Raw genomic sequence first — 112,976 nt, 5'->3', positions numbered from 1 at the left:
AACTTGTAGGCCGGATTGTCGGCGATGTAGGGACGCTTGGTGACCGGATCGATGGTGGTCGGGCCGAAGGCCTTCTCGAAGCCCTTGGTGTTGATGTTGGTGGTCTGGTACAGGGTCGAGTGGCTGCCGGCGACCGCCAGCGCGGTCTCGAAGTCCCAGTCGCCGAACACGGTGCCGCGCAGGCCGGCCAGCGCGCGGTAGCTGTCGTCGATATTCGTCTGGCCGAAGTGGCCGGGCGCATCCTGCAGGATGTAGTTCAGGCCGGCGGCGCCGCCCATCTTGGCGGCCATGTCCGGATCCAGCCTGCCCTTCAGGTAGACGTTGTTCGGTCCCAGGTAGGGATTGACGAAGGTGTTCAGCGTGGTGCCGGTATTGCGCGCGAACCAGTTGCTGGTGCTGCCGCTGTTGAAGGTGCGCGGGCCGTTCTCGCCGCGCATGCGGATATGGGTGTAGGCGCCTTCGGCGAAGCCTTCGAGGCTGTCGCTGATGCGCAGGCGGCCGGCCAGGTAGCCTGTGGCGCGCTTGGACGACGGGCCGGTGTCCAGCGCATACGGCAGGTTGTTCCAGATGCAGCGGGTGCCCGATGCTTCGACGATCGAGGACGGGCAGCCGTTCACCGCGCGTTGGGTGCGGGCATTGTTCTTCAAAGGGTCGAACACGAAGAAGGTACCGGGGTTCATCGTGCCCGGCTCGCTGCCGGTACCGATGCGGAAGTTCGGGATGAAGTTCGGGTTGTTGACGTAGAAGTACTCGGGGCGCTTGTCGTAGGTGTCGGCCAGGGCGATGCGGTCGCGCTGGTAGAGGTTCAGCGAGCCGTAGACGTTGTAGCCGTCGTTGCCCAGGTCGCCCTTGCCGAACAGGATGCTGCCCTGGCGCTCGCCATAGGACGAGACCCGCGACGAGGAATCGTTGCTGCCGCGGACTTCGAGGCCCTGGTAGTTCTTCTTGGTGATCACGTTGATCACGCCGGCCACCGCATCCGAACCGTACACCGCCGAAGCACCGTCGGTCAGCACTTCCATGCGTTCGATCGCCGCGGCGGGAATCGCGTCGATGTTCACGAACATGGTCTGGAAGCCGGCCGGCGCACCGTAGAAGGACAGGCGGCGGCCGTTCAGCAGCACCAGCGTGCCCTGGGCGCCGAGGCCGCGCAGGTTGGCCTGCGAGCCGCCGTCGGAGCCGGTGAACATCGAGCGGAAGTCTTGCTGGGCCGGACGCGCGGCCGGCAGGTTGTCGAGCACCTGCAGCAGCGTGCGGGCGCCCATGTTCTCGATCTCCTTGGCGTCGATCACCTGCACCGGCGAGGCGGTTTCGGCGTTGATGCGCTTCAGGCTCGAACCGGTCACTTCGACCCGCGCCATCTTCCCTTCCTTGCGCGTGTCGTCGGACTTCGCCGGCTTGTCCGCCTTGACCGCCTGGTCTTCCGCCTGGCCGGCAGCGACGGCGCTCGACGCCAGTCCAGCGGCCGCCAAGGCGGCCAATAATGTCTTCAGTTTCATGTCTCTCCTCCTGTGTTGTTGATCTTGTGTGTCAGCTTGTGTGAAGCAGCAGCGCCGATCCGGCCGGCAGCGCGAGTTGGAGCCCGCCGTCGCGCGCCACCGGCGGCATGTTCCGGTAGCGCAGGGTCCAGCCGGCGCCCGGCGCCAGGGCGCCCTCGCCTTCGCCGAAGGCCAGCGCGTAGCGCGCCTCCAGGCCTGGCGCCCGCAGCGGCGCGGCGCGTACGCGGGCGCCCTTCGGCAATCCCGTGAGGCTGAGCAGCCGCGATTCGGTGGCACTCGTATTGATGGCGACGATGCGCACGCCATCCCCGTGCGCGGTCGCGTACACGCGCAGGCCCGGCAGCGGGTCGGCGCGTTCGAGTTCGTAGAAGCGGCCGCCGGCCAGCAGCTGGGCACAAAGCAGGCCGTAGTACAGCGGGCGCGGCGCGAAGCCGGTCTCGAGGTCGCCGCCGATCGGCGAGTAGTTCGATGCCGCCGCCTCGATGCGCGCCAGGACGTCCTCGCCGCGCTTGTCGATCCCGCGGCCGCGGGTGTCGTGGCCTTCCAGCGAGCTCTCGATGCTGCGCCGCGGCCCGCCCTGGAAGCAGATCCCGGTGGCGCCGTTGAACGCCGCCGACAGCGTGAAGTCCAGTCCCCACAGCGCCGAGGCGAAGGCGTTGCTGACGCCGTCGCGCCCGCCGCGGTAATAGGAATTGGTCTCGGTCAGCCAGAAACCCTGCGGGTGGCTGCGCGCCGCCCGGGCCAGCGCGGCGATCTCGCGGTCGACATCGCTGTCGTGCAGCAGGATGTCGGCCAGCGATCCGCGCTCGGCCGCCTCGCGGTAGTAATGGCGGCTGAGCAGTACGGACTCCGGCACATCGTTCCCGAAGCGCTGCACCCAGTCGGTGTTGGCGCCGCTGTCCGGTCCCGCGATACCCTTGCTACCGAGCGGCGCGGACAGGCGGTCCCAGGCCGCCTTGTAGTCCTCGTAGCGCTTGAAGTAGTTGTTCGCCTCGTTGCCGACCTGGAGCGCCAGCAGGCGCGGGCCCAGCCGGCTGCGCACCATGCGGGCATGGCGCTCGACCAGGTCCACGCTGCCGGCCCGCATGTTCAGGCCGAACACGACTTTCCAGCCGGTAGCGTCGAGGAAGCCGGCCAGCGCATCGATCGCGTCAAGGTTCACGTCGTAATAGGGCTGCACCCGTTCGCGGTCGCGGTACAGCGGGTGCAGCACCGGCAGCGGGCCGTCGAAGCCCGCCGGTTTCGCCAGGTCGCTGGTGTTCCCGCCCAGGCGCAGCACGCCGTGCGGATTCAGGCGCCGGAAGGCGTCGACCAGACCGGTGTTGGCGGCCGCGAAGAAGCGCGGGTCGCGCAGGTTGTCGGTCTCGTAGCTGAGGCCGACGATGGTCTGCGCAACCGTGTTGCCGGTGGCGCGCGCCGGGATGGCGATGCGCGCACCGGCCGCCGTGCCGGCGGCAGAAGCGGCGCTGGAAGCCAGCGGCAGCGCCATGGCGGCCATGCCCTGGATGAAGCTGCGTCGGTCGAGCATGGGATCAGTAGCGGTCGTCGAATGCGAAGATCGGCTTGCGGTCGCGCCAGGCGCCGCGCGTGAAGTCGGGGAAGTCCAGTGTCTGGAAGCCCTGCGCCACCGACTGCTCGGACAGCGGCGTGATCGCGCTCCAGGTGACGGCGTCGTAGATATCGATCGGCATCGGCGCATCCGCCTTCAGCGCTTCGACGAAGGCGTGGATCACGAAGAAGTCCATGCCGCCATGGCCGGCGCCGGCCGCGCGTTCGCCATAGCGGCGCCACAGCGGATGGTCGTACTTGTCCTGCCAGGCCTGGAAGGCATCCCAGCTGTGCGGCTTGCTCACCCCTTCCACGTGCACGCCCTGGTTCAGGTCCATCCACAGGCCTTTGCTGCCCTGCACGCGGAAGCCCAGCGAATACGGGCGCGGCAGCGAGGTGTCGTGCTGCAGCAGGATGGTTTCGCCGTTCTCGGTGGACAGCGTGGTGGTCACCACGTCGCCCAGGCTGAACTTGAGCTTGGTGTTCGGATGGCCGGGCGACTGGCGCTCGATGTAGTCGTGCAGGCCGCGCGCCTTGGTGGCGAAGCTGTTGATGCGGGTGAAGCGGTTGCCGCGGTTGATGTTGGTGTACATCGCGCAGGGGCCGATCCCGTGGCTCGGATACAGGTCGCCGTTGCGGCGCACGGAGTGCAGGGTGCGCCAGCGCGCCTCGGACCAGCCCTTGTCGCCGAACTCGACCCCGCCGCCGACCACGTGGGCCGCATCGCCGCCGTTCAGCTTCACGGCGCGCAGGTCGTGCTGGTAGCCGCCCTGCAGGTGTTCGAGCTCGCCGAACACGCCGGCGCGCACCATCTGCAGCACCGCCATCACGTCGCGCCGGAAGCACACGTTCTCCAGCAGCATATAGGGGGTGCCGGTCTTGAGCTGGGTGTCCAGCACGTCCCAGTGGTCGCGCAGGGTGACGCCGGCTACCACTTCGCAGCCCACCGGCACCTTGGCGCGCATGGCGTCGATCGCCATCGGCGCATGCCATTCCCAGGGCGTGGCGATGATCACGCCGTCGATCTGCTTCGAATCCAGCAGGCGGCGGTAGGCGAACAGGTCGCCGTCTTCGCCATAGGTGCGCGGACGCGGCTTGCCGGCCTTCTCCACCTGGGCCAGGGCCTGGCCCAGCATCACCGGCTCGATGTCGCACAGGGCGGCGACCTCGACGTCGTCGCGGCGCAGCAGTTCGCGCAGCAGTACCTGGCCGCGCATGCCGGTGCCGATCATGCCGAGGCGCAGGCGTTCGCGGGTGGCGCCGAAGACCGGGCCGGCCAGGCCGGCGGCCAGGGCGGCACCGCCGGCCTGGGCGGTCTTCAGCAGGAAATCGCGTCGATTCATCATTTTGTCTGTCTCCATTCTCAAAAGTTGTATTCGGCACTCACGCGGACCGAGCGCGGCGCGGTGCGGCTGGCCACCTGCAGGTAGCTGCGCGAGATGTCGCCGCTGCCGTCCTCGCGGGTCTCGTTGTAGCGGGTGACGGTCTGGCGGTTGAGGACGTTGAACACGTCCAGCTTCAGGCTCAGGCCCCTGGCGAAGACCGGGTTCCAGGCGGCATTCAGGTCGAGCTGCATCTGCCACGGCGTGCGTCCGCGGCTGCCGCGCGGCGATGGCTTGCCTTCGCAGAAGAAATAGGCGGCGCCGTAGTCGTCGTCGAAGTGCAGGTTGGCCGGCAGTTCGCCGATGCAGTTGCGCGGCGAGCCCGAGATCAGGGCCAGGTTGCCGCCCAGGGTCAGCTGCGGGGTCGCCTGCACGAAGCCGTAGGCCTTGATCTGGTGGCGGTGGTCGCCCGGCAGGTAGCCGTAGGCGTTGTACATCAGCTCCTTGTGGTCGTCGCTGACGGTCAGGGCCACGTCGCCGCCGCCGATGGTGTCGGTCTGGCCTTCCATATTGCCCTTCAGGCTCGAGAGCGTGTAGGTCAGCTTGCCGTACCAGCCGTCGGCGAACGGGTGCTCGACGAACATGGTCAGCGCCTTGTAGGTGCGCTTCGGCAGCGGGTTGCCCCACTCCGCCGCGCTGATGTCGACCCGGCGCAGGCCCTTGCCGTCGGCGAAGTCGATGTACAGGTCGTTGTCGCGGCCCGGATTCATGATCGCGCACTGGAAGCCGCCCCAGTTGCTGGTGTCGACACCGTTGCGCGAGGCCCAGGCATCGATCGGACGCTGGTCGCAGGTGTCGTCGTTGGTGTCGTTCAGGCGGCGGTACAGGACGCTGGCGCCGGCCACCAGGCGGCGGCCGAAGGCGCGCTCGAAGCCCAGCGAGACCTCGTCCTGCGACAGCGGCTTGAGGCCGATCGCCGTCACCTCGCGCGCATCGCGGCCCTTGCCGTAGGCATTGTTGGCCGAATACGGATCGCTGATCGCATGCAGGCCGGTCGGCGCGCCGGTGACCGGGTCGACGCCGGTATAGGTGTAGTACTGGCTGGTGCGCAGCAGCGGCGCCGCCATGTTGCTGGACAGGTTGGACGGCACCGGCAGGTGGTAGCGGCCGGCGTTGGCGAACACGCGCAGCGAGCTGTCGCCCATCACGTCCCAGGTGGCGCCGAAGCGCGGCGCGATCATGTTGCGCTGGGAGATGAAGGCTTCGCCGCTGGTCGTGTAGTTGGTGAACTGCTCGCGGCGCAGGCCGAGGTCGAGCAGGACGCGCTCCGTCACCTGCCAGTGGTCCTGCAGGTACTGGGCCGATTGCACGCTGGTCGGACGCGCCAGGTTGGTGTCGAGGTCCTTGCTGACGTAATAGCCCTGCGGGCCGTAGCCGCCGCCCTGGTCGGTGGTCTGGAAGGCGCCGTTCAGCAGGCGGGTCGGGTTGGTGGTCTTGCGGTAGGTCCAGCGGTAGCCGCCGGCCAGCACCGTGCCGACCAGCGAATCGACCTTGATGCGGTCGATACCGCCGCGCAGCGCGTGTGCGCCGAGCTTGTACTCGAGGTCCAGGCGCAGGCCTTTCTGGCTGTCTTCCGAGGCCGGATCGGGCAGGCTGCCGGTCACCTTCTGCGGGTTGTTGTAGACCAGGCCCGGCACCTGGGTCGTGATGCTCGACGAGGTCTGGGCCAGGGTCGGATCGTAGCCGACCGGGATCCGCTGGTGGATCGAGCGGGTGTCGCCGTACAGCGCGGTCGCGGTCAGGTTGTCGCTCAGGTAGCCGGTGTACTTGAGGATGGCGGCATCGGCGCCCGGGGCGGAACCGCCGCCACAGCAGTTGATGGTCTCCGGGTTGACCACGGTGACGGTGTTGCCGCGCTTGAAGCTGTTGTAGTCGAAGCCGGAGTATTGGCTGTTGCCGGTGGTGCGGTCGAACAGGCGGGTGAATTCGATGCGGTGGTCGTCGCTGATGTTCCAGTCCAGCTTGGCCAGGTAGCGGTCGGTGACGGTGTGCGCGCTGCTCCAGCCGTTGGTCGCCTTGGCGGCGGCGCTGGAATCGGTGGAGGCGGCCACCGCCTCGCTGTTGCTGACGGTGCGCTCCAGGGCGACGAAGGCGAACAGCTTGTTGCGCAGGATCGGACCGCTGCCGTACAGGCCGGCCACGCGGCTGCTGGTCGTGTTGTCGCGGTTCCAGTACAGCAGCTTGCCGTCGGTGTCCGGATGGGCCCCGGTGTTCGGCCAGTAGATGTTTTCCGGCGCGCCGCGCAGGCGGCCCGGCAGGAATTGCAGCTTGCCGCCGAACTCGAACTTGTTGCCGCCGCTGCGGGTCGTCACGTTGATCACGCCGCCGGTCGAACGCCCGAACTCGGCGCCGTAGCCGCCCGACAGCACCTGCATGTTGGCGATCGCGCCGAAGGGCAGCTCGGAGGCGCCCACCTGGGTCAGGATGTTCGTCACCGGGAAGCCGTTGACGTAGAAGGCGTTCTCGGACTGGCCGGAACCCGAGATCGAGGGCGCGTTGCCGTACTGGCTGTTGGTGCCGCGATTCGCGCCCGGGGTCAGCTGCACCACCGAGGCAATGTCGTTCGCCACCGGCAGCGAGCGCAGTTCGCGCGCCGTGAACACCACGCCGTTATTGGTATTCGAGACGTCGATCACCTGGCGCGCCGCGCTCACCACCACGGTCTGGGTGCCGCCGCCGCCGGCGCCGAAGCTCGCTTCCACGCCGGAGCCGACCAGCGCCTCGACTTCGCGGGTCGCCTCCACCGCGCCGCCGCGCAGCACCTTGACCGCATAGCGGCCCGGCGGCATCGAGGTCGCCACGTAGCGGCCCGCCGCGTCCGGGGTCAGGCTGCGCTGGGCGCCGGTGGCGAGGTTCTCGATGACCACCGTGGCGCCGGCGGGCGTGCGCACCTCGCCGAAGATGGTGGTGGTGGCGTTCGACTGGGCCCAGGCCTGGCCGCCGCCGGCGGCGAGCGCGATCAGGATGGCGGCAGCGTGCCGGATGGCGTCGTTGCGCAGGGTAAGACGCGTGGTTTTCATGCACATCTCCTTGGTGAAGGATGCAGGCTCCCCTCCCTGTTCGGGACAGGGGCCTGCGTTTCGTGTTGTGGAGTGAATCAGCGTGAGGTGACGGTGGCGCCTTCGCTGCCCGTCAGCTGGGCGTTGGCCCAGTTGGCGCACACCTGGCCCGGACTCTGGCCCTGCGCGCCGAGGGTCCGCAGGCTCAGCTCACGCAGGCCGCGGATGTCGATTTCGGGCTTGACCACGCCCGGGGCCTTGACCAGGCCACTGTCGTAGAGCAGCTTGCTGCCGCTCCAGACCTGGAACTGCAGCCCGCCGGCGCTGCGGCAGCTGTCGTCGATGCCGAGGTCAGCGCGCAGCAGGTTCCAGTCGCCGCTCAGGGCGAGGTCGATGCGGCTGCTCGGGCCGACGCCCAGGCCCTTGCGGAAGCGCAGGCCGTTCATGCGCATCTCAAGCGCCCTGCTTGCCGGCCGGTCGCGCGCCACTGTCTTCGGCAGCGGCAGCTCGGACAGGTAGCGCTGGATTTCCGGACGCTCGGCCACGCGGTGCTCGAGCACGTGGAACTCCGACAGCGTGATCGGCGGCACGTCGGCCGGCAGCGCGGCGTCGTAGGCGCGGGCCGGGGCCGCACCGCTGGCGGCAGTCACCATCGGATCCAGCGCGCTGGCGCCGTCGCCGTCCGGGTTCTGCACGCTCAGCACGCGGAAGCGCAGCAGGCGGCCGGCGCTGGCCGGGAAGGAAATCGTCTGCATGCCTTCGGCCAGCTTGAGGCGGCCGCGCGCCACCGGGCTGCCCCAGTCGCCGTTGGTGTCGCCGACATAGACCTCGTAGTCGCGCACCTGGCCGCTCTTCCAGTGCTTGTCGTTGCGCGGGGCGAGCTCGATGCCGTCGATCAGGCGGCGCTCGCTGAAGCCCAGCACCCATTCGTGCGGACCGCTGCGCACCGCCTGGCTGCGCACCGTGCGGAACCAGGTATCGGGCTTGCCGTCGAAGGCGCGCTCGATGTTCTGGCCCGGTTCCTCGGCCGGACGGTTGATCACCGTGATCGCATCGGCCGGAATCGCGCGGCCGGTGTCCGGTGCGGCCGGGAAGGCATCGTCGGTGCGGGCGGCCAGCACGCCGCGCACGTCCAGCACCAGCGGCTGGCGGATGTCCTGGGCCGCGGTTTTCACGTGCAGGGTACCGTGCCGGTCGGCGGCGTCGAAATACCAGCCTTCGGCGCTGCTCTCCAGCACAGCGGCGCTCTGCAGGGCCGGCAGCGCGCGGCCGCCCGTCAGCACCGCGGCAGGGGCGTGCACGGCCAGCATCCGCAGGCCGTAGCCGCGGCGCGCTTCCTGGCCGGCATAGCTGCCGTCGACCGCGCCGGCTTCGAGCTGCAGGTCGGCGCCATTGGCATGCATGCGGATGCGCTGGCGGCTGGATTCGCCGTCGCGGTAGCGGCGGGTATTGCCGTCGTCCTCGTACAGGTCGAACGCGGACTCGCCGTCGGCCGCCGGGTAGACGTCGAAGGTGACGCGGTCCTTCGGCTTCTGGCCGTCGTACAGCGTTTCCGGATACATCGGCAGGATGGCGCCGGCGCGCACGAACACCGGCAGCTTGTCGAGGGTAACCTGCATGTCGAGGTCGCGCCCGGCGGCGCCGGCGGTGGCCTGGCGGCCGTCCCAGTAGTCGTACCAGGTGCCCTGCGGCAGGTGGATGCCCTTGCGCCAGCCGCCGCTGGCGGCCTGGCTGCGGTAGACCGGCGCCACCAGCATGTCGCGGCCCAGCAGGAACTGGTATTTATAGCGTTCGCTCAGGGCGGCCGGGTCCTGCGGATAGTCCCACATCAGGCCGCGCACCAGCGGCGCGCCGCTGTCCTCGGCCTCGCGCGCCAGGGTGTACATGTAAGGAGTCAGGCGCAGCTTGAGCTTCAGGTAGCGGCGGTTGATGTCGCGATAGGGTTCGTCGAACCACCATGGATGCTTGCGCTCCGCGGCCGACCAGCCCGACATCCCCATCAGCACCGGCGTGAAGCTCTTCCACTGCAGGTCGCGGGTATAGGTTTCCGGGCTGCCGCCGAAGATCGCGTCGACGTCGCCGCTGGCATAGGCCTGGCCGGACAGGCCGGAGCCGATCAGGGTCGGCACGTGCCAGCGGATGTAGTCCCAGCTCGCGCTCTGGTCGCCGGTCCAGGCGACGGCATAGCGCTGGGTGCCGGCCCAGCCCATCACGGTCCAGATGAAGGGGCGGCTGTCGGAATTGTTCATGATGCCGTCGTAGGCGGCCTTGTTGGCGTCCAGCGAGAACTGGTAGCCCTTGCCGGTCCAGGCCACGTCCAGCTTCTGCACGCGGGTGCCGGCCTGGCCGACTTCCCAGGCGATCTTGTCGACGCCGTTCTCGGTCCACAGGCCGGTGCGGAAACCGTAGCCGGCCAGGCCGCGCACGGTCTCGGGCAGCGAGGTATAGCCGCAGCCGTAGCCGTCGTTCGGCAGGATCCAGCCGCCCGGCATGTCGTGCTCGCGGTAGCGCTTGGCCACGCTGCCGATCACGTCCGGGGTCTTGCCGGTCGGGCCGTCGCTCCAGCCCTGCGGCACCGTGCCCGGCTTCTTGACGTTGTCGCCGTCGTTGTAGCAGTCGGCGTCGCCGTATTCCAGCGCCCAGCGCGGCAGCAGGCGCGCGCGGCCGGTCCATTCCGTGTACAGGCCGAGCGCGCCGCGCAGGTCCTTGCCGACGAAGTAATAGGCGTCGAAGCGGCCCTCGGCGTGCTGGAGCACCGCCTGCTCCGGGTTGCGCAGGTCGTAGCTGCCGTCGCTCCAGGTATTGCGCAGCATGCCCCAGCCCTTCGAGCTGAGCAGGAAGGGCGCGGGATTCGGGCGGTCGCCCTCTTCCCAGCCGCCCGAGTAGGACACCGCCAGTTCGCGGCCCTTGAATTCATAGCGTCCGTTCTGCTGGCCGCCGCCGAAGAAGTGTTCGCCGGCGTCGCTGGACAGCACCTGCACCGCCTGCTTGGCGCCGATGTCCAGCGGCTGCAGCTCGCGCCACAGCGGCGTCTCTTCGCCGGCGCGGTAGAGCGTGAAGCGCAGTGGCTTGCGGTCGATGCGCAGCGCCAGCGCGGCGGTGCGGATCGTCATGGAAGAAGGCGTTTCCTCGACCGTGTGCGCGACCTCGGCGGCCGGGGTGCCGACCACGATCGTCGCGGCCTTGTCGCCGGGGCCGGCCAGGGCATCGCCCGGCCCCGCCCAGATACGCACGACGTCGGCGCGCGCCAGGCTCACCTGTATATGGGCGCCGATATCGGTACGCAGGTCCCAGGAGCGGCCGTCGGCGCCGGCCTTGACGCTGCGCAGCTGGCCCAGGGGGGCCGCCTGCGCCGGCATGGCAAGGGTGGCGCAGGCGGCGAGGACGCAGCCGGCGAGGAAACGAAAACGGAAGGGGGTCTTGTTCATATGTGTCTCGAAATTACGTTTTGTTTCGCATAATGTAGAAACAAAAATAAACAAGGTCAACAAAAACCGCGAAAAACACGGAAAAACGCGGCAAAACTGCATGAAAATGGCGCTCAAACCTTTCGTTTCGCCAAAATTTCGTAATTTTTGTTTCGTTTAGTTGGTAATTTGCCACATCATTCGCTTCCGATTGTGGCTGCATTGCGACTATCTGTGCCGATACCGAAGCTAAAGCCTTAAATATCTTTCGAAATATCTTTCGTGTTTGACTTTTCGAAAATAACTATTTATGATTTTTCCACCGAATACTTTCGCAAATATCCAATGACCACTCTTCTCGAACGCGACGCGACCACCTGGCAGGACATCGGCGGCTTATATACTGCCGAAGAAATCGCCCAGCAGCCGGCGGTCTGGCGCGCCCTGTCGGCCAGCCTGCGCGCCCACCAGGATCGCGTCGCCGCCTTCCTCGGTCAGCGCCTGGACGATCCGCGCCAGCGCGTCATCCTGACCGGGGCCGGCAGCTCGGCCTATGCGGGCCAGATCGTCGCCGACGAGTTGAATGCGCGCTGCGCCGCCCAGGTGCGCGCGATCGCCACCACCAGCCTGCTCACCCATCCGGAGCTCTACCTCGACCCAGGCGCCCCGACCCTGCTGGTGTCCTTCGCCCGCAGCGGCGACAGTCCGGAAAGCCTGGCCGCGGTCGAGCTGGTGCGCGCCACCGTGGCCGATGCCCGCTTCCTGCATATCACCTGCAACCCATCCGGCGCGCTGGCGGTGCGCGGCGCCAACGACGACGCCGCCTGCGTGCTGCTGATGCCGGCCGCCAGCTGCGACCGCGGCTTCGCGATGACCAGCAGCTTCACCTCCATGCTGCTGGCGGCGCTGTGCGTGCTGAGCGGCGATGCCGATTGCGCGGCACGTCCCGAACGGCTGGCGGATGCGGCGGAACGCGCGCTGGCGCACTGGGCGCCGGCCGCCGCCGCGCTGGCCGCGCATCCGGTCGAGCGCGTGGCCTACCTCGGCAGCGGCCCGCTGGAAGCGCTGGCGCGCGAAGCCGCCCTCAAGCTGCTGGAGCTGACCGGCGGCCGCGTGCTGGGCATGGCCGATACCCCGCTGGGCTTCCGCCACGGCCCGAAGTCGGCGCTGAACGCGGCCTCGCTGGTGGTGCTGTTCTATAGCGGCAAGCCGCTGGCGCGCCGCTACGAAACCGACCTGCTGGACGAACTGCGCCGCGACGGCGTGGCGGCCCGGGTGCTGACGGTGGGCGTGGGCGGCGATTTCGGCGCCGATGCGCCCGACTGGACCGACGCCTGGCTGGCCCCGCTGTGGCTGCTGATGGCGCAGCAGTATGCCCTGCACCAGTCGGCCGCCCTCGGCCTGCGCCCCGACAATCCTTTCGCCAGCGGCACCGTCAACCGCGTCGTCCAGGGCGTCACCATCTATGCACATGCGCAGGAAAACGAGCATGACTGATCCCGCTGGCTTCCACGGCATCGACATCGGCGGCACCAAGATCGAGCTGGCGAGCTACGACGCCGGCCTGCGCGAAGTGCACCGCGAGCGCATCGCCACCCCGGGCGAAGACATCACCGCCTTTACCGAGGCCGTGTGCGCCCTGGTGCGGCGCGCCGATGCGGCGCTGGGCGCCGAGGCGCCGGTCGGCATCGGCCTGCCCGGCGTCACCGACGGCATCAGCGGCCGCCAGCTCAGCTCCAACGTGCCGGCCCTGAACGGCCGCGAAGTGCGGGCGATGCTGCAGGACGCGCTGGCGCGGCCCGTCGTCACCGGCAACGACTGCCAGTGCTTCGCCCTGTCCGAAGCCGACGGCGGCGCCGCCGACGGCCTGCCGAGCATGTTCGGCGTCATCCTCGGCACCGGCGCCGGCGCCGGCTATTGCGTGGGCGGGAGCTTGCTGCGCGGCCGCAACGGCATCGCCGGCGAATGGGGCCACTGGCCGCTGCCGGCCACCCTGGCCGCGCGCTACGGCCTCGACCTCATCCCCTGCCCCTGCGGCCGCACCGCCTGCCTGGAACGCTATGTGTCCGGCCCCGGCATGCAAGGCCTGCACCGCCACCTGGGCGGCGACGGCGCCGAGCCCCTCGCCATCGCCGCGCGCGCCAATGCCGGCGACGAGATCGCCCGGCGCACGCTCGAGGTCCACCTCGACCTGCTGGCCCACGGCCTGGCCTGCGTCGTGCTTGGCCTCGACCCGCATGCGATCGTGCTGGGCGGCGGCCTGTCGAACCTGCCGCACCTCTACCGCGACCTGCCGGAAGCGCTGCGCCGCCACCTGTTCGCCGGCGCCCACCCGCCGCCGGTCCTGCCGCCGCGCTTCGGCGACGCCGGCGGCGTGCGCGGCGCCGCGCTCCTGATCCGTCAACAATTGAAGGACTTCGCGACACCATGAACCAGACCTCCCCCGTCCAGGACATTGTCAAGGCGCACCGGCGCGGCGACGCCGTCGGCCTGTACAGCGTCTGCTGCAGCCACCCGACGGTGCTGGGCGCCGCCATGCGCGTGGCCGCCGACTACGACACCCCGCTGCTGGTCGAAGCGACCTCGAACCAGGTCGACCAGTTCGGCGGCTACACCGGCATGACGCCGGCGATGTTCCGCGAGCACGTGCTGGCGCTGGCGCGCGAGCGCGGCTTCCCGGCCGAGCGGCTGGTGCTGGGCGGCGATCACCTCGGCCCGAACGCCTGGCAGGAACTGGATGCCGCCACCGCGATGGCGCATGCCGAGACCCTGGTGGCCGACTACGCCGCCGCCGGCTTCCACAAGATCCACCTCGACTGCAGCATGCGCTGCGCCGACGATCCCGAACGCCTGCCCGACGAGATCGTGGCGGAGCGCTCGGCGCGCCTGGCCCGCATCGCCGATGCCGCCGCGGCGGCCGCCGGCCATCCGCCGCCGGTGTACGTGATCGGCACCGAAGTACCGATCCCCGGCGGCGAGGCCAGCCTGGTCGACGCCGGCGCCCCGACCACCCCCGAGGCCGCGCGCCGCACCCTGTCCGTGCATTGCCACGCCTTCCTCCACGCCGGCCTGCACGGCGCCTGGCGCCGCGTGATCGCGATGGTGGTGCAGCCGGGCGTCGACTTCGACCACAGCCAGGTGCAGCATTACACGCCGGCACCGGCGGCGGCGCTGTCAAGCTTCATCGCCGACCAGCCCGGCCTGGTGTTCGAAGCCCACTCGACCGACTACCAGCACGAGATCGCGCTGCACCAGATGGTGCGCGACCACTTCGCGATCCTGAAGGTCGGCCCGGCCGCCACCTTCGCCATGCGCGAAGGCCTGCTGGCCCTGTGCAGCATCGAGGACGAACTGGTGCCGGCCGCCGAAAGTTCGCGCCTGATGCAGGTGCTGGACGAAGTCATGCTGGCCAAGCCCGCCCACTGGCGCAAGCACTATCACGGCAGCAGCGAGGAACAGCGCCTGCTGCGCCGCTATGCGCTCAGCGACCGCTGCCGCTACTACTGGGGCGAGCCGCCGGTCGCCGCCGCCGTCGAGCGCCTGTTCGCCAACCTGCGCCGGCGCGCGATTCCGCTGCCCCTGCTCAGCCAGTACCTGCCGGACCAGTACCTTGAGGTGCTGCAGGACCGCCTGTCCACCGATCCACTGGCGCTGGTGGAGCACCGGATCGGCCTCGTGCTGGCCCAGTATGCGCGTGCCTGCAGCCGCAACATGGCGGCAGTCGGCAAGCCCGTCGCTATCTGTTAAGCTCGGCATTTTTCCAACGCCGACGAGCCGAGACCGACACCATGCGAAATACCAGCCAGCGCCGCGAAACGATCCTGCAAATGCTCTCCCGCCAGGGCTCGGTCCAGGTGACCGAACTGGTGGAGCAGCTCGGGGTCTCGGCCGTGACCATCCGCCACGACCTGTCCGCCCTGGGCAGCCAGGGCCTGGTCACGCGCAGCCACGGCGGCGCGGTACTGACGCGGGTGCCGCCGCCGGAGCAGACCATGCGCCAGAAGGACGCCCTGTACCACGAGCAGAAGGAGCGCATCGGCGCCTTCGCGGCCTCGCTGGTGGAGGCCGGCGACAACATCGTGATCGACTCCGGTTCCACCACCATCTTTTTGGCGCGCAACCTGCTCGACGCCAGCGGCGTCACGGTCGCGACGAACGGCCTGAACATCGCCTGGGAGCTGGCCGACGCGCCCGGCATCGACCTGATCCTGACCGGCGGCCTGCTGCGCAAGCAGTCGCTGTCCTTCCAGGGCAGCCAGGCCGAGGCCTGCCTGCAGGTCTACAACTTCGACAAGCTGTTCCTGGGCGTGGACGGCCTCGACCTGCAGTTCGGCGTCACCACCCATCATGAGGCCGAGGCGAGCCTGAACCGCATGATGGTCGAGCGCGCCAAACGCATCATCGTCCTGACCGACAGTTCCAAGTTCGGCCGGGTCAGCCTGCACCGCATCGCGCAGCTGGACCGGATCCATACCATCATCACCGATGCCGGCATCAGCCCCGAGTACCGCGAAGGGCTGCTCAAGCTGGGCATCGAATTACATATCGCGGAATAGAGAGTGCTCGACGGCAGAATCCTCACCCCCGACGGCTGGATCGCAGGCAGTATCCGATTCGGTCAACGTATCGACAGCATCAGCGAGGATTCGGCCGCCGCCGGCGGACCGTGGATCCTGCCCGGCTTCATCGACCTGCACGTTCACGGCGCCGGCGGCGTCGACATCATGCAGGGCGGCGACGCCGGCGCCACGGTGGCGCGCCACCATGCGCGCCACGGCACCACCTCCCTGCTCGGCACCACCATGACGGCGCGCGAAGCCGCGATCCGCAAGGCCCTGAGCGGCCTGGCCGGCCCGATCGGCGAACGTCCGGCCGGCACCGCGCGCATGCTGGGCGTGCACCTGGAAGGTCCCTTCATCAACCCGGCCCGCCTGGGCGCCCAGCCGCCCGACGTCATGACCGCCAGCCTGGACCTGGTGCGCGCGCTGCACGCGATCGCACCGATCCGCGTGCTGACCCTGGCGCCCGAAATCGACGGCCACCTGGCACTGATCCCGCAGCTGGCGGCGATGGGCATCCGGGTCCAGCTCGGCCACAGCGCCGGCAGCTACGAGGACGGCCTGGCCGCCCTGCAGGCCGGCGCCGCCGGCTTCACCCACCTGTTCAACGGCATGAGCGCCCTGCACCACCGCGAGCCGGGCATGGTGGGCGCCGCCCTCGCCCATGCCGAGTACGCGGAAGTCATCCCCGACCTGCAGCACGTCGGCCCCGGCGCCCTGCGCGCGGCGCTGCGCGCGATCCCGCGCCTGTACGGCGTGACCGACGCCACCTCCGCCACCGGCATGCCGGACGGCGAGTATGCGCTCGGCAGCCAGCGCGTGTTCAAGTGCCAGGGCTGCGTGCGGCTCGGCAGCGGCTCGCTGGCCGGCAGCGCCCTGACCATGGACCAGGCCCTGCGCAATTTCGTCGATATCGGCTTGACGATGCACGACGCCAGCAACCGCCTGTCGCGCTTCCCGGCCGACTACCTGGGCGAATCCGAACGCGGCCGCCTGGTGCCCGGCGCCTGGGCCGACATCGTCGTCCTCGACGCCGACCTGCAGCCGATGGCCGTCTTCGTCGAAGGCGAAGCCATCGATCTTTCTTAACGGAGCCATGATGTCCGCCATGCTTTCCGCCTCCCCCGCCCGCTCCACCGCCTACCTCCTGTGCATCGCCGGCATGGGCGGCCTGCTGTACGGGATCGACGTCGGCATCATCGCCGGCGCCCTGCCCTACCTGGAATCGACCGCCTCGCTGACCTGGAAGCTCGGCGCCCAGGAACTGAGCTTCATCGTGGCCGCGGTGCTGCTCGGCTCCGTGCTGTCCTCGCTGTTCGCCGGCTTTCTCGCCGACCTGATCGGACGGCGCGCGGCGATGGCGCTGTCCGGCTTCCTGTTCGTCATCAGCATCCCCGTGATCGCGCTGGCGGACGGCTACGTGCCGCTGCTGCTGGGCCGCCTGCTGCAAGGCGTGAGCGGCGGCCTGATCGGCGTGATCGTGCCGCTCTACCTGGCCGAATGCCTGCACGCGCGCCAGCGCGGACGCGGCGCCGCCCTGTTCCAGCTGCTGCTGACGGTGGGCCTGGTGGCCGCCGCCGTGATCGGGCTGGTGCAGGCGCGCAGCGTGGAGACCGCCTCGCAGGCCGCGGCGGCCCTGCCCGAGCAGCTGCGCGCGGCGGCCGTATTGGCGGCCAAGGACCACGCCTGGCGCGCCATCTTCTGGATGTGCCTGGCGCCCGGCCTCGTCTTCACTGGCGGCTGCCTGCTGCTGGCCGAGTCGCCGCGCTGGCTGGCGCGCCGCGGCCGCGACCGCGAAGCCCGCGCGGCCCTGCTGCGCACCCGCACGCCGGCCGAGGCCGAATTCGAACTGGCCGAGATGCGGCGCATTCCGGCCGCCCGCAACGCCGCCGATCCGCTGCTGTCGCGCCGCTACGTCTTCCCCTTCCTGCTGGCCTGCCTGATCCTGGCCTGCACCCAGGCCACCGGCATCAACTCGGTGCTGGCCTATGTGGTCAACATCCTCGGCCGCGCCGGCCTGCCGGGCGCCACCGCGAACGCCGCCGACGTCATGCTCAAGGTGATCAACGCCCTGATGACGATGCTGGCCGTGTTCCTGGTCGACCGCCTCGGCAGGAAGTCGCTGCTGATGCTGGGCAGCGCCGGCATCGTGATCGCCTCGCTGGCGGCCGGCCTGCTGTTCCACGATACCGAGGCGCAGCAGCGCGACGTAAGCACGGCGGTAGCGGCCATGATCGAAAACGACAGCCTGGCGCTGCGCATGGATGCGCCCACCCTGCAGCGCCTCGGCGCCGCTGCCGGCGCCGGCGCCGGGCCGCAGGTGCTCACGGTCGCCTATGCCTACGGCCCCTTCACCAATGTGCAGACCCTGCGCAGCGACGATCCCGCCCTGCCGCTGCTGCAGGCGCGCCGCGCCGATGCGGTGCAGCCGGACAGCGTGCTGGGCAAGGCCTTCCGCCGCCTCCACCTGAACCCCTTCGCCGATCCGGCCGCGGCGGCCGCCGCGCCGCTGACGATCGAAAGCGCGCGCCTGGGCGCCCTGCCGCCGCCGGAACGCGGCTGGCAGGTGGCGCTGGCGATCGCCGTGTTCGTCGCCAGCTTCGCGGTCGGCCCCGGCGTGTGCGTGTGGCTGGCGCTGTCGGAACTGATGCCGACCCGGATCCGCTCGAATGGCATGAGCATCGCCCTGCTGATCAACCAGTTCGTCTCGACCGCCTTCGCGGCCCTGTTCCTGCCCATCGTCGGCCGCCACGGCTATTCGGCGGTGTTCTTCTTCGGCGCGGCCTGCTCGGTGGTGTATTTCCTGGCCGCCGCCTTCCTCCTGCCCGAGACGCGCGGCAAGACCCTGGAAGAGATCGAGGCGCATTTCGCGGGGGCCAAGGCCGGCTGAACTTGCACTGCGCGCCCCGGTAGATGACAATAGTAAATTGCAAAATTGCATCATCACCGGGGTCCTGAATCTTGAGCATCGAACCGTCGAGCGTCACCGAGGCGCCGAAGGCCGCCACGCCTGCCGCCACCACCCACCTTCCCTACCGGCCCGACATCGACGGCCTGCGCGCCGTCGCGGTGCTGTCGGTGGTCCTGTTCCACGCCTTCCCGACCTTGCTGCCGGGCGGCTTCATCGGCGTCGACGTGTTCTTCGTCATCTCCGGCTTCCTGATCTCCGGCATCCTGCTGCGCGAACTGCAGCAGGACCGCTTCAGCATCGCCGGCTTCTATGCGCGCCGCGTCAAGCGGATCTTCCCCTCGCTGCTGGCGGTCATGTTCGCCTGCCTCGCCTTCGGCTGGTACGCCCTGTTCCCCGACGAGTACGCGCAACTGGGCAAGCACGTGGGCGGCGGCGCCAGCTTCTCCGCCAACTTCTTCTACTGGGCGCAAGTCGGCTACTTCGACACCAGCGCCGACACCAAGCCCCTGCTGCACCTGTGGTCGCTGGGGATCGAGGAGCAGTTCTACATCGTCTGGCCGGCCGCGCTGTTGCTGACCTGGCGCCGTCGCGCCAACCTGGTGGCCGTCACCGCCGCCCTGGCGCTGCTGTCCTTCGTGCTGAACGCGGTCGGCGTCACCCACCATGGCACCGCCACCTTCTATTCGCCGCTGAGCCGGGCCTGGGAACTGCTGGCCGGCGCGCTGCTGGCCTGCGCCGCGCACCGCAACACCGCCGACGGCACGACGGGCGGGAAGACGAACGGCATGGCCCTGCTCGGCCTGGCCCTGCTGGCCTTCGGCGTGGCGCTCACCAAGCAGGAACATTTCCCGGGCTGGCGGGCACTGGTGCCGGTGGCGGCGGCAGTACTGCTCATCGCCGCCGGTCCGCGCGCCTGGATCAACCGGGTGGTGCTGGGCAACCGGCTCGCCGTCTGGATCGGCCTGATCAGCTATCCCTTCTACCTGTGGCACTGGCCGCTGCTGTCCTTCGCCCAGATCGTCGAGGGCCACCTGCCGGCGCCGCGCATCCGCATCGCCGCGGTGCTGGCGGCGCTGGTGCTGGCCTGGCTGTCCTACCTGTTGCTGGAACGGCCGCTGCGCGGCCTGTCGGGCCGCCGGGCGCGCCTGCCGGTGGCGCTGCTGTGCGCATTGATGGCAGCCACCGGCCTGGCCGGCGCCTATGTGTTCAGCCGCGACGGCTTGCCGCAGCGCGCCCCGATCCAGGACAACCTGGCCAACCAGAAGGCCCTGGTCATCGTCGAGGACAAGGCCAACGCCGCCGCCTGCAAGCAGCGCTACGGTTTCGCCTCCATGTACGAATACTGCCTGCTGGCCTGGCCGGACCGCGATCCGACCGTGGCCCTGCTCGGCGACAGCCACGCCTACCACGTGGTGGCGGGCCTCACGAATTACTACAAGAGCCAGGGCGAGAACCTGATGATGATGGGCACCCGCGTCCCCTACTGGGGCCTGGCGGCCGGCGACGACCCGTACCAGAAAGCCACCCAGCCGATGCTGGAACTGGCGCTGAAGACGCCGTCGATCAAGACCGTGATCTTCGCGACCCACCTGCGGCTCGGCTTCGCTCCCGGCTCCAGGCCGGCGATCGATGCCGCGCGCGACACCTACCGCCGCTTCCTGGCCGCCGGCAAGCGGGTGATCGTCATCGAGGACATCCCCGACCTGTCCTTCGACCCGCGTACCTGCATCAAGCGCGCCGGCGTGGCCTCGTCGGCCACCACCTCGCCGTGCGCGATTCCGCGCAGCGAATGGGACAGCCAGGTCGAGCAGCACGAGCAGATCCGCAAGGAGACGGCGCGCATGTTCCCGCAGGTCGAGTGGTTCCGCGCCTCGGATGCGCTGTGCGACGAACGCCAGTGCAGGGCCATGATCGACGGCCACCTGATGTACCGCGACATCGGCCACCTCAGCTACGAGGGCGACCTGTGGGTCGGCAGCCACTTCGCCCGCTGGGCCGAGCAACAGGATCGGCTGCCCAAAGCCGGAAAAACCCCATAGAATAGGTTGATTCACGGAATCAACCTATTTACTGCCTTCCCAGCCATGCATCCGGACACCCTTTTATTCGCCGCGCCCGCCAGCCTGATCCCGGCCATCGCGGCCGCCATTTTCGGCCTGCTGATCGGCAGCTTCCTGAACGTGGTCGTGCACCGCCTGCCGATCATGCGCCAGCGCGAGATCGACAACTACATCGCGGACAAGGAGGGCAAACCGCTGCCCTTCCCGGAGCGCTACAACCTGATGGTGCCGAGGTCGGCCTGCCCGCATTGCGGCCACCAGATCACGGCGCTGGAGAACATCCCGATCCTCAGCTGGCTGGTCCTGCGCGGCAAGTGCAGCAATTGCAAGGCGCCGATCTCGGCCCGCTACCCGGTCGTCGAGGCGGTCAGCGGCATCCTGTCCGGGCTGCTGGTCTGGCATTTCGGCAGCGGCTGGGTGGGCCTGGCGGCATTGGTCTTCACTTACCTGCTGATCTCGATGACCCTGATCGACGTCGACCACAAGGAACTGCCGGACGACCTCACCTATCCGCTGCTGTGGCTGGGCCTGCTGGTCAACCTGGACGGCAGCTTCGTGCCGCTGCGCGATGCGGTGCTCGGCGCCGTTGCCGGCTACCTCTTCCTGTGGGCCGTGGCGCGCGCCTATGAACTGGTGCGCGGACATATCGGCATGGGCGAAGGCGACTTCAAGCTGCTGGCCGGCTTCGGCGCCTGGTTCGGCTGGAAGATGCTGCCGACGATCATCGTGCTGTCCTCCTTCGTCGGCGCCGCCGTCGGCCTGACCATGATCCTGATCGGCCGGAAGAAAAAGGGCGAGTACATCCCGTTCGGCCCCTATCTGGCGGGGGCTGGTATGATCGCGCTCTTCTACGGACCGGAACTGACGCGCCTGGCCATGGGGCTGGCGCAGCCTTGAATGGATAAACAGGATTCCACGCCAGCCGCCCTGCGATTCGCCGTCGGCCTGACCGGGGGCATCGGCTGCGGCAAGACCACGGTCGCCGACCTGTTCGCGGCGCGCGGCGCCTCGGTCATCGACACCGACCAGATCGCCCATTCCCTCACCGCCCCGCACGGCGCGGCCATGCCGGCCCTGGTCGCCGAATTCGGCCCGGAGTTCGCCACGCCCGAGGGCGCGCTGGACCGCGCGAAGATGCGCGCGCTGGTGTTTTCCGATCCCGGCGCGCGGGCCCGCCTGGAAGCCATCCTGCACCCGAGGATACGCGAAGCGACCGCCGCCGCCGCCCTGCTGGCCACCGGCCCCTACGTGATCTTCGTGGTGCCGCTGCTGATCGAATCCGGCACCTGGCGCGAGCGGGTGGCGCGGATCCTGGCCATCGACTGCCCGGAAGAAGTGCAGGTGGCGCGCGTGATGGCGCGTAACGGCCTGGCGGAAGCCCAGGTGCGCGCCATCATGGCGGCCCAGGTCACGCGCGCCCAGCGCCGGCTTGCCGCCGACGACATCATCCTCAACGACGACGGCCTCGGCGCCTTGGAGCCCCAGGTGGAACGCCTGCACGCTTTTTATCTTGACGAAGCGGCAAGATTGGCGGCCGCACCGAACGAGCGTTTGTAATTTTGCCCACGATGGTTCAGAATCACGTGGTCGCGCCAGCCTACGCCGAGAGGAATGCCACTTTGATCGTCTACGAATACCCATTCAACGAGCGGATTCGCACGTTGTTGCGGCTCGAGGACCTGTACGAGAAGTTCAAGTTCTTTGTGAACCAGGAACATCCTCTGCAGCACCATGTCGCTCTCGCGACGATCTTCGACATGCTGGAAGTGGCCGGGCGCGCCGACCTCAAGTCCGACCTGCTGCAGGAACTGGAACGCCAGAAGCAAAGCCTGCTGAGCTACCGCAGCAATCCCGCCGTCGCCACCGAGATGCTCGATGCCGTGCTGGCCGAGCTGGACACGGTCAGCAATGCCCTCGTCACCGCCCAGGGCAAGACTGGCCAGAACATCCGCGACAACGAGTGGCTGATGAGCATCCGCGGCCGCACCGTGATGCCGGGCGGCGCCTGCGAATTCGACCTGCCCTCCTACTATGCCTGGCAGCAGCGCCCCGCCGCGCAGCGCCACGCCGACATCATGGGCTGGTTCGCGCCCCAGGCCCCGCTGTTCGACGCCCTGGCCCTGGTGCTGCGCCTGCTGCGCGATTCCGGCGGCCCGGTCAAGATGATCGCCGTGGCCGGCAGCTACCAGCAGATGCTGCAGGGGAAGGTCTACCAGATGCTGCGCCTCTCGATCGACGACAGCCTGGGCGCGATTCCGGAAATCTCGGCCAATAAATACATGCTGTGGGTGCGCTTCACGAGCCAGGGCGAGAACCTGAAACCCAAGGCGCTCGAAGACGATGTACCATTCGAGCTCACCCTCTGCAACTTCTGAAAACTGTCATGACCGTCGTATCCTGTCCAACCTGCGGCAAGAAGGTCGAATGGAAGCCTGAAAACCAGTTCCGTCCATTCTGCTCCGACCGCTGCAAGCAAATCGACCTCGGCGCCTGGGCCGAGGAAAAGTACACGATCCCTGGCGCCACGCCAGGCGATGCCCAGGACGATCCGCTGGCCGAGTAATGCCGCTCGCAAGCCGGGCTCCCGGCGCCAAAGTGAATCGGCTGCTATAGTCGTTCTTCACTTTTTGTCAGGAGCTCCCGATGCAAAAACGTAAACTGGGGAATCTCGAAGTCTCTGCCCTCGGCCTGGGCTGCATGGGCATGACCCATGCCTACGGGCAGGCGCCGGACCGCCAGGCCATGATCGACCTGCTGCGCACGGCGGTCGAGCGCGGCGTCAGCTTTTTCGATACGGCCGAAGTCTACGGCCCCTTCAACAACGAGGAATTGGTCGGCGAAGCGCTGGCGCCGCTGCGCGGGCAGGTCGTCATCGCCACCAAGTTCGGCTTCGCGCCCGATCCGAACGGCGGTACGCGCTGGTCCGGCCTGGACAGCCGCCCCGAACACATCCGGGAAGTGACCGAGGCTTCGCTCAAGCGTTTGAAGACCGACACCATCGACCTGCTCTACCAGCACCGCGTCGATCCGAACGTGCCGATCGAGGACGTGGCCGGCACCGTCGGCCAGCTGATCAAGGAAGGTAAAGTGAAGCACTTCGGCCTGTCCGAAGCCGGCCCCGACACCATCCGCCGCGCGCATGCGGTGCAGAAGGTGACGGCGCTGCAGAGCGAATACTCGCTGTGGACGCGCGAGCCCGAGCAGGAGATCCTGCCGCTGCTCGAAGAACTCGGCATCGGCTTCGTGCCTTTCAGCCCGCTCGGACGCGGCTTCCTGACCGGGAAGATGGACGAGACCACCCGGTTCGACAGCAACGATTTTCGTAACAGCCTGCCGCGCTTCACGGCCGAGGCGCGCAAGGCCAACCAGGCCCTGGTCGAGCTGCTGGGCCAGGTCGCGCAGCAGAAAGGCGCGACGCCGGCCCAGGTGGCGCTGGCCTGGCTGCTGGCGCAGAAGCCGTGGATCGTGCCGATTCCGGGTACGACCAAACTGCACCGGCTGGACGAGAACCTCGGCGCGATGGCACTCGAACTGACGCCGGAGGAACTCACCGGCATCACGCAGGCGGCCGCCAGCATCCCGATCGAAGGCGCGCGCTATCCGGAGAATCTGGCGCGCCAGGCAAAGGGCTGAGCCGGGCCGAACTGCGTTCAGCCGCGCGCCAGCTCGCGCATGACGCGGTCGTGCACGAAGCCGGGCTCGCTGCGCTCGCGTGGGCCCTCGGCGATCCAGGCCCAGGGCAGCACGTGGATCCCGCCGCGCAGGGCGCCCATCAGGAGCCTGGCTTCCCTGACCGCCCCGCACAGGTAGCAGGCCACGGCGAAGTGGTTCAACGCCAGGTCGGCCACACCGCCGCCCAGATCCAGCAGTTTCTCTTCCAGCGTGGCGGGACCGGCGTCCAGCCAGGCGTACAGCGCCGCCTTGACCTCGGCCGCGCATTGCGGCGTGCGGATGGTCGCGCGGCCCTTCGCTCCCGTCGCCAGCGCATACTCGCAATACGCCACCGCGACCAGGCAGTGCAGCACCCGGCCCTTCGGACTGCGCCTGGAGACCGCGCGCACGAAGCCGAACATCTCCTTGTGGCTGCCGCACCATTTTTCTGCGGTCGCCATGAAATAGCTGTAGTGCGCGCCCCAGTGCAGGGACGAGCGGGCGATGGCGGCACGGAACAGGGTTTTCAGTTTCTCGTCCTCGCCGTCGCCGGCCACTTCGGCCACGATCAGCCAGGCAAAAGGATCGGCCAGCTTGGCGTCGAGCGCGGCCGCGGCCTGCAGCGGCACCTCGGCTTCCTTCAAGGTCCGCAAGAAGGGTTCCCAGGCGCCGGCATCGACGTCCTCCGCATACTCGCTGCCGCGGATCTTCCATGCGTCGGCTACCAGGTTGGCGCCAAGCAGCAGCTGGGCCATGGCGCAGCGTGGCTGGGCCTGCACCCAGCGTGATGCCGCCGGCACCGCGTTCTCTTCTTCGGCGATGGCGCGCACGAGCAGGTCGCGGCCCTCCTCGCTGGATTTGGCGAGCGCCTGTTCGACTTCATGCCAGGCGCCCTGTTCCAGCCTGGCCAGCAGTCGCTGGGCTTGCTGCTTTCCGCGGGATTCGTTGACGACCGCGCGCGGCTTGAGGCCGAGGGTGGCGAGGAGGCTCATGCTTGACTCCGAAGCAATATATTGCTTGGAAGATAAATAAAATGTTTCAAGAAGTCAACATTCACGTCCCTGAGAGGGACAGATCCAGGATGGCTTCCCGGATCAACGCTGCCATCCGTTCGCAGCCTGGCGTCTGCGTTCCGGTTCCCATGAGAAGCGCCAACCGGATATCCGGAAGTTCGGGCACGCCGTCTTCGGCGGTGAGCAAGCGCAATTCCTGCGGCAATCCGAGGCGGGTGCGTACGGTAACGCCAAGCCCGGCGGCGACCGCCGCCCATACGCCGGCCAAACTGGGACTCGTGTACACGATACGCCAGGGAATGCCCGCGCGGTCGAGCGCGTCGATCGCGGCCTTGCGCATCACGCAGGGGGAATCCAGGACGGCCAGGCGCACGGGTTCGCGCCGGACTTCTTCCCCGCCGAGGCCGAGTGCGGCGGGTCCTATCCAGCGCATCGGATAGTCGCCCAGTATCTCCACCTGGGGTAACTGGCTTGCGGTATGCCAGGCAAGTGCGAGATCGATCTTGCCGGCCTGGAGCCGGGCGATCAGTTCGGCGTTGCGGGCAATCAGCGTCTCGACCTGCAAGTCCGGATGGCTGCGCATGAAACGGCCGAGGACATTCGACAGCAGGCTTTCGCCAAAGTCTTCCTGAAGGCCGAGCCTGACGACACCCTGGATCTGCATCCCGGACACGGCGGAGCTCGCTTCATCGTTGAGCTCGATGATCCGGCGCGCATAACTCAGCAGCACTTCACCCGCCGGGGTCAGCACCAGGCCGCGCCCGGACCTGCGCAAGAGATCGGCATTCGCCTGCTCTTCCAGCTTCTTCAGCTGCATGCTGATGGCCGAGGTCGAGCGTCCGAGCTTGTCCGCCGCCCGCGAAAAACTGCCGAGATCGATACCTTCGCAAAAGCTGCGCAATGCATCCATATCGAAATTCGTTCGCCGCATTATCGTCCCTATTTATTGAAATATCGCTTCAGATATATTCGATTTTCAAAACCATCTCCTGAAAATATCATGTTCTCCTCAACCATGGAGAAAGCAATGACGTCGACTTTGAAAGGAATGGGAGCCAGCGCATTGGGTGCCGTACCCGCGCTGGCCGAGCTGTCGGACCGTGTCCTGTTCGGCGAAGTCTGGGAACGCGCTGCGCTGGGAAAACGCGACCGCAGCCTGGTAACGGTCGCCTGCCTGATCGCGCTGTGTCGCGACGAGCAACTGCCCTTCCACCTGCAGACTGCGCTCGGCAATGGCGTCACCCGGCAGGAACTGGAAGAAGTGGTCACCCACCTGGCTTTCTATGCGGGATGGCCCGCTGCCGCTACCGCAACGCGCCTGCTGGACGCGCTACCGCCCATGGCTGACTGAGGAAGCTGGCCGATGCCGCCGACTGGTCGTTCGGCAACGGCCTTGTCGCCACTACCTTGATTGGAGCCTCAACATGATCGCAATGCATTACCGCTTGCCACTGCCTGCCGACTACGACATGGCCATCATCGACCGCCGCATCGCGGACAAGGGCCGTTTCACCGATGGGTTTCCGGGGCTGCTGTTCAAGGCCTACCTCAGCGCGCGCAAGGACGGCGCCGGCCGGGACAACGCCTATGCGCCCTTCTATGTCTGGAACACGGTCGAAGGCATGCACGCCTTCCTGAACGGGGCCGGCTTCGCCGCCCTGTCGGCGTCGTTCGGCAGGCCGGCGGTCGAGACCTGGCTGGTCTGGCAGGCACAACTCAGGCCCGGCTTTGCCCAGGCGCGCTTCGCCTCCGTCGCGCGGCAGGCGATCCCGCCCGGCACCGATCTCGAAGCGCTGCGCAAACGCGAAACCGGGCTGGCCATCGACGACGTCGAGGATGGCGGCGCGCTGGCGGCGGTGACCGGCTATGAGCCGGCCACCTGGACTCTGGTGCGCTTCCGGCTCTGGCAGGACGAGCCGCCAGCCGGCGCCGATTCGTCCCTGCTCGTGTACACGGTCGGCCACATATCGGAAGGGCACGCCCAGGCCGCCGACATCGAAGCGCCAAACCAGCCCGAGAAGGGTAGCGCAGCTCATCCAGTTGCTCCATCAGCGGGATGATGCCCGGCAGCAGACAGGCGTGGAGCGCAAACACTCCCGCAATTGATATTGCTACTTAACCACAGCGCGTTCTGGACGCAGAGCTGGCGGGCACGCGTCCACTTCGTCCCGCGCGGCATGTCGGCCGCTCCCTTCGTTCGCGGCTTCGTTGAAGGCAATCCTCACGCCTATGTGATCAGCAATCACACCTTCCGCGAGCACGCCGAAAAAGATGCGTCGGCGGCGATAATGCCTGGACTATAGCCGCGTACGTCCGCTATCGCCCCCACCGCCATGCTTTTCTTATTTCACGAAATAACCGGAAACCTTCCAGCTTCCATCCCGCTCCCGCATCGGCACGACGGTCTCGATGGCGTTCCGCCGCTGCTCGAACTGCGTCTCGTACTGGATCAGCACATACTCGCCGGGCGGCGCACCCGGCAGCGAGTTCTTGAATTCCGATGACAAAAGCTTGCGCGACTTGGCCGCGCCGAACGGCTGCCTTGCCTTCTTGAGGGTGTCCGACCAGGCGGGTTTGGAGACCGCGGCCTGGAACGACGACGCGGCCTGGTCCCAGGTAGCGGCGCCATCGCCCGCATCGGCGAGCGCAAGCCAGCGGTCGGCAGCGTCGACCGCGCTTTTCACGGCGTCCGCTTGCTGGGCATGGACCATGGGAACTGCCAGTGCGGCAGCGAGAACGAAAAGCAGAGTACGCCGTTGCATATCAACTCCGGATAGTCGAGAAGATAACAGCGTGCTCTACCTGCGTTGCGATGTCAACCAGACAATAAATGGCCAGGCCGGCTCAAGCCGGATAGCGTACCTGGTCCAGCCACTCCAGCAAGGGAATGGTGGCCGGCAGCAGCGGACTGACGGAGTAGCCGCCCTGCCATGCGAAGGCCTGCCCTTCCAGGCTTTGCGGCTCGCCCGTCCACTCGCGGCTGATGTAGAAATACAAGCGCACGTGGGCGTGCTCGTAGACGTGTTCGACGCAGCACCAGGGTTCGGCGCTGACGACGTGTACGCCCAGCTCCTCGACGAATTCTCGCTGCAGGGCGTGGAAGATGTCCTCGCCCTGCTCGACTTTCCCGCCCGGGAATTCCCAATAGCCGGCATAGGGCTTGCCTTCCGGACGCTGGCCGAGCAGCACGTCGCCGTTCTCGCGCATCAGGATGCCGACGGCGACGTCGATCGGTTTCTTGCCTGCTTCAGCCATCGGCCTGCCCCAGCTTGCCCGCGTAATCCTTGGCGAACTGCCAGGCCACCCGTCCCGAACGCGAGCCGCGACCCAGCGCCCAGCGCAGGGCATCGGCGCGTGCGGCCTCGATCTGCCCGGGGGTGCAGCCGAAGCTTTGCAGCCAGTGGCCGACGATGTCCAGGTAGTCGTCCTGCTTGAAGGGATAGAAGGACAGCCACAATCCGAAGCGTTCGGACAGCGAGATCTTTTCCTCGACCGTCTCGCCGGGATGCAGGTCGCCGTCGTCGCCATGGCTGTAGCCGGTGTTGTCCGACATTTTTTCCGGCATCAGGTGACGGCGGTTCGAGGTCGCGTAGATCAGCACATTGTCCGACTGCGCCGTGATGCTGCCGTCCAGCGCCACCTTCAGCGCCTTGTAGCCGGCTTCGCCCTCTTCGAAACTGAGGTCGTCGCAGAAGATCACGAAGCGCTCCGGACGGCCAGCCACGAGGTCGACGATGTCCGGCAGGTCGGCCAGGTCCGTCTTGTCGACTTCGATCAGGCGCAGGCCCTGGCCGGCAAAGCCGTTCAGGCAGGCCTTGATCAGCGACGATTTACCGGTGCCGCGTGCGCCGGTCAGCAGCACGTTGTTGGCCGGGCGCCGCGCGACGAACTGGCGGGTATTCTGTTCGATCTGCTCCTTCTGGCGGCCGACGTGCTGCAGGTCGTCCAGCCGGATGTTCGACGCGTGCAGCACCGGCTGCAGGTACTTCTGGCCGTTGGGGCCGGCGCCGGGCCGCTTGCGCCAGCGGAAGGCGAAGCTGCGCCCCCACTCCGGCTCGCGCGGTACGGCCGGGGGCAGCATCGCTTCCAACCTGGCCAGCAGGTTCTCGGCGCGATGCAGAAACTGGTCGAGCTGGTTCATGAAGAGCGAAACTCAGGAGCGATAGTCGGCGTTGATCGAGACGTAGTCGTGCGACAGGTCGCAGGTCCAAACCGTGGCATTCGCATCGCCGCGGCCCAGTTCGACGCGCACCAGGATCTCGGCCTTCTTCATCACGCGCTGGCCGTCTTCTTCCTTGTACTCCGGGTTGCGGCCGCCGGCCTTCGCCACCAGCACGTCGTCCAGGTAGAGATCGAGCTTGGTGGTGTCCAGGTCGTCGACGCCGGCATAGCCGATCGCGGCCAGGATGCGGCCCAGGTTCGGGTCCGAGGCGAAGAAGGCGGTCTTCACCAGCGGCGAGTGGGCGATGGAATAAGCGATCTTGCGGCACTCTTCCATGTCGCGGCCCTGCTCCACCGAAATGGTCATGAACTTGGTCGCGCCTTCGCCGTCGCGGATGATCTGCTGGGCCAGGTGGGTCGAGATGCCGGTGACCGCGTCGCGCAGGGCGATGTAGTCGGGGCTGTCGGTCGAATCGATGCGAAGGGAGCCGGTACCCGTCGCCATCAGGATGAAGGAGTCGTTGGTCGAGGTGTCGCCGTCGATGGTGATGCAGTTGAAGGAGCGGTCGGCGGCGTAGCGCACCAGTTCGTCCAGCACGGGCTGGGCGACCTTGGCGTCGAAGGCAAGATAGCCCAGCATGGTCGCCATGTTCGGCTTGATCATGCCGGCGCCCTTGCTGATGCCGGTGAGCGTGACGGTGTGGCCGCCGATGGCCGTGGTGACCGAGGCCGCCTTCGGCTGGGTGTCGGTGGTCATGATGGCTTCGGCCGCGTTGAACCAGTTGTCCTGCTTCAGGTTCGCACAAGCGGCCGGCAGCGCGGCGACGATCTTCTGCACCGGCAGCTGTTCCAGGATCACGCCGGTCGAGAACGGCAGCACCTGCTGGGCGTCGATGCCGAGCAGGCGCGCCACTTCGTCGCAGGTGGCGCGGGCAGCAGCCAGGCCGGTCTCGCCGGTGCCGGCGTTGGCGTTGCCGGTGTTGACCACCAGCGCGCGGATCGGCTTGCCGCCATCGGCGGCGGCCGCCAGGTTGGCCTTGCTCACCTGGACCGGGGCGGCGCAGAAGCGGTTCTTGGTGAACACGCCGGAGACGGTGGCGCCTTCGGCGAGTTTCATCAGCAGCACGTCCTTGCGGTTCGGCTTCTTGATGCCGGCTTCGGCAAAACCGATGTCGATGCCATTCACGGGTTTCAGCTCACTGGCAACGGGCAGGGGAGAATTGACGGCCATGGTGTTCTCTACTCTCAAGGAAGGAAAGATTGACTAATCCGTTATTGTACCGCCAGCCGCCGCCGGGCAGCGCCGCGCCTTGTTTCATGACTATCCTGGTTAATGACTTTTTAAGACGAGTCGTTAATAATTGGAAACATAACAACGATCCGGCCCTCCCGTGAAAACTGTCCTCTCGTCCTCCCTGCTGGCGGCAGCGCTGCTGGCCGTCCCCGCGCTCGCCGCGGAACACCCGACCGTCGCCAAGGCCGCCGCCAGGCCCGCCCCGGGCCCGGTCGCGGACGCCCTGCAGTCCGCCCTGGGCGAGCTGCAGCTGGCCCAGGATCCGCGCCTGCCCCTGCCCGCCCAGCTGGACGGCATCGCGAGCGTGCGCTACACCCCGGAGACCGCCGCCAAGCTGCGCACGGTGTTCGGCAACGATCAGCCCTTCACGGTCGAACGGCAGCAGGCCAGGGCGGGCCGCCTGGCTTACCGGCTCGCCCTGCAGCCGCTGCACTACACGGGCCAGGACAATTCGCGCGTCGACTGGGACGCGGCCCTGCTCGATCTCGACATGGACAAGGCCGGCAAGACCGTCGGCTTCAAGGGCCATTGGACTACCCTGGCCGCCGAGGACCCGAACCTGCGCCTGAGCGCGGAAGGCATCACCGTGTCCGGGCACCAGTCCCGCAGCCGCGACAAGCTCTGGTTCGGCAACGGCCAGGTACGCATCGCCAGCGTGCGCGGCGTGGCCAAGCCCGGCGCCTCGGTCGTGACCATGGACGACGTGCGCGTGGGCTGGCGCAGCGTGGAGCATCCGAAGTCCATCGACATGCTGTTCCAGCAGCGGATCGGCGCCATCTCCGCCGCCGGCGAAAAGGTCGAGGACATCCGCTTCGACATGCGCTTCGTAAACATCGACCGGGCCTCGATGGCGGCGCTGCAGGAGGCCGGCGAGCGCCGCCGCGAACAGCTGAAGACGATGACGCCCGAGCAGCAGCTGGCGGCCATGAAGCCCTTGTTCCTCGACTTCGGCAAGGCCGCCATCGCGCGCGGCTCGGCCCTCGAGATCGACGAGATCAGCGCTCGCTTCCATGGCAACAAGGCCAGCATCCGCGGCCGCGTCGGCCTGCTCGGGGCGGTCGAGGCCGACCTGCAGGACATGAACACGCTGCTGAAGAAGATCGTGGCGCGCTTCGAGGTGCGGGTGCCGGTCGCGATGGTGCGCGACATCGCCGGCATCGTCGCCGCGCGCCAGGCGGCGCAGCAGGGCACGCCGCCGAATGGCATGAGCGCCGCCGGCATGGGCCAGACCATCAGCGACGTCATCGTCGGCAAGCTGGTCGGCGGCGGTTTTGCGCGCGTCGAGAACGATGTGCTGGTCTCGACCCTCGAGGTCAGGAACGGCAAGCTCACCGCCAACGGCAAGGAAATCGGTCTGCCGAAGCTGACGCCGGCCGGCACGGCCCCGGTCGTGACGCAACGCTCGAACCTGCCGCCGAACGCGCTTCAGGCGCGCCGCATCGAGGACAGCTGTGCCCTGCCCGACTTCCCGGACGAGGTGATGGCCCAGGACAAGCCGATCCGCGCCGGCTTCGCCTGGCGCGTCGACGAACAGGGCAAGGTGGAGAACGTGCGCGTGACGGCGCCCAGCGGCTATCCGGGCTGGGACCGGTCGATGACCGAGGTGCTGGGCCAGTGCCGCTACATCCCTGCCCTGCAGGACGGCAAGCCGATCGGGCTGCAGATCGACTGGAACGTGGCGCGCACCGCTGGCGGACCGCGCTCCCCTTCTCCCTCGCCTTGAGTAAGATCCCTCCCACCATGCGGAGACTTCCATGACCGAAACCCAACGCAGCACCTTGAGCGCCTGTTTTTCGCTGGCGATCATCCTGTGCGCCCTGTTCGTGACCCAGCGCTTCGTGCTGCCGCTGCTGTGGGCCGCGATCCTGTGCATCGCCACCTGGCCGCTCTACCGGCGCGCGCTGCGCCTCACCGGCAATCGCGAGATCCTGTCCGCGGCCCTGGTCACGCTGCTCGCCGCGCTGGTCTTCATCACGCCGCTGGCGCTGGGCGTGATCCAGGCCGCGCACCAGGCGCCGGCGCTGGCCCAGCTGGTCGCCAAAACCAATACCGACGGCCTGGCGGCGCCCGAATGGCTGCTGCGGATCCCGATGGCCGGCGACGCCATCTATAACTGGTGGCAGGCCACCCTGGGCCAGCCGCACGGCCTGGCGCACCTGCTGCAGGACGGCTCGGTCGGCCGCATGCAGTCGGCCAGCGAAGTACTCAAGCGGGTCGGCAGCGGCGTCCTGCACCGCCTGATCGACGTCGCCTTCGCCTTCCTCTGCCTGTTCTTCTTCTACAAGGACGGCCATGCGCTGCAGAGCCAGACCCATGCCATCGGCGCCCACCTGATCGGCGCCCAGCGCTGGGCCCTGTATTCGCTGAAGGTGCCGACCGCGGTGCGCGCCACCGTCAACGGCCTGGTGCTGGTCGGCCTGGCCGAGGGCGTCCTGCTGGGCATCGGCTACCAGTTCGCCGGCGTGCCGTCGGCGGTGCTGTGGGCGGCCGCCACCTGCGTGCTGGCGATCATCCCCTTCGGCGCGCCGCTGGCCTTCGGCGCCGTCGCCGCCCTGCTGCTCTTCCAGGGCAACGCGAGCGCCGCCGCCGCCATCGTCGCCCTTGGCGTGGTGGTGCTGTTCGTGGCCGACCACTTCGTGCGCCCGACCGTCATCGGCAACGCCACCAAGCTGCCCTTCCTCGCGGTCCTGCTGGGCATCCTCGGCGGGGTCGAGACCCTGGGCCTGATCGGCCTGTTCGTCGGCCCGGTGGTGATGACCCTGTTCGTCACCCTATGGCATGAAGAGAAGCGCTTCCGGCATGCGGGGACGCGGGATGCGGCCGGCTAGGCGGGATCCCGGGACCGCTCAGCCCTCGCTGCCCTTCACCGCGCGCAGTTCGCCGAACGGCGCCGGCGGCATGTGCATCATGAAGAAGCGGTCCACGTCCAGGCGCTCGCGCGCGGCCGCCTGCAGCAGCTCGCTCACCGCCTGCGGGCTGTTATAACCGGACGAGTCCTTCTGGAAGGGATCGCTGCCGTACAGCAGGCGGTGGCCGGGCAGCCAGGCCATCATCTGGCGCTCGGCGACGGCGCCGCGGATCGGATACAGCTCGATGCGGTTGGGTCCCGAGCCGATCACCGTCCTGCCGGCCACCAGGCGCAGGTCGGCCTTGCGCGGGGCCTGCTGCAGCGCGTCCGGACGGCCGGCATGGGAAGCCTCCAGGGTGCGCTTCACGATGGGGCTGGACAGGTCGAGGGCATACACCGGAATGCCGCGCGCGGCATATTCGCGGATGCCGGCCAGGTGCGGCCAGGAATCCGAGGTCGTCACCACGGCCTTGACCGGCTTGCCCGGATAGCGCGCCGCGGCCTCGGCCAGCACCTTGGACGAATAGGCGGACGAGAACGGCGCCTCGATCACGACCAGGCCGTCGCCCTGGTCGACGATGGCGACGTTCCAGGTCGATTCGATCAGCAGCACGCCGGGCGCGATCTCGGTCTTCTTCGCGCCCAGCGGCGTCATGGCCGGGTCGCGCGGCGGCTGCTTCGGATCGAAACGCGCCGCCACCGCCTCGGGCACCGTCGTCAGCGCCGGATCGTAGGGCGCGTCCACCTTCAGCGAACGCAGCATCAGGGTGCGGTCGGGCATGCCGTTGACCTGGATGTCCCACTGCATCGGGTAGCGCAGCCCGCTCTTGTCCAGGCGCCAGAAGCCCCAGCTCGTGCGCTGCACCACGTCGCCGAGGTAGGCCGTGTAGCCGCTGCGCGCGGCCGGGCCGGCGTATTCGAGCGCCGACGGCAGGTGGGTGTACTGGCTGAGATAGAGACGCGCGGGCGCACCGTCGAGCGTGAAGGCCACGACCTGGTGCGGTGCGCCGTGCACGACCTGGTCGGCCTCGCGGTGCGCATCCTTCGCATCGAGGGCGGTGAGCAGTGCCCGTTCCGGGCTCAGGGCCAGCGCCTCGGCGGCCAGCTGCGGTTCCTGGCTGCCGCCCGGCATCTGGCGCTCGCCCCAGGCCTGCATCGCCACCCCGTTGGCCACCAGCGTCGTCTGCGTGTAGCTGCCGGCTGGCGGCACGCGTACCTGCAGCTGGCGGCGCAGCGCCTGACGCGCGTGGTCGTGCAGTTCGGAGAGCTCGTGGAATTCGACCAGGTAAGGGCCTTCGGGGCGCTCCGACTGCTCCAGCATGTTGCGGTAGCCCGCCGATTCGAAGGCGACTGTCTTCACGCCGCGCAGCAGCGCCTCGCCGCCCTGCGCCGCGAGGGCCTGCTTCAGGATGGCGCTGGCGGCCGGATCGGCGGCGAAGGCGGGAACGGCGGCGGCGATGGCGCAGGCGGCGGCCAGCGCGGTGACGGAGCGGTGTCTCATGGGCTTCCTGATTTGTTCAGTATGTCGTGCAGCTTAACCCGGCGCCGGTCCGTCCACAACTGAACAAATTTCCATATGTATTTGATTCTTATGGCATTCCGGCGCGGTATCATTCACCGCTTGACCCTCACGCCACGTCAGGCTCCAGAATGGCGCCACGCTGAAGAAAGGAGATGTCCGCATGCTGAAAGTGGGAGAACTCGCCGCGCTTGCCAGGCTGACGGTACGCACGCTGCACCATTACGACAGCATCGGACTGCTCCAGCCTTCCGCGCGTTCCGATGCCGGCTACCGGCTCTACGACCGCAACGACGTGGCGCGCCTGCACCAGATCCAGGCCCTGCGTTCCTTCGGCATGAGCCTGGCCGACATCGGCCTTTACCTGGACAGTCCGGCGGGATCGCCGCTGGCGGTGATCGACCGCCAGCTGGCCACGCTCGACCGGCAGATGCTGGAAGCCGCGCGCATGCGCGAGCAGTTGCAGCGCCTGCGCGCCGAACTCGCAAGCGGCGGCCAGCCGGACCTGTCCACCTGGCTGGACTCACTGGAGCAGATGAGCATGTACGAAAAATACTTCACGCAGGACGAACTGGCCCGCCTTCCGATGTACCACGACGAGGCCATCAAGGCGCAATTCAAGCGCTTGACCGAAGAAGCGGAGGAGCTGATCCGCACGCAGGTAGCGCCGGATTCCGACACCGCCCGGGACTTCGGGCGGCGCTGGCTGGACGCCTTCGGGCGCGGCACCGGCGGCGACGCCGAACTGGCGGCGCGCGTCAACCTGATGGCCGAGCGCGAAAAAGGCTCGGTCAGCATGCCGGAGCACCTCATGCGCTACGTGATGGCGGTGATCGGCGAGCTGAAATACGCGATCTGGTCGCGCTACCTGGAGCCAAGCGTGATCGCGCGCATGCGCAGCCACTGGGCCCGCCGCGGCCACGAATGGGCGCCCCTGATCGGCCAGGTGCGCGAACAGATGCGCCGCGATCCGGATGCCGCGCAGCCGGCTTCCCGGGCGCTGGGGCGCCAGTGGATGGCGCTGTTCCACGATATGGTCGGTACCGACCCGGAGGCGGTGGCGGGTTTCCGCCGTGCGACCGAGGAAGAGTCGATGCTGCGCAAGGGGTCGGGGATCAGTGACGAGGCGGTGATCTGGTTGCGGAAGGGCTTGGCGGCTGGATGATAAAAAAGGCGCCCCACTGGGCGCCTTTCTTTTTTCCGCAATCCTTCGATTACGCCAGCTTGCCGTGGCAAGCCTTGAACTTCTTGCCGCTGCCGCAAGGGCAAGGATCGTTGCGGCCGACCTTCATGCCCATGTAGGTGGTGGCCGGATCGTCGCTCACCGCGGTGGTGCCCGCGGTGACCGCCTGCGGCGCCATCAGTTCTTCCGGCGCGGCGGTCGGGTCGAAGTCGGCGTGCTGGTAGTTCACGTTCTCCAGGTGCGCCGCGGCCGCTTGCATCGCCGCCTCGGCCGCCTCGACTTCCTCGCGGGTCTGGATGCGGACCGTCATGATGGTGCGGATCACTTCGTTCTTGATCTGGTCCAGCATGGCGCCGAACAGCTCGAAGGCTTCGCGCTTGTATTCCTGCTTCGGGTTCTTCTGGGCGTAGCCGCGCAGGTGGATACCCTGGCGCAGGTGGTCCAGCGCCGCCAGGTGCTCGCGCCAGTGGGTGTCGATATTCTGCAGCATGACGTTGCGCTCGAAGCCGCCGAAGGCTTCCTTGCCGACGATCGCGACCTTGCTATTGTAGGATTCGTCGGCGGCGGCCAGCACGCGCTCGAGGATGTCGTCGTCGTTCAGGTTCGGCTCGTCTTCCAGCATCTGCGCCAGCGGCACCGGCAGCGCCCACTCGTCGTTCAGGACGCGGGTCAGCGACGGGATATCCCACTGCTCTTCGACCGACTCGGCCGGCACGTAGGTGCGCACCACGTCGGTGAACACGCCCACGCGCAGGCTGGTGATCAGTTCCGACATGTCGGCCGACTCCAGCAGTTCGTTACGCTGGGTGTAGATCACCTTGCGCTGGTCGTTGGCGACGTCGTCGTACTCGAGCAGCTGCTTGCGGATGTCGAAGTTGCGGGCCTCGACCTTGCGCTGGGCCGACTCGATCGAGCGGGTCACGATGCCGGCCTCGATCGGTTCGCCTTCCGGCATCTTGAGGCGGTCCATGATCGCGCGCACGCGGTCGCCGGCGAAGATGCGCAGGAGCGGATCGTCGAGGGACAGGTAGAAGCGCGAGGAGCCCGGATCGCCCTGGCGGCCCGAACGGCCGCGCAGCTGGTTGTCGACGCGGCGGGATTCGTGGCGCTCGGTACCGATGATGTGCAGGCCGCCCTGCGCCACCACGTGGTCGTGCAGCGACTGCCATTCATCGCGCATCTTTTGCGACTGTTCGGTCTTCTGTTCCGGCGACAGCGACTCGTCGGCCTCGATGAACTGGATCTGCTTCTCGACGTTACCGCCGAGGACGATGTCGGTACCGCGGCCCGCCATGTTGGTGGCGATGGTGATCATCTGCGGACGGCCGGCCTGGGCGATGATTTCCGCTTCGCGGGCGTGCTGCTTCGCGTTCAGCACGTTGTGCGGCAGCTTGGCCTGGGTCAGGATCCCGGACAGCAGTTCCGAGTTCTCGATCGAGGTGGTGCCGACCAGCACCGGCTGGCCGCGCTCGTGGCAGTCGCGGATGTCGACCACCATCGCGTTGTACTTTTCCTCGGCCGATTTATACACCTGGTCCTGGCGGTCCTTGCGCTGCGACGGCTTGTTCGGCGGGATCACCACGGTCTCGAGACCGTAGATTTCCTGGAATTCGTAGGCTTCCGTGTCGGCGGTACCGGTCATGCCGGACAGCTTGGTGTACATGCGGAAGTAGTTCTGGAAGGTGATCGAGGCCAGGGTCTGGTTCTCGTTCTGGATGCGCACGCCTTCCTTGGCTTCGACGGCCTGGTGCAGGCCGTCGGACCAGCGGCGGCCCGTCATCAGGCGGCCGGTGAATTCGTCGACGATCACCACTTCGTTGTTCTGCACCACGTAGTGCTGGTCCTTGTGGTACAGGACGTGCGCGCGCAGGGCGGCGTACAGGTGGTGGATCAGGGTAATGTTGGCGGCGTCGTACAGCGAGGCGCCTTCCGGCAGCAGGCCCATCTTGGTCAGGATGGCTTCGGCCTTCTCGTGGCCGGCCTCGGTCAGCAGCACGGTGTGCGCCTTCTCGTCTTTGGTGTAGTCGCCCGGGACTTCGACCGTGCCCTTGCCGTCCGGGGTCTCTTCGCCGATCTGCAGGGTCAGCATCGGCGGGACTTCATTGATCTTGTGGTACAGGTCGGTGTGGTTCTCGGCCTGGCCGGAAATGATCAGCGGCGTACGGGCCTCGTCGATCAGGATCGAGTCCACCTCGTCGACCACGGCGAAGTTCAGGCCGCGCTGCACGCGTTCGCGCGCATCGTAGACCATGTTGTCGCGCAGGTAGTCGAAGCCGTATTCGTTGTTGGTGCCGTAGGTGATGTCGGAGCCGTAGGCCTTCTGCTTGCTGTCGTGATCCATCTGCGACAGGTTGATGCCGGTGGTCAGGCCGAGCCAGCCGTACAGGCGGCCCATCTGCTCGGCGTCGCGCTGCGCCAGGTAATCGTTGACGGTCACCACGTGCACGCCCTTGCCGGACAGCGCATTCAGGTAGACCGGCAGGGTTGCCATCAGGGTTTTACCTTCGCCGGTGCCCATCTCGGCGATCTTGCCATAGTGCAGGACCATGCCGCCGATCAGCTGCACGTCGAAGTGGCGCATCTTCATCACACGCTTGGCGGCTTCGCGGCAGACGGCAAACGCTTCCGGCAGGATGTCGTCGAGCGAAGCGCCGCCGGCGATCCGCTCCTTGAATTCGGGGGTCTTGGCCTGGAGTTCGGCATCCGACAGCTTTTCCATCTGCGGCTCGAGCGCATTGATGTCGCGCACGGTTTTTTGGTATTGCTTGAGCAGTCGCTGGTTACGGCTGCCGAAAATCTTGGTCAGGAATGACATGCTGTGTTCTTAAAAAGTACGCCGCGAAAAAGCCATGGATGATATCAAAATAATATCCGCCGACGACCGCCTATGGCAAAAAGCCACCGATTTTATCATGCGATCCGGCCACACTTGGGGGTGAACGGGCGCATCACAAGTGCAGGCGGACAAAGAATGTTATCAAATTGCACTCGAAAGCACGTTTACCGTACGTTTCTTTATGAGCACGGCCTGGCTGTGGTATGTTCCGCCCATGCAGTCACCCAAGCCTCCCTATCATATCTACGGCACCAAGGTTCGCCGCACGTCGATCGAGGCGACCGACTTCCTGCGCCGTAACGACCGCATGGCCGCCCTGCTGCCGGCCGCCACCCGCATGGCCAGCCTGCAAAAAGAGGTGCGCCTGATCCTGCCGCCGATGTACGCCAACTGCGAGGCGCTGGCGATCCAGGATGGCGTGCTGACCCTGGCCGTGCCCTCCTCGGCCGTGGCCGCCAAGCTCAAGCAGCAGGCGCCCAAGCTGCAGGCGGCACTGCAGAAGAAGGGCTGGCAGGTGGACTCGGTGCGGATCAAGATCCAGGTGGGACGCGCGCTGCCGGCTGAACCGGAGGGTTTGAAGCCGTCCTCGCTGGAACTGCCGCCGACGGCGGTGCAGGCCTTCGAGGAGCTGGGGGATGCTTTGCCGGAATCGCCGCAGAACGCGCAGTTGATTGCGGCGATCAGGCGGCTGGCGGAGAGGCGCAAGAATAAATAGCGGTCACGAAGACCGTCGTTCCCGCGGAGGCGGGAATCCGAGTTTGCTAGCGTACTGGTGGCTTATAACGGTAGTGGAACGCACCGAACTTGGGTCCCCGCCTGCGCGGGGACGACGTTGTTCAGGGCTTCAGGTTAAAGCCCACTCCCGCTCCATCTGCGCCCCATACGACACCGGCGCCCGCTCCTGCTGGTCGAAGGTGACGATCTCGTAGGCTTCCGGATGCGCCAGCAGTTCGCGCAGCAGCAGGTTGTTCAGGCCGTGGCCGGATTTGTGGGCTTCGTAGCTGGCCAGCAGCGGGTGGCCGACCAGGTAGAGGTCGCCGATCGCGTCGAGGATCTTGTGGCGCACGAACTCGTCTTCGTAGCGCAGGCCGTCGGCGTTCAGGATCCGGTACTCGTCCATCACGATCGCGTTTTCCAGCGAACCGCCGCGGGCCAGGCCCATGCCGCGCAGGCTTTCGACGTCCTGCATGAAGCCGAAGGTGCGGGCGCGCGCCACGTCGTGCACGTAGGAGACCTTGCCGAAATCGACCTCGGCGCGCTGCATGGTGCCGTCGACGGCCGGGTGGTTGAATTCGATGAAGAAGTCGAGCCTGAATCCGTCGAAAGGCGTGAGGCGGGCCCACTTCTCGTTGTTGCCGCTGCCCTGGCGCACTTCGACCGGCTCCAGCACGCGGATGAATTTCTTGGCCGAGGCCTGCTCCTGCACGCCGGCCTGCTGCAGCAGGAAGACGAAGGACGAGGCCGAGCCGTCCATGATCGGGATCTCTTCGGCGGTGACGTCGACGTACAGGTTGTCGATGCCGAGGCCGGCGCAGGCCGACATCAGGTGCTCGACGGTCGAGACGCGCGCATTGTCCTTGCTGAGGACCGAGGCCATGCGGGTGTCGCCGACGATTTCCGCGTTCGACGGAAACTCGACCACGGGGTCGAGATCCACGCGGCGGAACACGATGCCGGTGTCGACGGCAGCCGGACGCAGGGTCAGCTCGACCTTGGTGCCCGAGTGCAGGCCGACGCCTGTCGTGCGCACCAGCTGTTTGATTGTTCTTTGTTTGAGCATCGTTCGATTATATAGGAGGCCCTGTTTCTTCGCCCTGGCCTCCCTCGGCCGGTGGCAGGAACACCACGTTTTCAGGGATGTTCCCCCTCCGCGTGGGTGGATTCGTGGCGGATCAGGTACAGGCCGCTGCCGATGATGATTGCCGCACCGATGAGAGTGTATTGATCGGGCAAGGTTTGCCACAACACCCAGTCGATCCCGATGCCGCAGGCCAGGGCCGTGTACTCGAAGGGCGCGACCACCGAGGCTTCGCCATGGCTGAAGGCTTCGGTGATCGCCAGCTGGGCCAGGAAACCGCTGAGCGCCAGGCCGCCCAGCAGCGGCAGGTGGCGCACCTCGACCGGGGTCCAGGAAGGCGCGGCCAGCGCAGTGGCGCCGAGGGCCATCAGCAGCATCAGCCAGAACACCATCTGCTCGCTGCTGTCGCTGCGCGCCAGCACCCGGCCGGTCACCGCCGACACCGCGTAGAACACGGCCGCCAGCAGGATCGCCAGTCCGCCCAGCGTGAGGAAGCCCTCGCCGCTGGGCCGCAGTACCACCAGCACGCCGGCCATGCCGACCGCGATCGCCAGCCAGCGCGCAGCGTTCACGCGCTCCTTCAGCACGAACACGGACAGCGCCGTGATCAGGATCGGGCCGATGAAGAAGATCGTATAGGCCTCCGCCAGCGACAGTCCCCTCACCCCATAGGCGAACAGGGCCAGCATGAAGATGCCGATCAGCGCGCGCAGCAGGTGCAGCGGCCAGCGGACTTGCAGCATCGTGCGAAAGCCGCCGCGCCATGCCACCCAGGCGCACACCAAAGGCAGCGACGACAGGGAACGCAGGGACGCCACCTGCATCGCCGGGAATTCGGCGGACAGCAGCTTCATGATCGTGTCCATGACCGAGAACATCAGCACCGCCGCCAGCATCGCGCGGATGCTGCGCAGGTTGCCGCTCAATCTGCTGCCTTGCGCCGTGGTGCTCGGATTCACAGGTGCTTCTCCATGAAGACCGACAGCGGGTCGGGCTGATAATCGCCGAAGGGGCCGCAGCGCGCGAAGCCGAAGCGTTCGTACAGGGCGATGGCGTCTGACTGGTGGATGCCGGTCTCCAGCTTCAGCACGCGCAGGCCGGACATGGCGGCGAACATCGCGATGTGTTCCATCAGCTTGCGGCCGGTGCCGAGGCCGCGCCTGGCTTCGTCGACGAACATGCGCTTGATCTCGCCATAGCCTTCGTCTTCGCCCTCGGCATCGCGCCGGACCAGGGCGGCGCAGCCGCTAGCTGCGCCGTCGACGCCGCGCGCGACCAGGAACAGGACGTCGCCGCGCATCAGCGAGGCGATGTCCATCAGGTGGTTGCTCTCGGATGGATAGAGGGAGGCGCAGTAGGCGTCGAGGCGCGCCAGCATGTCGCGCACTTCCGGCTGGTCGGGGGATTCGGTATTGATGATCATGGTGATAAAAAACGGCGCCGCAGCGCCGTTCGTCAGCGTAGCGGGATGATTAGCCGATCTGTTCCAGCAGCTTCTCGGCCGACGAGACTGCGAAGCCGCCGCCGTTCTCGAGGTTCAGCTGCTTGACCACGCCGTCCTCGACCAGCATCGAGTAGCGCTGGCTGCGCACGCCCAGGCCCTTGGCGCTCAGGTCGAACTCCAGGCCCAGCGCCTTGGTGAAGGTGCCGCTGCCGTCGGCCATCATGCGGACGATGCCGGTGGCTTTCTGGTCGCGGCCCCAGGCGCCCATCACGAAGGCGTCGTTGACCGACACGCACCAGATCTCGTCCACGCCCTTGGCTTTCAGCTGGTCGGCCAGCTGGATGTAGCCCGGCAGGTGCTGGGCCGAGCAGGTCGGGGTATAGGCGCCCGGCAGGCCGAAGATGGCGATGGTCTTGCCCTTCACGAGGTCCGCGACGTTGAAGGTATTCGGGCCGAGGGAGCAGCCTTCGGTTTCGGTTTCGATGAATTCCGACAGGGTCGCTTCCGGCAGGCGGTCGCCGATCTGGATGGTCATATCAGGTACTCCATGTTGTGATTATCAGAACCCGCAAGTATGCCTGATCTGGCGAAATTCGGGGTCAGAGCACTTTATTCCAACCTTTCGGGGTCAGAGCACTTTTCTGAACAATGTCCCGCAGATCAGTTTTTATCGGACGCCCTGATGGCTTTTGCTTGGCGGCGGAACGATCGGTCATCGGAAACCGGTCAAGTTATGCGCGGCAAAGCAATTGCCCATAAAAGTGCTCTGACCCCGAATTTGTTGGGAAATGTGCTCTGACCCCGAATTTTGAGCAAAACAAAAGGCCAGTACCGCTTGGTCGGTACTGGCCCTTGCATCATGGAGTTTTGGCTTGCTTAGTCGGCTTGCTTGCGCAGGAAGGCCGGGATGTCGTAGGTTTCGACACCGTTGTTCTGCATCGCGCGGACCTGCTCGGAGGCCTGTTCGCGGCGCCACACGGCAGGCTGCTTCATGCCTTCCATGTGGCCGGCGCCGGCGATCGAGCCCATGCCCATGCCGCCAGTGGCCATGGTCGGTGCGCCGGACATGACCGGGGCGCCGTAGGTGCCGGTACGCAGGACCTGCTGCGGCTGCACCAGCGAGATGCTGGCCTTGTTCTTGCCCAGGCCGGTCGCGACCACGGTCACGCGCAGTTCGTCGCCCATCGCGTCGTCGTAGGCGATACCCTGGGCGATGGCGGCGTCCGGAGCGGCGAAGGCGCGCACCGCGGCCATCACTTCCTTGATTTCCTTACCCTTCAGGTTGCGCGACGCGGTGACGTTCACCAGCACGCCCTTGGCGCCCGACAGGTCGATACCGTCCAGCAGCGGCGAAGCCACGGCCTGTTCGGCGGCGATGCGCGCGCGGTCCACGCCCGATGCGGTCGCGGTGCCCATCATGGCCTTGCCCTGCTCGCTCATGATGGTCTTGACGTCGTTGAAGTCGACGTTGATGTGGCCCGGCACGTTGATGATCTCGGCGATACCGGCAACGGCGTTGTTCAGCACGTCGTCGGCATGCTTCATCCAGTCCAGCATGCAGTCGTCTTCGTAGATGTCTTCCAGCTTCTCGTTCAGGATCACGATCAGCGAGTCGACGTGCTTGGTCAGTTCTTCCAGGCCGGCTTCGGCCACGTCCATGCACTTCTGGCCTTCGTAGGAGAAGGGCTTGGAAACCACGGCGACGGTCAGGGCGCCCAGGTTCTTGGCCACTTCGGCCACGATCGGGGCGGCGCCGGTGCCGGTGCCACCGCCCATGCCGGCAGCGATGAAGACCATGTGCGCGCCGCGCAGCGAGTCTTCGATGCGCGCGCGCGACTGCTCGGCCAGCTGGCGGCCGACTTCCGGGCGCATGCCTGCGCCCAGGCCGGAATCGCCGATCTGGATGATGTTGTGCGCGCCCGAAGCGGCCAGCGCCTGCGCGTCGGTGTTTGCGGCGATGAACTCCACACCGGAAACACCCTTGTTGATCATGTGCTGCACCGCATTACCACCCGCGCCGCCAACACCGACAACCTTGATGACGGTGCCCAGTGATGCGTTATCGACCATATCAAACTCCATGATGAACTCCTAATCTCTCAAAGTGCCGTTTCCAAGCTCGAACCCTCACAGAAAGGCTGTCAAAACTCGAGATTGGAAACACGCGTCTATTTTAAAAATAATTTACGAACGTTACCAAGCAAAACCGTTACCACTTGTTACGAAAACCTTTAGAAGTTCCCTAAAAACCACTCTTTCATCCGCTGCCATACCGCTTTCACCGATCCATCCTGACGCGTGACGATGTGCCCGCGCAGATACTGCTTCTTCGCCTCCAGCAAAAGACCGAGGACCGTGGCGTAACGCGGGCTGCGCACCACGTCGGCCAACTGGCCGCGATACTCCGGCGTGCCGAGGCGCGCCGGCTTCAGGAAGATGTCTTCGGCCATCTCGATCATGCCCGGCATGATCGAGGAGCCGCCGGTCAGCACGATGCCCGACGACAGCACGCCTTCGTAGCCGGACTCGCGCACCACCTGGTGCACCATCGCGAACAGCTCCTCGACGCGCGGCTCGATCACGGCGGCCAGCGCCTGGCGCGACAGCGAACGCGGACCGCGGTCGCCCAGGCCCGGCACTTCCAGGGTCTCGCCCGGATCGGCCAGCACCTGCTTGGCCACGCCGTAGCGGATCTTGATCTCTTCCGCTTCGCCGGTTGGGGTACGCAGGGCCATCGCGATGTCGCTGGTGATCTGGTCGCCGGCGATCGGGATCACGGCCGTGTGGCGGATCGCGCCGTCGCTGAAGACGGCGATGTCGGTGGTGCCGCCGCCGATGTCGATCAGGACCACGCCGAGTTCCTTCTCGTCGTTGGTCAGCACGGAATCGGCGGACGCCATCGGCTGCAGGATCAGGTCGGAGACCTCGAGTCCGCAACGGCGCACGCACTTTACAATATTCTGTACCGCGGACACCGCACCTGTAACAATGTGCACGCGCACTTCCAGGCGGATGCCGCTCATGCCGATCGGCTCGCGCACGTCTTCCTGGTTGTCGACGATGAATTCCTGCGGCACCGTATGCAGCAACTGCTGGTCGGTCGGGATGTTGACCGCCTTCGCCGTCTCGATCACGCGCGCCACGTCGGTCGCGGTGACCTCCTTGTCCTTGATCGCCACCATGCCGCTCGAGTTGAACGAACGGATATGGCTGCCGGCGATGCCCGCATACACGTTGCGGATCTTGCAGTCGGCCATCAGCTCGGCTTCTTCGAGGGCGCGCTGGATCGATTCGACGGTCGCTTCGATGTTGACGACAACGCCCTTCTTCAAACCTTTCGACTCGTGCTGGCCGAGTCCAATTACTTCATGGCGCCCATCGGCCATCACCTCGGCCACCACCGCCACCACCTTCGAGGTGCCGATGTCGAGGCCGACGATCAGGTTCTTTGCGTCTTTTGTCATGTTTGCTGTCGCCTGCTTGATTAAGTTTGCTTTGTTGTTTTGTTGCTTGCTTTTTTCTTTGCCGCCTTGACCGGCTTGGTGGCATCAAGCGGCACGCTCAATGCCGCCGACGACAGCGCCAGCCCGTTCGGATAGCGCATGTCGATCGTGTCGATGCGTCCCTCCTGCAGGCGGGCGGTGAGCTGCGGGTAGATGCTCACCAGGCGCTGCACGCGGGCCTTCATGCCATCCTTGCCCAGCTCGCGGCCGAGCTCCACGCTCATGCCGTTGTCCAGCCGGACAGTCCAGGCGTAGCGCTTCGACAGGCTGAGCGAAGCCGGCACCAGGCGGATCGGCGCGAACAGGCCGCGCAGTTCGGCAAATCGGGCCAGCACTTCCTTCTCGCTGCCGGGAGGACCATCGAAAGCAGGCAGCTCGTGGTCCTCGTCGGCTTCGGCCAGGTTGGCGGTGAAGACGTCGCCTTTGACGGAGAGCAGGCGTCCGTCCTCGCCCCAGGTACCGAGCGCTTCGTGCTCCTCGACCTGGACGATCAGCTGGTTCGGCCACTCGCGGCGCACGCTGGCCTTGCGGACCCAGGGCACGGCCTCGAAGGTGGCGCGCACCTGTTCCAGGTCGGAAGTGAAGAAATTCCCCTTGATCTTGCCCAGCACGCCATTGCGCACCGTGAGTTCGTTCACGTGCTGCAGGTCCAGGCCGTACATGCTTTCGACACGCACCGCACGCAGGGTGAACATCGGGCGCTGCGACAGCCACCAGACGCCCGACGCGATACAGGCGAGCGCCACCAGCGCGGTAATCGCGCCGGAGGTTGCGTTCAGGGCTCGCGCGTCATGCCACATCTTGTTACGCCTTTTCCTTCTTCTGGCCAATCTTCAGCGACGCCGAGCGCAGGATCTCGACGCACAGGTCTTCATAGCTGGTGCCCTCCGCGCGCGCCGCCATCGGCACCAGCGAGTGCGAGGTCATGCCCGGCGAGGTATTCACTTCCAGCAGGAAGAACTGCTGGTCGGACTCGCGCAGCAGCACGTCGATGCGGCTCCAGCCTTCGCAGCCGAGGGCGCGGTAGGCCTTCTCGACCTCGCGCTGGATCGCGGCGGTCAGGTCCGCGTCAAGCGGCGCCGGGCAGTAGTACCTGGTGTCGTCCGTGAAGTACTTGTTCTGGTAGTCGTAATTGCCTTCCGGGGCGACGATCTCGATGATCGGCAACGCGCGGGCGGCGGGACCGCTGCCCAGCAGCGGCACCGAGAATTCGCGGCCTTCGATGAACTGCTCGGCCAGCACCCGCGTGTCGTACTTGCGGGACAGCTCGACGGCGGCCTGCAGCTCTTCCCGACGGGTCACCTTGGTGATGCCGATGCTCGAACCTTCCAGCGGCGCCTTGACGATCAGCGGCAGGCCGAGGTCGGCCACCACCTTGTCCAGATCGGTGTCGTCGTCGATGACGGCGTACTTCGGCGTCGAGACGCCGTTCGCCAGCCAGACGATCTTGGTGGTGATCTTGTCCATGCCGACGCTCGAAGCCATCACGCCGCTGCCGGTATAGGGGATGCCGAGCTGCTCGAGGGCGCCCTGCAGGCTGCCGTCCTCGCCGTAGCGGCCGTGCAGCGCGATGAAGACGCGGTCGAACTTTTCGGCGGCCAGTTCGGCCAGCGAGCGTTCGGCCGGATCGAAGGCATGGGCGTCCACACCCTTCGATTGCAGCGCCTGCAGCACGCCGGTGCCGGACAGGATCGAGATCTCGCGCTCGGCCGAGCGGCCGCCGAACAGGACGGCGACTTTACCGAGTTCCTTGATTTCAGTTTGAGTAAGCGTACTCATAATCAGCTCTTAATTCGCTACCTTTTGAAGCAGTGTTAATTGGTGCGGAACGCCGCCGATCGAGCCGGCGCCCATGGTCAGCACGACGTCGCCGTCGCGCGCCACCTTCAGGATCGTCGCCGGCATGTCGGCGATCGATTCCACGAAAATCGGTTCGATCTGGCTGCCGGCGCGCAGCGCGCGCGCCAGCGCACGGCCGTCGGCCGCCACGATCGGGGTTTCGCCGGCCGCGTACACCTCGGCCAGCAGCAGCACGTCCGGCGCCGCCAGCACCTTGACGAAGTCCTCGAACAGGTCGCGGGTGCGGGTATAGCGGTGCGGCTGGAAGGCCAGCAGCAGGCGGCGGCCCGGATAGGCCGCGCGCGCGGCCGCCAGGGTCACCTGGGCTTCGACCGGATGATGGCCGTAGTCGTCCACCAGGGTGAAGCTGCCGCCGGACTCCAGGGGGATCTCGCCGTAGCGGGTGAAGCGGCGGCCGACGCCGCGGAACTCCGCCAGGCCCTTGGCCGTGGCTTCGTCCGGCACGCCGATCTCGCGCGCGATCGCGATCGCCGAGCAGGCGTTCAGCACGTTGTGCATGCCGGGCTGGTTCAGCATGAAGGTGGTGTCGGGATAGCCTTCCTGGCGCACCGTGAAGCGCATGCGGGTGCCGTCGGCGTGGGCGTCCAGCGCGCGCACCTCCGCATCTTCCGAAAAACCGTAGGTCGTCACCGGCTTGGTCACCTGCGGCAGGATGGCGCGCACGTTGACGTCGTCGATGCACATCATCGCGCGGCCGTAGAACGGCAGGCGGTGGGTGAAGTTCACGAACGCCGCCTTCAGCTTCTCGAAGTCGTGCTCGTAGGTGTCCATGTGGTCGGCGTCGATGTTGGTGATCACCTCGATCATCGGCGACAGGTTCAGGAAGGAGGCGTCGGACTCGTCGGCCTCGGCCACGATGTAGTCGCCGGTGCCCAGCTTGGCGTTGGCGCCGGCGCTGTTCAGGCGGCCGCCGATCACGAAGGTCGGGTCCATGCCGCCTTCGGCCAGCACCGAAGCCACCAGGCTGGTGGTGGTGGTCTTGCCGTGGGTGCCGGCGATCGCGATGCCGCGCTTCAGGCGCATCAGTTCGCCCAGCATGATGGCGCGCGGCACCACCGGGACCTTGGCGGCGCGTGCGGCCACCACTTCCGGGTTCGCTTCGTTGACGGCGGTCGAGGTGACCACGGCATCGGCGCCGCGCACGTGTTCTTCCGCGTGGCCGATGTGAACCGTCGCGCCAAGTTCGGCCAAACGCTGACTGGCGGCGTTCGAGGCCAGGTCCGAACCGGACACCTTGTAGCCGAGGTTCAGCAGCACCTCGGCGATGCCGCTCATGCCGCTGCCGCCGATGCCGACGAAGTGAATGTGTTTGATCTTGTGTTTCATTTGCTGCCTTTGCTCAGTTCTTCCAGCACCTGCGCGATCGCCGCATTGGCGTCGCGCCGGCCGACTGCCTGCGCCGCTTCCGCCATGCGGAGGCAGTCGTCGCGGGAGGTCGTTTGCAGCAGCTTCGCCAGCTGCTGCGGGTTCAGCTCGCCCTGCGGCAAATGGATGGCCGCCTTCTGCCCCGCCATCCAGACCGCGTTGTCGCGCTGGTGGCTGGTGGTGCTGGCGATGAAAGGCACCAGCACGCTGGCGACGCCGGCGGCGGTCAGTTCCGACACCGTGATCGCGCCGGCGCGGCAGATCACCAGATCGGCATTCGCGTACTCCGCCGCCATGTCGTCGATGAAGTCGACCACATTGGCCTGCACGCCGGCGCTTGCATAGGCCGCGCGCAGGGCGTCGATGTTCTTCTTGCCCGACTGGTGGGTGACGACGGGGCGCAGGCCTTCCGGAATCAGGGCCAGGGCCGCCGGCACGCTGTCGTTCAGGACCTTCGCGCCGAGGCTGCCGCCCACCACCAGGATGTTCAGCGGGCCGCTGCGATTCGCGAAGCGGTGGCCCGGCGACGGCATCTCCAGGATCTCCTTGCGCACCGGGTTGCCGGTGACGACCGCCTTGCCGGCCGCTTTGCCGAAGTCGGCCGGGAAGCCGAACAGCACGCGCTGGGCCATCGGTGTCAGGGTCTTGTTCGACAGCAGCAGCGCGGCGTCGGCATTCACCAGCGCCAGCGGCACGCCGCGCGAACGCGCCATCATCCCGCCCGGCACGGTCACGTAACCGCCCATGCCCAGCACCACGTCCGGCTTGCGGGCGGCGATGAAGCGACGGCAGGCGGCAAACGCGCCCAGCATCTTGAAGGCGCCGGAGATGGTGTGGCCCAGGCCCTTGCCGCGCAGGCCGGCGAAGTCGATGCTGTCCATCGGGATGCCGTGCTTCGGCACGATGTCCTTCTCCATGCCGTGGGCGGTGCCCAGCCAGCTCACTTCCCAGCCGCGCTCGCGCATCGACTGGGCGATCGCGATGCCGGGGAAGATGTGGCCGCCGGTACCGGCCGCCATGATCATCAGACGCTTGCTCATTTGATCGCTCCCTGGCGGCCGCCGCGCATGCGGACGCGGTTTTCGTAATCGATGCGCAGCAGGATCGCCAGGCCGACGCAGTTGAACATCAGGCCGGAACCGCCGTAGCTCATCAGCGGCAGGGTCAGGCCCTTGGTCGGCAGCAGGCCGAGGTTCACGCCCATATTGATGAAGACCTGCACGCCCAGCCAGATGCCGATGCCCTTCGCGGCCAGGCCGGCGAAGTGCTGCTCCAGCGCGATCGCCTGGCGGCCGATGTCGAACGCGCGTTTCACTAACCAGTAGAACAGGCCGACCACGACCAGCACGCCGGCCAGGCCGAGCTCTTCGCCGATCACGGCCATGATGAAGTCGGTATGCGCTTCCGGCAGGTAGTGCAGCTTCTCGACGCTGCCGCCCAGGCCGACGCCGAACAGCTCGCCGCGGCCGAAGGCGATCAGCGAATGGGTCAGCTGGTAGGCCTTGTCGAGCGCATTGCCCTCTTCCCACGGATTCATGTAGGCGAACATGCGGGCGCGGCGGAAGGGCGAGAGCGCGATGATGGTCGAGAACACCATTACCAGCACGGCGCCGATGCCGCCGAACCAGATCATATTGAAGCCGCCCAGGAACAGGATGCCCATCGAGATGCAGACGATCACGCCGAAGGCGCCGAGGTCAGGCTCGAGCAGGAGCAGCACACCGACCAGCGCCATCGCGGCGGCCATCGGCATGAAGCCCTTGGTCAGCTTGTGCATGTATTGCTGCTTGCGCACCGTGAAGTCGGCGGCGTACAGCACCGCCACCACCTTCATGATCTCGGACGGCTGGCCGATTCGCAAAGGCAGCCAGCGGCGCGCGCCGTTCACCGAGACGCCGACGCCCGGCACCAGCACGATGGCCAGCATGATCAGGGTGACGACGAACATCAGCGGCGCGAAGCGCTGCCATACCGCCACCGGGATGCGGAAGGCGAACAGGCCGAACAGCAGCGAGACCGCGATGAACATCGCCTGGCGCAGCAGGAAGTAGTTGTTCTTGCCGCCCAGGTAGGCGAACTTGGGCGAATCCGGCAGCGCGATCGAGGCCGAATACACCATCACCATCCCGAACAGCATCAAGAGGACCACGACCCATACCAGCGGCTGGTCGTATTCCATCATGCGCGACGGCCGCGCACGCGCGGCGATCGCCGCATCGTCCGAGGATCCGCCAAACTTGAAGGGAAGCTGGAAGGCCATCAGATGTCCTGCCCCTTCTCGAGCGCGATCTCGCGCACGGTGTCGACGAAGACCTGGGCGCGGTGCGCGTAATTGGTGAACATGTCCAGGCTGGCGCAGGCCGGCGACAGCAGCACCACGTCACCCGGCTTGGCCAGGCCGCCGGCGCGGCGGGTCGCTTCCGGCAGGCCCGGCAGGTCGAAGCACGGCACGCCGCTCGCTTCGATGGCGGCCTTGATCGCCGGCCCATCGCGGCCGATCAGCAGCACTGCCTTCACGTAGCGCGAGCACGGACCGGCCAGCGGTGCGAAGTCCTGGCCCTTGCCGTCGCCGCCGGCGATCAGCAGGATCTGGCGGCCGGTCTCGCCGAAGGTCTGGCCCAGGCCTTCCAGCGCGGCGACGGTGGCGCCGACATTGGTGCCCTTGCTGTCGTCGTAGTACTCGACCTCGTCGATGCTGGCGACCAGTTCGACGCGGTGCGGCTCGCCCTGGTATTCGCGCAGGCCGTGCAGCAGCGGCGCCAGCGGCAGGCCGCAGGCGCGGCACAGGGCCAGCGCGGCCAGCGCGTTGGAGGCGTTGTGGATGCCGCGGATGCGCAGGGCGTCGGCCGGCATCAGGCGGTTGATCACCACTTCCTGCGGCTCTTCCGGCTCATTTTTCTTGCGCTTCTTCTCCGGTTCCTCGGCCGGATTCGCATTCGCCAGCCACAGCACGCCGCGCTCGTTCACCAGGCCAAAGCTGCCCGGCGCGTCCGGTTCGCCCGTGCCGAAGGTGGTGACTTGCACATCCGGATTCGTCATGCGCATCACGGTGGCGTCGTCGCGGTTCAGCACGCGGACCGTGTCCTTGCCGAAGATGCGCGCCTTGTCGAAGGCGTAGGCGGTCATGCTGCCGTGCCAGTCCAGGTGGTCCTGGGTCAGGTTCAGGACGGTGGCGGCATCCGGGTTCAGGCTGAAGGTGGTGTGCAGCTGGAAGCTGGACAGTTCCAGGACCCAGGCCTGCGGCAATTCTTCCTTGTCGAGGACTTCGCGCAGCACGTCCAGCGCGGCCGGGCTGATGTTGCCGGCCACGCGGGTGGTGAAGCCGGCGCGGCGGCACAGCAGGCCGGTCAGGCTCGTCACCGTGGTCTTGCCGTTGGTGCCGGTGATGGCGATGACTTTCGGCGCATAGCCGCGGGTGGTCTTCAGGTCGGACAGCGCCTGGGCGAACAGCTCGATCTCGCCCCACACGGGGATATTGCGGGCGGCCGCGCCCGGTGCGATCTCGGCCAGCTCGCGTTCCGGCGCCAGGCCCGGGCTGACGGCGACGAAGTCGACGCCGTCCAGCAGCGCGACGGTAAAGGCGCCGCCGATGAAGTCCGCAGTCGGCACGGCCTGGCGCAGCGCGACCAGGCGCTGCGGCTCGGTACGCGTATCGGCCACGCGCACCTGGGCGCCGCAACGCGCCAGCCATTGCGCCATCGCGAGGCCCGATTCGCCAAGTCCGAGTACCAGTGCGGTTTTGCCTTCGTAGTTCATCGTTCGGTCAACAATTCCCGGTTTAACGCAGTTTGAGGGTCGAGATGCCGATCAGGACCAGGATGATGGTCACGATCCAGAAACGCGCCACGACCTTGGTTTCCTTCCAGCCCTTCTGTTCGAAATGGTGGTGCAGCGGCGCCATCAGGAACACGCGGCGGCCGGCCCCGTAACGCTTCTTGGTGTACTTGAACCAGCTCACCTGGATGATCACCGACAGGGTCTCGGCCACGAACACGCCGCCCATGATGAACAGCACGATTTCCTGACGCACGATGACGGCGATGGTGCCGAGCGCGCCGCCCAGCGCCAGCGCGCCGACGTCGCCCATGAACATCTGCGCCGGGTGCGCGTTATACCAGAGGAAGGCCAGGCCCGCGCCCGCCATCGCGCCGCAGAAGATCAGCAGTTCGCCAGCGCCCGGGATGTGCGGGATGAACAGGTATTTCGAATAGGTGGCGTTACCGGTCAGGTAGGCGAACAGGCCCAGGGCGCCGCCCACCATCACGGTCGGCATGATGGCCAGGCCATCCAGGCCGTCGGTGAAGTTGACCGCGTTCGAGGCGCCCACGATCACGCAATAGGTCAGCGCGATGAAGCCCCACACGCCCAGCGGATAGCTGATGCTCTTGAAGAAGGGGACGATCAGGTCGGCCTTGGGCGGCAGGTCCATCGAGAAGCCCGACTGCACCCAGGCGAAGAAGAGCTGCCACACTTCCCACGGGGTCGCGGCCGAGACCGAGAATGCCAGGTACAGCGAGGACGTGATGCCGATCAGCGACATCCAGAAGTATTTTTCGCCCGAACGCATGCCTTCCGGGTCCTTGTAGACCACCTTGCGGTAGTCGTCGACCCAGCCGATCGCGCCGAAGCCGAGCGTAACCACCAGCACCGGCCAGATCAGGCGGTTCGACAGGTCGCACCACAGCAGGGTCGAGACGCCGATGGCGATCAGGATCAGCACGCCGCCCATGGTCGGGGTGCCGTGCTTGGCCAGGTGGGTCTGCGGGCCGTAGGTACGCACCGCCTGGCCGACCTTCATCGCGGTCAGCTTGCGGATCACCGCCGGGCCGCACAGCAGGCCGATGGCGATCGCGGTGATGGTCGCGAACACGGCGCGGAAGGTGATGTAGTTAAAAATCCGCATCGGACCGATATAGTCCTGGAAATATTGTGCGAGCCAGAGAAGCATTTAGTGAGAATCCTTGCCAGTGTTTTGTGATTGAACGAGATGTTGGACCACGCGTTCCATCTTCATGAAGCGCGAGCCCTTCACCAACACAGTTGCGTCGGATTTGCTGCCCAGTTGCTTGTCCAGTGCTGCCAATAAATCGTCGAACTGCTCAAAGTGTTGCGCGCCCGCGCCCGTCATGTGGCGCGCCAATGCGCCGGTGACGAGGACGGACTCGATGCCGCGGCTTGCCGCATAGGCACCGATTTCTTCATGGAACTGTGGTCCCTGCGTGCCGACTTCGCCCATATCGCCCAGCACCAGGATGCGCGGGGCGGCAGCCCCTGCGAGCACGTCGATGGCGGCGCGCACCGAATCCGGGTTGGCGTTATAGGTGTCGTCGATCACGGTGGCGCCGACCGCGGCCTGCTTGCGCTGCAGGCGGCCGCTGACGGGCGCGAATGCTTCCAGGCCGCGCACGATGGCGTCGACCGGAATGCCGGCGGCCAGTGCGCAGGCGCAGGCGGCCAGGGCGTTGCGGACGTTGTGTTCGCCGGCGGCGGAGAGTTTGATCGTGAACGTTTGCGCGTCACTTCCGGCCACTTGCTCTTGAACGTCATTCCCGCGAAGGCGGGAATCCAGGTTTGCTTGCTCGTCAGCGGCGCCAAACTTGGGTCCCCGCCTGCGCGGGGACGACGTAACTGTGAGGTCAGCACCAAAGCTGTTCGGCGTATACGTGGCGCGAACGTCGCAGCCTTCGGACAGGCCGAAGGTCAGCACCTCATGATCGCCAGCCAGCCCACGCCACAAGCCCGTGTACTCATCATCCCCCGGAAACACGGCCACGCCGGTGTCCGGCAAGGCCGCCAGCACCGAGCCGTTCTCGCGCGCCACCGCTTCCACGGTGTGCATGAATTCCTGGTGCTCGCGCTGGGCGTTGTTGACCAGGGCGACGGTGGGCGCCGCGATGGCGGCCAGGCGGGCGATTTCGCCCGGGTGGTTCATGCCCAGTTCGACCACGGCGGCCTTGTGCGCGCCGGTCAGGCGCATCACGGTCAGCGGCACGCCGATCTCGTTGTTCAGGTTGCCCTGGGTGGCCAGGCGCGCTTCCTCGCCGAAGGCGGCGGCCAGGATGGAGGCGATCATTTCCTTGACCGTGGTCTTGCCGTTGCTGCCGGTGACGCCGATGACCGGGATATCGAACCGGCTGCGCCACGCATTGCCGATGCGGCCCAGGGCCGCCAGCGTGTCCGGCACCACCAGGGCCGGCAGCGGGAAGTTTTCCGGGAGCTTCTCGACCACCACCGCCGCCACATTCCTGGCAGCGACCTGGTCGAGGAAGTCGTGGGCGTCGAAGGTTTCGCCGCGCAACGCGACGAACAGCGCGCCGGCTTGTACCGTGCGGCTGTCGGTCGACACGCCTTCGAAGGCGGCGTCGCGCGTCATGCGCACTTCAGCCATCGAGGCGGTGAGCGCTTTCTTCAATTCTTCGAGCGTGCCGCGCATTTAACTTACTCTCATCATCGTCAACCGCGCGCTCAGGGCCAGCGCGGCGTGGTCGGCATCGGAAAAAGGAATCTTCCGGCCTTTGATTTCCTGGTAGGGCTCATGCCCCTTCCCGGCCAGCAGGATCACGTCCGGCTTGCCGGCATGCTTCACCGCCGACAGGATGGCGGCGGCGCGATCCTCGATCGCCTGGTGGGTCGAGCCCGGATGGTGCGGGTCCATGCCGGCGACGATCTGTTCGATGATCGCGCGCGGCTCTTCGCTGCGCGGGTTATCGCTGGTCACCAGCACGTGGTCGGCCATCTGGGCGATCGCGCCCATCTGCGGGCGCTTGCCCGGATCGCGGTCGCCGCCGCAGCCGAACACGCACCACAATTGGCCGCCGCGGTCATGTGCCACCTGGCGCAGTGCGGCGAGCGCCTTTTCCAGCGCGTCCGGAGTGTGCGCGTAGTCGATCACGACCAGCGGTGCATCCGCGCCGCCGATCTGCTGCATGCGGCCCGGGGCCGGGGCCAAGCCTTCGATCACGTCCAGCGCGGCGCGCAGCGGCGCGCCCTTGGCCAGCAGCACGCCCAGCACCGCCAGCGCATTGCTGACGTTGAAGTGGCCCACCAGGCGGGTGCGGGCCAGGGCGCTGCCCGCCGGCGTGTCGACGTGGAACTCGGTGCCAGCCGGACGCGAACGCAGCTGCGAGGCGCGCAGCATGCTCACGCCATCGATTGCCGGCTGCTCGTCTTCGCCGCGCACGGTGTAGCCGGTAACGGCCACCTGCGGGTGGTTGGCGCGCAGGTGGGCCGCGATGCGGCCGCCCGCCGGGTCGTCCAGGTTCAGCACGGCGTGCTTCAGGCCCGGCCATTCGAACAGCTTCAGCTTGGCCGCTTCGTAGCTGGCCATGTCGCCGTGATAGTCGAGGTGGTCGCGGGTCAGGTTGGTGAACACGGCGACGTCGAAATGCATGCCGGCGGTGCGTTCCTCGACCAGGCCGATCGACGACACCTCGATCGCCAGCGCGCGCGCGCCGGCATCGCGCAGGCCGGCCAGGCGGGTCGCCAGCAGCACCGCGTCGGGCGTAGTGTAGCCGGTGGCGTCGAATTCGGCTTCCAAGCGTGCGCGCACCAGGCCGATGCCCAGGGTGCCGATCACGCCCACGCCTTCGTCGACGCCGCCCAGGCGGGCCAGCGCCTGCGCCGTCCACAGTGCGATCGAGGTCTTGCCGTTGGTGCCGGTCACGCCCACGGTGAACATGCCGGCGTCCGGCTGGCCATAGCAAGCATGGGCGATGGCGCCGGCATTCTTCTTCAGTCCGGGCACCGCCAGATGGGGAATGGCGTCCGACTCGGTCCAGGCGAAATCGCGCGCTTCAAAAACCACCGCGGCCGCGCCCTTCTCGAGCGCCGAGCGGATGTAGTTGCGGCCGTCGGCGGCGCCCTCGCCCGGATAGGCGAAGAAGACGTCGCCGCGGCCCACGCGGCGGGAGTCGGAAACGAGACGGCCGCCTGGTGCGGCGGCGCGGATCCATCGGCAGATGTCGTTCAGGTTCGCCATCAATTACTCTCCTCGAGTGGATGTTCGGGGATGATGATGTCCGTGACCGTCGAGTCGGGCGACACGTTCGCCGCCCTCAGCGCATTCGCCGCGAGCGTCGCGAAGGTCGGCGCCGCCACCGCGCCGCCGGTGTGGAAAGGCCCGCTCGGGTCGTCGATCATCACCGCGATCACGAAGCGCGGGTTCGACATCGGCACGATGCCGGCGAAATTGCCGACGTAGTGGGTCTGCGAATAGCGGCCATCGACCACCTTCTGCGCGGTGCCGGTCTTGCCGCCCACGCGGTAGCCCGCCACCTGGGCCTGCGACGCCGTGCCTTCCGGGCTCACCACGGATTCCACCATGACGCGCATCTGGCTCGCGGTCTTGGCCGAGACGATCTGCTGGCCGACCGGCTTCTCGGTCACCTTCTGGAAGGACAGCGGAATGATGTCGCCGTCGCGGGCGAAGACCAGCCAGGCGTGGGCCAGCTGCAGCAGCGACATCGAGATGCCCTGGCCGAAGGACATGTTGGCCTTCGCCACCGTGCGCCAGGATTTGTACGGGCGCACGCGGCCGGCGGCGGCGCCCGGGAAGCCGTAGCGCGGCGCCTGGCCGAAGCCGACCTTGGTGAACATCTCCCACATTTCCTCGGCCGACAGCATCTCCGAGATCTTGGTGGTGCCGATGTTCGACGACTTCTGGATGATGGTGCCGACGTCGATCACGCCGTGCGCATGGGTGTCGCGGATGACGTGGCCGCCGGTGAGATAACGACCGTTGCCGGTATCGAAGGTGCTGCGCGGCGTGATCAGGCCCTTGTCCAGCGCCAGCGCGACCGTGAAGGGTTTCAGGGTCGAACCCGGCTCGAAGGTGTCGGTGATGACGCGGTTGCGCAGCTGCTCGCCGGTCAGGTGGGCGCGGTTGTTCGGATCGTAGGTCGGCCAGTTGGCCAGCGCCAGCACCTCGCCGGTGTGCACGTCCAGCACCACGGCAGCGCCGGCCTTGGCGTGGAATTTCTCGACCGCGTTCTTGATGCTGTTGAAGGCGATGTACTGCAGCTTGCTGTCGACCGACAGGGTCAGGTCCTTGCCGTCGTGCGGCTCGCGCGACATGCCGACGTCCTCGACGATGCGGCCGAGGCGGTCCTTGATCACGCGGCGGCTGCCCGGCTGGCCGGCCAGGGACTTCTGCTGCGCCAGCTCCATCGCTTCCTGGCCCACGTCCTCGACGTTGGTGAAGCCGACCATGTGGGCCATCACCTCGCCCTGCGGGTAGTAGCGCTTGTATTCCTTGCGGGTGTCGAGGCCGTCGATGCCGAGCGCCTCGATCTTGGCGACGACGTCCATCTCGACCTGGCGTTTCAGGTAGACGTAGCTGCGCTCGGAATTCAGCTTCTTCTGCAGCTCCGCTTCCGGCATCTCGAGCAGGCGCGCCAGTTCGCGCACCGTTTGCGGCGAGGCCGGATTGGCCTTGTAATCTTCGGTGAACACCGAGACCGACTTCACCGGCAGCGAAGACGCCAGCACCATGCCGTTGCGGTCGAAGATCTTGCCGCGCGTGGCCGGCAGTTCCTGGGTGCGCATGTAGCGGTTGGCGCCCTGCTCCTGCAGGAATTTATTGTCGGCGATCTGGACCCACAGCGCGCGGCCGGCCAGGGCCGCGAAGGCGGAGAACAGCACGAACAGCACGACGCGCGAGCGCCAGTCGGGCAGGCGCACGGCGAGCACCGGGCTCTTCGAGAATGCCACGCCCTTGGAGGCGGCGACGCGGGAATTGGAGCGGGAATTGCCGGCGCTCGACTTCATTTGCCGCCTTCCGTCAGGTACTGCGTGCGCGCCGGGCTCAGGGGCGCCATGTTCAGGTTGACGCGCGCGATCTGCTCGATGCGCTCGTTCTTGCCGAGGGTGGACTGGTCGAGCTGGAGCTGCGACCAGTCGATGTCGAGCTGGCGCTGCTGGGTCGCCAGTTTTTCGATGTCGTTGACGAGGTGGTTGCGCTGGTAGCGGGCGTTCACGACCGACAGCGCGCAGCCGACCAGCACCGTGGTCAGCACGACGTTGATCTTGCCGATCATGCCGGACCTCCCAGCCGCTCGGCCACGCGCAGCACCGCCGAGCGGGCGCGCGGGTTGGCCTCGACCTCGGGGCCGGACGGCTTGGTCTTCTTGACCAGCTTCATCAAGGGCTGAGGCAGATCGACGGCGCGGATCGGCAGCCGGCGGTCCGGCTGCTCGACCTTGGCCTTCGATGCCAGGAACTGCTTCACCATGCGGTCTTCCAGCGAATGGAAGCTGATGACCGACATGCGCGCCGCGGGCGCGAGCAGCTCGTAGGCAGCGTTCAGACCTGCTTCAAGGTCCTCAAGCTCTTGATTGATGAAAATCCGGACAGCCTGAAAGGTGCGGGTTGCCGGATCCTTGCCTTTCTCCCGGGTTTTGACCGCGTTTGCCACGATTGCGGCAAGCTGTCGTGTGCTTGAAATTGGCTCGACTGCCCGGCGAGCAACAATCGCCTTTGCAATCTGAAAAGCAAACCGTTCTTCCCCATAATCCCGAATCACCTTTTCCAGTTGTCTTTCGTCCACCACGGCCAGCCATTCGGCGGCCGAGATGCCCCGTGTCGTATCCATCCGCATGTCCAGGGGACCGTCGTTGCGGAAGCTGAAACCGCGGCTGGCGTCGTCCACCTGGGGCGACGAGATGCCGAGGTCCAGCAGAATGCCGTCGACCCGGGCGATTCCGCGTGCCGCCAGTGCGTCAACCATCGTCGCAAAGCTGTCGTGCACGATCGTGAAACGCGGATCAATAATCTGTTCGGCGGTGGCGATCGCCTGCAGGTCCTTGTCGAAGGCGATCAGGCGCCCTTGCGGGGCCAGCTTCGACAGGATCAGCCGGCTGTGACCGCCGCGGCCGAACGTGCCATCTATATAAGTACCGGATGCGCGCTCGCCTTCGAGGTTCAGCGCATCGACTGCTTCGTCAAGCAGCACCGTACGATGCTGCAATTCAGGCACCGGAATAGCGTTCATGGCGGTGCCTTAAAAGGAGAAATTGGAAAGGACATCGGGCATGCCGCCGGCGACGGCTACGGCCTCGTCTGCGGCCAGTTTTACGGCGTCCCAGATCTCGAAATGGGTACCCATCCCGAGCATCATGACTTCCTTCTCCAAGCCAACCGCGCTGCGAAGTTCGGGCGAAATGAGCACCCGGCCCGACGCGTCCAACTCGACATCGCAGGCGTTACCCAGGAAAATGCGTTGCCACGCCCTGGCGGACATCGGCCAGGAGGCGATCTGTTCGCGATGTTCTTCCCACACCGGGCGCGGGAAGAACAACAGGCAACCATGTGGGTGTTTCGTGAGCGTCATACGGCCTTCACACTGCTGCAACAAGGCGTCACGGTGCTTGGACGGTATTGACATCCGCCCCTTCGCATCGAGATTGATCGCTGACGCGCCCTGAAACACGTATTTACCTAGTTTTGGAGAGTTATCAGTTTGTTAGTTTTAGGCGCCGGGAGATCCTGATTTCTCCCACAAAACTGCACTTTTTGCCACCGTTTCCCACTTTAGAGGAAGCGTTGACTGTGGTCAAGCGAATTCACGTTTGGAAAACATCGAAATTGCCAATGAAACCAAGGACTTAGCGAACTTCGCTGAAGCGACCTCAAGTAAAAATATCGAACAAAATTAGGTACTTAGCTAAGTATCTGCATGTGGCGGCTCACGTATACACATGGGTTTTACGTTTGATCAGTCGCAACTTTTTACTGACGGTAGGTCGCGCAAGCGTGCTCGCCCTCTATGCGGCATGCATGACACAGTACGGTGGGAAATTGCAGATTGATGCAGAGCGGGTTAGGATAAAGACAAGCGGTCACCCAGCCGTTAGCGGGTGATAGTGAGCAAGTACTGACTCGCAGGCTCAGCCTGCGCCGGAGGATGCCGTGAGTATCACATTAGCCCGGACCCGCACCGTCTACGACCTCCACGAGGTCCAGGGTGCGCTCGACCGCAGCCGCGGACGTTCGCCCGAGCTCGAAGCGTTCTACGAACGCATGCTGGAGACGGGCGCCGAACGTTTCGTCACCACCCCCTCTTCCATCGACGCCCTCGACCCGCTGTTCGAGGAATGCCCCAATTTCGACGAAGTGCTGGACGACCTGGCGCGCTATTTGCGCCTGGCCCACGCAGGCGATAAAGGGTTTAACGTCATGCCGATCCTGCTGCTGGGCGGACCGGGCGTCGGCAAGACCCACTTCGCCAAGCGGCTGGCGAAGGTCATGCAGACCGACTGCGAGCTGATCAGCATGAACGCGCTCTCGGCCGGCTTCGTCATCACCGGCAGTTCGGCCAGCTGGCGTGGCGCCAAGTGCGGCAAGGTGGCCGAGCGCCTGGTGCGCGGACAGTTTGCCAATCCCGTGATCGTGCTGGACGAGGTCGAAAAAGCCTCGGGTTCTTCCCAGTCGGATCCGCTGGCCGCTCTCTATCAGTTGCTGGAGCCGGAAACGGCCTGCGCCTTCCGCGACGAATTCATCGACGTCGACATCGACGCTTCCCAGATCTTCTGGGTGCTGACCGCCAATTCCACCGAAGGCATCCCGCATCCGCTGCTGAACCGCATGGCGGTGTATGAGGTGCCGGCGCCGACGCCGGAACAGGCGGCCGGCATTGCCCAGCGCATGTATGCGGGCCTGCTTCGTGAATTGAATCTCGGCGCCTTCGATCCGCGGCTGGGGGATGTGGTGCTGGACAAGCTGGCGGGGGTGTCGCCGCGCGACCTGCGCAAGACCCTGCTGGATGGACTTGGGTATGCGGTGGCGGATGGGCGGGAACATGTGGTGGCAAGCGATATCCGGCTCAAGCCTACGCCGGGCAAGGGACGGATCGGGTTTTAGAGTCGCTAACACAGGTCATCAAGGAATCGCTCACACTCCCGTGACCGATTGGCCCAGGCGGGCGTCGGCAAGCAAATCTTCGAACAAGTCCAGCAACAACTGCGCCTTGCTCATGCAAAAAGACGAGTTATTCGAGGTGGCCTTCATGGCGCGATGCCGAAGTACCGATTTAACAACGTTCGCAACCGATGGTGCGCCGTGCCAGTTGCAGGAGCGGTCGAGTTGGTAGAGTATGGATCTCTAAACTGCTATGGAAGGTTCGACATGGAAAATCAGTTCGAATTATCCGAAGTGCTCAAACATCTGGCTGAGCAATTGAGCGCTGCTGACGCCGCTGCGAGGGTGGGCGGTAACCCGGTGATGCAGTTCGAAGACTGCGAACTCGAATTCGCTGTCAAACTCGAAACCGGTGCGAAAGGCGGCGTCAAGGTGTGGGTGATGGAGCTCGGCGGCGAGAAAAAACGCGAGCAGTCGAACAGAGTCAAGGTGAGATTCAAAGCCATTTCGGGGAAGGTTCTTCAAGCTCCCCAAGTCAGTGCGGACACGCCGGCGAATCCGGCGACGCGCCAGCCAACGCAGAAGCGCGTTTAATAACACAGCAAGTCTTGCGGTGACGGCTCATCATGTCCAGGCACGCCGGTTCTATTTGGATCGACAACCATTTCGGTAATATTCCTCGCGATCTCTGGATCGCGGCGGACGCTACCCGAATGGTCGCCGAGGACATTCGGTATGACCGCTTGATCGCTTTTCTGATTGCCCAGAATATTCCCCTTCGCGACCTGACGATCGGATTCTTTCCATCCGGGGCAATACAGTGAAGACATTTCACTTTCCCAACAACGCGGGCTTTGTCGGCAATCGTCCATTCGCCGACGTCGTCTTGAATCCTTCGTCGAGCAGCACACCGACGCATAAATGCCTGGTTGATACCGGCGCCGATTACCTCCAACTTCCATTATTGGCCGCCACTGCGAGCGGTCTGTCGTTGGTCGGCGCGACCAATTTTCCAATAAGTACTGCCAGCGGGGCCGTCAGCATGCTTCTGAAGTTGTCTGCGGTTCCGGTCGACATCGAGGGCTATTTAGTCAGCGTCGATGTCCTGTTCGACCCCACCAATACAGCCTTACCACTCGCGGGACGCAACGTCCTTCTCGCTGCATTTGACCTCGGGTTCGAGACCGCGACCTGGCATTGGAGCTGAACCCGAATTTGTACATTGCGAGTTGCCATACACTGGAGTGCAGGAGCCGGCCAAGGCTGTGTAAAAACACTAGGTCGGTATGGTACTTGGTGCCCTTCTGCCGCTGCGGTGTACAGCAATTGCCCACCCTGGCTGCCGACCTGGATGCGGCTGACGCCATCCAGGAATATTTTTTAGCAGTTCCCGGATTGCATACTTGCAAATTGAAAAACGGTCTTCATGTGCCGGACACCCTCTTCAACGTGGAGTCACCATGTTCGGCACCGGCCATCCCCAGCCTCCTCACCGCAAGGAGGTCGCCATGCAGATCGTCCGGCAGGAACAGAAACGCTTCACCAGCACCGAGCTGACCATCGATCCGCCGCTTGGCAAGGTCGCGCCGCCGCCGGACGCGCCGCCGATCCGCTTCAGCGTCTCCTATACCCTGGCCGAATACATGAGCATCCTGCGCGGGCACGTCGGCTTCATCCTTCGCCACATGCCGGCGCAACAAAGGCGGCGCCAGACCTGGATGCCGCTCGCGATCGGGGTAGTGGCCGGCCTGCTTGCCTGGGCCGCCGGACCCGGCTGGATCGGATACGCGTTGGCGGCGGGCAGCGCGCTGGCTTTGCTGTCGCTGCCCTTCACGCTGGACCTCTGGATCGGGCTCATCGCGCCGCCGGTCTTCCTGCTGAAAAAGCGCCGCATGCCGGTCTGCGAATTCCGCATCGACGACCACGGCATCGAACGCAGCTCGCGGCTCGGGACGCTGTCGAAGAGCTGGGATGAGGTGAAGATGATGCGCCGCTACGAGCGCGGCTACCTGCTGATGTTTGCCAAGGGTGGGATGCCGATTCCCTTCCGCTGTCTGGACCAGCAGCAGCAGGAGCAGCTGCGCGCCTATGCCACCGGGCGCGGCATCGCATGAAGGCTTATTTGTCCGGCGCCTGAACCAGCATGCCCTGCCCCGGCTGCTTCGGCACATGAACCCAGCGCCCGTTTACCTGGCGGAAGTCGAGGGTATCGAAGTAATGGGCGATGCCGCCGCGCTCGATCGTGACCTGGGCCGTGTCGGCGTTCATGCGGGCGCTGGCGAAGCGGCTGTGCGGTTCGCCGTTGCTGCTGACGCAGCCGGCGGCGAAGGGACCGCCGCGGTCGGAGACGTCGGGACCGATCACCAGCCGGATGTCGGAAGGAAGATCGGCCAGCGAGGCGATATCGCCCGGCTGCGGCGCAGCCGCCTGCTGGGCGGAGGCCGCCGGGAGGCCGGCGGCAGCGACAATGGCGAAGATGAGCGGCATGATCGTGGTCCGGTAGCGCATTGCATTTCCTTGGGAAGGCATACCGAACATTCTACCCCTTGTCTTCCAGTTTTTTGTCTTCGCTTTTCGCCTCTTTCATCGCCTCCGGCTCCAGCAGCTCGGCTTCCTTGTTGAAGCGGATGAACAGCCCCCAGCCCGACAGCAGGATGCCGGCCGCGACCAGCACCGAGGCCGCGTGCGGCAGCAGTTCCGGCTCCTCGTGCAGGGCCTTGAAGGTGCCGACCAGGCCCTCGATCGACAGCGCCACCACCACCACGACCATGAAGCGCGACAGGTAGCGCCGCACGCGCGTCGGCGCGCTGATGTGGGCGTCGCGGATGACCTCCTCTTCGGCGATGGTCTGCGAGATCTGCAGCGACACCACCGCGATCGCCAGCAGGCCGATCGCCTCGATCGCACTCTCGGCGCCTTCGGCCAGCTCGGCGCCGACGGCTCTCCAGCCCGTCAGCACGGCCAGCACCATCAGCAGCAGGGAGATGGCGACGAACAGCACGGCCATGACCGCGTGGACGGTGGAAAAGAAGGCTTTCAATGCACAGCTCCCATGGGATTGATCTGTTTCGATTGTGCCCGATCCAACGGCGGCGGCTCGCACTGCAGCTCGGCCATGTAGGCGCGATGCTATGATGAAATTATTTCAACTCATCGCTCCCTGTCATGAACCAGCTGCATACCGGCCATTTCCTGCTCCGTCCTTTCGCCGCAGCGGACGCATCAAGCTTCGCCGAAGCCGTGCGCGAGTCGATGGCCAGCGTCGGCCAGTGGATGAGCTGGGCCCACGCCGGCTACACGAAAGACGAGGCATTGTCCTGGTTCGACTTCTGCGATGGGTCCCGGGCCGCCGGCAGCGCCCACGAATTCGGCATCTTCCTGGAGGACGACCGGACCCTGGTCGGTGGCGCCGGCCTGAACCAGTTCAACACCGTGAACGGCTTCTGCAACCTGGGCTATTGGGTGCGCGCCTCGCAGCAGCGCCGGGGCGCGGCGCTGGCCGCCGTCCACCTCCTGGCGCGGCATGCCTTCGACGCCTTGAAACTGTCACGCGTCGAGATCGTCATCGCGGACGGCAACCTGCCCAGCCTCGCGGTGGCGCGTAAAGCAGGTGCTGTCCACGAATGCCTGGCGCGCAACCGCCTGCAGCTGCACGGCGGGCCGGTCGCTGCGCACGTATTGTCGCTGGTGCCCGAACAGGATTAATGCTGCGCGGGCTCGGCCCAGCTCTTCGCGTGCGCCACCGCCCGCGCCCAGCGCGCCATCAGCTCCTCGCGGCGCGCGGCCGGCATCTGCGGCTCGAAGCGGCGCTCGGCCTGCCATTGCGCCGCGATCTCCTCGCGTGAAGACCAGAAGCCGACCGCCAGCCCGGCCAGGCAGGCCGCGCCCAGCGCCGTGGTCTCGGTGACGCGCGGGCGGATCACCGGCACATCCAGCAGGTCGGCCTGGAACTGCATCAGCATGTCGTTGCGGGCCGCGCCGCCGTCCGCACGCACCTCCTGCACTGCCAGGGCCGCATCCCTCTGCATCGCCGCCAGCAGCTCGGCGCTCTGGTAGGCGATGGCTTCCACCGCGGCGCGCGCGATATGGGCGGCCGTGGTCCCGCGCGTCATGCCGACGATGGTGCCGCGCGCGTAGGCATCCCAGTGCGGGGCGCCGAGGCCGACGAAGGCCGGCACCAGCACCACGCCGCCGCTATCGGGCACGGACAGGGCCAGGGCTTCGACGTCGGCGGATTGCTTGATGATGCCGAGGCCGTCGCGCAGCCACTGCACGGTGGCGCCGCCCATGAAGACGCTGCCCTCCAACAGATAATCGGTACGGCCGCCGACGGTCCAGCCGACCGTCGACAGCAGGCGGTTGTGCGACACCGGCGGCACGTCGCCCGCGTGCATCAGCATGAAGCAACCGGTGCCATAGGTATTCTTGACCATGCCGCGGCGATGGCAGGCCTGGCCGAAGGTCGCGGCCTGCTGGTCGCCGGCGATGCCGGCCAGCGGGATCGCGCGGCCGAACCACGCTTCGTTCGTCAGCCCGACCTGCTCCGAGCTGGACACCACTTCCGGCAGCATCGAAGCCGGCACGCCGAACAGGTCGAGCAGTTCCGGATCCCAGCGCAAGCTGTTGATATTGAAGAGCATGGTGCGCGAGGCGTTGCTCACGTCCGTCACGTGGCGTCCGGTCAGCCTGAAGGCGAGCCAGCTGTCGACGGTGCCAAAGGCCAGTTCGCCGCGCTCGGCGCGGGCGCGCGCGCCCGGCACGTGGGTCAATAGCCATTGCAGCTTGGTGGCGGAAAAGTAGGCGTCCAGTTCGAGCCCGGTCTTGCGCTGGATGAGGGGGGCGTGACCGGCCGCGCGCAGGGCGTCGCAGCGTTCCGCCGTGCGCCGGTCCTGCCAGACGATGGCGTGGCACAGCGGCTCGCCGGTCCGGCGATCCCACACCACCGTGGTTTCCCGCTGGTTGGCGATGCCGATCGCGGCCACCCGGGAGGCGTCGATGCCGCTCGCCTGCAGCACCTCGCGCGCGCAGGCGAGCTGGCTGTGCCAGATGTCGAGCGGGTCGTGCTCGACCCAGCCGGGCTGGGGGAAATGCTGGGGGTATTCGTGCTGGGCGGTGGCGGCCACCTGTCCCTGGCGGTCGAACAGGATGGCGCGCGAACTGGTGGTGCCCTGGTCGAGGGCGAGGATGTATTCCATCGTCATGACCGAATCGTGTGTAAAGCAGGCCGATAGGCCGGATTCTGTGTAGTGGTCTCCCTTGCGGGACGCCCCTATGACAGCCATTCCTCTAGGCGCCGAATTACTCCGGCGCTCAAGCTTCCTACCCGCACGCTCCGCGAGCAACATCAACGCGTGCCTATTTGGAATTGCTCCAGGTGGAGGTTACCGCGTTTCACCGTAACTTAATACGCTCGTCTCTGTGGCCCTATTCCTCGCCTTATACCGGCTTGCGCCGGCTTTCGACGGACGGCCGTTAACCGTCACCCTGCTCTATGGAGTCCGGACCTTCCTCCCGCCAGCACCTTGCGGTGCCGGCCAGCGGCTGTCTGGCCTGCTTCACGGCGGGCATTGTAACCGATTTAGAGAGTGCCCCCTCCAGCCGGCGCTGCACCTGTCTTATTTCGGCCTCACGGGCCGCTTCGTCTGAAGCACCTCTGCGATTTCTGTAATTTTGTGTCGCCATTTCAAAAGCCGCCTCCGAAGCGCTCGCATAGAATGTCCGGATAGCAAAATCTATAAGGATGACGCACCATGACCCACCCCTCCCGCAGCGGCGGCCAGATCCTGGTCGATGCACTCCAGGTCCACGGCGTGGACACCGCCTTCGGCGTCCCCGGTGAAAGCTACCTCGACGTGCTCGACGCCCTGCACGATTCGAACATCCGCTTCGTGATCAACCGCCAGGAGGGCGGCGCGGCGTTCATGGCCGAGGCCTACGGCAAGCTGACCGGCAAGCCCGGCATCTGCTTCGTCACCCGCGGCCCCGGCGCGACCAATGCCTCGATCGGCGTGCACACGGCCTTCCAGGATTCGACGCCGCTGATCCTCTTCATCGGCCAGGTCGGCACCGACTTCATGGACCGCGAAGCCTTCCAGGAAATCGACTACCGCCGCATGTACGGCCAGATGGCCAAGTGGGTGGCGCAGATCGACCGCGCCGACCGCATCCCCGAATACATCGCGCGCGCCTTCCAGGTCGCGACCAGCGGCCGTCCGGGCCCGGTGGTGCTGGCGCTGCCGGAAGACATGCTGATCGCGCAGGCGGAAGTGGCGGACACCCGCCGCTACCAGCCGGTGCAGGCCTCGCCTGCAGCAAGCCAGATCGACACCCTGCGCGGCATGCTGAAGGAAGCGAAGAAGCCGCTGCTGCTGCTGGGCGGCGGCACCTGGAACGAGCAGGCCTGCGCCGACGTGACCAAGTTTGCCGAGGCGAACGGCCTGCCGGTGGCCTGTGCCTTCCGCTTCCAGGACCTGCTCGACAACGAGCACCCGCACTACGTCGGCGACGTCGGCATCGGCATCAATCCGAAGCTGGCCGCGCGCGTGAAGGAGGCCGACGTCCTGATCGCCTTCGGCCCGCGCCTGGGCGAGATGACGACCAGCGGCTATTCGCTGCTGACGTCGCCGGTGCCGAAGCAGCGCCTGGTGCACATCCACCCGGATCCTCAGGAACTGGGCAGCGTCTACCAGGCCGAGCTGATGATCGCCGGCGGCGCGCCGGAAACCGCGCGCATGCTGGCCGCGATGGAGCCGGTGGATTCGTCCGCCTGGCGCCACACGATCGAGGAGGCCAGGGCCGAGCTGCGCGCCTGGCAGCAGCAGCCGGCTATCTTCCAGGATGGCACGCATTCATCCCGCCCTCCGCTCGATCTCTGGCAGCTGGTACAGGACCTGCAGGCGGCCCTGCCCCACGACACCATCATCACCAACGGCGCCGGCAACTATGCGACCTGGGCACACCGTTTCTGGCGCTACGGCGCGATGCGCACCCAGCTGGCCCCGACCAGCGGCGCGATGGGCTATGGCGTGCCGGCCGGCGTCGCGGCGAAGATCGTCGACCCGCAGCGCACCGTGGTCACCTTTGCCGGCGACGGCGAATTCATGATGACCGGCCAGGAACTGGCGACCGCCGTGCAGTACCGCGCCGGCCTGATCCTGATCGTCTTCAACAACAACATGTTCGGCACCATCCGCATGCACCAGGAGCGCGAGTACCCGGGCCGCGTGTCTGGCACTTATCTGGAGAATCCGGACTTCGCGGCGCTGGCCGAGGCCTATGGCGGCCAGGGGGAAGTCGTCTTGAAAACCGCCGACTTCGCGCCGGCTTTACAGCGCGCGGTGGCGTTCACGAACGAGAAGAAGCTGCCGGCGGTGATCGAGCTGCGTTATGACGGCAATCTGATTACGCCGGGGGCTACGCTGGAGACGATTCGGAAGAATGCCGAGGCGGGGAAGAAGTAAGGATCGTTGACTTGTGCCCGTCATTCCCGCGCAGGCGGGAATCCAGGTTCGTCGAATACCCGGCACAGTAAAACTTGGATTCCCGCCTTCGCGGGAACGACGATGTTGGTTCGCGGGAACGACGTTGTTGGTTCGCCGGAACGAGTCAAATACCCGGATTATCCAACCCCAACTCCGCCGGCCAGGGCACCGGCGTATCCAGCGCGCTGCGCGGACCCGAAGGATGGGTCAGGAAAGCAGCCACCAGCGCAATGAATACCCAGACGACGATATTGCGCAGCGAGGCTGCGTTACCGCCGGTAACTTCGTCTCCGGAAATAAGCCGCTTGAGGTACCTGGACAGGATCTTCACGATGAGCCCTTGGGGAAGGATTCTTTTATAGACATTCGCAATCTATATGATTCGCCGCCGTTTTTCCAGCAAACGTATTGATATACGAACTGATGAGCGGCATTCTAGCGACAATATAGATGAGGCGTCGCACATCTGGCGTCCGTATTTCGGGTTAGGCGGGCGGCTGGTATGGAAGAGGCTTTGCCGCAACGCTCTGGTAGAATACCGTGATCGTTGACATGCCCGGAATTATCGGGCATATGCATGCAGTTCCCCTCCCCGACTACATCCATGTTTAGTTTCTTCAAAAAGAAAAAGCCTGAAGCCGAGACGCCTGTCCAGACCGAGTCCGCTGCTGCCGAACCGTCCACGGCCGCCGAAGCGCCTGCGGAAGCGCCCGCCCAGCCGGGCTTCCTGCGCCGCCTGTTCGGCGCCAGCGACGACACCTTCGTTCCCGCACCCGAGACCGCCCCCGAGACCGCGGCCGAGTCCGAGCCGGAAGCGCCTGCCGCGCGCGAGGCCGAGGTTCCCGATCCCGTCGCCACCCAGATTGCCGAGCAGGCCGCCGTCATGTCGAACGGCTACGAAGGCCAGCTCTTCCCCGAGACCGCCGAGCGTCCGGGCAACGAAGCCGAGAAAAAGAAATCCTGGATGGCGCGCCTGAAGGCCGGCCTGTCCAAGACGTCGAGCAACCTGTCCCTGCTGTTCGTCGGCGCGCGCATCGACGAAGACCTGTACGAAGAGCTGGAATCGGCCCTGCTGATGTCGGACGCCGGCATGGACGCCACCCAGTATCTGCTCGACAACCTGCGCCGCAAGGTCAAGGAAGACAAGCTGCTCGACGCCGCCGCCGTCAAGGCCGCGCTGAAGGAGCTGATGGTCGACCTGCTGCGTCCGCTGGAAAAGCCGCTCGAACTCGGCCGCCACGAGCCGCTGGTGATGATGATCGCCGGCGTCAACGGCGCCGGCAAGACCACCACCATCGGCAAGCTTGCCAAGCACATGCAGCGCTTCGAACAGTCGGTGCTGCTGGCCGCCGGCGACACCTTCCGCGCCGCCGCCCGCGAGCAACTGATGGTCTGGGGCCAGCGCAACAACGTCACCGTGATCTCGCAAGCTTCGGGCGACCCGGCCGCGGTCGCCTTCGACGCGGTGCAGTCGGGCCGCGCGCGCGGCGTCGACGTGGTCATGGTCGACACCGCCGGCCGCCTGCCGACCCAGTTGCACCTGATGGAAGAGCTCAAGAAGATCAAGCGCGTGATCGGCAAGGGCATGGAAGACGCTCCGCACGAAGTCCTGCTGGTCATCGACGGCAACACCGGCCAGAACGCGCTGGCCCAGGTGAAGGCCTTCGACGACGCCCTGAACCTGACCGGCCTGGTGATCACCAAGCTGGACGGCACGGCCAAGGGCGGCATCCTGGCCGCCATCGCGCGCACCCGCCCGGTGCCGGTGTACTTCATCGGCGTGGGCGAAAAGCTGGAGGACCTGCAACCCTTCAGCGCCGACGAGTTCGCCGAGGCGCTGCTGGGGTAAGGCCAGATGATCGAATTCCAGTCCGTCTCCAAAAAATATTCCGCCGACGCACTTGCCCTGAACGATGTTTCGTTCAGCATCGGCAAGGGCGAACTGGTCTACCTCGCCGGCCCGTCCGGCGCCGGCAAGTCGACCCTGCTCAAGATGATCGCCGCCGTCGAGCGTCCGACCAACGGCAGCGTGGTCGTCAACGGCCAGGACATCGGCAAGCTCAAAAAGGCCGGCGTGCCCTTCCTGCGGCGTAACCTGGGCGTGATCTTCCAGCAGCAGCGCCTGCTGAACGACCGCAGCATCCTTGCCAACACGATGCTGCCGCTGATCGTCACCGGCGCATCGACCGCCCAGGCCGAGCAGCGCGCCCGCGCCGCGCTCGACAAGGTCGGCCTGCTCGACCGCGCCAAGGCGATGCCGCTGGAACTGTCCGGCGGCGAGCAGCAGCGCGTGGCGATCGCCCGCGCCATCGTCAACCGTCCGCAGATCATCCTGGCCGACGAGCCGACCGCGAACCTCGACCGCGCCGCGGCCGACCGCGTGATCGACGCCTTGCGCGCCTTCAATGCCGTCGGCGTGACCTGCATGATCTCGACCCACGACGAACAGATCCTGGACGCCGCCGCGCGCGTGATCCGCCTCGAGCATGGCCAGCTGGTGGGAGGTGCGGCATGAACATCTGGTTCCGCCAACACCGCTTCGCCCTCGGCGCCGCTTTTGCCCAGGTGCGCAAGTCGCCGGGCAGCTTCCTGTTCAACGTGCTGGTGGTGTCGCTGGCGCTGACCCTGCCCTTCGCCGGCCTGACCCTGCTCGACAACGTGCGCCCGATGTCGGAACAGCTCTCGGTCGATCCCGAGATCAGCCTGTTCATGAAGACGGACGCCACCCGCGAACAGGCGCAGGCGCTGGCGCCGCAGCTGCAGCGCATCCTGGCCGGCAGCCACGCGAAGATCAGCTTCACGCCGCGCGAGCAGGCGCTGGACAACCTGAAGGCCAAGAGCGGCCTCGCCGACGTCATCGAGACCCTGGGCGACAATCCCCTGCCCGACAGCTACGTGATGAAGCTGCAAGGTTTTACCAGCAGCGCCGACGCTGCCCGCATCGACGGCATCGCCGATCAGCTGCAGGCGCTGCCGGGCGTGGACTCGGTGCAGGTCGACTCGGCCTGGGTGAAGCGCCTGGCCGCCCTGCTGGGCGTGCTGCGCCTGGTGCTGCTGCTGCTGGCGATCACCCTCGGCGTGGTCGTGATCGCGGTGGTGTTCAACACCATCCGCCTGCAGGTACTGACCCAGCGCGACGAGATCGCCGTCTCCAAGCTGCTGGGCGCGACCGACAACTTCATCCACCGCCCCTTCTACTACACGGGCGCCCTGCTCGGCCTGTGCGCCGGCACGGTGGCGCTGGGTGCGGTGGCGCTGGCCCTGCGTCCGCTGAACGCGTCCATCGCCGAGTTCGCCCGCCTGTACGCATCCGAATTCCAGCTCGTGCCCTTGTCGGCGCTGGGTTTGGCAGGCTTGCTTGCCATCAGCGCCGGACTCGGGCTGGTGGGCGCGATGCTGTCGGTGCAGCGGCATCTGGCGCGCCTGAATTAATTATTCTTTCGCTAACTCGGCCGCTGTTCGCCAGAAAAAACCGCGGCCGAGGCGGGGAATACGCCTACAAACGTAAGTGCGCCACTTCACAGACCCCATATCATGTGGGGCCTAACCTGTCTTCTACCAAGTTCAAATCGTAAGAGCGTCACGTTTGACCTCCGTCAACCGTAGCGCTCTCACCTGCTCTACAGTTGAACCAAAGCCACAAAATCAATTCTTTAGAGCAATACTTTAGCAGGACTTAAGGACGTCGTCGGGGATATGGTGGCGGCTAGCACTCACCTCAAGAGAGTGCTAATATTACGTCAGTACTCAACGGAAGTGGCTCAAGAGCACACCGTTCGCATCCCGTAACAAACCGTAAAATTTGCGCCTTCGGGGCGATTTTGCGGTCAAATTGACGATGCAGCACAGATTATTCTACGAGGGAAAATGACTATGTCCGCACAATCCGCATTGGTTCCCGCTGGCACCCGTGCTCTGGGACTGGGTTTCACTGGCAATCTCGGCAACATCGACGCCTATATCTCGGCCGTCAACCGTCTGCCGATGCTGTCCCACGAGGAAGAGGTCTCGCTGGCAAAGAGCTTGCGGGACAAGAATGACCTGGACGCCGCGCAGAAGCTGGTGATGTCGCACCTGCGCCTGGTGGTCTCGATCGCACGCGGCTACCTCGGCTATGGTCTCCCGCACGCCGACCTGATCCAGGAAGGCAATATCGGCCTGATGAAGGCAGTGAAGCGCTTCGACCCGAACCAGGGCGTGCGCCTGGTGTCGTACGCCATGCACTGGATCAAGGCCGAGATGCACGAATACATCCTGAAGAACTGGCGCCTGGTGAAGGTCGCGACGACCAAGGCCCAGCGCAAGCTGTTCTTCAACCTGCGCAGCAACAAAGTGGGCCTGGATGCCATGTCGCCGCAACAGGTGGCCGACATGGCCCAGATGCTGGGCGTCAAGCGCGAAGAAGTGGTCGAGATGGAAACCCGCCTGTCGGGCCGCGACATCGCGCTGGAAGCGCCGACCGACGACGAAGACGACAAGTTCTCGCCGATCGCCTACCTGTCCTCGGACCAGCAGGAGCCGACCAAGGTGCTGGAAGCCAACGACACGGTGCGCCTGCAGTCGGAAGGCCTGGAAACCGCCCTGGGCAAGCTGGACCCGCGTTCGCGCCGCATCGTGGAAGCACGCTGGCTGGCCAACGACGACGGCTCGGGCGCGACCCTGCACACGCTGGCCGAAGAGTTCGGCGTGTCGGCCGAACGCATCCGCCAGATCGAAACGGCGGCGCTGAAGAAAATGAAAACGGCGCTGGCGGCTTACGTGTAATTTGCCGGCGCAGCAGTAAAAAGCGCCTTCGGATCAATGCCAGTCAGCTAAGCTCACTGGCATTTTTTTTACTGAATCAAAACGATGCGCCACCCGCAACTGCGCCGATTGCCTGGCGCACGCTATGGCGCCGTCCGGCAACCAATCGCAGTTCCGACTCCTGCAATTGCGTTTCGCGTGTCAGCGTGTCGATGTGCGCTTCCAGTTCATCGACATGCATCGTATCGAGGTCCAGGCCGACCTGCTGGACGGCATAGGCCAGCAGATTGCGCTCGTTCGGCCGGTAGCCATCCTTGCCGCTTTTGAGACCCATCACGACCACCCCATGCAGAGCGCCGCGGTGGCACATCGGTAAAACCAGCTCACCCAATTCGGAAACGCCTTCAAGGCAGTTGCAGTTGGGATCCCGTTCGAGGGCTGCACGCTGGATCGGGTCCAGTGCCAGCACCGGCTGGGCCCGTCGCAAGGTAGAGACTGCCAACCGCAGGCCGCCATCGCGCGCCAGATAGACCGCCGCCCCGGCGCCTCGGCTGAAACGGTCCAGGGCCGTCACCAGCGCGGCCAGCAGCGCGTCGATCGAAGTGAAATGAACCGCACGGCGCACGAATTCCTGCAGCGCCTTGTCGCGCTCATGGGCGGCCTGGAACAACATGTGTTCTACCCATAGCTCAACCTTGTCATGAATGTGGTGAAGCAGGAAGAGCACGGGCAGCATCACCAATATCTCCAGCACTCTGGGCATGAACCCGAGTGGCATCTCGGGTCCCCGAAATTTACCGATCTCGTGGTCGACCAGACCGAACAGGAAAAGCACCAGCACACTGGCGACGCTTACCACCGTTATCTGGCTTGACAGTGTATGCGGGTCGAATTCAAAGACGCGATGGCGCAGAACCGCATAGAACAAGATGCAGTACATGACCAGCAGACCGCCGAAGCTGGCCATGACGGTGAAATGTACATCGCGGTAACCGGCGTCCAGCATGGGCACCTGTGTCAGGGCCGAAGGCAAGGCTCCGCAAGCGAAGGCCAGCAGCAGCCACTTGTGGCGTATGCGCAGGTTGCCGCGTGATTGGCGCATGCCGTCGACCAGGCTGGCCACGCCGAGCGCCAAACCACCTGCGACGCAGGCCTGGACCAGTAGCGACAGTCCTGGCGCATCTTTCCCCAGTCCAAACCACAAGGCGTATGCGCTGCCGGCGATCGCCAGCATCCGGTACCAGGGAAAAATGCGCCGCAACAAGCGACGGAGTGGCGTTGGATCGTAGGGCTGATAGGCCAACGCGAAGCTGGCGACGAAGTACCAGATCAAGCCATAGCTCATCATGTTGATGAGCTTACCTGCAGCAAATAACGGGCCCGACAAGTAGTTGAATGTGTAGAAGGCGTTCAGACTCAGGACCAGGAAACACAGCGCAAGCTGGCGGTAGCTGCGTTCCACAGGCTTGAGCCAGCCGATCATCAGACAGAACAACAGGGCGGGGACGCTCAGCAAGAAGCGTCCCAAGAAGTCGAAATAGTCGGCAAATGGTACGCGTACCGCTTGCGCCCTGATCGTAACTGTGCGTACCTGGCCGGCGTCGTACATGCGCAGCGTTACCGGTTCGCCAATGCCGAACCTGCGCCAGCGATCGAGCGGACGTTCGAAGACGATCTCTCGTCCGGAGCACCTGTTTTTCCCCAACTGTTGCGGGTCTGGTTCAAGGACACACAGGCGGTGCTTGTCGTGACCCCATGGGCCGAGGTGGCCAGCGCCATCGAATTCGATACCGATATCGCCTTGATAGCCGCTGCGCAGCGGTCCGAATGCGCTGCCGATCTCACCGTACAGCAGAACCACGACGCTCGCCACCAACAGGGCGATCAGGCGCTTCCAGGCCGTCGTGGACAAGGAAGGAAGTATCATTGAGCTGCCTCCATGCCTGAGTGCTGCAAATGCGCGGATCGCCGGCCCAGCATCGTCAGCAAGGCAGCACGCTGGCGCACGTTCTCCACTTCCAGCGCGCGTGCCTTGCGTTCGAGTTCCGCGATATACAGCGTGCGCAAGTCCAACCCGATCTGGTTGACCGCCTTGGCAAGCGCATCGACTTCGTCCCGGCGGTACCCGGCACCGCCGGCTTTGCACCCCATGAGGACGAAACCCAGCAAAACGCCGCGCCGGCACATCGGCAAAGCCAGGTCGATGCCGACGTCCGCCAGCGTCTCATTGCCTACCGGCGCCTGGTCGCCGCACAGCGCGACCACCAGCTCATCGTTGGCGCCATAGCTGGCCGGAACACCCGCCAGCGTTGCACCGGCCAATTCGAAGTCGCAGTCGTGCCGTCGCAGGTAAACCGCCGAACCAGCCTGTTCGCTGAACCGATCGAGTTCGGCCAGCAACGAGGCCAGCAAGCTAGGCACTTCGGTGATTCGACTGGCACCGGCAACATAGGCATGCAGTTGCTTCTCGTTGGCTTCCCAGCGCCGCAGAAGCAGGTGGCCGAGGCCCTGCTTGAGCTTTTCGTGCGTCAGATGGAACACCAGGTAGACCACAATGGCAGGCACCGCTTCAATTATCTCTGTCCACCACTGTGGGTGACGGCCGGGTAGCAATTTGGCGTCAACGATATCATCTGCCAGCGACTGGAGCACCAGGAAGAGCGCCAGCAGCAGGAAACTGCTTATCCCCTTTACCGTCAGCCGGCTCATCACGTAACCGAAATCGAACACGCGATGTCGCAGTGTGGCGTAGAGCAACATCACGTACATCGCCAACTGGCCGGCAATGAAGGTCACGATCCGCACACTGGCGCCGAAGCCGATGGCTTGCAGTATTGGAACAGTGGTAAGCAAGGGTGGAACACTGCCGAAGCTCAGCGCAACAAGCAGCCACAGGTGGCGCTGGCGGATGTCACCAGTACTGTTGCGCCAGCCGTCGACGAGACTGAGCAGAGCCAGGGCAACGCCGCTGCAAAGCAGAGCCTGTGTATAGCCCGACAGGAAAGGCATGTCGTAGCCGCAGGCGAAAACAAAGGCGAAAACCGCTCCCGCCAAGGCAAATCCTTGGTACGCCGGCGCGAAGGCGCGCAGCCAGCGCCGCAACCGGGTCGAGGCGTAATCCTGGTAATGCATGACGAAGCCGATGTAGCAAAACAGGATCAGGTCAAAGACCGTCAGCTGCACCACTTTAGCCAAGGTCGCAAGGAGACCGGGCGGCGCCAGGGTAAAGGAATAGAACAAGGAGCTGCCCAGCATCAGGAACATCATGGCCAGGCAACGGTAGGCGTAGCCGACCGGCTTGCGCAGCGCTATCAGCAGCGCGAACGACAAAGCGAATATGCTGATCGTCAACCGTCCCCAGTAATCGACCAGCCCCATGGCCGTCAAAATCCCGGGTTTGGCCTCGATGGTGAGCGCATCGACTTTGCCCGCATCGGGCCGCGTATCGTGCACCTTGCTCAGCGCGACCGCTTCGTTCGCGTGGAATACGCGCCAGCGATCCAGGAGGTGTGCGAAACGGATATGGTCACCGCCGCGCAAGGGCGGTTTGGCGCCCGCTGCAGGAGAGTCGGCATGAGGCTCGTCGATCTTGATTGTATAGCTGCCGCCGCCGTCGGGCGCGGCGCCGTAGCGGCCGAGCATGTCGATACCGGTATAGCCGACTTCGCCGTTCAACAGGACCCGGGTGCCGTTATATGCCTCGACGCCCACCAGTGCGGCCATCCCCAGCGTCAGAATGGCAATCAAGACTTTCCACGACAGAGCGGGCAGCTGGACGAGCGGCATAAGCACCTCCACAGCGGTCTGAAAATGATGCGCCTGCCTGATTACGCTGGCAATCGACCTTATGTGGATGAGCGGTATATTTACAACGGCCGGGCGCCTTTGCTTTTTAAGCCCTGGCTTGGCGAACCCACCTGCGCATCGCGGCCAGCATTCCCGCACCCAGGCACAATAAACCCAGCGAGGCCGGCTCGGGCACCTGCGCCGGCGGCGGGTCGAACTGGTGGCTGGACACCGTCGCGTGGAGGAAATTCTGGCCGTAGGCTTCGTTGGGATTCGAGAAGCCCATACCGAGGCCGCTGCGGACATAGCCGGGGACCACGCCCACGCCATTCCCGACGATGCCGTTCAGGTAGTCGGTGGCATCGGTCTTCATGGTGCCGGCCACGCGATAAGTACCTTTGGTGAGCACCAGGTCGTCCAGTTCAGTCAGGTACCAGATCGCCGTTCCCTGCGCGCTCGGCACGCGGGTGCTGGCACTGTCGACGGTGACGCTGGCCAGCAGCGTGCCCTGCTCGTTCCACAATCCCACCGTGTGGCTGCCGGTGAGGCCGTCGCCTTCGGCATCCATCCAGCCCAGGCCGTCGATGGTGATGGCGTCCGTGACCGTGAACGCGGTGCCGGACGTGTAATTGGAAGCGCCGTGGCTGGTGGAGTAGGTGGAAGACTTGCTGGCGTCGATCAGCAGGCTTGCCTGGCTGGTGCCGGACAGCAGGGATGCGGCGCAGAACAGGCCGATACTCAGGGTGCGAAGTGTCATGAAACGTCCAATCAAAAGTGATATTTGAAAGACATCATTGAAACAAATCGCACCCCAAAAAGCTTCCCCCCGGCAAGGGGGATTTCTGCCGTTTCAGCCCAGCTTTTCCTTGAAGAAGGCGACCGTCCTGCCCCACGCCAGCTTGGCCGCCGCCTCGTCGTAGCGCGGCGTGGTGTCGTTGTTGAAGCCGTGCTCGGCGCCGGCGTAGACGAAGTGCTGGTAGTGCACCTTGTTGGCCTGCAGCGCAGCCTCGTAGGCGGGCCAGCCGGCCAGGATGCGCTCGTCCTTGCCGGCGTCGTGGATCATCAGCGGCGCGCGGATGCGGGCGACGTCGGCGGCTTGCGGCTGCGAGCCGTAGAAGGGCACGGCGGCCGCCAGGTCGGGGACCTGGGTGGCCAGGTAATTCGCAATGCCGCCGCCCCAGCAGAAGCCGACCACGCCGACCTTGCCCGTCCCCTGCGGCAGCGTGGCCAGCGCATGCGCGGCGGCGACGAAATCGGCGCGGGTCCTGGCCTGGTCCAGCTTGGGGAACAGGGCCCGGGCCTTGTCCTCGTCGCCGGGATAGCCGCCCAGCGGGGCCAGCGCGTCCGGGGCGTAGGCGATGAAGCCCTCGAGCGCCAGGCGGCGCGCGATGTCTTCGATGTGCGGGTTCAGGCCGCGGTTTTCGTGCACCACCAGGATCGTCGGCAGCTTGCCCTTGGCGTTCGCCGGCATCGCCAGGTAGCCGCGCACCGTGCCGTAGCCCTGCGGCGACGGAAACTCCTGGTAGCTGGTCTTGATGCGGGCGTCGCCGGCGGCCGCCAGCGGCGCCGCGAACGAAGGAGACAGCTGCGCCAGCAGGGTGGTGGCGGTCGCGCCGCCCACCGCATAGCGTCCGGCCCGCGCGAGGAAATCGCGGCGCGACAGGCGGCCGTGCACGTAGCCGTCGAAAAGCTTCAGTACTTCGGGGTCGAAATCCGCCGCGGTCAAACGCTTCATGTCCTGTCTCCCTTGTTAAAAAAGCCAGTCTAACGCATTGCATTCTCGTACGCCGCCTGCAGCTCGCCGAACACCGAGCGTTGCGGACGCGGTGCGCCGAGGTGCAGGTGCCGCAGTTCTTCCATGAAGGCTTCCCACAGCGCCGGCCCGCCCTGCTCCAGCAACTCCGCGCGTACCGACAGCTCATGGCTGGCAGCCGTGTGCCGCCGGCCCCAGGCCGCCATCTGCGCCAGCAGGGGCAGCAGCTGGATGGCCGATTCCGTCAGGCTATAGATGCCTTTCTGCCTGTGCTGGGGGTCCGGCCGCCGCGTCAGCAGGCCGGCGGCCACCAGGCGCTTGAGGCGGTCGGCCAGGATGTTCGACGCGATGCCCTCCTCGCTCTGCGCCAGCAGGTCGCCATACGTACGCCGGTTCCCGAACATGAGGTCGCGGATGACGATCAGGCTCCAGCGGTCGCCCAGCTGTTCGAGCGTCAGGTTGATCGGACAGCCCGACCGGCTTGCCTGTGACATCGCCTTCTCCCACACAATCTGCTTGCAATGTGCAAGATGATAAAGTATCTTTTATCCACTTGCATTTCGCAAGTGGTATCCCACCCACCTCACTGATGAAAGCGGTCCAACCATGTCGCTCGCCCTCTACGGTCATCCCTTTTCTTCATACACCCAGAAAGTGCTGATCGCACTGTACGAAAATGCCCTGCCCTTCGAGTTCCGCTGCATCGGGCCGGACACGCCGCAGCATGTGGGCGAATGGCTGCGCCGCTGGCCGCTGCGCAAGTTCCCGCTGCTGGTGGACGGCGAGCGCGACGTGGCCGAGACCAGCATCATCATCGAATACCTGCAGCTGGCACATCCGGGACCGGTGCGCCTGCTGCCGGCCGATGCGATGGCCGCGCTGGACGTCCGCTTCCTCGACCGCTTCTTCGACCTGCACGTGATGTCGCCGGTCCAGCACGCGGTGGGCGGCGCCCTGAGCGGCGATCCGGACAAGCGCCGCGAGGGCCTGGCGCATGCGGCCGAAAAACTGGAATGGGCCTATGCCTGGCTGGAACAGCGGCTCGCCGACCGGACCTGGGCCGCGGGCGACGGGTTCAGCCTGGCCGACTGCGCCGCCGCGCCCTCGCTGTTCTACGCCGACTGGGTTCACCCCATCTCCGCCGACTACCCGGTGCTGCGCGCCTACCGTTCGCGCCTGCTCGGCCGGCCCTCCTTCGCCCGCGCGGTGGAAGAGGCGCGCCCCTACCGTCCCCTGTTCCCGCTGGGCGCGCCGGACCGCGACTGATCGGGTGCGCGCGGTGAGAAAGCGCGCATCTTTCCGATATGGCAATACGGTATCGTGTCGGTTTCCCAGCAAGGAGACGCCGTGGCCATATCCGCAAACCTCAGCGGTTCGATCCGCATCGACGGCACGCCCGCCAACGACACCCTGAAGGGCACGCTGTCCGACGAGGACATCCACGGCGGCGCCGGCGACGATGACCTCATCGGCAACGGCGGCAACGACCTGCTCGACGGCGGCCCCGGCGACGACTACCTGGTTGGCGGCAGCGGCAACGACACCCTGCTGGGCGGCGACGGCGACGACCTGCTGTTCGGCCAGGGCGGCAACGACAGCTTCGACGGCGGCAGCGGCCTGAATATCATGGTCGGCGGCAAGGGCGACGACCACTACGAGATCCACGACCGCCGCGACCTGGTGATCGACCTCGGCGGCCACGACAGCGGCACCATCCACGCCGACTGGTACAAGACCAATCCCGACATCGAGGACTGGACCTGGGCGCCCGGCGTGCAGAAGCTGCCCTACTGGATCGATGCCCTCGTCTTCGACGGCGCCCCCTTCCTCGACGGCGTCCTCGGCGGCAATCGCGTCATCGGCTATGCCTTCGCGCAGACCTCGCCGAGCTTCTTCGACGACGACGACAAGAACGGATTCAATCCTTTCAACGCCGACCAGATCACGTACACCAAGGCGGTGCTGGCCTACATCGAGACCTTGATCAACGTGCACTTCGTCGAGACCACCGACACCGAAGCGCTCGGCACCATCGTCTTCGCCAACAACCAGCAGGAAGATTCGGCCGGCTACGGCTATACGCTGCAGCCGACCCGGGCGGGGTCGCGGGTGATGGTCGACTCCACCCAACTGGCGCTCTCGCCGAATCTCGACAGAGGCGCCGAATTCATGCGGGTGGTCACCCACGAGATCGGCCACGCGCTGGGCCTCAAGCATCCCTTCGCCGACGCCGACGCGACCGGCAACAGCGGTCCCGGCCCCTACCTGCCGCAGTCGGAAGACCATGTACTGTACACGGTGATGAGCTACACCGGCATCGAGCGCAATCCCGGCCAGTTCAGCCCCCTCGACGTCGCGGCCCTGCAGTACCTGTACGGCCCGGCCAGTAACTACCACGGCGGCGACACCCGCTACACCATCGGCCGCGACTACCTCATGATCGGCGACGGCGGCGGCAACGACACCATCGACGGTTCGGCCCAGACCGAAAACCTGACCCTGTCGCTGGAAGCGGGCTACTGGAGCCATGTCGGCACCAAGGCGGCGACCATCACCGCGCGCGGCCAGATCACGATCGACATCGGCTCGGTGATCGAGAACGCGATCGGCGGCGCGGGTAACGACAGGATCACCGGCAATGCGGTGGCCAACAGCATCGCCGGCGGCGCCGGCAACGACACGCTGGGCGGCGCCGGCGGCGACGACCGCCTCGACGGCGGCGCGGGCCTCGACACGGCGGTGTATGCGGGCGCGCGGGACGGCTACACGATCGCGCGCAACGAGGCCGGCATGACCGTCACCGACAAGAGCGGCGCCGAAGGCAGCGACACCCTTGCCGGCATCGAGCGCCTGCTGTTCGCCGACGGCGCGCTGGCCTTCGACACCGACGGCGTCGCCGGCCAGGCCTACCAGTTGTACGCGGCCGCCTTCGACCGCGTGCCCGACCTGGCGGGCCTGGGCTACTGGCTCGGCGTGATGGACCGCGGCGCTTCGCTGGTGGACGTGGCGACGGCGTTCACGAAGGACACCGAATTCACGAAGATGTACGGCGCCACCCGCAGTGCCGAGGACTTCCTGACCAAGGTCTACGAGCACATGCTGCACCGGGCGCCGGATCCGGCCGGCTACGCTTACTGGCTGCAGGTGCTGAAGAACGGCGCGACCGAAGGCCAGGTGCTGGCCGGCGTCAGCGAGGGCACGGAACTGCACGCCCTGCTGGTCGGGCAGATGCAGGACGGAATCGCCTACCTGCCCTACGGCGCCTGAGCGGCGCCGCCTACTCCTTGTCCTTGCGCCGCAGCAGGGACAGGATCACGAAGGCGAACACCGCGCTGACCACCGCCGTGGTCTCGCGGCCCATCCCGGCCGCCACCCCGATGGCGGCGGTCAGCCACACGCTGGCGGCCGTGGTCAGGCCCTTGATATCGTTCCGTTCGCGCAGCTTGAGGATGGCGCCGGCGCCGAGGAAGCCGATCCCCGCCGTCACGCCCTGCAGCACCCGCGACAGGTCCTCGGTCCGCATGCCGGCCTGCAGCGGAATCAGGATGAACAGCGCCGAGCCGAGCGCCACCAGCATGTGGGTGCGCTGTCCGGCCGAGGCGCCGACCGACTCGCGCTCGTAGCCGAGCAGGCCGCCGAGTCCCACCGCGACGATCAGGCGCACGACCACGCGGGTGATGTCTTCGGCGTTGCCGAGGTCCGAGAATTCCTCCTGTATCGTGCGCCAGCTCTGCTCCCACCACATGCGGTCCTCCCCGAGAAATTCCGCACATGATGCCAGCCGGGCCGTTTCGGCGACGCACGCGGATCAGATCTGGGCCTGGCCACCGTCGACGAAGAGTTCGGCGCCATTGACGAAGGAGGCGTCGTCGGATGCAAGGAACACCGCGGCTTTCGCGATCTCGTCCGGCTCGCCGACGCGGCCCAGCGGGATCTGCGAGGCCATGTAGTCGAGCAGGCCTTGCTGCTGCCGGGCGTCGTCGCCGGCCAGTTCGACCAGGCCGGGGGTGCGGGTGGCGCCCGGGCTGATGGTGTTGATGCGGATGGCGCGGTCCTTCAGGTCGAGGATCCAGTTGCGGGCGAAGGCGCGCACCGCGGCCTTGCTGGCGGCGTAGACGCTGAAGGCCGGAGTCCCGGAGCTGCCGGCGGTGGAGCCGGTCATGATCACCGAGGCGCCTTTCGACAGCAGCGGCAGGGCCTTCTGCACGGTGAACAGGGTGCCCTTCACGTTGCGGCCGAAGGTGTCGTCGAACTGCTCTTCGGTGATCTCGCCGATCGGCAGCATCGAGCCGCCGCCGGCATTCGCGAACAGGACGTCGATGCGGCCGTAGCGTTCGCGGATCTCGTCGTACAGCTTGTCGAGATCGCCCAGCCTGCTGGAATCGACGCGCAGGCCCAAGGCGTCGTGGCCGATGGCGTCCACCGCGGCATCCAGTTCGGCCTGGCGGCGTCCGGTGACGATCACTTGCGCGCCTTCGAGGGCGAAGCGCTTGGCGGTGGCCAGGCCGATGCCGCTGGTGGCGCCGGTGATCAGGGCGATTTTGTTGTCGAGTTTGCGGATCATGATGTTCTCCTTTGCTTGATGGGTCGGTTGGGTCAGTCGATGTGAGGCATGGTACCGATGACCGGGGCCATTTAAAATAGCAATAATCACAAACCATCGTTGCATATTTGGAGGTATGTAGATGTCGACCCTGCCCGATTTCGAAGGCCTGGCGATGTTCGCCAAGGTGGCCGAGGAGCGTTCCTTCGCCGGCGCCGCACGCGCCCTGAACGTGTCGGTGGCGACCGTGTCGCGCGCCGTCGCCCGGCTGGAAGAGCGGCTCGGCGCGCGCCTGCTGAACCGCACCTCGCGCCAGCTGGCGCTGACCGAGTTCGGCAACATGATCGCGGAGAGCGCCCTCAAGGTGGTACGCGAAGCCGAAGCGGCGGAAGCGGCCGCGCGCGAGACGTCGGCGAGGCCGCGCGGGCTGGTGCGGCTGTCGGTGCCGATGTCCTTCGGCCTGCGCTGGGTGGCGCCGCTGATGCCGGCCTTCTTCAGGGAATATCCGGAAGTCTCGGTCGACCTGCACCTGAGCGACGCCCAGGTCGACCTGGTCGGGCAAGGCTTCGACGCCGCCCTGCGCATCGCCGTGCTGGCCGATTCCTCCCTGGTGGCGCGGCGCCTGAGCCCAGTCGCGCCGCTGGTGGTCGCCTCCCCCGCCTACCTGCGGGAGCACGGCACGCCCGAGCATCCCTCGGACCTGGCCCGGCACGCCTGCCTGGGCTATGCCTACCGCGCGCGCAACGACGTCTGGCGCTTCACCAACGCCGCCGGCGAGGAGGTCAGCATCAGGCCCAACGGCCCGCTCAGGGTGACGAATGCCGACGCCCTGATGCCGACCGTGCTGGACGGCCTGGCGATCGCGGAATTCCCGGAATTCATCTGCGCCGACCAGGTGCGCGACGGCCGCCTGGTGCCGATCCTGAAGGACTGGACCCTGCCGCGCGGTGGACTCTATTTCGTCACACCCTCGGCGCGCACGCGGCCGGCCAAGGTCGAGGCGCTGTCCGAGTTTTTCGTGCGCCACCTGGGCAGGCCGGACTGGCGGATCGTGGACTGGTAGCCTGCGTTTTCAGTGCAGCCTGACCGCGGCCACCGTCACCTCGTCTTTCACTTCGATGGCCGCGTCGTCGAAGCCCGGCGGCCCGAACTTGCCGCGGGCATCCCGGCTGAAACCGTAGTTCTCCTTCGGGATGCCGATCAGGTTGCGGTCCAGTTCAGCATTCTCGTTCTCGTCCTGGTAGGCCAGCACGGCCCAGGTCCCCTTCGGCACGCCGGACACCGCGATCACGTTCTCGCCCTCGCGGGCCGGCATCGATGCGGAATAGGCGCAATGCTTGAGGAAGCGTTCCCTGTCGCAGACGGCAACGTTGATCCTGCCCTTGCCGGCAACGACGGCCGAGACGTGGACTTCGACCGTGGCGGCCGATGCGCAGGCGGCGGCGCCCAGCAGCAGGCAGCCGGACAGCAACTGGATGAATCGGGTCATGCGTTTCCTTTCTTGTATGGTAGGCTGGTTCACATGCTGCTCGATGCCTTCATTCTCATCCTTACCGTGGTCCTGATGGAAGTGTTTTCCATCGTGGCGCACAAGTACGTGATGCACGGCTTCGGCTGGGCGTGGCACCGCTCGCACCACGAGCCGCGCAGCGGCTGGTTCGAGAAGAACGACCTGTACGCCGTCGTGTTCGCGGGCGTGGCGATCGCCCTCATTTACGCCGGCGCCACCCTGGGCCACCATCCGCTGGAATGGATCGGCGCCGGCATGACGGCCTATGGCCTGCTCTACTTCGTGGCCCACGACGGCCTGGTGCACCAGCGCTGGCCCTTCCGCTACGTGCCGCGCAGCGGCTACCTGAAGCGCCTCTACCAGGCCCACCGCATGCATCACGCGGTGTCGGGCAAGGACGGCGCGGTGTCCTTCGGCTTCCTGTATGCGCCGCCGGTCGAGGCCCTCAAACGGCGCTTGCATGCGCTGCACCAGGGGCCGCTTCGGCGGCGCCACCCGGACGCTGCCACAGGCCGGCCGGACGCGTCTGCAGCGCATTCGCGCCCGCCAGACGCGAACTGAGGGCCTGCCCTCCTCCCTCCGCCAGCAGGCGCAATTTGGTCGCCTTCGAGGTGCCCGCGCGCTCATCCCAGGCATGCGCACCGCGGCGCTTCACCACGATGCCGATCTGCCGGTATACCTTGCGCGCGGTGGCGATCGCCCAGGCCGAACGTAGCGGCAGCGCGACGATGCCGCCGAGGGCCGAGGCGTAATACGGCTCGGCGTGATCGACCAGGCGCGCGGCCAGCTTCGCCAGCGCCGGACGGTGCCGCGGCAGCGCGAGTTCGTCGCGGGGGATGCCGGCTTCGCGCAGCCACTGGGCCGGCAGGTAGCAGCGCCCGATCCGGGCATCCTCGACGATGTCGCGCGCGATGTTCGTCAGCTGGAACGCCAGGCCGAGGTCGCAGGCGCGGTCGAGCACACGCGCATCGCTCACGCCCATGATCGAGGCCATCATCAGGCCGACCACGCCGGCCACGTGGTAGCAGTAGCGCAGGGTGTCGTCGATGCTCTCGTAGCGCGCGCCCTCGACGTCCATCGCGAAGCCGGCCAGGTGGTCGAAGGCGAAGCGCTGTGGAATATGGTGGCGCAATGCCACTTCCTGGAAGGCGGCGAAGGCCGGGTCGCGCATCGTCTCGCCGGCATAGGCGCGGTGGGTCTGTTCGCGCAGGCCTTCCAGCTTGTTTGCGGCATCCGGCTGTTCGCTCGGCGCCGCATTGAAGCCCAGCTCCTGGCCGTCGACCACGTCGTCGCAATGGCGGCACCAGGCGTACAGCATCAGCACGCTGCGCCGGGTGGCCGGGTCGAACAGCCTGGCGGCGGCGGCGAAGCTCTTCGAGCCGACTTCGATGGCCTGGGTGGCGTGGTTCAGCAGCCCGTCGTTCATACCCGCACTCCTTCCTGCATCTCCTTCAGCATCAGGCCGGCCGTGGCCTTGGCCGAACCGATCACGCCCGGCACGCCGGCGCCGGGATGGGTGCCGGCGCCGACCAGGTAGAGGTTCGCCAGCGCGGCATCGCGGTTGTGCGGACGGAACCAGGCGCTCTGGGTCAGCAGCGGTTCGAGCGAGAACGCCGATCCATGATGGGCGTTGAGCTGGTCGCGGAAATCCAGCGGCGTGAAGATGCGGCTGGTGACGAGCTGGCTGCGCAGGCCCGGCATGTAGCGCCGCTCCAGGTAGTCGAAGATGCGCTCGCGGTACTTCGGCCCCTCCACTTCCCAGTCGATCGGCGCATTGCCGAGGTGGGGCACCGGCGCCAGCACGTAGTGGCTGCCGCAGCCCGGCGGCGCCAGCGAGGGATCGGTCACGCAGGGGGCATGCAGGTAGAGCGAGAAATCCTCGGCCAGGGTCTCGCCATGGAAGATGTCCTTGATCAGCTCGCGGTAGCGCGGGCCGAAGCACACCGTGTGGTGGCGCAGCTGGCTGTGGTGATGGTCGAGGCCGAAGTACAGCACGAACAGCGAATTGCTGAAGCGCTTCTTGCGCAAGGCCTCACCCTGGGCCTCCCCGCGCGGATGCCCGCCCAGCAGCTTGGCATAGGTGTGGACCACGTCGGCATTCGAGGCCACCGCATCGGCATCGAACCGGCGGCCATCCTCCAGGCGCACGCCGCGCACGCGTCCGGCGCCGGTCTCGATTTGGGCCACCGCCGCGTTCAGTTCGATGCGCCCGCCGATGTCTTCGAACAGGCGCACCAGGCCGCGCACCAGGGCGCCGGTGCCGCCGCGCGGGAACCACACCCCCCACTCGCGTTCCAGCGCGTGGATCAGCGTGTAGATCGAGGACGTGGCGAAGGGATTGCCGCCCACCAGCAGCGAGTGGAAGGAGAAGGCCTGGCGCAGCTGCTCGTCCTGGATGAAGCGCGACACGATGCCGTACACGCTGCGCCAGGCCTGCAGGCGCGCCAGCTGGGGGCCGGCGGCCACCATGTCGCGGAAGGACAGGAAAGGCACGGCGCCCAGCTTCAGGTAGCCTTCCGCGAACACCGCCTTCGAATAGGCCAGGAAGCGCCGGTAGCCCGCCACGTCTTGCGGGTTGCGCGCGTGGATCTGGCGGTCCAGGGCTTCCTGGTCGTTGGCGTAGTCGAAGTGGCTGCCGTCTTCCCAGCACAGGCGGTAGAACGGCGACACCGGCAGCATCTCGACATAGTGTTCCATGCGCTTGCCGGCCAGCGCGAACAGCTCCTCGATGCAGGAGGGGTCGGTGATGACGGTGGGGCCGGCGTCGAAGGTAAACCCCTGGTCTTCGTACACGTAGGCGCGGCCGCCCGGCTTGTCGCGCTTTTCCAGCAGCGTGGTCTGGATGCCGCGCGCCTGCAGGCGGATGGCCAGGGCCAGGCCGCCGAAGCCGGCGCCGATGACCACCGCGCGGCGCGGTTCGATATTCCGTGCGTTCATTCTGCTCTTCCGATCTGGTGAGGGTAGATCTTGCAGGCCGCAACGAAAGCCTGCTTCAGCGGCACCGGCGGCTTGCCGGACAGGAGACGCGCCTTGTCCTGCAAACTCAGGCGGCCGGCATAGAAATGCTCGATCAGGGAGGCCGGCAGGCGGTAGAAGCGCTGCATCACGCGCCAGCGGTGGTCCGGGCTGCCGGCCAAAAACAGCATGCGGTTGAGCAGCCGGAAGAAGCGCTGGCGCCGCCATTCCGTCTGCGCTTCGTCGCGGATCGCGGCGAACAGGGCCGCCGCGCACAGGTCGCCCAGGGCGGCGATGCGCTCGCTGAGCCGCACCGCATGCGGCAGCGAGTAGCCGGTGGTCGAGTGGAACAGTCCGGCGCGCAGGCCCACGCTGGGCTGGCCGGCCAGGTCGTCCCAATAGGCGTCGAAGTCGCCCGCCAGCACGATCGGCAGCCTGCCCTCTTCCTCGCGCAGCAGTTGCGCGATCCGCCAGCCGCGCGCCCGCGCATAGGCGCCGATGTTGGCGCGCAAGCGTTCGGGTTCCCAGGCGGCGCTGTCGACGTAATGCGTGTCCTCGATCAGCAGGCGCTGCGCATCGAAGGGCAGCACGTAGACGAAGCGGTAGCCACCCTGCTGCCCGACGCTCGCATCCATGATGATGGGCGCGGTCAATCCATGCGGTTCTTCCAGGCGCACTTCCTGGCCGAGGAAGGTCTGCCAGCCCAGCGCGAGGCGCGGGCTGCCGCGCATGCCGCGGCCGTCGATGACAGCGCGCGCTTCCAGCACCTCGCCGTCCTCCAGCCTGACCCGGCTCGGGCCGACACTGGCAATGCGCACGCCCAGGCGCAGGCCTGGGCCGAGGGCCGGCTCGATCGTGCGGGCGAAATCCTCGGAGGCGATACTGGCGTAGCCGCCTTCGAGCGTGCGGCTGAATTCCGGGAACACGACCTCGTGGCGCGGCCAGCGGCGCGAGACCAGCGGCGCGATCCAGGCCTGTTGCGCGGCGTCGAGGTCGCCGTCATGGAAAGACCAGGTGTGGTTGCCGCCCAGGCGTTCGCCCTGCTCCAGCAGCAGGATGCGCAGTTCCGGCCTGTGCCGGGCCAGGCGCCAGGCGATCAGGCCGTTGGCCAGGCCGCCGCCGGCCAGGATCAGGTCCCAAGGCGCGGCTTTCATGCCGGGGCGCCCGCCCGCGCCATCCTGTCCTCGCTGCGGCGCAGGCGCACGGCCGCCTCGACGATGTCGGCGGCGCGCGACGTACCGCCGGCGCGGGCCAGGCTGACCCTTTGCTCGTCGAGGCGGACGCCGAACTGCGGCTCCTCGAACAGGCGCCGCAGCTGGCGGGCGATGGTGGCGGCGCCGGCCAGGCGCGCCGATGCGTGCAGGCCGATCCCGGCGTGCAGGATGCGGGCGGCGGTGCCCGGCTGGTCGAAGGTCACCGGCATTGCCAGCAGTGGGGTGCGCGCCTCGACCGCATCCATCACGGTATTGATGCCGGCATGCGAGACCACCGCGTCGGCGCGCGCCAGCGCTTCCCGCTGCGGCGCGAAGGCACAGACCGCGGTGGCGCCGGCGCGCAGCAGCGCTGCTTCCCGGGCCGCATCGAGGCCGCCGCAATGCGCGACCAGCAGCTGGGCGTCGAGCCGGCGGCACGCCCTGGCGACGCGTTTGAAGATGCCGAATCGATGGCCCTGCAGGGTACCGAGGGAAGCGAACACGAAGGGCCGGCCGCTGTCCAGTTCCGGCAAGGGCGTCGGCGCCGCGGCGCCGGCGTCGCCGGGCGCGCGCAGCGGCCCCACATGGTGGAAATGCGGCGGCAGCGCGCGGCGCGGGAAATCGAAGGCTTCGGTGGTCTGGCTGATCTGCGCCAGCGGCGACAGGCACTCATGCAGGCCATCGCGCGCGGCGATGCCCAGCCGGCGCGACTCGGCCTTGATGACTTTCCGGTGCGGACCCATCATCCAGTCGTAGACGCGGGTGCTGCCTTCCACCACCTGATGCCCGCGTTCGCTGTAGTCATACGCGAACGGCATCACCGCCAGCGGAATGCCGGGTTCGCGGTTGACCGGCATGGCGCAGGCCACCGAGACGAAAGGCAGGCCGAGCGCTTCGGCCACCATGCCGCCGGCCGCCTCCATCTGGTCGGCGATGACGACGTCGATCTGCAGCGCGTCCAGCGCGGCGGGCAATTCGCGGCACAGCATTTGCGTACCGCGCCCCATGTCGAGGATCACCTGGCGCAAGCCCAGCGGACCGCCTGGACTGGCGGCGCGCCGCAAGGAGGCCGCCAGCGAACCGGGTGGATGGGTGACGTGGCCGAGCGAGTGGAAGCCGAGGCGGCGGTTCTTCAGGTAGATGGCCGCGTCCGGCCGCTGCAGGAAAGTCACGCGGTGGCCGCGCCCGACCAGTTCGAGGCCGAGCGCCGCCAGCGCGCTGAAGTGGCTGTAGAACGCCGGTGCGACCACGCCGAAGTGGGCCATGCGCCTTCCCGTCCGCGCTCAGTGGCGCGCCAGGCTCGTCCTGGCGCCGGCCGCATGCGGGTGCGTGCCGGTACCGGGGAAGCGGACGCCTTCGTGGGTCTGCGCGAACAGGCCGGCGACGAAGCGGCGGGTATGGCCCTGCTCGCCCAGCGCCGCGCTCAGGTGGCGCTCGGCGTCGAACAGGTGGCCATTCAGGCGGCGCCGCGCTTCCTCCTTGCCCAGGGTGTTGATGAGGGTGGCCTTGCCGATGTCCTGGCCGACGTCCTTGCCGGTGACGGCGCTGTCGTTGCCGGGGCCGTCCTGGAAATCGTCGCGGATCTGGAAGGCATGGCCGGCCGCCAGCGCGAAGGCGCGCAGCGAGGCCGCCACGCAGTCGTCGGTCTCGGCGATGATGGCGGCCATGTCGACCGCCACGCCCAGCAGCACGCCGGTCTTGAGCTCATAGGTAGCGGCGATGTCGGCCGCGGTGTGCCGGCGGCCGCGCAGGTCGAGAAACTGGCCCTTCACCAGGCCCTGGTCGCCGATCGTCTCCGACAGCCTGGCGACCAGGCGGGCGCGGATCGCGGCAGGGATCTCGCGCGCCGAGGCGACGATGCCGAAGGCGCGGCTGAGCAGGCCGATGGCGGCCAGGATGGCGACGTCTTCGCCGAACTGCACGTGGATGGTGGGCCTGCCGCGGCGGAGCATGGCATTGTCCATGCACGGCATGTCGTCGAGGATCAGCGAGGCCGCGTGCACCATCTCGACCGCGCAGGCGACGTCGACCAGGGCCTTCGACTCGCAGCCGAGGTCGTGCGCGACCAGCAGCAGCAGCAGCGGCCGCATGCGCTTGCCGGCGCCGAGCGCGCCGGCGCGCATCGCCTGCGTGAGCAGGTCGGCCTGGTCCGGGCTCTGCGCCAGGTGGTGGCCGATGCGTTCTTCCAGCTGCCGGCGCAGCAGCGCGAGTTCGTCAGGCGAGACCCCGTCCAGTTCTTTCATGCCGAGCCCGCCGAACCGCCGTGCCTGTGTCTTCATTCGCACCCCTGCCAGATTTGATGAAATTGAGTTTCATGATACCGGAAACATATTAAAAAATAGCCAACTGAATCCAAGCGTGCGCGACCTTCGCGCAACACGAGAGTGCCCTGCCCAGGCTGGCAACTTTGCTATGATTGGCTTTCCGCAAATAACCGGAAGGTCCCGATGAAGTGGCTGAAGTGGCCGACGTATCTCGCTCCGCTCGTTCTCCTTGGCCTGGCAGGCTGCGCCGGCGCGCCGCTCAAGGACGGCACCTATCCGCTACAGCCACACCAGCGCGTGGCCCTGTCCGGCGACACCACCCTCACCTATGACAGCTTCAGCGACAGCCGCTGCCCGGCCAACGCGCGCTGCATCTGGGCCGGCCGGCTGAGCTTCCAGTTCGTGCTGGAAGGCCCGGACGGCCGCGAAGAATTCTCCCTCGGTCCGGACCAGCTGAGCGCCACGCCGACATCGCTTCACGGCGCACGCGTGGCGCTCGATCCGGCCAGCATCCCGCCCGCGCGCAACGCCGCCGCGACGCGCCCCGGCTACGTCATCCCCGTCACGCTCAAGGTAAGCACGCCATGACCACTTCCGCGAAAGCGCTCGCCAGCGCACTGATCCTGTCAATCATCCTCGCGCCGCCGCTGGCGCTGGCCAGGACGCCGGTCGCCACCGGCACCGGGGGCGCGGTCGCCACCATCAGCGAAAAGGCCTCGGCATCGGCGCTCGCCATCCTGAACAAGGGCGGCAACGCGATCGACGCCGCCGTCGCCGCCGCCGCCACGCTGGGCGTGACCGACCCGTTCAGCTGCGGCATCGGCGGCGGCGGCTTCATGGTCATCTACCTGGCCAGGGACAAGCGCGTGATCACCCTCGACCACCGCGAGACCGCGCCCGCCTCCTTCGGCCCGGGCGTGTTCCAGGAAAACGGCAAGCCTGTCGATTTCGAGACGGCGGTCGCCAGCGGCGCCGCGGTCGGCGTGCCGGGCACCGTGCGCGGCTGGCACGAAGCCCTGCAGCGCTACGGCACCATGTCCTTCAAACAGGTGCTGGCGCCGGCCATCGACGTGGCCACCAGGGGCTTTCCCGTCAGTGAAACTTTTCATAAATTGACGGCCGAAAATGAAAGAAAATTTCAGCTATTCACGACCACCAGCCGGCTCTACCTGAGGGACGGCAAGGCGGTGCCCACCGGCACCATCCTGAAGAATCCGGACATGGCCAAGGCCTACCGCGAGATCGCCGCGCGCGGCTACAAGGCCTTCTACGAGGGTCCGATGGCGAAGGCGATCGTCGACGCCGTGAACCGTCCGCCGCTGGCCAAGGGCGCCTCCGTACGTCCCGGCACGATGTCGCTGGCCGACCTGGCCAACTACGAGGCGCGCATCCGCCAGCCGATACGCTCGACCTATCGCGGCTACGACGTCTACGGCATGCCGCCGCCCAGCAGCGGCGGAATCGCGGTGGCCGAGGCCCTCAACATCCTCGAAGGCTACGACCTGAAGAGCATGCCGCGTCCGAACGTCGAGCACCTGTACCTGGAAGCCAGCCGCCTGGCCTTCGCCGACCGCAACGCCTACCTGGCCGACCCGGAATACGTCGACGCCCCGATCGAGGGCATGCTGGCCAAGCAGTTCGCGGCCCAGCGCCGCTCGCTGATCCGTCCCGACAAGGCGGCCGGCGTGGTCCCGGCCGGCGACGCCTTCCTGTACGAGAACGACCAGAGCTTCCCGCTGCGCCCGCAGCAGAAGCTGATCCAGGAAGGCACGCACACGACCCACCTGACGGTGTCGGACAAGGAGGGCAATGTGGTCGCCTACACCTTCACCATCGAATCCTGGGGCGGCAGCGGCATCGTGGTGCCGGGCTACGGCTTCCTGTTGAATAACGAGATGACGGACTTCGATTTCACCGGCCCGGCGCCGAACATCCCGGAAGCCGGCAAGCGCCCGCGCAGCAGCATGGCGCCGACCATCGTCATGAAGGACGGCAAACCGGCCTTCACCATCGGCAGCCCGGGCGGCGCGACCATCATCACCACCGTGCTGCAGACCATGGTCAATTACATCGACCTCGGCATGCCGATGGACCAGGCGATCGACGCGCCGCGCCTGTCGCAGCGCAACGCGAAGGAGACCTCGGTGGAGCCGGGCTTCATCGGCACGCCGCAGGCGAAGGCGCTGGAAAGCTTCGGCCACAAATGGGAAACCAGCCCGCCACCAGAAGAGATCGGCGCGGCGAATGCGATCGTGTTCAATCCGGATGGGACCGTGACGGCGGTGAGCGAAGGCCACCGGCATGGGGTCGGTACGGCGCTGGTGCAGAAGCGCGGGCACTGAAAGGAAAATACATGACAAGCAAACAGGGATGGACGATCGCGCTCGCGCTGTGCGCCGCGTCCGCATCGGCTACCGAAGCCCCCATCCAGAACGTGACCCTGTATCCCGGCAGCGCGACGGTCGAACGCGCCGTCGAGGTGGCGCCGGGCATGACCCAGGTCGAGATCACCGGCCTGCTGGCCAACTTCGATACCGGCACCATGCGCCTGCAGGCCAGTCCCGGCATCCAGGTCGGCCAGGTGCTCACCCGCGACCGCTCCAGCGCCGACAGCCCCAGCCCGCGCCAGGCCGATCTCGAAGCGAAGATCCTGGCCCTGCAGGACCAGATCGCCGCCATCGACGTCGATACCAGGGCGTCGCAGACGGCCCAGAACTATCTCGAGCACCTGGGCGGCGGCGGCGAAGGCACGGCCCGTGCGCCGGCCGATCCGAAGACCCTGCTGGCCACCGTCGACGCCATCCGCAGGGGCAGCGGCGAGGCGCTCGAGCGCGTGCGCAGCGGCGAGATCAAAAAACGCACCCTGGCCAGGCAGCTCGACGCCCTCAAGCGCGAACTCGGCACGGTCCAGGCCGGCACGCGCGCCGGCCGCACCATCACGGTCCACCTGGCGGCCCGGCAGGCGGGCAAGCTGCTGCTGTCCTACCAGGTGAACCGGGCGGGCTGGAAGCCGGCCTACCGCGCCTCGCTGGATTCGAACGCGTCCACGGTCGAGCTGGAGCGGATGGCGACGATCTCGCAGAAGACCGGCGAAGACTGGAGCAAGGTCAAGTTGCGCCTGTCGACCGGGCAGCCGAACCTGTCGGTGCAGGCGCCGAACCCCTCTTCCTGGCTGCTGACTTACCAGCCGCCGGCGCAGCAGGCAGCCGTGTTCTACAGGGCGCCGCCGCCGCCCGCACCGGCGCCGATGGCGCTGGCGCGGGCAAGCGCCGCGGAAGCCGACGATTACGTCGCGCCGGTACTGGAAACCCAGGGCAGCTTCAGCACCGAGTACGAAGTGCCGGCACGGGTCGACCTGGCCGCCGACGGCCGCGAGATCTCGGTGGGCCTGACGAAACAGTCCCTGCAGGTCAGGCAGCGCGTGATGGTGGCGCCGCGCAGCGGCACTACCGCGGTGGTGAGCGCCGAGGCGGCAAGGCCGGACGGTGTGTGGCTGGCCGGCCAGGTACAGCTGCAGCGCGACGGTTCCTACGTCGGCGTGACGCGCTGGGATCCGCAGTCCGGCGAGCGCTTCCAGTTCGGCTTCGGCCCCGATCCGCTGGTGCGGGTCGCGGTCGAGAACCGCAACCAGAAGTCGGGCCAGGCCGGCTTCTTCAAGCGCGACAACCAGCGGCGCATCGACGACAGCTTCACGGTGACGAGCTTCCACCGCCAGCCCATCGACATCCTGGTGCTCGAAGCGACGCCGGTCAGCGAGTCGGACAAGGTGGCCGTGAAGATCGCGCTGAATCCCGAGCCGAGCATCAGGGAGTGGGAGCACCGGCGCGGCCTGGTCGGCTGGGAAAAGACCCTGAAGCCGAACGAGACCGCGCGCTTCGACGTCGACTACGTCATCGACTATCCGCAGGAAGGCTACGTGCAGGGCTTGCGCTAGCCCCGCCGGATCAGCCGATCCGGCCCGCCGGGAAGGCCGGCGGCGCGGACAACATCATGCGCCAGCCGCGGCGCAGCTGCCAGGCGCCGGCGGCAACGGCGATGACCGCCACCCAGGCCCAGACGTCAGTACCGCTGAACCTGGCCAGGCCCAGCGCGATGACCAGTTCGAGCACCGCCAGCAGGCCGGCCTGCAGGGCCAGCGGCACATTCCAGCCGCCCTCGCCCGCGAAATCGCCCAGCAGCCCCATCAGCGCCACCTGGCTGGCGAGCACGCACAGCGCCCCCTGGCGCAGCACGGCCTCGCGCTCGCCGCCGACCATGGCGGTGACCAGCAGGACCACCGCCGACAGCATCAGCCAGTTGCGCAGCGCGGTCCGCAGCAGCTGGACGGCCAGGCGGCGGTTCAGCTGCGCGGCCTCGCCCGCCAGCGGCGTCAGGCGCAGCAGCGACTGTTCGCCGGTGGTCTTGCGGATCTGCTGGCTGAATGCGGCCGTGCTGAACACGATCACGATGGTCAGCGCGGCCAGGCCCGCGCCCATCGGGCCGCCGACGAACTCGCGCAGCGCATCCCCGCCCCGCCATCCCAGCAGCAGGCGCACGGCGGCGCCGAACAGCAGCATGCCGCCCATGCCGGCGATCCAGGCGCTCCAGTGCGCCAGCGGTCCCAGCGCATGCATCAGCAGCACGCCCGGCCGCGGCCGGCGCAGGGCGCGGCGCAGCATGAGCGGATAGATGCGGGCAGTAGTCCAGCGGCTCAGGCGGCCGCCTTCACCGGGGTTCGCCAGGCCGCGCCGCTCCAGGCGCTGGGCGCTCTTGACCTGCTCGCCGCGGCGCGCCAGGTGGCGGTCGCCGGCGGCCGGATACAGGGTGCGCAGCGCCCACACACCCATCGGCAGCAGCAGCACGCTCAAGGTCAGCAGCCCGGCATTGCTGCCGGCGGCGTCCACCACCGCGGGCGGCAGCACGTGGCGCGACAAGGTCTGCCAGTTGATCCCGACGAGGAACAGCGGCGCCGCCTCGGTCCGTCCGGCGCGCGTGAGCGCAAGCCCGATCAGGCTGATGCCGACCACCGGCAGCGCCGCCCACTGGCCCATCGCCGCGGTCACGCCGGCGGTGACCAATACCCAGCTGCCGACCGCCATCTGTTGCAGGCGGCGGCGCTGGCGCGGCACCAGCCGGGCATTCGCGGGGGAATTCAGCAGGATGGAGCCGGGCACGAACAGCATTATCCAGATCATCCCCAGCCAGATCCCGGCCACCCCGAGCACTACGCGCAGCAGTTCCAGCGGTCCCGCCTTGTGCGACAGCATGGCCAACCCGGCGCCGATGAGGCCGAGGCTTGCGCCGGCCAGCGCCAGCCAGCTCAAGAGCATCATGGTCCGCTCGTCGCGCTGGATGGTCGTCACGCGCCAGATGCGGCGGAAATCCTGGATGGCGGCGGCGCTCATTGCCTGCCCTCCCCGACGCTGTCTTCCATGCGCGCCACCGGAAAGGCCGGCGGCGCGGCCAGCATCCTGCGGCGCGACCCGATCAGCAGGGCTATAGCGCCGATCACGCTGATCGGCACCAGCCAGGCCCAGATGCTCCCGCCCAGTTGGGCCAGGCACCACGCCGCGCCCAGGTTGGCGCCGGCCTGCAATGCCAGCACCGGAAGGCGCCACCAGGCGAAGGACGGCAGCCCGCGGGCGAAATCGCCCAGCAGCCAGGCCGCAGCCAGCTGGCCGCCCAGGCAGCCCAGGCCGAGCTGGCGCAGCAGGCGCCCCGCATCGGCGCCGGCCACCCAGGCCAGCAGCAGGATCAGGGCCGTCACCATGCCCCAGCTGACCAGGGCGCTCTTCATCATCCCTGCCGCCAGGCGGCGGTTCAGCAGCGCGGCATTGCCGGCCAGCGGCGTCAGGCGCAGCAGGGCCTGTTCGCCGCGGGTCCTGCGCAGCTGCTGGGCGAAGTGGGCCGTGCTGGCGACGGCCATCACGGTGGCGGTGGAGAGGGCGACGTCCATGCCTTCCTTGAAACCTTGCGACGGCCCGCCTGACGTCAGCAGCGCGATCGCCAGTGCGATCAGCAGGACAATGGCCGCGCCCGGAATCCAGACGCTCCAGTGTCCCGCAGGGCCCAGCACATGCATCAGCAGGGCGTCCGGCCTGCCGCTGCGGCAGTCGCGCTGCAGCGCCGGAATATAGGCGAAGCGGCTGATCGGGGACGGGGCCGGACTGCTGACCGCGCCGGCGCCGCGGCTTTCGTAACGGGCCAGGCCGGCCACGACCTGCTCGCGGCCGTCCAGGTGGCGGTCGCCGCCGGCCGGGTAGAGCCGCGCCAGGCTCCACACCGCGGCCAGGACCAGGGCAGCGCTCTCCAGCACCAGGCCGCGCGTGCCGACGATGGCGTGCAGCAGCGCCGGCGGCATATGCGCGGAAAGGAAAGGCCATATCGTTGCCAGCAGTACCAGTACGGCGGCCGAGCGGATGCCCGCGCGCTGCAGCATCACGCCCAGCGTATAGATGGCCAACAGGGGAAAGGCGGCCCAGGTGCCGAAGGCCAGCGTCGCGCCGAAGGTCATGAACAGCCAGCCGGCCATGGCCATCTGGCGCAGGCGCCGGCGCTGGCGCGGCACCAGCCGGGCATTGGGCGCGGAATTCATCAGCACCGACGCCGGCAGGAAGTAGATCATCCACACGAGCCCGAACCAGCCCACCAGCACGAAGACTTCCATGTGCCAGAAGCGGTCGCGCTCGAGCACCCCGGCGAGCCTGGCCATGCCGGCCGCAAGCGCCAGGAACAGCGCGATCCTGCCTATCCATTCGACCTGGCGCGGATCGCGCCAGGTCGTGGTCGCCGTCCAGATGCGGCGGTAATCCTGCCATGCGGTGGCATTCATGCTCAGCCCTCGCGCGTCATTTCGATGAACAGGTCTTCCAGGCTCAGCGTCTCGATGCGCACGCCCGGCTTGCCCGCCAGCTGGGCGAGCTGCGCGTAGTCCGCCTGTACGATCACGCTGGTCAGCGGGCCTTCGTAGCTGCGCCGCAGTTCCCCTTGCAGGCGGCCCGCCGGCAGCGCATGCGGCGCCGCGACCACCCTGCGCGCGCCTTCCAGCAAGGCGTCGGTCTGGCCCTGCAGGGCGATCCGTCCATCCTTCAGGAAGGCAAGGTCGAAGGCCACGCGTTCGAGGTCGGACAGGATGTGGGTCGAGAACACCACCGTGGTGCCGCGCTCGATCACCTGGTCGACCAGTTCGCGCAGGAAGTCGCGCCGGCCGACCGGGTCGAGGGCCGATACCGGCTCGTCGAGGATCAGGAGGTCCGGATCGTGCGCCAGCGCGCGGATGATGGACAGGCGTTGCTGCTCGCCGCCCGAGAGCTTCTTGATCGGGCTGTTGCGCTTGTACGGGTCGAAGCCCCAGCGCGACAGCAGACCCTCGACCTTGCCCTTGTTCCAGCGCGGGTACATGGCCTGGAAATACTCCAGCATCTGCAGCGGCGTGAGCCAGTCGAACAGGTCGGACTTCTGCGGCACGTAGCCGATGCGGGCGCGGGCGCCGTCGGACAGCGCGGCCGCATCCTCGCCGAACATGCTCACGGTGCCGCCGTCGACTTCGCGCAGGCCGAGCATGCACTCGAGCAGGGTCGACTTGCCGGCGCCGTTGCGGCCCAGCAGGCCGATGACCTGGCCGGGCGCGACCTGCCAGTCGAGGCGGTCGAGCACCTGGCGGGCGCCGAAATGTTTGGTGACGGAGGACATCTGGACCAGCGGCGCGTTCATTTTGCTTCCTTCAGGATGGTTTCGAACAAAGTCAGGACGGTGTCGGGGTCGAGCTCGAGCTGGCGCGCCTCGATGGCGGCGCGCTCGAGCGCGGGGCGCAGCAGTTCGGCGCGGTCGGCGGGCCTGGCGGGCGCGAAGTCGGCGACCACCATGCCGAGCCCGCGCCGGCGCGTCAGCACCCCGTCCATCTCCAGCAGGTTGTAGGCCTTGGAGACGGTCATGGGATTCAGGGCCAGGCTCGATGCGATCTCGCGGACCGAGGGCATGCCGTCGCCCGGCTTGAGCTGGCCGGCGGCGGCCAGGCGGCGCACCTGCTCGACGAGCTGGCGGTAGATCGGTTCGGACGAGCCGGTCGCGATCGAGAACAGGTTGGCGGTGTGGTCGGTCATGCTGTCTAGTGTATTAATTGAGTAATACAGTAATACTGACTTGTTTATGCCGTCAAGAAAAATATTGTCTTGTTAGAAAGTGTGAGTATTCAGCGCGATCCGGCGCCCAATGCGGGTGGCCTGAGGGAGGCGTAGCCGCAAAAAAGACGGCTCCACGAAGGAGCCGCAAAAGAACCCGGACGCCAAGCCGTCCGGGCCGGGATCGCGCAGACGGAGACAACATCCGCGCGGGGAACTACTGGAAACGTGTTGCGATTACAGGTGCGGCGTCATCAGCGGCATCAGGTCGTCGAAGGTGCGGCCGCTACCGTTCTCGCCGATCGCGTGCATCTTCCACTCGCCGTTGTGGCGGTACAGCTTGGCCATGATCTGGGCCGTGTGCGAGCCCTGCACCGACAGGTCGTAACGCGCGATTTCCTTGCCGCTGTTGGTGTCGAAGATGCGGCAGAACGCGTTCTCGACGGTCGAGAAGTTCTGGCCGGTGAAGCTGTTCACCGTGAACATCAGCGACTTCACCTGCGGCGGTACGCTGCGCAGGTCGACGATGATCTGCTCGTCGTCGCCGTCGCCGGCGCCGGTGCGGTTGTCGCCGGTGTGGACGATGCTGCCGTCACGGCTCTTGAGCTGGCGGAACCAGACCACGTCGACCGGGTGGTTGTTCTCGTCGAACATCACGACCGAGGCGTCGAGGTCGATCGCCTCGCCCTTGCCGCCGCCGAAGCCGAAGAAGCCCTTGCTTTTGGCGACGTCCCAGCCCAGGCCCATCGTCACGCGCGACAGCGCGCCGCCGGCTTCCTTCTCCAGCGAGATCTTCTGCCCTTTTTGCAGGTTGACTGCCATGTCGATACTCCTTTTGTTGAGTGAGTGAGTCCGCTCAGCGCGCCGGTGCCTGCATCCAGGCCTTGAAGGCGGCGCGGTTGCGCGAACAGACGTAAATCTTGCCGCGACCGGAGAAGCGCAGGACGATGCCTTCGCCGCTGGTCTGGCTGTTGATCAGGTTGCCCAGGAAGCCGCCGCTGGTACCGGTCGTGATCGAGACTTCGTAGCGCAGGGTGGAATCCCAGGCGACGACGTGCGAGTTGTCGATGATCGCGTCCTTGCCCGGTTCGACCTCCAGCATGCTCATCGAACCGAAGCCCGACACCACCACCTGGCCGCTGCCCTGCGTCTCGGTGACGAAGAAGCCGCCGCTGCCCGCGAACAGGGCGTTGCCCAGGCTCTGGGTGCGCACCTTCAGGTCCACGCCCGAGCTGGCGGCGACGAAGGCGCCGTCGCTGATGATGTACTGGCCGCCCGGGCCGCAGTCGACGATCTGCATCGCGCCCGGCAGGGTCGGCGACAGCAGGCAATCGCCGTCGCCGCGCGCCGCTTCGATGTGCTGCTGGAAGAAGGACTCGCCGTTGGCGAAGGTGCGCATCAGCGCGCTGCCCAGGCCACCGCGCATCTTGCCCTTGAGGTCGAGCGTCGATTCCATCATCACCATCGCGTCGGATTCGCAGTAGATGGTTTCGCCCTGGCGCATGGACACGTGCAGGAAGGGATCGACGTCACCGGTAACAGTAAATTTTGGCATGCTTGGCTTCCTTTTATTGTGGGTGATGACCGCCCCGCCCGCGGACTCGGGAGGGCGGCGGTACTGCGTGCTTAGACGGCCACGCCGTAGTTCTTGGCGAGGGGGCCGAGGCCGCCGTTGAAGCCCTGGCCGACCGCACGGAACTTCCAGTCCGCGCCGTTACGATACACCTCGCCGAAAATCATGGCCGTCTCGGTCGAGCTGTCCTCGGACAGGTCGTAGCGGGCGATCTCGCTGTTGTTGCCTGCATTGACGCATCGGACGAAGGCCTTGCCGACCATGCCGAAGTTCTGGCGGCGCGCTTCGCCGTCGTGGATGGTCACGGCCACCACAACGCGATCGACGTCGGCCGGCACCCTGGACAGGTCGATGGTGACGGATTCGTCGTCGCCTTCGCCTTCGCCGGTACGGTTGTCGCCCGAGTGCACGACCGAGCCGTCGGCCGACTTCAGGTTGTTGTAGAAGATGAAGTCGGCATCCGAGCGCACCTTGCCCGACTGGTTCAGCAGGAACACGACGCCATCCAGGTCGAACGCGGCGCCATCGGTGGCGCGCGTGTCCCAGCCCAGGCCGACCTTCATGCTGACCAGGCCCGGCGCTTCTTTCGACAGGTTGACGTTACCGCCTTTTTGCAGACTGATTGCCATGTTGACTCTCCTTGTTTTGGTTGAACACCCTTGGTACTTCATGCCGCGAACTGGTGTTCTGCCGTTCGCCGCAGGTTCTTTGCGGGCTGTGTTGCGTGGGCACGGGGTGCCCACCCTAGGTCACTTCACCGCTGCCAGCTCCTTGTGGCCCACGCCCATCGCTTCCATACGCTTGCGGTAGCGGATCGAGCTCCACACCGAGGCGCCGATGAAGGCCACGCCAGCCAGGCCGGTCACCAGTTCGGGCACATGGAACTTCATGCTTGCCAGCATGATCAGCGCCAGGATGCCGATCGCGTAGTGGGCGCCGTGCTCCAGGAAGACGAACTGGTCGAGCGTGCCCTTGTCCACCAGGTAGACGGTCAGCGAACGCACGAACATCGCACCGATCGCCAGGCCCAGCATGATGATCACGACGTCGTTGGTGATCGCGAAGGCGCCGATCACGCCGTCGAAGCTGAACGATGCATCCAGCACTTCCAGGTACAGGAAGCCGCCGATACCGCCGCGCTTGACCATGTCGCCGACCTCGCCGCCGCCCTCTTCCGACTTCTCCAGCAGGTTGCTGAGCACGTCGACGCCGACGTAGATCAGGATGCCCCACAGGCCCGACTCCAGCACCACCAGCTTCTGGCCTTCCGCCACGAAGGACAGGCTGGCCATCAGGGCGCCGATCGCCACCATCACCGAGATCGAGGACACCTTGCCGAGCGCGCCGAGTTTCTCTTCGAAGTGGCCCAGCCAGTGGTGTTCCTTCTCGTCGTCGAACAGGAAGTTCAGGAAGACCAGCAGCAGGAACATGCCGCCGAAGGCCGCCACTTCCGCGTGGTGGTTGGTCAGGTGCATCGAGTACTCTTTCGGGTTCTCCAGCGCCATCGTCCACACATCGGCCATGCCGAGGTCGGCCGCCACCGCCACGATCACCAGCGGGAACAGCAGGCGCATGCCGAACACGGCGATGATGATGCCGACGCCCAGGAACAGCTTCTTCCAGAACTCGTCCCAGGTCTTGAGGACCGAGGCGTTGACCACCGCGTTATCGAAGGACAGCGAGACTTCCATCACGGCCAGGATCGCGGCGATACCCACCGCGGTCAGCGCCGTCGGCCAGCCGCCATGCGTGTAGCCCCACCATCCGGACGCCGCCAGACAAAGCGCGGTGACAATGAATGACACCCTGAAATGCTTCATGTTGTTCTACCCCTTGGCTTGTATTGTTGTTGACAAGGCGCAGTGTAGAGGGGTGCAACAAAAGGAAAAAGCGAAGATAATGGGAGAATTACTTCGATAAAACCTGAGCACAGGGGCCCATCCATGAAAAACGACCTGAATTTCCGCCACCTGTACTACTTCTGGGTGGTCGCCAAGGAAGGCGGCATCACGCGCGCCGCCGAGCGCCTCGGCCTGGCGGTGCAGACCGTCAGTTCGCAGCTGACCCTGCTGGAGCAATCGATGGGCAAGGCCTTGTTCTCGCAGCAGGGCCGGCGCCTGGTGCTGACCGAGGCCGGCCGCGTGGCGATGAATTATGCGGACCAGATCTTCCTGCTCGGCACCCAGATGCAGGAAGCCGTGAACGAAGCCGACAGCGGCCGCATCCGCCTGTCGGTCGGCATCTCGGATTCGCTGCCCAAGCTGTCCGCCTACCGCATGCTGGAAAGCGCGATGCGCATCGACAAGAAGGTGCGCGTGGTCTGCTACGAAGACCAGTTCGAGGCCCTGCTGGCCGAACTCGCCCTGCACAAGCTGGACGTGGTGCTGACCGACCGCGAAGTGCAGCCGGGCAGCGCATTGAAGGTGTTCAGCCACCAGCTGTTCGAGAGCGAGATGCTGGTGGTGGGCACGCCGGAGCTGGCCGCCAGGTATGGCAAGGATTTCCCGGGGAATCTGAATGGCGCGCCCTTCCTGCTGCCGACGCGTAATAATGCCCTGCGCAGCAAGATCGACGAATGGCTGCTGCAAGTCAATGTGAAACCGGATGTGGTCGGCGAGTTCGAGGACAACGCCCTGCTCAACACCTTCGGACGGCGCGGCCTGGGCCTGTTCTTCGCGCCGGCGGCGCTGGCGGCCGAGATCGAAGAACAGTTCGGCGCGGTGCATGTGGGCGCCGTGCCCGGCGTGCGCGAGCAGTTCTATGTGATTTCGAACGAACGCAAGATCAAGCATCCGGCGGTCGAGGCCATCCTGGCCGCCGCGCAAAAAGCCTTGCCGGCCGCCGCCTGAATCCGGAACTGGGCTGTACAATGCATCGGCTTGCTTCTTGATCAACTTACATTTGTATGGAAAATATTCTATTGGTCGTTCTGGCGTTGCTGCTGGTGGCGCTGAACGGCTTCTTCGTGGCGGCCGAGTTCGGCATCGTCACTCTCCGCAAGACCCGCGTGCGGGCGATCGCGAAAAACGGCGGCCTGCAAGGCCGCATCCTCTACAAGGTCCATAGCCAGCTCGACGCCTACCTGTCGGCCTGCCAGCTCGGCATCACCCTCGCCTCGCTGGGCCTGGGCTGGGTCGGCGAACCCGCTTTTGCCCGCCTGCTGGAACCGGCCTTCGCCATCCTCGGCGTCACCAGCCCGCAAGTGATCCACGGCGTCTCCTTCGTGATCGCCTTCGGCGTGATCTCCTTCCTGCACATCGTGGTCGGCGAGCTGGCGCCGAAGTCGCTGGCGATCCGCCTTCCGGAAGCGGTCGGCCTGTGGAGCGCGATCCCGCTGTACGGCTTCTACTGGGCGATGTACCCGGCGATCTGGGTGCTCAATGCCAGCGCCAACATGGTGCTGCGCGTCGCCGGCCTGTCCGGCGCCGGCAGCCACGAGACGCATTATTCGAACGACGAATTGAAGATGATCCTGCGTACCAACACCAGTACGACGGGAGAAAAGGAAAAGTTCACCCACGACGAACGCCACATCCTGGCGCAGTCGCTTGAATTCGGCGAGCACTCGGTGTCCGACCTGATGCGCCCGATTAACGAGGTCAGCGCCCTCTACGCCAGCCGCTCGCTCGAGCAGAACCTCGACACGATGCGCCGCAACCGCTTCTCGCGCTACCCCTGGTTCGACAAGGACGGCGAAGAAGTGCTGGGCGTGATCCACCTGAAGGACCTGTTCTTCGCCGAGCAGGCAGGCAAGGACGTCACCGACCTGACGGAGTACCTGCGCCCCGTCGAGACCTTCTCGGCGCGCACTCCCGCCATCGAACTGTTCCGCCGTTTCCGCACCGGCGCGCCCCACTTCGCCCTGATCGGCGAAAAAGGCAAGCGCCCGGTCGGCTTCATCACGCTGGACAACCTGCTGGGTGCCATCGTCGGCGAGATCCGCGACGAATTCCGCCTCAACGAGAACGACTGGATCCGCCAGGCCGACGGCACCTTCATCGGCAAGGCCAGCCTGCCGATCGTCTCGCTCGAGCGCGTGCTCGGCATCGACATCGACAACGAAGCCATGGGCCTGGACGAGGTGGAATCGGTGGGCGGCCTGCTGATGGCCAAGCTGGGCGACATTCCCAAGCAGGGCCAGCGCATCGAGTTCCCGCGCTTCGACGTGGTGGTCAAGAAGACCAGCGGCCCGCGCATCCTGCTGGTCAAGGTTATCCCGCGCCTGGAGCGGGGTGCGGACGAGGACGAGCTGGACTGAAGCCATGGATGACATACGGCGGTAACACTTGCCCTATAGCATCATCCGACACCGGCTTCGAAAGTTCACCATGTCCCCTGTCATCTATGCAAAGACAGCGAAAGGCAGGAGCGAGGTCGCGCAGCGCTGCCTGGGCCTGAACAGCAGGCAGCGGACCGTGCTGATCATGCTCGACGGCCGCAAGCCCTGCGCTTCCCTCACCGGCCTGATTCCCGCCCGGCAGCTCGACACTATCGTCGGCGAGCTGCTGGCGATGGAGCTGATCGGTCCCTGCACCTCCACATCGGCCGCCGTACCGGCGCCGCAGCCGCCTGTCATGTCCCCCGAGCTGGCGCAGTTGAAGACCGAGATGGTGAAGACGGCCGAAGCCTGTCTCGGCCTGATGGCGGCCGAAGTCGTGCGGCGCATCGAACGGGCCGGCGACCGGCACGAACTGCTGGGCGTGGTCGGACACTGGCATATGGCGCTGCAGGCATCCAGGCACGGCCGGGACAGCGCCCTGGAACATGTCGAGCGCGTCAGGGCCAGCCTGGCCGGCATGTAGAGGACGCAGTTGCAGGGCTCCCTCGCCGTTCATACCACCGAATGTGCGGCCCGTCGCATGACGGACGCCCGGACGTCCGCGCCGGCCTACAGTGGCGTCTCTGATCAAGGGAGACATCGTATGCTGCGACGAATGACCGGCCTGCTGGCCGCCACCCTGCTGTGCGCCGCCGGCGCCTACGCCCAGGAACCGGCGAAGATCTTCGACCCGGGCGCACTCAAGGGCCCGGCCAGGGGCCGGCCGAACGAGGTGATGGTGCTGGGCACGGCCCACCTGTCGGGCCTGAAGGACCCGTTCAGGCCCGCCAGCCTGAAGCTGCTGAACGACAGGCTGGCCGGCTGGAAGCCGCAGATCGTCGCGATCGAGGCGCTGTCCGGCATGCAGTGCGATTACGCGCGCCGCTTCCCGCACCGCTACAAGGACACCGTGGCCGATTACTGCTGGGACCCTGCCCCGGCGCGCGCCTCGACCGGCCTCGACGTCCCGGCAGCGTCCGCCGAAGCCGAGCGGCTGCTGGCACATTGGCCCGCCGCGCCGACGCCGGCGCAGCGCCGCCATCTCGCCGCCGTATTCCTGGCCGGCGGCGAACGCGCCTCGGCGCTGGTACAGTGGCTGCGCCTGCCGGAAGCCGAGCGCCGCGCCGGCGACGGCCTCGATGCGCAACTCGTCGCCCTGCTCGATGAGCTGCGCGCAAAGCGCAACGAGAACACCCTGATCGCGGCGCCGGTGGCGGCCGCGCTGGGCCTGGAGCGCATCGTCGCGATGGACGACCATACCTCGGACGTGATGATCGAGGACGAGAAAGGCTTCGCCGCCGCCATCCGCAAGGCCTGGGACAATCCCGCCTCCGCCCGGCGCAGGAAGATGGAGGAGGCTTACCAGCCCAGGCTCGGCGATCCCGAGGGCGTGCTGGCGATGTACCGCTCCCTCAACGATCCCTCCCAGGCCAGGCTGGCCTTCGACGGCGACTTCGGCGCCGCGCTCGAAGAAGGCTCTCCGCAGCAGTTCGGCCGCCACTACGTCGGTTCCTGGGAGACCCGCAACCTGCGCATGGCTTCGAACATCCGCGAGGCCATCGCGGCGCGGCCTGGCAGCCGCACCCTGGTCATCGTCGGCGCCTCGCACAAGGGCTATCTGGAGGCTTACCTGAACCAGATGCACGACGTGCGGATCGTCGACGCGCTGCAGGTGCTGCGCTAGCGCCCACCGTTCACCGCAAGCCATGCACGGGTCGGCGCATTGCGCTGGACCGCCGGCCCGGCAATGTCCAGCATGGGAGCTTTCCAACTCAGGAGTTCCCATGCGCGCCTTCCTCTTCCCCCTCCTCATCGTCCTGTCCTGCCTGGCCGCGCCGGCACGGGCCGCCGACACCGCCGGCAAGGGCGACCACCAGGCCGACGTCGCGGCGATCCAGAAGATCGTCGAGCAGTTCAAGGCCGCCATCATCGCCCATGACGGCCAGACCCTCGGCAGCCTGTTCCTGCAGGACCACGACAGCTGGCTGTCGGTCGCCGACGAGCAGACCTGGGCCGCGGTCAAGGCGCGCCACCCGGACGCGCGCAAGGTCGTTCCCGACAGCTGGAAGAAGTTCGCCGAGTTCGTGCAGACTGCGCCCAAGCCGGTCGAGGAACGCTTCTACAACGTGCGCATCGACACCAACGGCGCGGTCGCGTCGGTCTGGTTCGATTTCGACTTCCTGGTCGACGGCAAAGTGACCAACCGCGGCAGCGAGAGCTGGCAAATGGTGCGTGCCGAAGACGGCTGGAAGATCAGCTCGATGCTGTTCTCGATCGGCCGTTAAGACGCTAGAATTGCCGGATTGTCATCTGCCCGAAGGCCGCCCGTGAAAGTAGAAACGCCGCTGCTCGTTCCCGTGCTCGCCGCCCTGCCGGTGTGCGCCTGCATGGCCATCCTCGGGCTGCCGTCCTTCGGCCACGGCTATTCCGCCGCCTTCCGCACGCTGTTCTTCGTCGCCTGCCTGGGATGGCTGGTGCCGCTGGCGCTGCTGCAGCGCGCCTTGTGGCGCCGCGAATGGCGCTGGCTGCCGACGGCGCTGGTACTGCTGGGCGCCAGCTATGCGATGTCGATCGTGAACGCCCTGCTCGGCCAGCGCCTCGCGATCGGCCTGGGACTGGAGAGCGCCTACCAGTGGCGTGAGCTGGCCCGGGGCCTGGATGGCTGCTGGCTGGCCCTGATCTCCTTCTGCGCAGTGCACGCGGTGGCGGTGTACTACCTGTCGCTGCAGCGCGCCGAGCTGCACCTGGCGCAGGCCCGGGCGGCCGCGCGCGACGCCGAGCTGCGCGCGCTGCGCCTCCAGGTCAATCCCCATTTCCTGTTCAACTCCCTGAACGCGATCTCCGCGCTGGTCTCGAACCAGTCCAACCGCGAAGCCAACCGCATGCTCGCCTGCGTCTCCGACTTCCTGCGCGCCACGCTGGCCCACGACGGCCGCCACGAGCATTCGCTGGCCGAGGAGCTGGCGCTGCTCGACGCCTATCTGGAAATCGAAAAGGCCCGCCTCGGCGAGCGCCTGTGCCTGACCATGAAGGCCGGGCCGGACCTGCTGGACAGCGCCGTGCCCTACCTGATGCTGCAGCCGCTGGTGGAGAACGCGATCCGCCACGGCATCGCGCCGCTTAGCACGCCCGGCCGCCTCGACGTCCGCGTCGGCCGCGAAGGCGCGCGCCTGCTGGTCGAGGTGCATAACGACGGATGCAAGCCGGCGCAGGCGGGCAGCGGCGGCATCGGCCTGGCGAACGTGGCGCAGCGCCTGCGCCACCTGTACGGCGACGCCCAGCGGGTCGATGCCGGCTGGGGCGAGGACGGCCGTTTCGGCGTGCGCATCGCCCTGCCCCTGCGTGCGGTGGCGGCGGCATGAGCGCGCCGATGCGGGTCGTGATCGTCGACGACGAGCCGCTCGCGCGGCTGGCGGTCAAGGTGAGGCTGGCACGCCGCGGGGAGTTCGAACTGGCCGCGGAATACGGCGACGGCGACAGCGCCGCCGCCGGCATCGCGGTGCTGCGGCCGGACCTGGTGTTCATCGACGTCCAGATGCCCGGCAGGAGCGGCATCGAGGTGCTGGCCTCGCTGCCGCCGCAGCATCGTCCGATGGCGATCCTGCTGACCGCCTGGGACAGCTTCGCCGTGCAGGCCTTCGACCTGGCGGCCATCGACTACCTGCTGAAACCGGTCGACGACGATCGCCTGGACGAAGCCCTGGACCGCGCCCTGCGCGCCTGGCCCTACCGCCGCCACGAAGCCGCTGCGGCGCCGGCGCAGTGGCTGCGCAGCTTCACGGTCCGCAGCGGCACGCGCACCGTGCTGGTCCCGGCCGGCGACGTCGAACGCATCGAAGCCGACGGCGACTACGCCACCCTGCATGCGGAAGGCAAGAGCTGGCTGGTGCGCGAGCGCCTGCACACCCTGGCCATGCAGCTCGATCCGCGCGTCTTCCAGCGCATCCACCGCTCGACCATCGTGCGGCTCGACATGATCGCCGAGCTGCGCGCCCTTACCAACCGCGACGCCCTGCTGCGCCTGCGCGACGGCAGCCTGCTGCGCGCCAGCCGCACCTATATGCCGGCGCTCGCGGATGCACTCGATCACTTCAACAAGAAAATCGCCTGATGCACACACCTGCCGGAACACCCCGCCTCGCGGGCCTGGACACCTTGCGCGCGCTCGCCATCGCCATGGTATTGATGTCCCACTACAACGGCTTCGTCGCCCGCGGCTCCATCTTCGGCTTCATCGGTGAAGTCGGCTGGGCCGGCGTCGACCTCTTCTTCGTCCTGAGCGGCTACCTGATCGGCAACCAGCTGCTGGCGCCGGCCGCGCGCGGCGAAAGCGTACAGCTGAAGACCTTCGTCGCGCGCCGCCTGCTGCGCACCCTGCCGAACTACTACGTGGTGCTGGCCGTCTACCTGCTGCTGCCGCACAGCCCGATCTGGGGCAAGACCATGGCGCCGGTCTGGCGCTTCCTCAGCTTCACGCAGAACTTCGGCCTGCGCTACGGCGAGACCTTCACTCACTCATGGTCGCTGTGCATCGAGGAGCAGTTCTACCTGGTGCTGCCGCTGGTGGTGATGGCGCTGGTAGGCACGCGGCGCTCGCCGCGCCTGCTGTGGTGCGTGCTGGTCGCCGCCATCGGTGCCGGCATCGCCACGCGCGGGATCAACTTCCTGAACGGCGAGGAGGCGTTCTCGGCGCCGGCCTACTACTCGAGCTTCGCCCGCTTCGACGAACTGCTGCCCGGCGTGGCCATCGCCATGCTGAAGAATTTCCACCCCGGGCTGTTCGAGCGCCTCCTGAAGCATGGGAACGCCCTGCTGGCGGCCGGCATCGGCATGGCGGCGGCGGTGCTGTACGGCGTGCGCTACGACGCGCCGAACCCGGGCCTGACATCGACCTTCGGCTTTTCGCTGGTGGCCTTCAGCTTCGCCCTGCTGACCTGCGCGGCGCTCAGCCCGCGCTGCATCCTGAACCGCCTGCGCATTCCCGGCGCCGGCAGCCTGGCGCTGTGGTCCTACGCGGTCTACCTGGTGCACAAGCCGGTGTTCATGGCGCTGCGGCCGGTGCTGGAAAACCGGGGCATCGACCCTGCCGCGCCGCTGACCGTCGCGGCGGTGATGGCGGCCGGGGTGTTCGGCGGCTGGCTCCTGTACCGGCTGGTCGAGACGCCCTTCATGCGGCTGCGGGCGCGCTGGTATCCGGCCCAGGCCTTCAGCGCACCCGTGAACGGCACAAGCCGCACCGCGGACGCGGCCCATCCAGGTGCCGTCATGCGGTAGGCGGGACTGCCTTCAATGCAGGGCTTGTCCGGCCACGCCCTGCGCCTGCCTGGCCGCCAGGACCACGGTATGGCCATGCTCCAGGGCCGGCTGTTCGCGCGCGACGCGCTGGGCCAGGAAGTCGCGCAGCTGCGTATTCTGCAGCAGCTTGCCGATGAGGCGATAGCGCAGGCTGCTGTCGATCAGGCGGGTGGAGGCCATGCCGCGCCGGACAAAATAATGGTAGGCCAGGGTGTGGCTCTGCCAGTCGCGGTGGAAGGCGGCGACCGGCTCGTGCCAGAGCGCCGCCACTTCCAGCCCTTCCCGCTTCGCCAGGCTGACCAGGGCGCGGTCGGTCCAGCGCAGCACGTGGTGGGGCGGCATGTTCAGCGGCGCGTTCGCCGCCAGCGCAAGAAAACTGTCTTCGGCCGGGACGGCCAGGATCAGCATGCCGCCCGGCGCCAGGGACTCGACGCAGGCATGCACGAAGGTGTCCGGACTCGGCACGTGTTCCAGCACCTGGAAGCTGCACACGACGTCGTAGGCGCGCGGATGCTCGGCCGCGTGCTGTTCGACCGATTGCTTGCGGACGTCGAGGCCGGCCTCCCTGGCCTTGCGCACCGCCTCGTCATTGAATTCCAGGCCAACATAGCGCGTCGATGCCGGCAAGAAGGAACGGAAAGCGCCCTTCCCGCAGCCCACTTCGAGCACGCGCTGCTTGTCGCCCACGAATTGGCGGGCATAGTCGTATTCGGGTTTCTCGTCCTGGTAATACCAGTCGAATTTCTGTAATTGCTCGTAGAAGCTGTCGTCGCCGGCGCAGGAGGGAGAAAAGAAAACCAGGTCGCAGGCGTCGCATTTCAATCTCGAAATTTCCGGCGTGGTCTCGACATAGGCGCCGACATCGATGCCGCGACTGCGGTACAAGCGCGCCAGTTCGGCGGTCGCTATGCTGTCAATAACGCGAACGTCTGGTGCGCCACAACCAGGGCAGTGCGGGTTTTCGATTGCCATCGCAGCCTCCCACGGGAGAATTTCGATGGATATTACATGATCTGAATTTGGCTTCAGTTCTGATTGGATTAGGCGTCGCTTTTCCCGCACTTTATGCGATACGCATAGAAAACCTATTGGCGCTGTTTGCATTAAGTGTTGAATCTGCCGAGCGCCGCTCTCAAAAAGGCGTCTGGACTGGCAATGCGCTGCCCATCCAGCGCCCAGCGCCAGCCGAAGTAGTGGCCCAGGTATCGGCTCGCGACGCCGCGGAACGGCAGCAGCCAGGTTCGCATCCGGCTGTGATAGGCGTTGACGTTTTGTATGTGCAGCGCACCGCGCTTTCGTTCGCCGGCGCTCGCGTTGATGGCCTCATGTGAAATCCCGACCTCCCGCGCGAATGCCGGGTAGGCCGCATGGCTATCGGTCACCAGCAGCACGTCGCGCGCCAGGCGCGGCCCCAGGTGTTGCAACAGTTGCCGCTTGCTCACGCTGCCCTTGCCGGTCACGGCGTCGATGGTCTGGCCGCTGCGATCGCGYGCCACCAGGATGCACACTTGTTCACTCGAGATCCCGCGCTTTGTCGCCTTGCCGCCGCGCTTTCATGCCGGGCTGCTCGACGATCTTGAGTACGCGGTCGAGGCCGGTCGCCGAGTGCAGCAGGTCGAGCAGGCGGTCGCGCTGGCGCCGCGTTAGAGAGGACAGGCGTTGCAGGAACTGTTCGAACTGCCGTGCTTGCATGGGGCCTCCGTCAACGGTTCAGGTCGACATTGGACCGCAGGCTTGCAGAAAAGATTCCACACTTGGCGCGAACAGCGCC

At 66.7% G+C, this 112,976-nt stretch carries 103 protein-coding genes, 1 other RNA gene and 1 pseudogene (1 of these 105 running past the window's edge); 43 read left to right on the top strand and 62 right to left on the bottom strand.

Annotation, left to right across the window (positions count from 1 at the left end; all coding sequences use genetic code 11):
• The 5 genes from AB4Z32_RS12960 to AB4Z32_RS12940 all read right to left on the bottom strand — a co-directional run.
• On the bottom strand, positions 1–1,499 hold the 5' portion of the coding sequence (locus AB4Z32_RS12960; RefSeq protein WP_442122253.1) for a TonB-dependent receptor domain-containing protein. Its footprint begins 1,507 nt before the window's first position; 1,499 of the gene's 3,006 nt are visible here — the first part of the coding sequence; the start codon lies at positions 1,497–1,499; the stop codon falls past the left edge of the window.
• A 31-nt stretch (positions 1,500–1,530) separates the two neighbouring features.
• Positions 1,531–3,027, bottom strand: a complete 1,497-nt coding sequence (locus AB4Z32_RS12955; protein WP_442122252.1) for a hypothetical protein — start codon at positions 3,025–3,027, stop codon at positions 1,531–1,533.
• Positions 3,028–3,031: 4 nt separating this feature from the next.
• A complete protein-coding gene (locus tag AB4Z32_RS12950) occupies positions 3,032–4,393 on the bottom strand; it encodes a Gfo/Idh/MocA family protein (RefSeq protein ID WP_442122251.1) in 1,362 nt (453 codons plus the stop codon).
• A gap of 17 nt (positions 4,394–4,410) precedes the next feature.
• Positions 4,411–7,449 carry a TonB-dependent receptor gene (locus AB4Z32_RS12945; protein ID WP_442122250.1) on the bottom strand — a complete coding sequence of 1,013 codons (3,039 nt, stop codon included), beginning with the start codon at positions 7,447–7,449 and terminating at the stop codon, positions 4,411–4,413.
• Positions 7,450–7,526: 77 nt separating this feature from the next.
• Positions 7,527–10,856 (bottom strand): TIM-barrel domain-containing protein, encoded by a 3,330-nt coding sequence (locus tag AB4Z32_RS12940; protein ID WP_442122249.1) that lies wholly within the window; start codon positions 10,854–10,856, stop codon positions 7,527–7,529.
• Between the two features lie 324 nt (positions 10,857–11,180).
• On the opposite strand from AB4Z32_RS12940, the gene AB4Z32_RS12935 reads away from it, so the two are divergent.
• The 12 genes from AB4Z32_RS12935 (at position 11,181) to AB4Z32_RS12880 (ending at position 23,998) form a co-directional block, all read left to right on the top strand.
• Positions 11,181–12,332 carry an SIS domain-containing protein gene (locus AB4Z32_RS12935; protein ID WP_442122248.1) on the top strand — a complete coding sequence of 384 codons (1,152 nt, stop codon included), beginning with the start codon at positions 11,181–11,183 and terminating at the stop codon, positions 12,330–12,332.
• A complete protein-coding gene (locus AB4Z32_RS12930; protein WP_442122247.1) occupies positions 12,325–13,266 on the top strand; it encodes an ROK family protein in 942 nt (313 codons plus the stop codon). Before AB4Z32_RS12935 ends, AB4Z32_RS12930 begins: the two co-directional genes overlap by 8 nt.
• Positions 13,263–14,582 (top strand): D-tagatose-bisphosphate aldolase, class II, non-catalytic subunit, encoded by a 1,320-nt coding sequence (locus AB4Z32_RS12925; RefSeq protein WP_442122246.1) that lies wholly within the window; start codon positions 13,263–13,265, stop codon positions 14,580–14,582. The genes AB4Z32_RS12930 and AB4Z32_RS12925 overlap by 4 nt, the downstream gene beginning before the upstream one ends.
• Before the next feature lie 41 nt (positions 14,583–14,623).
• The gene (gene agaR, locus AB4Z32_RS12920) at positions 14,624–15,391 is read left to right on the top strand and encodes a transcriptional repressor AgaR (protein WP_442122245.1); all 768 of its coding nucleotides are present in this window, start codon (positions 14,624–14,626) and stop codon (positions 15,389–15,391) included.
• Positions 15,392–15,394: 3 nt separating this feature from the next.
• Entirely contained in the window at positions 15,395–16,483 is a 1,089-nt protein-coding gene (locus AB4Z32_RS12915; RefSeq protein ID WP_442122244.1) for an N-acetylglucosamine-6-phosphate deacetylase, read from the top strand.
• A gap of 19 nt (positions 16,484–16,502) precedes the next feature.
• Positions 16,503–18,284, top strand: coding sequence for an MFS transporter (locus AB4Z32_RS12910; RefSeq protein WP_442122243.1), 1,782 nt, complete (start codon positions 16,503–16,505; stop codon positions 18,282–18,284).
• 71 nt (positions 18,285–18,355) lie between these two features.
• On the top strand, positions 18,356–20,344 hold the full coding sequence (locus AB4Z32_RS12905) for an acyltransferase family protein (protein ID WP_442122242.1): 1,989 nt from the start codon (positions 18,356–18,358) through the stop codon (positions 20,342–20,344).
• 45 nt (positions 20,345–20,389) lie between these two features.
• Positions 20,390–21,262: a prepilin peptidase gene (locus tag AB4Z32_RS12900; RefSeq protein ID WP_442122241.1), complete on the top strand. Its 873-nt coding sequence runs from the start codon at positions 20,390–20,392 to the stop codon at positions 21,260–21,262.
• A complete protein-coding gene (gene coaE / locus AB4Z32_RS12895; RefSeq protein WP_442122240.1) occupies positions 21,263–21,922 on the top strand; it encodes a dephospho-CoA kinase in 660 nt (219 codons plus the stop codon).
• Positions 21,923–21,984: 62 nt separating this feature from the next.
• Positions 21,985–22,740, top strand: coding sequence for a cell division protein ZapD (gene zapD / locus AB4Z32_RS12890; protein WP_442122330.1), 756 nt, complete (start codon positions 21,985–21,987; stop codon positions 22,738–22,740).
• 8 nt (positions 22,741–22,748) lie between these two features.
• Positions 22,749–22,928 carry a DNA gyrase inhibitor YacG gene (gene yacG, locus AB4Z32_RS12885; protein WP_442122239.1) on the top strand — a complete coding sequence of 60 codons (180 nt, stop codon included), beginning with the start codon at positions 22,749–22,751 and terminating at the stop codon, positions 22,926–22,928.
• Positions 22,929–23,008: 80 nt separating this feature from the next.
• Entirely contained in the window at positions 23,009–23,998 is a 990-nt protein-coding gene (locus tag AB4Z32_RS12880) for an aldo/keto reductase (protein WP_442122238.1), read from the top strand.
• Between the two features lie 17 nt (positions 23,999–24,015).
• On the opposite strand, the gene AB4Z32_RS12875 is transcribed toward AB4Z32_RS12880, so the two are convergent.
• A complete protein-coding gene (locus tag AB4Z32_RS12875) occupies positions 24,016–25,008 on the bottom strand; it encodes a hypothetical protein (RefSeq protein ID WP_442122237.1) in 993 nt (330 codons plus the stop codon).
• A gap of 61 nt (positions 25,009–25,069) precedes the next feature.
• Positions 25,070–25,939 (bottom strand): LysR substrate-binding domain-containing protein, encoded by an 870-nt coding sequence (locus AB4Z32_RS12870; RefSeq protein WP_442122236.1) that lies wholly within the window; start codon positions 25,937–25,939, stop codon positions 25,070–25,072.
• A 117-nt stretch (positions 25,940–26,056) separates the two neighbouring features.
• Here AB4Z32_RS12870 and AB4Z32_RS12865 point away from each other — a divergent pair, with 117 nt between their 5' ends.
• Both AB4Z32_RS12865 and AB4Z32_RS12860 read left to right on the top strand, forming a co-directional pair.
• Entirely contained in the window at positions 26,057–26,380 is a 324-nt protein-coding gene (locus tag AB4Z32_RS12865; RefSeq protein ID WP_442122235.1) for a carboxymuconolactone decarboxylase family protein, read from the top strand.
• 73 nt (positions 26,381–26,453) lie between these two features.
• Positions 26,454–27,089 carry a DUF4865 family protein gene (locus AB4Z32_RS12860; RefSeq protein WP_442122234.1) on the top strand — a complete coding sequence of 212 codons (636 nt, stop codon included), beginning with the start codon at positions 26,454–26,456 and terminating at the stop codon, positions 27,087–27,089.
• 282 nt (positions 27,090–27,371) lie between these two features.
• On the opposite strand, the gene AB4Z32_RS12855 is transcribed toward AB4Z32_RS12860, so the two are convergent.
• From AB4Z32_RS12855 to argJ, 4 genes are all read right to left on the bottom strand, one after another.
• Positions 27,372–27,791, bottom strand: coding sequence for a DUF4019 domain-containing protein (locus AB4Z32_RS12855; protein WP_442122233.1), 420 nt, complete (start codon positions 27,789–27,791; stop codon positions 27,372–27,374).
• 82 nt (positions 27,792–27,873) lie between these two features.
• Positions 27,874–28,284, bottom strand: a complete 411-nt coding sequence (locus AB4Z32_RS12850; protein WP_442122232.1) for an NUDIX domain-containing protein — start codon at positions 28,282–28,284, stop codon at positions 27,874–27,876.
• A complete protein-coding gene (locus AB4Z32_RS12845) occupies positions 28,277–29,170 on the bottom strand; it encodes an ATP-binding protein (protein WP_442122231.1) in 894 nt (297 codons plus the stop codon). Before AB4Z32_RS12845 ends, AB4Z32_RS12850 begins: the two co-directional genes overlap by 8 nt.
• A 12-nt stretch (positions 29,171–29,182) precedes the next feature.
• On the bottom strand, positions 29,183–30,421 hold the full coding sequence (gene argJ, locus AB4Z32_RS12840) for a bifunctional glutamate N-acetyltransferase/amino-acid acetyltransferase ArgJ (RefSeq protein ID WP_442122230.1): 1,239 nt from the start codon (positions 30,419–30,421) through the stop codon (positions 29,183–29,185).
• A gap of 160 nt (positions 30,422–30,581) precedes the next feature.
• Here argJ and AB4Z32_RS12835 point away from each other — a divergent pair, with 160 nt between their 5' ends.
• Together AB4Z32_RS12835 and AB4Z32_RS12830 are read left to right on the top strand one after the other, a co-directional pair.
• Positions 30,582–32,207, top strand: coding sequence for a DUF945 family protein (locus AB4Z32_RS12835; protein ID WP_442122229.1), 1,626 nt, complete (start codon positions 30,582–30,584; stop codon positions 32,205–32,207).
• 31 nt (positions 32,208–32,238) lie between these two features.
• The gene (locus AB4Z32_RS12830; protein ID WP_442122228.1) at positions 32,239–33,312 is read left to right on the top strand and encodes an AI-2E family transporter; all 1,074 of its coding nucleotides are present in this window, start codon (positions 32,239–32,241) and stop codon (positions 33,310–33,312) included.
• 18 nt (positions 33,313–33,330) lie between these two features.
• Here AB4Z32_RS12830 and AB4Z32_RS12825 read toward each other — a convergent pair whose 3' ends face one another.
• Positions 33,331–34,833 carry a hypothetical protein gene (locus AB4Z32_RS12825; RefSeq protein ID WP_442122227.1) on the bottom strand — a complete coding sequence of 501 codons (1,503 nt, stop codon included), beginning with the start codon at positions 34,831–34,833 and terminating at the stop codon, positions 33,331–33,333.
• A gap of 181 nt (positions 34,834–35,014) precedes the next feature.
• On the opposite strand from AB4Z32_RS12825, the gene AB4Z32_RS12820 reads away from it, so the two are divergent.
• Positions 35,015–36,016, top strand: coding sequence for a MerR family transcriptional regulator (locus tag AB4Z32_RS12820; RefSeq protein ID WP_442122226.1), 1,002 nt, complete (start codon positions 35,015–35,017; stop codon positions 36,014–36,016).
• Between the two features lie 49 nt (positions 36,017–36,065).
• Here AB4Z32_RS12820 and secA read toward each other — a convergent pair whose 3' ends face one another.
• Entirely contained in the window at positions 36,066–38,849 is a 2,784-nt protein-coding gene (gene secA, locus AB4Z32_RS12815; protein ID WP_442122225.1) for a preprotein translocase subunit SecA, read from the bottom strand.
• A 235-nt stretch (positions 38,850–39,084) separates the two neighbouring features.
• Here secA and AB4Z32_RS12810 point away from each other — a divergent pair, with 235 nt between their 5' ends.
• The gene (locus AB4Z32_RS12810) at positions 39,085–39,585 is read left to right on the top strand and encodes a DciA family protein (RefSeq protein ID WP_442122224.1); all 501 of its coding nucleotides are present in this window, start codon (positions 39,085–39,087) and stop codon (positions 39,583–39,585) included.
• Between the two features lie 129 nt (positions 39,586–39,714).
• On the opposite strand, the gene lpxC is transcribed toward AB4Z32_RS12810, so the two are convergent.
• The 19 genes from lpxC to mraZ form a co-directional block, all read right to left on the bottom strand.
• The gene (lpxC, locus tag AB4Z32_RS12805) at positions 39,715–40,650 is read right to left on the bottom strand and encodes a UDP-3-O-acyl-N-acetylglucosamine deacetylase (protein WP_442122223.1); all 936 of its coding nucleotides are present in this window, start codon (positions 40,648–40,650) and stop codon (positions 39,715–39,717) included.
• 71 nt (positions 40,651–40,721) lie between these two features.
• Positions 40,722–41,564: a DMT family transporter gene (locus tag AB4Z32_RS12800; RefSeq protein WP_442122329.1), complete on the bottom strand. Its 843-nt coding sequence runs from the start codon at positions 41,562–41,564 to the stop codon at positions 40,722–40,724.
• Positions 41,565–41,623: 59 nt separating this feature from the next.
• Entirely contained in the window at positions 41,624–42,091 is a 468-nt protein-coding gene (locus tag AB4Z32_RS12795) for a GNAT family N-acetyltransferase (RefSeq protein WP_442122222.1), read from the bottom strand.
• A gap of 49 nt (positions 42,092–42,140) precedes the next feature.
• On the bottom strand, positions 42,141–42,647 hold the full coding sequence (locus tag AB4Z32_RS12790) for a peroxiredoxin (RefSeq protein ID WP_442122221.1): 507 nt from the start codon (positions 42,645–42,647) through the stop codon (positions 42,141–42,143).
• 341 nt (positions 42,648–42,988) lie between these two features.
• Positions 42,989–44,194: a cell division protein FtsZ gene (gene ftsZ, locus AB4Z32_RS12785; RefSeq protein WP_442122220.1), complete on the bottom strand. Its 1,206-nt coding sequence runs from the start codon at positions 44,192–44,194 to the stop codon at positions 42,989–42,991.
• 149 nt (positions 44,195–44,343) lie between these two features.
• Positions 44,344–45,576, bottom strand: coding sequence for a cell division protein FtsA (ftsA, locus tag AB4Z32_RS12780; RefSeq protein ID WP_052233471.1), 1,233 nt, complete (start codon positions 45,574–45,576; stop codon positions 44,344–44,346).
• A 20-nt stretch (positions 45,577–45,596) separates the two neighbouring features.
• Positions 45,597–46,415 carry a cell division protein FtsQ/DivIB gene (locus AB4Z32_RS12775; RefSeq protein WP_442122219.1) on the bottom strand — a complete coding sequence of 273 codons (819 nt, stop codon included), beginning with the start codon at positions 46,413–46,415 and terminating at the stop codon, positions 45,597–45,599.
• Between the two features lie 4 nt (positions 46,416–46,419).
• The gene (locus tag AB4Z32_RS12770) at positions 46,420–47,394 is read right to left on the bottom strand and encodes a D-alanine--D-alanine ligase (RefSeq protein WP_442122218.1); all 975 of its coding nucleotides are present in this window, start codon (positions 47,392–47,394) and stop codon (positions 46,420–46,422) included.
• A gap of 9 nt (positions 47,395–47,403) precedes the next feature.
• Complete coding sequence (gene murC, locus AB4Z32_RS12765) at positions 47,404–48,801, bottom strand: UDP-N-acetylmuramate--L-alanine ligase (RefSeq protein WP_442122217.1); 1,398 nt, start codon at positions 48,799–48,801, stop codon at positions 47,404–47,406.
• The gene (murG, locus tag AB4Z32_RS12760) at positions 48,798–49,880 is read right to left on the bottom strand and encodes an undecaprenyldiphospho-muramoylpentapeptide beta-N-acetylglucosaminyltransferase (protein WP_442122216.1); all 1,083 of its coding nucleotides are present in this window, start codon (positions 49,878–49,880) and stop codon (positions 48,798–48,800) included. The genes murC and murG overlap by 4 nt, the downstream gene beginning before the upstream one ends.
• Complete coding sequence (ftsW, locus tag AB4Z32_RS12755) at positions 49,877–51,100, bottom strand: putative lipid II flippase FtsW (RefSeq protein ID WP_442122215.1); 1,224 nt, start codon at positions 51,098–51,100, stop codon at positions 49,877–49,879. Before ftsW ends, murG begins: the two co-directional genes overlap by 4 nt.
• Positions 51,100–52,596: a UDP-N-acetylmuramoyl-L-alanine--D-glutamate ligase gene (gene murD, locus AB4Z32_RS12750; RefSeq protein ID WP_442122214.1), complete on the bottom strand. Its 1,497-nt coding sequence runs from the start codon at positions 52,594–52,596 to the stop codon at positions 51,100–51,102. Before murD ends, ftsW begins: the two co-directional genes overlap by 1 nt.
• Positions 52,597–52,618: 22 nt before the next feature.
• Positions 52,619–53,788, bottom strand: coding sequence for a phospho-N-acetylmuramoyl-pentapeptide-transferase (mraY, locus tag AB4Z32_RS12745; protein WP_442122213.1), 1,170 nt, complete (start codon positions 53,786–53,788; stop codon positions 52,619–52,621).
• Positions 53,789–55,273 (bottom strand): UDP-N-acetylmuramoyl-tripeptide--D-alanyl-D-alanine ligase, encoded by a 1,485-nt coding sequence (locus tag AB4Z32_RS12740; RefSeq protein WP_442122212.1) that lies wholly within the window; start codon positions 55,271–55,273, stop codon positions 53,789–53,791.
• Complete coding sequence (locus tag AB4Z32_RS12735) at positions 55,274–56,818, bottom strand: UDP-N-acetylmuramoyl-L-alanyl-D-glutamate--2,6-diaminopimelate ligase (protein WP_442122211.1); 1,545 nt, start codon at positions 56,816–56,818, stop codon at positions 55,274–55,276.
• Positions 56,818–58,605, bottom strand: coding sequence for a peptidoglycan D,D-transpeptidase FtsI family protein (locus AB4Z32_RS12730; RefSeq protein WP_442122210.1), 1,788 nt, complete (start codon positions 58,603–58,605; stop codon positions 56,818–56,820). Before AB4Z32_RS12730 ends, AB4Z32_RS12735 begins: the two co-directional genes overlap by 1 nt.
• Positions 58,602–58,874 carry a cell division protein FtsL gene (ftsL, locus tag AB4Z32_RS12725; RefSeq protein WP_442122209.1) on the bottom strand — a complete coding sequence of 91 codons (273 nt, stop codon included), beginning with the start codon at positions 58,872–58,874 and terminating at the stop codon, positions 58,602–58,604. The genes AB4Z32_RS12730 and ftsL overlap by 4 nt, the downstream gene beginning before the upstream one ends.
• Entirely contained in the window at positions 58,871–59,827 is a 957-nt protein-coding gene (rsmH, locus tag AB4Z32_RS12720; RefSeq protein WP_442122208.1) for a 16S rRNA (cytosine(1402)-N(4))-methyltransferase RsmH, read from the bottom strand. Before rsmH ends, ftsL begins: the two co-directional genes overlap by 4 nt.
• 9 nt (positions 59,828–59,836) lie before the next feature.
• Positions 59,837–60,265, bottom strand: coding sequence for a division/cell wall cluster transcriptional repressor MraZ (mraZ, locus tag AB4Z32_RS12715; RefSeq protein WP_442122207.1), 429 nt, complete (start codon positions 60,263–60,265; stop codon positions 59,837–59,839).
• 479 nt (positions 60,266–60,744) lie between these two features.
• Here mraZ and AB4Z32_RS12710 point away from each other — a divergent pair, with 479 nt between their 5' ends.
• Positions 60,745–61,695, top strand: coding sequence for an AAA family ATPase (locus AB4Z32_RS12710; RefSeq protein ID WP_442122206.1), 951 nt, complete (start codon positions 60,745–60,747; stop codon positions 61,693–61,695).
• A 264-nt stretch (positions 61,696–61,959) separates the two neighbouring features.
• Positions 61,960–62,286, top strand: coding sequence for a trypco2 family protein (locus tag AB4Z32_RS12705; protein WP_442122205.1), 327 nt, complete (start codon positions 61,960–61,962; stop codon positions 62,284–62,286).
• Here AB4Z32_RS12705 and AB4Z32_RS12700 read toward each other — a convergent pair.
• Positions 62,283–62,522 carry a hypothetical protein gene (locus AB4Z32_RS12700; RefSeq protein WP_442122204.1) on the bottom strand — a complete coding sequence of 80 codons (240 nt, stop codon included), beginning with the start codon at positions 62,520–62,522 and terminating at the stop codon, positions 62,283–62,285. The two genes, AB4Z32_RS12705 and AB4Z32_RS12700, sit on opposite strands and share 4 nt — an antisense overlap.
• Here AB4Z32_RS12700 and AB4Z32_RS12695 point away from each other — a divergent pair.
• Positions 62,513–62,899, top strand: coding sequence for a hypothetical protein (locus tag AB4Z32_RS12695; protein ID WP_442122203.1), 387 nt, complete (start codon positions 62,513–62,515; stop codon positions 62,897–62,899). The genes AB4Z32_RS12700 and AB4Z32_RS12695 overlap by 10 nt on opposite strands.
• Positions 62,900–63,152: 253 nt before the next feature.
• Entirely contained in the window at positions 63,153–63,806 is a 654-nt protein-coding gene (locus tag AB4Z32_RS12690; protein WP_442122202.1) for a YcxB family protein, read from the top strand.
• Between the two features lie 4 nt (positions 63,807–63,810).
• Here AB4Z32_RS12690 and AB4Z32_RS12685 read toward each other — a convergent pair whose 3' ends face one another.
• Together AB4Z32_RS12685 and AB4Z32_RS12680 are read right to left on the bottom strand one after the other, a co-directional pair.
• Positions 63,811–64,200 (bottom strand): hypothetical protein, encoded by a 390-nt coding sequence (locus AB4Z32_RS12685; protein WP_442122201.1) that lies wholly within the window; start codon positions 64,198–64,200, stop codon positions 63,811–63,813.
• Between the two features lie 31 nt (positions 64,201–64,231).
• On the bottom strand, positions 64,232–64,699 hold the full coding sequence (locus tag AB4Z32_RS12680; RefSeq protein WP_442122328.1) for a hypothetical protein: 468 nt from the start codon (positions 64,697–64,699) through the stop codon (positions 64,232–64,234).
• A 158-nt stretch (positions 64,700–64,857) separates the two neighbouring features.
• Between AB4Z32_RS12680 and AB4Z32_RS12675 the strand changes: the two genes are divergently transcribed.
• Entirely contained in the window at positions 64,858–65,397 is a 540-nt protein-coding gene (locus tag AB4Z32_RS12675) for a GNAT family N-acetyltransferase (RefSeq protein WP_442122200.1), read from the top strand.
• Here AB4Z32_RS12675 and glpK read toward each other — a convergent pair.
• On the bottom strand, positions 65,394–66,887 hold the full coding sequence (gene glpK / locus AB4Z32_RS12670; RefSeq protein ID WP_442122327.1) for a glycerol kinase GlpK: 1,494 nt from the start codon (positions 66,885–66,887) through the stop codon (positions 65,394–65,396). The genes AB4Z32_RS12675 and glpK overlap by 4 nt on opposite strands.
• 17 nt (positions 66,888–66,904) lie before the next feature.
• An RNA gene (gene rnpB / locus AB4Z32_RS12665) (RNase P RNA component class A) lies at positions 66,905–67,249 on the bottom strand.
• A 193-nt stretch (positions 67,250–67,442) separates the two neighbouring features.
• Between rnpB and AB4Z32_RS12660 the strand changes: the two genes are divergently transcribed.
• Entirely contained in the window at positions 67,443–69,152 is a 1,710-nt protein-coding gene (locus AB4Z32_RS12660) for a thiamine pyrophosphate-binding protein (RefSeq protein ID WP_442122199.1), read from the top strand.
• A 145-nt stretch (positions 69,153–69,297) separates the two neighbouring features.
• On the opposite strand, the gene AB4Z32_RS12655 is transcribed toward AB4Z32_RS12660, so the two are convergent.
• Positions 69,298–69,504, bottom strand: a complete 207-nt coding sequence (locus tag AB4Z32_RS12655) for a hypothetical protein (protein ID WP_442122198.1) — start codon at positions 69,502–69,504, stop codon at positions 69,298–69,300.
• A gap of 273 nt (positions 69,505–69,777) precedes the next feature.
• On the opposite strand from AB4Z32_RS12655, the gene ftsY reads away from it, so the two are divergent.
• From ftsY to rpoH, 4 genes are all read left to right on the top strand, one after another.
• Positions 69,778–71,022, top strand: a complete 1,245-nt coding sequence (ftsY, locus tag AB4Z32_RS12650) for a signal recognition particle-docking protein FtsY (protein ID WP_442122197.1) — start codon at positions 69,778–69,780, stop codon at positions 71,020–71,022.
• A 6-nt stretch (positions 71,023–71,028) separates the two neighbouring features.
• A complete protein-coding gene (locus AB4Z32_RS12645; protein ID WP_442122196.1) occupies positions 71,029–71,688 on the top strand; it encodes a cell division ATP-binding protein FtsE in 660 nt (219 codons plus the stop codon).
• Positions 71,685–72,605 (top strand): permease-like cell division protein FtsX, encoded by a 921-nt coding sequence (gene ftsX, locus AB4Z32_RS12640; protein ID WP_442122195.1) that lies wholly within the window; start codon positions 71,685–71,687, stop codon positions 72,603–72,605. Before AB4Z32_RS12645 ends, ftsX begins: the two co-directional genes overlap by 4 nt.
• A 441-nt stretch (positions 72,606–73,046) precedes the next feature.
• Positions 73,047–73,937: an RNA polymerase sigma factor RpoH gene (rpoH, locus tag AB4Z32_RS12635; protein WP_442122194.1), complete on the top strand. Its 891-nt coding sequence runs from the start codon at positions 73,047–73,049 to the stop codon at positions 73,935–73,937.
• A 76-nt stretch (positions 73,938–74,013) separates the two neighbouring features.
• Here the strand turns inward: rpoH and AB4Z32_RS12630 are convergent, their stop codons facing one another.
• From AB4Z32_RS12630 to AB4Z32_RS12610, 5 genes are all read right to left on the bottom strand, one after another.
• The gene (locus tag AB4Z32_RS12630; protein WP_442122193.1) at positions 74,014–75,828 is read right to left on the bottom strand and encodes a hypothetical protein; all 1,815 of its coding nucleotides are present in this window, start codon (positions 75,826–75,828) and stop codon (positions 74,014–74,016) included.
• 11 nt (positions 75,829–75,839) lie between these two features.
• Positions 75,840–77,702 carry a hypothetical protein gene (locus AB4Z32_RS12625; RefSeq protein ID WP_442122192.1) on the bottom strand — a complete coding sequence of 621 codons (1,863 nt, stop codon included), beginning with the start codon at positions 77,700–77,702 and terminating at the stop codon, positions 75,840–75,842.
• A 106-nt stretch (positions 77,703–77,808) separates the two neighbouring features.
• Complete coding sequence (locus AB4Z32_RS12620) at positions 77,809–78,459, bottom strand: DUF4082 domain-containing protein (RefSeq protein ID WP_442122191.1); 651 nt, start codon at positions 78,457–78,459, stop codon at positions 77,809–77,811.
• A gap of 93 nt (positions 78,460–78,552) precedes the next feature.
• Positions 78,553–79,437 carry a dienelactone hydrolase family protein gene (locus AB4Z32_RS12615; protein WP_442122190.1) on the bottom strand — a complete coding sequence of 295 codons (885 nt, stop codon included), beginning with the start codon at positions 79,435–79,437 and terminating at the stop codon, positions 78,553–78,555.
• Positions 79,438–79,466: 29 nt separating this feature from the next.
• Complete coding sequence (locus tag AB4Z32_RS12610; RefSeq protein WP_442122189.1) at positions 79,467–79,949, bottom strand: winged helix-turn-helix transcriptional regulator; 483 nt, start codon at positions 79,947–79,949, stop codon at positions 79,467–79,469.
• A gap of 112 nt (positions 79,950–80,061) precedes the next feature.
• Here AB4Z32_RS12610 and AB4Z32_RS12605 point away from each other — a divergent pair, with 112 nt between their 5' ends.
• Positions 80,062–80,721 carry a glutathione S-transferase family protein gene (locus AB4Z32_RS12605; protein ID WP_442122188.1) on the top strand — a complete coding sequence of 220 codons (660 nt, stop codon included), beginning with the start codon at positions 80,062–80,064 and terminating at the stop codon, positions 80,719–80,721.
• Positions 80,722–80,802: 81 nt separating this feature from the next.
• Positions 80,803–82,722 carry a DUF4214 domain-containing protein gene (locus tag AB4Z32_RS12600; protein ID WP_442122187.1) on the top strand — a complete coding sequence of 640 codons (1,920 nt, stop codon included), beginning with the start codon at positions 80,803–80,805 and terminating at the stop codon, positions 82,720–82,722.
• Between the two features lie 10 nt (positions 82,723–82,732).
• On the opposite strand, the gene AB4Z32_RS12595 is transcribed toward AB4Z32_RS12600, so the two are convergent.
• Together AB4Z32_RS12595 and AB4Z32_RS12590 are read right to left on the bottom strand one after the other, a co-directional pair.
• Positions 82,733–83,200 carry an MgtC/SapB family protein gene (locus tag AB4Z32_RS12595; protein WP_442122186.1) on the bottom strand — a complete coding sequence of 156 codons (468 nt, stop codon included), beginning with the start codon at positions 83,198–83,200 and terminating at the stop codon, positions 82,733–82,735.
• A 63-nt stretch (positions 83,201–83,263) separates the two neighbouring features.
• Complete coding sequence (locus AB4Z32_RS12590) at positions 83,264–84,019, bottom strand: SDR family NAD(P)-dependent oxidoreductase (RefSeq protein ID WP_442122185.1); 756 nt, start codon at positions 84,017–84,019, stop codon at positions 83,264–83,266.
• A gap of 121 nt (positions 84,020–84,140) precedes the next feature.
• Here AB4Z32_RS12590 and AB4Z32_RS12585 point away from each other — a divergent pair, with 121 nt between their 5' ends.
• On the top strand, positions 84,141–85,061 hold the full coding sequence (locus AB4Z32_RS12585; protein WP_442122184.1) for a LysR family transcriptional regulator: 921 nt from the start codon (positions 84,141–84,143) through the stop codon (positions 85,059–85,061).
• A 9-nt stretch (positions 85,062–85,070) separates the two neighbouring features.
• On the opposite strand, the gene AB4Z32_RS12580 is transcribed toward AB4Z32_RS12585, so the two are convergent.
• Positions 85,071–85,487, bottom strand: coding sequence for a DUF2141 domain-containing protein (locus AB4Z32_RS12580; RefSeq protein ID WP_442122183.1), 417 nt, complete (start codon positions 85,485–85,487; stop codon positions 85,071–85,073).
• A gap of 33 nt (positions 85,488–85,520) precedes the next feature.
• On the opposite strand from AB4Z32_RS12580, the gene AB4Z32_RS12575 reads away from it, so the two are divergent.
• Positions 85,521–86,069 (top strand): sterol desaturase family protein, encoded by a 549-nt coding sequence (locus tag AB4Z32_RS12575; protein ID WP_442122182.1) that lies wholly within the window; start codon positions 85,521–85,523, stop codon positions 86,067–86,069.
• Here the strand turns inward: AB4Z32_RS12575 and crtB are convergent.
• The 5 genes from crtB to AB4Z32_RS12550 are packed head-to-tail and all read right to left on the bottom strand — an operon-like array spanning position 85,954 to position 91,935.
• Complete coding sequence (gene crtB / locus AB4Z32_RS12570; RefSeq protein ID WP_442122181.1) at positions 85,954–86,934, bottom strand: 15-cis-phytoene synthase CrtB; 981 nt, start codon at positions 86,932–86,934, stop codon at positions 85,954–85,956. The genes AB4Z32_RS12575 and crtB overlap by 116 nt on opposite strands.
• Positions 86,931–88,445 (bottom strand): phytoene desaturase, encoded by a 1,515-nt coding sequence (locus tag AB4Z32_RS12565; RefSeq protein WP_442122180.1) that lies wholly within the window; start codon positions 88,443–88,445, stop codon positions 86,931–86,933. The genes crtB and AB4Z32_RS12565 overlap by 4 nt, the downstream gene beginning before the upstream one ends.
• Positions 88,442–89,617, bottom strand: a complete 1,176-nt coding sequence (gene crtY, locus AB4Z32_RS12560; RefSeq protein ID WP_442122179.1) for a lycopene beta-cyclase CrtY — start codon at positions 89,615–89,617, stop codon at positions 88,442–88,444. Before crtY ends, AB4Z32_RS12565 begins: the two co-directional genes overlap by 4 nt.
• Positions 89,614–90,921 carry a glycosyltransferase gene (locus AB4Z32_RS12555; RefSeq protein WP_442122178.1) on the bottom strand — a complete coding sequence of 436 codons (1,308 nt, stop codon included), beginning with the start codon at positions 90,919–90,921 and terminating at the stop codon, positions 89,614–89,616. Before AB4Z32_RS12555 ends, crtY begins: the two co-directional genes overlap by 4 nt.
• An 18-nt stretch (positions 90,922–90,939) precedes the next feature.
• A complete protein-coding gene (locus AB4Z32_RS12550) occupies positions 90,940–91,935 on the bottom strand; it encodes a polyprenyl synthetase family protein (RefSeq protein ID WP_442122177.1) in 996 nt (331 codons plus the stop codon).
• A 168-nt stretch (positions 91,936–92,103) separates the two neighbouring features.
• Between AB4Z32_RS12550 and AB4Z32_RS12545 the strand changes: the two genes are divergently transcribed.
• Genes AB4Z32_RS12545 through AB4Z32_RS12535 form a run of 3 tightly spaced genes read left to right on the top strand, consistent with a single transcriptional unit; the run spans position 92,104 to position 95,854 of the window.
• Positions 92,104–92,508 (top strand): hypothetical protein, encoded by a 405-nt coding sequence (locus AB4Z32_RS12545; protein WP_442122176.1) that lies wholly within the window; start codon positions 92,104–92,106, stop codon positions 92,506–92,508.
• The gene (gene ggt / locus AB4Z32_RS12540; RefSeq protein WP_442122175.1) at positions 92,505–94,262 is read left to right on the top strand and encodes a gamma-glutamyltransferase; all 1,758 of its coding nucleotides are present in this window, start codon (positions 92,505–92,507) and stop codon (positions 94,260–94,262) included. Before AB4Z32_RS12545 ends, ggt begins: the two co-directional genes overlap by 4 nt.
• Before the next feature lie 11 nt (positions 94,263–94,273).
• Complete coding sequence (locus AB4Z32_RS12535) at positions 94,274–95,854, top strand: DUF4139 domain-containing protein (RefSeq protein ID WP_442122174.1); 1,581 nt, start codon at positions 94,274–94,276, stop codon at positions 95,852–95,854.
• Between the two features lie 10 nt (positions 95,855–95,864).
• On the opposite strand, the gene AB4Z32_RS12530 is transcribed toward AB4Z32_RS12535, so the two are convergent.
• The 8 genes from AB4Z32_RS12530 to AB4Z32_RS12495 all read right to left on the bottom strand — a co-directional run bounded on the left by AB4Z32_RS12530 (position 95,865) and on the right by AB4Z32_RS12495 (position 103,412).
• Complete coding sequence (locus AB4Z32_RS12530) at positions 95,865–97,304, bottom strand: hypothetical protein (RefSeq protein WP_442122173.1); 1,440 nt, start codon at positions 97,302–97,304, stop codon at positions 95,865–95,867.
• Positions 97,301–98,731: a hypothetical protein gene (locus AB4Z32_RS12525; RefSeq protein WP_442122172.1), complete on the bottom strand. Its 1,431-nt coding sequence runs from the start codon at positions 98,729–98,731 to the stop codon at positions 97,301–97,303. The genes AB4Z32_RS12530 and AB4Z32_RS12525 overlap by 4 nt, the downstream gene beginning before the upstream one ends.
• A gap of 2 nt (positions 98,732–98,733) precedes the next feature.
• On the bottom strand, positions 98,734–99,612 hold the full coding sequence (locus AB4Z32_RS12520; RefSeq protein ID WP_442122171.1) for an ABC transporter ATP-binding protein: 879 nt from the start codon (positions 99,610–99,612) through the stop codon (positions 98,734–98,736).
• Positions 99,609–100,001: a GntR family transcriptional regulator gene (locus AB4Z32_RS12515; RefSeq protein ID WP_442122170.1), complete on the bottom strand. Its 393-nt coding sequence runs from the start codon at positions 99,999–100,001 to the stop codon at positions 99,609–99,611. Before AB4Z32_RS12515 ends, AB4Z32_RS12520 begins: the two co-directional genes overlap by 4 nt.
• 255 nt (positions 100,002–100,256) lie before the next feature.
• On the bottom strand, positions 100,257–100,841 hold the full coding sequence (locus tag AB4Z32_RS12510) for a TerD family protein (protein WP_442122169.1): 585 nt from the start codon (positions 100,839–100,841) through the stop codon (positions 100,257–100,259).
• A 34-nt stretch (positions 100,842–100,875) separates the two neighbouring features.
• Positions 100,876–101,574 carry a TIGR00266 family protein gene (locus tag AB4Z32_RS12505; protein ID WP_442122168.1) on the bottom strand — a complete coding sequence of 233 codons (699 nt, stop codon included), beginning with the start codon at positions 101,572–101,574 and terminating at the stop codon, positions 100,876–100,878.
• 71 nt (positions 101,575–101,645) lie between these two features.
• Positions 101,646–102,221 (bottom strand): TerD family protein, encoded by a 576-nt coding sequence (locus AB4Z32_RS12500; protein ID WP_442122167.1) that lies wholly within the window; start codon positions 102,219–102,221, stop codon positions 101,646–101,648.
• 120 nt (positions 102,222–102,341) lie between these two features.
• The gene (locus AB4Z32_RS12495) at positions 102,342–103,412 is read right to left on the bottom strand and encodes a DUF475 domain-containing protein (RefSeq protein WP_442122166.1); all 1,071 of its coding nucleotides are present in this window, start codon (positions 103,410–103,412) and stop codon (positions 102,342–102,344) included.
• A gap of 123 nt (positions 103,413–103,535) precedes the next feature.
• Between AB4Z32_RS12495 and nhaR the strand changes: the two genes are divergently transcribed.
• The 8 genes from nhaR to AB4Z32_RS12455 all read left to right on the top strand — a co-directional run bounded on the left by nhaR (position 103,536) and on the right by AB4Z32_RS12455 (position 111,184).
• Complete coding sequence (gene nhaR / locus AB4Z32_RS12490; protein WP_442122165.1) at positions 103,536–104,441, top strand: transcriptional activator NhaR; 906 nt, start codon at positions 103,536–103,538, stop codon at positions 104,439–104,441.
• A gap of 56 nt (positions 104,442–104,497) precedes the next feature.
• The gene (locus tag AB4Z32_RS12485) at positions 104,498–105,850 is read left to right on the top strand and encodes a hemolysin family protein (RefSeq protein ID WP_442122164.1); all 1,353 of its coding nucleotides are present in this window, start codon (positions 104,498–104,500) and stop codon (positions 105,848–105,850) included.
• Between the two features lie 70 nt (positions 105,851–105,920).
• Positions 105,921–106,394: a hypothetical protein gene (locus AB4Z32_RS12480; protein WP_442122163.1), complete on the top strand. Its 474-nt coding sequence runs from the start codon at positions 105,921–105,923 to the stop codon at positions 106,392–106,394.
• 120 nt (positions 106,395–106,514) lie between these two features.
• Complete coding sequence (locus AB4Z32_RS12475; RefSeq protein WP_442122162.1) at positions 106,515–107,594, top strand: DUF5694 domain-containing protein; 1,080 nt, start codon at positions 106,515–106,517, stop codon at positions 107,592–107,594.
• A gap of 100 nt (positions 107,595–107,694) precedes the next feature.
• Positions 107,695–108,195, top strand: a complete 501-nt coding sequence (locus tag AB4Z32_RS12470; protein ID WP_442122161.1) for a nuclear transport factor 2 family protein — start codon at positions 107,695–107,697, stop codon at positions 108,193–108,195.
• A 42-nt stretch (positions 108,196–108,237) separates the two neighbouring features.
• Entirely contained in the window at positions 108,238–109,272 is a 1,035-nt protein-coding gene (locus tag AB4Z32_RS12465) for a sensor histidine kinase (RefSeq protein ID WP_442122160.1), read from the top strand.
• Complete coding sequence (locus tag AB4Z32_RS12460) at positions 109,269–110,021, top strand: LytR/AlgR family response regulator transcription factor (protein WP_442122159.1); 753 nt, start codon at positions 109,269–109,271, stop codon at positions 110,019–110,021. The genes AB4Z32_RS12465 and AB4Z32_RS12460 overlap by 4 nt, the downstream gene beginning before the upstream one ends.
• On the top strand, positions 110,021–111,184 hold the full coding sequence (locus AB4Z32_RS12455) for an acyltransferase family protein (RefSeq protein WP_442122158.1): 1,164 nt from the start codon (positions 110,021–110,023) through the stop codon (positions 111,182–111,184). Before AB4Z32_RS12460 ends, AB4Z32_RS12455 begins: the two co-directional genes overlap by 1 nt.
• Before the next feature lie 12 nt (positions 111,185–111,196).
• Here the strand turns inward: AB4Z32_RS12455 and AB4Z32_RS12450 are convergent, their stop codons facing one another.
• From AB4Z32_RS12450 to AB4Z32_RS12440, 3 genes and pseudogenes are all read right to left on the bottom strand, one after another.
• Positions 111,197–112,090, bottom strand: a complete 894-nt coding sequence (locus AB4Z32_RS12450; protein ID WP_442122157.1) for a class I SAM-dependent methyltransferase — start codon at positions 112,088–112,090, stop codon at positions 111,197–111,199.
• A gap of 218 nt (positions 112,091–112,308) precedes the next feature.
• Positions 112,309–112,758 (bottom strand): annotated as a pseudogene (locus AB4Z32_RS12445) (IS1595 family transposase); the annotation flags it as partial.
• The gene (locus AB4Z32_RS12440) at positions 112,718–112,897 is read right to left on the bottom strand and encodes a hypothetical protein (protein ID WP_442122156.1); all 180 of its coding nucleotides are present in this window, start codon (positions 112,895–112,897) and stop codon (positions 112,718–112,720) included. The gene AB4Z32_RS12440 and the pseudogene AB4Z32_RS12445, both read right to left, overlap by 41 nt.
• Positions 112,898–112,976: the final 79 nt, after the last annotated feature.

Source organism: Massilia sp. 2TAF26 (assembly GCF_052115005.1).
GTDB lineage: Bacteria > Pseudomonadota > Gammaproteobacteria > Burkholderiales > Burkholderiaceae_D > Telluria.
This window is presented reverse-complemented; position numbering and strand designations above follow the sequence as displayed.

Coding starts and splice junctions, on each gene's coding strand:
- AB4Z32_RS12555 (WP_442122178.1), bottom strand. CDS start 90,921: ATGGCCCACTTCGGCGTGGTCGCACCGGCGTTCTACAGCCACTTCAGC.
- lpxC (WP_442122223.1), bottom strand. CDS start 40,650: ATGCTCAAACAAAGAACAATCAAACAGCTGGTGCGCACGACAGGCGTC.
- AB4Z32_RS12660 (WP_442122199.1), top strand. CDS start 67,443: ATGACCCACCCCTCCCGCAGCGGCGGCCAGATCCTGGTCGATGCACTC.
- rsmH (WP_442122208.1), bottom strand. CDS start 59,827: ATGAACGCTATTCCGGTGCCTGAATTGCAGCATCGTACGGTGCTGCTT.
- AB4Z32_RS12860 (WP_442122234.1), top strand. CDS start 26,454: ATGATCGCAATGCATTACCGCTTGCCACTGCCTGCCGACTACGACATG.
- crtB (WP_442122181.1), bottom strand. CDS start 86,934: ATGAACGACGGGCTGCTGAACCACGCCACCCAGGCCATCGAAGTCGGC.
- AB4Z32_RS12685 (WP_442122201.1), bottom strand. CDS start 64,200: ATGCGCTACCGGACCACGATCATGCCGCTCATCTTCGCCATTGTCGCT.
- AB4Z32_RS12595 (WP_442122186.1), bottom strand. CDS start 83,200: ATGTGGTGGGAGCAGAGCTGGCGCACGATACAGGAGGAATTCTCGGAC.
- AB4Z32_RS12620 (WP_442122191.1), bottom strand. CDS start 78,459: ATGACACTTCGCACCCTGAGTATCGGCCTGTTCTGCGCCGCATCCCTG.
- AB4Z32_RS12945 (WP_442122250.1), bottom strand. CDS start 7,449: ATGAAAACCACGCGTCTTACCCTGCGCAACGACGCCATCCGGCACGCT.
- AB4Z32_RS12775 (WP_442122219.1), bottom strand. CDS start 46,415: ATGTGGCATGACGCGCGAGCCCTGAACGCAACCTCCGGCGCGATTACC.
- AB4Z32_RS12495 (WP_442122166.1), bottom strand. CDS start 103,412: ATGAAGCATTTCAGGGTGTCATTCATTGTCACCGCGCTTTGTCTGGCG.
- ftsL (WP_442122209.1), bottom strand. CDS start 58,874: ATGATCGGCAAGATCAACGTCGTGCTGACCACGGTGCTGGTCGGCTGC.
- AB4Z32_RS12455 (WP_442122158.1), top strand. CDS start 110,021: ATGCACACACCTGCCGGAACACCCCGCCTCGCGGGCCTGGACACCTTG.
- agaR (WP_442122245.1), top strand. CDS start 14,624: ATGCGAAATACCAGCCAGCGCCGCGAAACGATCCTGCAAATGCTCTCC.
- coaE (WP_442122240.1), top strand. CDS start 21,263: ATGGATAAACAGGATTCCACGCCAGCCGCCCTGCGATTCGCCGTCGGC.
- mraY (WP_442122213.1), bottom strand. CDS start 53,788: ATGCTTCTCTGGCTCGCACAATATTTCCAGGACTATATCGGTCCGATG.
- AB4Z32_RS12810 (WP_442122224.1), top strand. CDS start 39,085: ATGCAGTCACCCAAGCCTCCCTATCATATCTACGGCACCAAGGTTCGC.
- AB4Z32_RS12875 (WP_442122237.1), bottom strand. CDS start 25,008: ATGAGCCTCCTCGCCACCCTCGGCCTCAAGCCGCGCGCGGTCGTCAAC.
- AB4Z32_RS12855 (WP_442122233.1), bottom strand. CDS start 27,791: ATGCAACGGCGTACTCTGCTTTTCGTTCTCGCTGCCGCACTGGCAGTT.
- crtY (WP_442122179.1), bottom strand. CDS start 89,617: ATGAAAGCCGCGCCTTGGGACCTGATCCTGGCCGGCGGCGGCCTGGCC.
- AB4Z32_RS12950 (WP_442122251.1), bottom strand. CDS start 4,393: ATGATGAATCGACGCGATTTCCTGCTGAAGACCGCCCAGGCCGGCGGT.
- ftsY (WP_442122197.1), top strand. CDS start 69,778: ATGTTTAGTTTCTTCAAAAAGAAAAAGCCTGAAGCCGAGACGCCTGTC.
- AB4Z32_RS12800 (WP_442122329.1), bottom strand. CDS start 41,564: ATGCTGGCGGCGGTGCTGATGTTCTCGGTCATGGACACGATCATGAAG.
- AB4Z32_RS12925 (WP_442122246.1), top strand. CDS start 13,263: ATGAACCAGACCTCCCCCGTCCAGGACATTGTCAAGGCGCACCGGCGC.
- AB4Z32_RS12675 (WP_442122200.1), top strand. CDS start 64,858: ATGAACCAGCTGCATACCGGCCATTTCCTGCTCCGTCCTTTCGCCGCA.
- AB4Z32_RS12955 (WP_442122252.1), bottom strand. CDS start 3,027: ATGCTCGACCGACGCAGCTTCATCCAGGGCATGGCCGCCATGGCGCTG.
- AB4Z32_RS12790 (WP_442122221.1), bottom strand. CDS start 42,647: ATGACCATCCAGATCGGCGACCGCCTGCCGGAAGCGACCCTGTCGGAA.
- ftsA (WP_052233471.1), bottom strand. CDS start 45,576: ATGACAAAAGACGCAAAGAACCTGATCGTCGGCCTCGACATCGGCACC.
- AB4Z32_RS12770 (WP_442122218.1), bottom strand. CDS start 47,394: ATGAGTACGCTTACTCAAACTGAAATCAAGGAACTCGGTAAAGTCGCC.
- AB4Z32_RS12795 (WP_442122222.1), bottom strand. CDS start 42,091: ATGATCATCAATACCGAATCCCCCGACCAGCCGGAAGTGCGCGACATG.
- AB4Z32_RS12545 (WP_442122176.1), top strand. CDS start 92,104: ATGAAGTGGCTGAAGTGGCCGACGTATCTCGCTCCGCTCGTTCTCCTT.
- AB4Z32_RS12735 (WP_442122211.1), bottom strand. CDS start 56,818: ATGGCGAACCTGAACGACATCTGCCGATGGATCCGCGCCGCCGCACCA.
- AB4Z32_RS12940 (WP_442122249.1), bottom strand. CDS start 10,856: ATGAACAAGACCCCCTTCCGTTTTCGTTTCCTCGCCGGCTGCGTCCTC.
- AB4Z32_RS12575 (WP_442122182.1), top strand. CDS start 85,521: ATGCTGCTCGATGCCTTCATTCTCATCCTTACCGTGGTCCTGATGGAA.
- AB4Z32_RS12700 (WP_442122204.1), bottom strand. CDS start 62,522: ATGTCTTCACTGTATTGCCCCGGATGGAAAGAATCCGATCGTCAGGTC.
- AB4Z32_RS12525 (WP_442122172.1), bottom strand. CDS start 98,731: ATGAATGCCACCGCATGGCAGGATTACCGCCGCATCTGGACGGCGACC.
- AB4Z32_RS12535 (WP_442122174.1), top strand. CDS start 94,274: ATGACAAGCAAACAGGGATGGACGATCGCGCTCGCGCTGTGCGCCGCG.
- AB4Z32_RS12850 (WP_442122232.1), bottom strand. CDS start 28,284: ATGGCTGAAGCAGGCAAGAAACCGATCGACGTCGCCGTCGGCATCCTG.
- AB4Z32_RS12460 (WP_442122159.1), top strand. CDS start 109,269: ATGAGCGCGCCGATGCGGGTCGTGATCGTCGACGACGAGCCGCTCGCG.
- AB4Z32_RS12500 (WP_442122167.1), bottom strand. CDS start 102,221: ATGGCAATCAGTCTGCAAAAAGGCGGTAACGTCAACCTGTCGAAAGAA.
- rpoH (WP_442122194.1), top strand. CDS start 73,047: ATGTCCGCACAATCCGCATTGGTTCCCGCTGGCACCCGTGCTCTGGGA.
- AB4Z32_RS12470 (WP_442122161.1), top strand. CDS start 107,695: ATGCGCGCCTTCCTCTTCCCCCTCCTCATCGTCCTGTCCTGCCTGGCC.
- AB4Z32_RS12730 (WP_442122210.1), bottom strand. CDS start 58,605: ATGAAGTCGAGCGCCGGCAATTCCCGCTCCAATTCCCGCGTCGCCGCC.
- murG (WP_442122216.1), bottom strand. CDS start 49,880: ATGAGCAAGCGTCTGATGATCATGGCGGCCGGTACCGGCGGCCACATC.
- AB4Z32_RS12480 (WP_442122163.1), top strand. CDS start 105,921: ATGTCCCCTGTCATCTATGCAAAGACAGCGAAAGGCAGGAGCGAGGTC.
- AB4Z32_RS12820 (WP_442122226.1), top strand. CDS start 35,015: ATGCTGAAAGTGGGAGAACTCGCCGCGCTTGCCAGGCTGACGGTACGC.
- AB4Z32_RS12625 (WP_442122192.1), bottom strand. CDS start 77,702: ATGCCGCTCGTCCAGCTGCCCGCTCTGTCGTGGAAAGTCTTGATTGCC.
- AB4Z32_RS12565 (WP_442122180.1), bottom strand. CDS start 88,445: ATGAACGCACGGAATATCGAACCGCGCCGCGCGGTGGTCATCGGCGCC.
- AB4Z32_RS12870 (WP_442122236.1), bottom strand. CDS start 25,939: ATGGATGCATTGCGCAGCTTTTGCGAAGGTATCGATCTCGGCAGTTTT.
- AB4Z32_RS12880 (WP_442122238.1), top strand. CDS start 23,009: ATGCAAAAACGTAAACTGGGGAATCTCGAAGTCTCTGCCCTCGGCCTG.
- AB4Z32_RS12825 (WP_442122227.1), bottom strand. CDS start 34,833: ATGAGACACCGCTCCGTCACCGCGCTGGCCGCCGCCTGCGCCATCGCC.
- AB4Z32_RS12475 (WP_442122162.1), top strand. CDS start 106,515: ATGCTGCGACGAATGACCGGCCTGCTGGCCGCCACCCTGCTGTGCGCC.
- AB4Z32_RS12440 (WP_442122156.1), bottom strand. CDS start 112,897: ATGCAAGCACGGCAGTTCGAACAGTTCCTGCAACGCCTGTCCTCTCTA.
- murC (WP_442122217.1), bottom strand. CDS start 48,801: ATGAAACACAAGATCAAACACATTCACTTCGTCGGCATCGGCGGCAGC.
- AB4Z32_RS12680 (WP_442122328.1), bottom strand. CDS start 64,699: ATGGCCGTGCTGTTCGTCGCCATCTCCCTGCTGCTGATGGTGCTGGCC.
- AB4Z32_RS12605 (WP_442122188.1), top strand. CDS start 80,062: ATGTCGCTCGCCCTCTACGGTCATCCCTTTTCTTCATACACCCAGAAA.
- ftsZ (WP_442122220.1), bottom strand. CDS start 44,194: ATGGAGTTTGATATGGTCGATAACGCATCACTGGGCACCGTCATCAAG.
- AB4Z32_RS12590 (WP_442122185.1), bottom strand. CDS start 84,019: ATGATCCGCAAACTCGACAACAAAATCGCCCTGATCACCGGCGCCACC.
- murD (WP_442122214.1), bottom strand. CDS start 52,596: ATGAACTACGAAGGCAAAACCGCACTGGTACTCGGACTTGGCGAATCG.
- AB4Z32_RS12740 (WP_442122212.1), bottom strand. CDS start 55,273: ATGCGCGGCACGCTCGAAGAATTGAAGAAAGCGCTCACCGCCTCGATG.
- ggt (WP_442122175.1), top strand. CDS start 92,505: ATGACCACTTCCGCGAAAGCGCTCGCCAGCGCACTGATCCTGTCAATC.
- argJ (WP_442122230.1), bottom strand. CDS start 30,421: ATGGCCGTCAATTCTCCCCTGCCCGTTGCCAGTGAGCTGAAACCCGTG.
- AB4Z32_RS12845 (WP_442122231.1), bottom strand. CDS start 29,170: ATGAACCAGCTCGACCAGTTTCTGCATCGCGCCGAGAACCTGCTGGCC.
- AB4Z32_RS12610 (WP_442122189.1), bottom strand. CDS start 79,949: ATGTCACAGGCAAGCCGGTCGGGCTGTCCGATCAACCTGACGCTCGAA.
- AB4Z32_RS12615 (WP_442122190.1), bottom strand. CDS start 79,437: ATGAAGCGTTTGACCGCGGCGGATTTCGACCCCGAAGTACTGAAGCTT.
- AB4Z32_RS12930 (WP_442122247.1), top strand. CDS start 12,325: ATGACTGATCCCGCTGGCTTCCACGGCATCGACATCGGCGGCACCAAG.
- secA (WP_442122225.1), bottom strand. CDS start 38,849: ATGTCATTCCTGACCAAGATTTTCGGCAGCCGTAACCAGCGACTGCTC.
- AB4Z32_RS12520 (WP_442122171.1), bottom strand. CDS start 99,612: ATGAACGCGCCGCTGGTCCAGATGTCCTCCGTCACCAAACATTTCGGC.
- ftsW (WP_442122215.1), bottom strand. CDS start 51,100: ATGGCCTTCCAGCTTCCCTTCAAGTTTGGCGGATCCTCGGACGATGCG.
- AB4Z32_RS12900 (WP_442122241.1), top strand. CDS start 20,390: ATGCATCCGGACACCCTTTTATTCGCCGCGCCCGCCAGCCTGATCCCG.
- AB4Z32_RS12690 (WP_442122202.1), top strand. CDS start 63,153: ATGTTCGGCACCGGCCATCCCCAGCCTCCTCACCGCAAGGAGGTCGCC.
- AB4Z32_RS12510 (WP_442122169.1), bottom strand. CDS start 100,841: ATGGCAGTCAACCTGCAAAAAGGGCAGAAGATCTCGCTGGAGAAGGAA.
- AB4Z32_RS12505 (WP_442122168.1), bottom strand. CDS start 101,574: ATGCCAAAATTTACTGTTACCGGTGACGTCGATCCCTTCCTGCACGTG.
- glpK (WP_442122327.1), bottom strand. CDS start 66,887: ATGGAATACATCCTCGCCCTCGACCAGGGCACCACCAGTTCGCGCGCC.
- AB4Z32_RS12485 (WP_442122164.1), top strand. CDS start 104,498: ATGGAAAATATTCTATTGGTCGTTCTGGCGTTGCTGCTGGTGGCGCTG.
- AB4Z32_RS12515 (WP_442122170.1), bottom strand. CDS start 100,001: ATGACCGACCACACCGCCAACCTGTTCTCGATCGCGACCGGCTCGTCC.
- AB4Z32_RS12865 (WP_442122235.1), top strand. CDS start 26,057: ATGACGTCGACTTTGAAAGGAATGGGAGCCAGCGCATTGGGTGCCGTA.
- AB4Z32_RS12530 (WP_442122173.1), bottom strand. CDS start 97,304: ATGAGCGCCGCCGCCATCCAGGATTTCCGCCGCATCTGGCGCGTGACG.
- nhaR (WP_442122165.1), top strand. CDS start 103,536: ATGAAAAACGACCTGAATTTCCGCCACCTGTACTACTTCTGGGTGGTC.
- yacG (WP_442122239.1), top strand. CDS start 22,749: ATGACCGTCGTATCCTGTCCAACCTGCGGCAAGAAGGTCGAATGGAAG.
- ftsX (WP_442122195.1), top strand. CDS start 71,685: ATGAACATCTGGTTCCGCCAACACCGCTTCGCCCTCGGCGCCGCTTTT.
- AB4Z32_RS12585 (WP_442122184.1), top strand. CDS start 84,141: ATGTCGACCCTGCCCGATTTCGAAGGCCTGGCGATGTTCGCCAAGGTG.
- AB4Z32_RS12705 (WP_442122205.1), top strand. CDS start 61,960: ATGGAAAATCAGTTCGAATTATCCGAAGTGCTCAAACATCTGGCTGAG.
- AB4Z32_RS12550 (WP_442122177.1), bottom strand. CDS start 91,935: ATGAAGACACAGGCACGGCGGTTCGGCGGGCTCGGCATGAAAGAACTG.
- AB4Z32_RS12935 (WP_442122248.1), top strand. CDS start 11,181: ATGACCACTCTTCTCGAACGCGACGCGACCACCTGGCAGGACATCGGC.
- AB4Z32_RS12910 (WP_442122243.1), top strand. CDS start 16,503: ATGCTTTCCGCCTCCCCCGCCCGCTCCACCGCCTACCTCCTGTGCATC.
- AB4Z32_RS12580 (WP_442122183.1), bottom strand. CDS start 85,487: ATGACCCGATTCATCCAGTTGCTGTCCGGCTGCCTGCTGCTGGGCGCC.
- AB4Z32_RS12645 (WP_442122196.1), top strand. CDS start 71,029: ATGATCGAATTCCAGTCCGTCTCCAAAAAATATTCCGCCGACGCACTT.
- AB4Z32_RS12830 (WP_442122228.1), top strand. CDS start 32,239: ATGACCGAAACCCAACGCAGCACCTTGAGCGCCTGTTTTTCGCTGGCG.